Origin of the sequence: Pseudophaeobacter sp. TrK17 (genome assembly GCF_042192375.1) — a bacterium.
Lineage (GTDB): Bacteria > Pseudomonadota > Alphaproteobacteria > Rhodobacterales > Rhodobacteraceae > Pseudophaeobacter.
In genome coordinates this window covers 3247888-3363230 of the sequence record NZ_CP071700.1, presented here as the reverse complement: position 1 = coordinate 3363230, position 115343 = coordinate 3247888, and the positions used below count along the sequence as shown (strand labels likewise).

Sequence of the window (115343 nt, the reverse complement as noted above, 5' to 3'; positions counted from 1 at the left end):
ACCACACATCTGCAAGAACCGTTCCAGACGGGCGGAGGAATGCTCGGGTCCCTGACCCTCAAAGCCATGTGGCATCAGGCAGACCAAACCGGACATCCGCAACCATTTGCTTTCGCCCGACGAGATGAACTGGTCGAACATGATCTGGGCGCCGTTGGCAAAATCGCCAAACTGCGCTTCCCAAAGGGTTAGCGCGTTAGGCTCCGCCAGGGAGTAGCCATACTCAAAGCCCAAAACCGCATATTCCGACAGGGCAGAGTCGATCACATCATATTGCGATTGGCCTTCGCGGATATTGTTGAGCGGGAAATAGCGCTCTTCGGTGTCCTGGTTGATGATGCCTGAATGACGCTGAGAGAAGGTGCCGCGGGTGGCATCCTGGCCGGACAGGCGTACTGGGTAGCCCTCGGTGAGCAAAGAGCCAAAGGCCAGTGCTTCGCCAGTGGCCCAGTCAATGCCGGTCCCGGTTTCAAACATCTTGCCACGGGCCGCCAGAAAGCGTCCCACGGTTTTATGCATCGGGAATCCTTCGGGAACCGAGGCGAGGCTCTTGCCGATTTCGGCCATGGTCTCCGGTGGGATCGCAGTGCGCCCACGCTGATAGTCCTCATCCTTTTTGTCCAGATGCGACCAGCGCCCATCCAGCCAATCGGCCTTGTTGGGTTTGTAATCCTTGCCGATCTCGAACTCTTCGTTCAGATGCGCCTGGAAGCCGGCCTTCATATCCTCGATTTCGCCCTCAGGGATGAGACCGTCCTTGACCAGGCGTTCTGTATACAGGCTGAGCGTGGTTTTATGGCCCTTGATCTTTTTGTACATCAGGGGGTTGGTGAACATGGGCTCGTCGCCCTCGTTGTGACCAAAGCGGCGGTAGCAGAAGATATCCAGCACCACGTCCTTGCCAAACTTCTGGCGGAACTCGGTGGCCACCTTGGCGGCGTGCACCACGGCTTCGGGGTCGTCGCCATTGACGTGGAAGATCGGCGCTTCAACCACCAGTGCGTTGTCGGTGGGATATGGCGAAGAGCGCGAGAAATGCGGTGCGGTGGTGAACCCAATCTGGTTGTTCACCACGATATGCATGGTGCCGCCGGTTTTGTGCCCCTTGAGGCCAGACAGCGCAAAACATTCCGCCACAACACCCTGGCCAGCAAAGGCCGCATCGCCGTGCAGCAGGATCGACAGGACCTTGGTGCGGCTGTCGTCGTTTTTCTGGTCCTGCTTGGCGCGGACCTTGCCCAGAACAACCGGGTTCACCGCCTCCAGGTGCGACGGGTTGGCGGTCAGGCTGAGGTGGACGGTGTTGCCGTCAAATTCGCGATCCGACGAGGCGCCAAGGTGGTACTTCACATCGCCTGAGCCATCCACGTCTTCGGGTTTGAAACTGCCACCCTGGAATTCGTTGAAGATAGCGCGGTAGGGTTTCTGCATCACATTTGCCAGAACCGACAGGCGGCCCCGGTGCGGCATGCCGATGACGATCTCTTCAACGCCCAGGTTGCCACCGCGCTTGATGATCTGCTCCATCGCCGGGATCAGGCTTTCGCCGCCATCCAGGCCAAAGCGCTTGGTGCCCATGTATTTCACATGCAGGAATTTCTCAAAACCCTCGGCCTCAACCATCTTGTTAAGGATCGCCTTGCGGCCCTCGCGGGTGAAGGTGATTTCCTTGTCGTAGCCCTCGATACGTTCTTTCAACCAGGCGGACTGCGCCGGGTCTGAAATATGCATGTATTGCAGGGCAAAGGTGCCGCAATAGGTGCGTTTGACGATGTCGACGATCTGCCGCATCGAGGCCACCTGCAGCCCCAGCACATTGTCGATAAAGATCGGGCGATCCATATCCGCATCCATAAAGCCATAGCTCTTGGGATCCAGCTCAGGGTGGGGGGCATCGCTGCGCATCGACAGCGGGTCCAGATCGGCGGCCAGATGGCCCCGGATCCGATAGGCACGGATCAGCATCAGGGCGCGGATCGAATCCAGCACCGCCCGCTGGATCTGCTCGTCCGAGACCTCAACACCTGCCTTGGCGGCCTTCTCGGCGATTTTTTTGCCAGCGGCCTTTGTTTCCACTGGCGCAGGCCATTCGCCTGTCAGCGCAGCGGTCAGATCATCATTGGGGGCCGGGGGCCAGTCGCCACGAGCCCAAGAGGGGCCTGCGGCCTCTGCCGTCACATCCGGTTCTGCATCGCCCATCTGGCGGAAGAACTCAGCCCAGGCGGCATCCACCGCATTTGGGTCTTTGGCGTATTGGGCATAGAGCTGTTCAAGATATTCGGCATTGTGCCCCTGCATAAAAGAGGAGGCGTGGAACAGGTCGTTGGGAGAGGTGTCTGTCATGGATGTTCTCACTGCAGAGGATCAGAGACTGGGTTTCGAAAAATGGTAGCTTTGGTCGGACAAATTGTTTTGTCCGAAGGGTATAGGGCAGATGTGTTTCGCAATGCTTACGGAGATTTCTGCAGAAGGCGTGCGCGCGGCACGACCGGTCGACAGGCCTGCAGTTACCTGTTGTTCGTTTCGAAAGCCCAAACCTATGGGTGCCTGCGTCATGTCTGCCTGCCGTTTTCGAGTGGGTAGGCCGGGGCGCATTCTACGCCCCGGCTGGTATTCTTTAGCCTTTGATCGCTTTCAGCACGGCTTCGCCCAGGCCCGCAGGGCTTTCGGCGACGACGATGCCAGCAGAGCGCATGGCTTCGATCTTATCTTCGGCACCACCTTTGCCACCGGCAACAATCGCGCCAGCGTGGCCCATGCGGCGGCCGGGAGGGGCTGTACGGCCGGCGATAAAGCCAGCAACAGGCTTCCACCGGCCTTTTTTGCGCTGCTCGGCGAGGAACTCAGCGGCTTCTTCTTCTGCGGAGCCACCGATTTCACCGATCATGATGATGCTCTCAGTTTCATCATCGTCCAGGAACAGGTCCAGCACGTCGATGTGCTCGGTGCCTTTGATGGGGTCGCCACCAATGCCCACGGCCGAAGACTGGCCCAAACCAATGTCCGAGGTCTGTTTCACAGCTTCATAGGTTAGGGTACCGGAGCGCGATACAACACCCACGCTCCCGCGTTTGTGAATATGGCCGGGCATAATGCCGATCTTGCAGGCATCCGGGGTGATAACGCCGGGGCAGTTGGGGCCGATGAGGCGCGATTTCGAGCCTTCCAGCGCCCGCTGAACCCGCATCATGTCCAGCACCGGGATGCCTTCGGTGATGCAGACGATCAGTTCCATCTCGGCGTCGATCGCCTCGAGGATCGAGTCAGCGGCAAAGGGCGGCGGCACGTAGATGACAGAGGCATTGGCCTCGGTCACGTGCTTGGCTTCGTGCACGGAGTTGAAGACCGGCAGACCAAGGTGGTCCATACCGCCTTTGCCCGGGGTCACACCGCCGACCATTTTGGTGCCATAGGCGATGGCCTGTTCAGAGTGAAAGGTACCCTGCGAGCCGGTGAAGCCCTGACAGATGACCTTGGTGTTTTCGTCGATAAGGACTGCCATTTGAGGAGTCTCCTTAATTCGAATGATATGTTTAGGTCAAAAATGACCAGACAAGTTGTCCAATTGCCCACACGGTGATCATCGCCCCAGATCCTACAACCGCGATAGCGGAAAACTGTAGGATCGAATCTGAAATCACATTCAAACTCATTGTCGAGTTCTGAGCGTTAGCTTCTGTGCTTCCACCGCGTTTCTGATGTTGACGTAGCTTGTTTTGACGGACCAATAGGGCGCCACCTACAAACAGGGTCATACCGAAAACGAGCAATAGGACAGAAGTGATCATTAGCCTTTGACCGCTTTCACGATCTTTTCGGCGCCATCAGAGAGGTTGTCGGCGGCGATCACGTCAAGACCAGAGGTGTTGATGATCTCTTTGCCGGCTTCCACATTGGTGCCTTCCAGACGGACAACCAGCGGAACCTTCAGACCGACTTCCTTCACTGCGGCAACGACGCCCTCGGCAATCACATCGCAGCGCATGATGCCGCCGAAGATGTTGACCAGGATGCCTTTGACCTGCGGGTCAGAGGTGATGATCTTGAAGGCCTCGGTGACTTTCTCTTTGGTAGCACCGCCACCAACGTCGAGGAAGTTTGCAGGCTCAGCACCGTAGAGCTTGATGATGTCCATGGTGGCCATCGCCAGGCCGGCGCCGTTCACCATGCAGCCGATCTCACCGTCGAGCGCGATGTAGTTCAGGTCATACTTGGAGGCTTCCAGCTCTTTGGAGTCTTCTTCGGTGGTGTCGCGCAGTTCGGCCACATCCGCGTGGCGGTACATGGCGTTGCCGTCAAAGCTGACCTTGGCGTCGAGCACTTTCAGATCACCGGTGTCAGACACGATCAGCGGGTTGATTTCCAGCATCTCCATGTCTTTGTCGGTGAAGGCCTGGTACAGCTGGCCCATCAGTTTGACACATTGTTTGATCTGCTGACCCTCAAGGCCCAGCGAGAAGGCGATGCGACGGCCGTGGAAAGCCTGATAGCCGGTGGCCGGATCAACCGAGAAGGACAGGATTTTCTCTGGGGTTGCGGCAGCAACCTCTTCGATGTCCATGCCACCCTCGGTGGAGCAGACAAATGAGATACGCGAGGTCTGGCGATCGACCAGCAGAGCCAGGTACAATTCGGTCTGAATGCCCGAACCCGCCTCGATGTAGATGCGGTTGACCTGTTTGCCCGCAGGGCCGGTCTGGTGGGTGACCAGGGTGCGGCCCAGCATCTTTTTGGCTTCTTCCGAGGCTTCCTCGACCGATTTGGTCAGGCGGACACCGCCTTTTTCACCGGCATCGGCTTCTTTGAAGGAGCCCTTGCCGCGACCGCCGGCATGGATCTGTGCCTTTACCACCCAAAGTGGGCCGTCAAGCTCACCTGCTGCGGTTTTGGCTTCGTCGGCCTTTAGCACGACGCGACCGTCGGAGACTGGTGCTCCGTAGCTGCGAAGGAGGGCCTTGGCCTGATATTCGTGGATGTTCATGAGAAACTGTCCCGTCTGGCTTCAATAATCTCTGTCATAACGCCGTCATACGCCAAATGTTTAAAGGCTTTTCTGACGTCTCACGGGGAAATGATGAAGATTTTGGGGTTTTGTGATCACAGCTTTCGGGGGTGTGATCACAAATTTACAAATGGCTAATTCAATTGATTCGTTGCCGGGCGTCAGGCCAAAAACGACATCCAGAGCAGGGCACCGACCCTGACGTGGGCAGGCCCTGGGGCTGAAATCGCTGACACTGCGCCAGGTCTGAGGGGGCCAAAAAGAAAATGCACGCCCCGATAGAGGGCGTGCATGATGTGTTAGATTGCGATCAGAACCGCAGCAGAAATCAGGCGAGGGAGCCGTCGATACCTTTGCAGGCGTCAACCAGACCCTGAACAGCTGCGACGGATGTGTCGAACATTTCCTGCTCGGCTTTGTTGAGCTTGATGTTGACCACACGCTCAACACCGCCGGCGCCGATCACGGTGGGCACGCCCACGTACATGTCTTTCACGCCGAGGTCGCCATCACAGTATGCGGCGCAGGGCAGAACGCGCTTTTGGTCTTTCAGGTAGGCTTCGGCCATTTCAATCGCCGAGGCAGCAGGCGCGTAGAAGGCAGAGCCGGTTTTCAGCAGGCCAACGATTTCGGCGCCGCCGTCACGGGTGCGCTGAACCATTGCGTCCAGTTTCTCCTGGGTGGTCCAGCCCATGTCGATCAGGTCAGGCAGAGGGATGCCGCCAACGGTGGAGTAACGGACCGAAGGCACCATGGTGTCGCCGTGGCCGCCCAGAACAAAGGCAGTGACGTCGCGCATGGAAACGTTGAATTCTTCGGCCAGGAAGTGACGGAAGCGGGCAGAGTCGAGCACGCCAGCCATGCCGCAGACCTTGTTGGTGGGCAGGCCAGAGAATTTCTGCAGCGCCCAGACCATCGCGTCCAGCGGGTTGGTGATGCAGATGACAAATGCGTCTGGCGCGTGGGCTGCGATGCCCTCGCCAACGGATTTCATCACTTTCAGGTTGATGCCCAGCAGGTCATCACGGCTCATGCCGGGTTTGCGCGCCACACCTGCGGTGACGATGCAGACGTCGGCGCCCGCAATTGCCGAATAATCGCTGGAGCCAGCCATGGCCGCATCGATTTTCTCAACAGGGCCGGATTGGGCGATGTCGAGCGCTTTGCCCTGGGGAAGGCCGTCAGCGATGTCAAACAGAACGACGTCGCCGAGTTCTTTGATTGCTGCGAGATGGGCGAGCGTGCCGCCGATGTTGCCTGCGCCAATAAGCGCGATCTTGGGTCTGGCCATGGGGATTTCTCTCCGGTCCGGTTGAAATTGGGGCGATGCCTACGCCCTCACGCGCGTCCGCGCAAGGGTTCTGCACTGCGGCATGTCATGCAGTGTGGTCCAATCGCTGCGGCCATAGGGCGCGAAAAGGCTTGCAAATAAGGGGGATAGGGTGGTCGGCTGGTGCTATGGCGATTGCTATGTTTTTCGCATTTGTGATTGCGATGGTCGCATTTGCTGCGCTGTTGTGCCGGTTCAGCCAGCCGACAAGCCCCGGTCGCTGCCGAGGGAGGGCTTCGATTCTAGCAGTGCACGCAAGGGGGGAGAGGTCGTCTGGGCCACACCATTTGTGGGGAAATGGCGGGCCAGAACAAGAGGTTGGATGTGGTGCCACCGATCCTGTGCCCCTGGGAGGGACAGAGTGCCAAAGCAAGGCCTGTGGGGGTGGCCTGATCAACGGCCTGATCTACAGGGCGTCTGGCTGCGAAAGGGCAGGGTGGGCGCGTGTTCCGCAGGCCAAACTCTGAAATGACCAGTCAATGACCAGCCAATGTGAGACAACCAGTCAGTTTGAGATAAAAGAGGGGGGTCAGGCGTCGTTATCAGCCGTGGGGACGGCCTCGGCCAGGGCCTCAAACGACTGTCCCGAGGCCATGAGGCAGGTCATGCCGGTGGGCATGGTCACTGTGATGGTCCAGCTGCCGCTCTCGGCTGAGGCAAAGGTTTCCATCACCATGCCTTGCTGGCCAATGCCAATGGCCTGACGGCTTTCGCCATATTTCGAGGCGAGTCGCTCGACGACGACCTCACGCGGGGCGCAATTGCGGCCCTGGGCCAGTGCGGGGGAGGCAGCCATGAGGCTCGCGGTAAAGCCCAATACAGACAGGCCAAGTACAGTTTTAAACATCGTCTTCTCCTTGGGTTTTACCCTATACGGAACGGCTGACCTGAGAGAGAGCGGTCACATGACCTCCCTTCGTACCCGTCAGATCGGGGCCGGATTCAATTGACGTAATGGTTATGCAGGCCTTTGGCCCGGTCTTAATTCGGGCGTTTTGCCCGGTCTTTCCTAATGGGCTTTTGCCCTCGCAGAGTGACGACCATCTTGCGCCAGAACCCTAAAAAATAGGGGTTTGGTGGCAGTGTGATCCCAGGCCAGAAGGCCACTGCGATGATAAAATTGTGCCAAGGAGGGTTTGAAAAATAGTTAATCCGCCGATCCAAACCGGGCAGAGAAAATATCCGCGTAAAATATCGTTTTTCACAGGTGGGTTAGCCGAGGCCACCTGCAGATGTCGTGAGGTCGTTTCTGCAATGCGGCATCAACGCCCTTGAAAGTTTTCACCCGAATCTGTACCCGTTTGCGCAACAAAATAACCTGGAGGCTCCCTGATGGATCCGCGCATTCGCCCTTATCGTTCGGTACTCTACATTCCTGGCTCCAAGCCGCGCGCCTTGGAAAAGGCCAAGACACTGCCTGTTGATGCGGTGATCTTTGATCTTGAGGATGCGGTTTCGGTTGAGGAAAAGGACAATGCGCGCGACACGCTGGCGGCGGCCCTGAAAGAGGGCGGTTATGGCGGGCGGGTGAAAATTGTCCGCATCAACGGCTTTGATACCCCATGGGGTAAGGACGATGCCAAAGCAGCGGCGGCGATGGACTGCGATGGGGTGCTGTTGCCCAAGGTCTCCAGCCCGGCAGATCTGGATGCACTGGCCGAGATCACCGGCGACATGCCGCTTTGGGCGATGATGGAGACGCCGCGCGGCATGTTGAACGCGGCCGAGATTGCGGCGCATCCCAAACTGCAGGGCATGGTTATGGGCACCAATGATCTGGCCAAAGAGCTGCAAACGCGGTTCCGTGCTGACCGGCTGCCGATGATGGCGGGCCTCGGCCTGTGCCTGTTGGCGGCCAAGGCTGAGGGGCTGATCATTGTGGATGGCGTCTATAATGCCTTCAAGGATGATGACGGTCTAAGGCTTGAAAGCAGCCAGGGCCGTGACATGGGCTTTGACGGCAAGACCCTGATCCACCCGGCCCAGGTCGATGTTGCCAACGAAGCCTTTGCCCCCAGCGAAGATGAAATTGATCTGGCCCGCCGCCAGATTGCCGCTTTTGAAGAGGTCGAGGCCTCGGGGCAGGGGGTGGCCGTTGTGGAGGGTAAGATTGTCGAAAACCTGCATGTTGTGACCGCTCGCGAAATTCTCGCAAAAGCGGATGCAATTGCTGCGATTTCCGCCTAGGTGTTAACCAAGTTAACATCTTTAGGAGACTGACATGACACTTCTGGTCCTAGGCATCCTGCTGTGGTGGGGCGCGCATCTGTTCAAGCGCGTCGCACCGGGCATCCGTGAACCAATGGGCAACAAGGGCAAGGGGCTCGTCGCCATTGTTCTGGTGGCAAGCATCGTGCTGATGGTGATCGGCTATCGTTCCGCCGAAAGCTTTGAGCTGGGGATTTACCCGCCGTTCCTGCAGCATATCAACAACCTGCTGATGCTGCTGGCGCTTTATTTCACCAGCCCCGGCCCCAGCAAGGGCGCGATCTTTTACAAGATGCGCCACCCGATGCTGACCGGTTTTGGCCTTTGGGCGATTGCCCACCTGCTGGTCAACTGGGATCCGGCGTCTTTTGTGCTCTTTGGCGGGCTTTGGGCCTGGTCGATTGTCGAAAAGATCGTGATCAACAAGACCGAACCTAACTGGACCCCCAACCCCAAGGGCAGCATCAAAAAGGACGCGATGTTCTTGCTGGCCTCGGTCGTGCTGCTGGCGGTGATTGGCTATGTGCACGGGATGGTTGGTCCCTCTCCCTTTCCTGGGGGCTGAGGCATGAAACTCTACCGTTTTTTAAGCGAAGACGACACATCCGCCTTTTGTCACAAAGTGACCGATGCGCTGAACAAAGGGTGGGAGCTGCATGGCAGCCCCACTCAGACCTTTGATCCCGTCAAAGGCATCATGCGCTGTGGTCAGTCTGTGGTGAAAGAGGTGGATGGCACCTACACACCCGAGACAAAACTGGGAGAACACTAATGGCCAAGACCAGCGCGGCTAAGACCAATTCAGGTCGATTTTTTGAAGACTACGCCTTGGGCGATGTGATCACCCACGCGGTGCCCCGCACCGTCTCGGGCGGTGAGCGCGCCATGTATCACGCGCTCTATCCGGCGCGTTATGCGCTGTATTCTTCGGATGAATTTGCCCGCCGCTCTGGTCTGCCAAAATCGCCGCTGGATGATCTGGCGGCCTTTCATATCGTGTTTGGCAAGACGGTTCCTGATGTCTCGCTGAATGCGGTGGCCAATCTGGGCTACGCCGAGGGACGCTGGCTGTTGCCGGTCTATGAAGGCGATACTCTGCGCTCCACCAGCGAAGTGATTGGCGTCAAACAGAACTCCAATGGCAAATCCGGTGTGGTCTATGTGCGCACCCGTGGCCTGAACCAGCGCGACGAGACCGTGATGGAATATGTCCGCTGGGTGATGGTGCGCAAAGGCAACCTGGAGGCGCCAGCGCCGGAAACCGTGCTGCCGGATCTGGCAAAGGTCATCCCTGCCGATCAGCTGGTGGTGCCTGCGGGGCTGGATTTCAGTGACTATGACTTTGATCTGGCGGGGGAACCCCATCGCTGGGGCGATTACGCCGTCGGCGAGTCGATCAATCACGTGGATGGTGTCACCATTGAAGAGGCCGAGCATATGCTGGCCACCCGCCTGTGGCAGAACACCGCCAAGGTGCATTTCGACACCACCGCCCGTCCCGATGGCACCCGGCTGATTTACGGCGGCCATGTGATTTCGATGGCGCGGGCCCTGTCCTTTAACGGATTGGCGAATGCGCAGATGATTGTTGGCCTGAATGGCGGCGCCCATGCCAACCCCTGCCTGTCAGGCACCACCATCCGTGCCTGGTCCGAGGTGCTGGATAAGGCCGATACCGATGCCCCCGGCGTTGGCGCCATCCGCCTGCGTCTGGTGGCCACCAAGGGCGGCGATCCCTTTGCCCTGAAGGGCGAGGACGGCAAATACCTGCCTGACGTGCTGCTGGATCTGGACTACTGGGCCTTGATGCCCAAATAGCGGCGGATTTCGAGACAGTGCATTCACGAGACTGTGCATTCAACAGACCGCGCGCTACCCTCGCGTGGTCTGTTTTGCGGCTGTTGCATCACAGCTTTGTGTGCAAGTGGTCAAGAGGGGTGACGCAACCGGCGCTTGCGGCTTAGTGTTTTCCCATGCGGATCAAAGCCCGACTCTTTGCTGTTGTGTGCCTTGCCCTGCCACTGCCTGGCTGGGCCTGTGACCTGGCGCTGGTGCTGGCGGTGGATGTCTCTGGTTCGGTTGATGAAACCGAATACCGCATCCAGATGGATGGACTGGCGGCTGGCCTGCGCGACGGGCTGGTGTCCGAGGCATTGGTGAGCGCCCAGGCACGGGTGACCCTGATCCAGTGGTCGGGGCGGGCGCGGCAGGAAATCTCTATTCCCTGGACGCCAACCCGCACATTTGATGAGGTTGAGGCCCTGGCACAGGCGATTGAGACCGCACCACGCCCCTGGCGCAATTTTTCCACCGCCCTTGGCGAGGCATTGCTGCTGGGGCTCAGTCAGATTACCGAAGGACCGGCCTGCAAGCGCCGGGTGATTGATCTCTCGGGGGACGGGCCGTCAAACGAGGGGGTCGAGCCTGCGACGCTGAAGTCTCTGATGCGGCAGGCCGATGTCACGGTCAATGCCATCGCGATTGAGCAAAGCGAACCTGACCTCACCGCCTATTTTTACGAACATGTGATAGAAGGCGAGGGCGCCTTTGTGGAGACGGCTCGAAGTTTCCGCGACTATCCTGAGAAAATTCGCCGCAAACTGGTACGGGAGGTGGCGCGCAAAACCGCTTCAATTCAGCCCCCGCAACAGGCCCCGAAACAGGCCTTGCCGCAGCCATCTGGCCACGCGTCGCTGCCGCAGCCTATCTGGCCGGTATTTGGGGGCAGAAAGAGCGGATCGCAGGAAATCACGCTAGGGAGGGCTGATTCTGCAAAACAATTTTAGTAAGACATTTTTGTGATCACTGGGCCGTTTCCTGTGATCACATATTGGCTTTTTTTGCAAAACTGGTCAAATAACCGCAGAAATTTACCCGCTGTTTGCGTGACAGGACGTAAAAATCCGCTAAAACGGCTTCAGCTAACTGGAAAGGAGCCAACATGGCCGATGTAAATCGGGGCAATCGCCCGCTTTCGCCACATTTGTCGATCTACCGCCCTCAGATGACCTCTATGTCCTCGATCCTCACCCGGATCACCGGCAATGCGCTGATCATCTCGGTGATACTGATTGTATGGTGGCTCCTCGCGGCGGCGACCTCGCCCGCCTATTTTGCCACCGCCAATGGGGTGATGACCTCCTGGTTTGGTGATATCGTGCTGGTGCTGTCGACGCTGGGCATCTGGTATCATTTCCTTGCCGGGCTGCGGCACCTGTATTTTGATGCCGGCCATGGGCTGGACATTGATACAGCCGAAAAACTGGGCTGGGGCATGATGATCGGGTCTGTCGTTCTCACCGTTCTCACCGTGATCGTGGTTTAAGGAGCACAACATGCGTTATTTGACCGCTCGTAAACGCGCCGTTGGCAAAGGTGCTGCCGGCACCGGCACCCAGCATCACTGGTACATGCAGGTAAGCGCCGTGGCGCTGGCCTTTTTGGTTCCGGCTTTCATCTATATCGTCGGCTCTGCCATTGGCGGCACGCAGGAAGAGGTTCTGGCCACTTTTGCACGCCCCTTCCCGGCAATCCTGACGGGACTCACACTGTTTGTCGGTGTGATGCATTTCAACAAGGGCGCGCAAATGATGATCGAAGACTATGCGCGTGGCTCGATGCGTAAAGCGCTGATCATGTTTGTGATCGGCCTCAGCTACGCCACAATCGCCACAGGGGTTTTTGCCCTGGCCAAGATCGCGCTGTAAGGGACAAAAGAAATGGCTGCATACGAATACGAGACGCATGACTATGACGTCGTGGTCGTGGGTGCCGGCGGTGCCGGTCTGCGCGCAACACTTGGCATGGCCGAACAGGGCCTGCGCACTGCCTGCGTGACCAAGGTTTTCCCCACCCGGTCCCACACGGTTGCGGCACAGGGCGGCATTGCTGCCTCATTGTCGAACATGGGCCCTGATAACTGGCAGTGGCATATGTATGACACCGTCAAGGGCTCTGACTGGTTGGGTGATACGGACGCGATGGAATATCTCGCGCGCGAAGCCCCCAAGGCGGTTTATGAGCTGGAACACTACGGTGTGCCATTCAGCCGGACCGAAGAGGGTAAAATCTATCAGCGACCCTTTGGTGGTCACACCACCGAGTTTGGCGAAGGCCCCCCGGTGCAGCGGACCTGTGCCGCAGCCGACCGGACCGGGCACGCCATTTTGCACACGCTTTATGGTCAGTCGCTGAAGAACAACGCTGAATTCTACATCGAATATTTTGCCATCGACCTGATCATGTCGGATGAGGGCGAATGCCAGGGTGTTGTCTGCTGGAAGCTCGACGATGGCACCATGCATGTCTTCAACGCCAAGATGGTTGTGCTGGCCACAGGCGGCTATGGTCGTGCCTTCTTCTCGGCCACCTCGGCCCATACCTGCACCGGCGACGGTGGCGGCATGGTGGCGCGGGCCGGTCTGGCGCTGCAGGATATGGAATTTGTTCAGTTCCACCCCACCGGCATCTACGGCTCTGGCTGTCTGATCACCGAGGGCGCGCGCGGCGAAGGCGGCTATCTGACCAACTCTGAAGGCGAACGGTTTATGGAGCGCTATGCGCCCCAGTACAAAGACCTCGCCCCGCGCGATTACGTGTCTCGGTCGATGACTATGGAAATCCGCGAAGGCCGTGGTGTCGGCGCTGATGGCGACCATATCCACCTGAACCTCAGCCACCTGCCGCCTGAGGCCCTGGCCGAGCGTCTGCCAGGGATCTCCGAGAGCGCCAAGATTTTTGCCGGTGTTGACGTCACCAAAGAGCCGATCCCGGTTCTGCCAACGGTGCACTACAACATGGGCGGCATTCCCACCAACTATTGGGGCGAAGTGCTGAACCCAACCGCCGAAAACCCAACCGGCGTTGTGCCTGGCCTGATGGCCGTGGGCGAAGCGGGCTGTGCCTCGGTCCACGGTGCCAACCGCCTGGGCTCTAACTCGCTGATTGACCTTGTGGTCTTTGGCCGTGCTGCTGCCATCCGTGCGGGTAAGACCGTGGATGCAGAAGCCCCCAATGCGCCGCTGAACCAGGCCTCGGTAGACAAGGCCTTTGATCGCTTTGATGGGCTGCGCAACGCCAATGGTGGGATCGCCACTGCGGATCTGCGCCTGGAAATGCAGCGGACCATGCAGTCCGATGCAGCCGTGTTCCGGACCGACAAGTCCTTGAAAGAGGGCGTCGAGAAGATGACCGTGATCGCGGGCAAAATGGATGACCTGAAAGTCACCGATCGCTCGCTGGTCTGGAACTCGGATCTGATGGAGACCCTGGAACTGGCAAACCTGATGCCAAACGCCCTGGCCACCATCCACGGTGCCGAAGCCCGTCGCGAAAGCCGCGGTGCCCACGCCCATGAGGATTACAGCACGCGGGACGACGAAAACTGGCGGGTGCATACCGTCAGCCGGGTCGAAGGTGAAAAGGTCGATCTGACCTACCGTCCGGTGATCCTGGATCGGCTCACCTCCGAAGACGAAGGTGGTATCAGCCTGGCGAAGATCGCGCCCAAAGCGCGGACGTTCTAAGATGGCTAAGCCCTGGGATATCAAATTGGTGCTGCTGGGTCTTGCGACCCTGCTGTTGTCGGCCTGTGCCGACCGCCAGGTATCTCAGGTGCCCCTGCCATGGGACTTCCCCTTGATGCCTGGGGATGCGGCGCTGTGGGAGACCCTGACGGTTGAAGAACAGCGGCGCGCCTTGGCTTTTCTGTCGGATGGGTCGACGATTCGCTCTTCCTTGGTTGAGGGGTATTAGAGTGACCGCTGCGTTGGACATCTCTGCGCCCGCCGAATGGCAGGCCCTGGGACTGGTTCCCGGGCTTAGCCTGCGGGTCTTTGGTATGCGGCGCTCTGGAAATCATGCCATTCTGGCCTGGCTGCAGCGTAATGCGCCCCGTGGCCGATCGGTGTTTTTGAACAATTGCAAGCCGGGTACTGATCCTTTGCACAATGCGCGCGGGATCGAGATCAACGGCAGCCATGCCTCGCATAATCAGGCCAAGCGCAACCTGCCTGCGGTGACGCAAAAAGCAGGCGATGGCGCGCTGTTTTTGGTCTCTTACGAGGACACCAGCCCGGCTGAATTTGGCCTCTCACGGCAGCCCTCTGTGGCGTTTGATGAGGCTTTATTTTCGCACAATGTCCTGATCTATCGTGGGTTTCTGAACTGGTCTGCGTCTTTGTTGAAAAAGATCCAGGCCAATGACGGCTACACGCTGGTACGTCGCAACGGCATCGTTTTACGCACCATGGACAGCTATATCCGGCTGTTGGGGCTGGTCCGGCAGGCGCAGGATTTGGGACTGGTAGCGATCTGCTATGACCGCTGGACGCGCAGTGCTGACTATCGCGCCGCGTTGTTGCAACAGTTGGGGCTGGCAGAGCATGACAACAGCCTCGGCGAGGTGCAGTCTTATGGTGGCGGCTCTTCGTTTCAAAAACAGGCCAGTTCAGCGGCTGAGTTGCAGACCGACCGGCGCTGGCAGCAAATGCGCAGCGATGCGGAGTATCAGGCTCTGCTGCATCTGGCCGCCCGCGATCCGGCGCTGCTTGCGGAATTAGAAGAGCTGTTCCCCGAGGACGCCGCCTATCTAAAAACCGTTGCCCAACACCAGCCTTTGCCGCAGGGGGAGGGCCTATGACTGCTGGCCTTTGTCTGACGCGCCAAACATCTGCCGCAGCTGCGGCACTACTTAAGTTTCGGAGGGGCCTGTGGGCTCAGCCGGTCCATCTGATCTCTTGTCAGCCTGGGGCCTTGGCCCCTTGTGTGACAGGCAGCTAAGCAAGGAGAACGATCTATGGTCGAATTCGCACTTCCGAAAAATTCCAAGATCACCACGGGGAAAACGTGGCCCAAGCCCGAAGGCGCGACAAATGTGCGCAAGTTCAAGATCTATCGCTGGAACCCGGACGACGGCAAGAACCCGCAGGTGGACACCTATTTCCTGGATATGGACAAATGTGGTCCGATGATCCTGGATGCGCTGATCAAGATCAAAAACGAGATTGATCCAACCCTGACCTTCCGCCGCTCCTGCCGCGAGGGGATCTGTGGCTCCTGTGCGATGAACGTCGGTGGTATCAACACGCTGGCCTGTATCTACGGGCTGGATGAGGTCAAGGGTGACGTCAAAATCTACCCGCTGCCGCATATGCCAGTGGTTAAGGATTTGATCCCGGACCTGACGCATTTTTATGCCCAGCATGCCTCGATCATGCCTTGGCTGGAAACCAAGACCAACGCCCCCGCCAAGGAATGGCGTCAGTCGATTGAGGACCGCAAGAAGCTCGATGGGCTGTATGAATGCGTGATGTGCGCCAGCTGCTCCACTTCCTGCCCCAGCTACTGGTGGAATGGCGACAAATACCTCGGGCCAGCAGCGCTGTTGCATGCCTATCGCTGGATCATCGACAGCCGTGATGAGGCCACGCCTGAGCGTCTGGACCAGCTGGAGGATCCCTTCAAGCTCTATCGCTGCCACACCATCATGAACTGCACCAAGACCTGCCCCAAGGGTCTGAACCCGGCCGAGGCAATCGCCCATATCAAACATATGATGGTTGATCGCGCCGTCTAATCTATCTGTCTAACCTCTCTGTCTGATCAGTCGCCGATCCTGGCGCTGAGCGAGACAGGATGAATTAGAAACCCCCGGGCAGGAAACTGTTCGGGGGTTTTCTTATGGACTTGGTGCAGCACGTGTGGGGGCTTGCAATAAATGCATGCCGAGACTGCACTTATGTCCGGTGTGTTCAAACCTGAGAGCGCCTATGTTTGGCACAAGGGAGAGGTTTGAAACCGATCAGGACATAAGACAATGAAGACCGTAGAATTTTTGCCAAACACTGCCGCCGCTGCCAAAGCTGAGGCAGCTCTGCAGGATCTGGATCAGGCCTGGGCCTATTACACGCCAGAGGCGCTGCAACCGAGCCAGGATAGTGGTTCCACCGAAGGCTTTGTCCCCTATTACGACGCAGCTTGATAGCCGTAGCTTGTTCGAGCGCCGCCGTTCACAGAAACCTCCGACCTCCCTCGGTTCGGAGGTTTTTGTTTGAGCTGAAGAGGCTGAGGCGTTACAGCGCTGACATGCCCATTCTCTTACTCTTGCTGCTCACCGGCGTTTTTGGCTATTTCATCTACCGCCGCAAGACGACAACCCTGACGCGCGATTGCCGCTGGCGCCAAGAGCGCAGCTTGCAGCGGTGGCGGTGCAGCAATTGCGGTGCGCTGCAGCCAGGCACGGCAGAGCCGCGGGATTGTTTGCGGGGGCATTAGCTCTCCTGTGACAGAAAAGATGGCGGTGCGTTGTGAGGTTGCTGGCAAGGGGCGATCTGACAAGGACGTGAGCGGCGGCTGCAGGATCAGGCTTGCGCAGGCTTGGTGAAACAGGCCTATTTGGCGCAAACAATGGAAGGTTCCCACATGGCTCAGTCATCCCATCACGTGCCCGCAGATGCCGAAGCGCGCCGTGCCGTCAAACCGGTGATTTGCTACCCCAACACGACGCTTCCGGTGCCGAATCTTACGCTGTATCGGTCCGCGCGTCAGGGCGCTGTAAAAACCGGGGAGGTTTTGGTCAGTCCCCGCGATGCTGCCTGTTTTGAAACCCCCGCCGGTCATTTCTTTCGCATCACTTCGGTCGAGGGACCACAGGTTGGCGATTTGAATCTGTGGAACCGGGATGATCTGAAGGAGCGGTTCTATTCTGGTAAGACCCGTGCGCTGCATGGAACCCATATCACCACCGGGGAGCGCATGTGGAGCAGTTTTCCGGCGATGCGCCCGATGGCCACGATTGTTGAGGATAGTCTGGAGTGGTACGGGATCGATGCCTTTGGCGGCTCGGTGCATGATGTCATTGGCACCCGTTGCGATCCCTATACGGGCAATTTGCTGGCGGGCAGCCAGTACCATCAGTGTTGCCATTCAAACCTGACCCGCGCCATGGCCGATCACCTGGGCGTCAGCCCGGCGCAGGCGGAACCCCATGTGCATGACGTGCTGAACGTCTTTATGTGCACAGGATTTACCCGTGATACCGGGCAGTATTTTATGAAACAAAGCCCGGTACGGCCTGGTGACTATCTTGAGTTTTTTGCCGAGATCCCACTGCTGGGGGCTTTGAGCGCCTGTCCAGGAGGGGATTGTTCTGCGCAGCATTCCAGCGATGCCGCTGCCTGCTATCCGCTCTTGGTGGAGATCTTTGCCCCAGAGGCGGGCGCGCTAGGCGATTGGCAGAGCCCGGATTTGAATGGCTACAATCAAAGCCACGGGCGATAATTTCCGGTCGAGATGTTTTTCGCAGGAGGGGGGCTCCCGCGCTGCGCTATCGCACCACAGAAGCGGCAGTGTGTTTGAACAGGCTGAGGTGGCAAGAAAAAGACGCCCCCCAGGGGGCGTCTTTTGACTGGGAGGCACCGCTCAAGAGACGTGCAATTGTCGGACTAAGCTTACGCTCCGTGCTTAGGCAAAAGCAGCTTCCAAGGCGATTTCGACCATATCCCCAAAGCTGCGTTCCCGCTGGTCAGAGGGCAGGGTTTCGCCGGTTCCAAGGTGGTCAGAGACCGTGAGGACCGCCAGGGCGCGGCACTGATACCGCGCTGCCAGAGTGTAAAGTTCTGCCGCCTCCATCTCGACGCCAAGAATGCCATGACGCACCATCTGTTCGTTCAGATCCGGGCGTTCGTCATAAAAGGTATCGGAGGAATAAATGCCGCCAACATGGGTGCCAATATCGCGCGATTGTGCAGCGGTGACTGCAGCCTGCAAAAGCGACCAATCCGCCGAGGGGGCAAAGTTCACTTCCTTAAAAATGCTTTGGGAGGGCGAGGCGAGGGTGGTCGCCGTCATTGCCACAATCACGTCCCGCAATTTGACCTGCGGCTGCATTCCGCCACATGATCCAATACGGATCAGGGTTTTTGCACCAAAATCTCGGATCAATTCATTTGCGTATATGGAAAGGGAGGGCATACCCATGCCGCTCCCCTGAATTGTGACCTTGTGACCATTCCAGCTGCCAGTATAGCCCAGCATTCCGCGCACTTCGTTTATTAATTGGGCATCCTGCAGGAAAGTCTCTGCTGCCCATTTCGCCCGATAAGGGTCGCCAGGCATGAGAACGGTTTCTGCAATGTCACCCTTTTGAGCGCCGATGTGAATGGTCATTTGGTGTCTCCTGTTCTGGAATCAGATTTCCAGGTCAGAGATATCCATACCAGAGGTGATGGCAGAATGCACCCAATGTGGTTTGCGACCCCGGCCACTCCAGGTTTCCTCTGGGTTGTGCGGGTTGCGGTATTTTGCAGCGGCTTTTTGCTTCTTGCCGGTGTTCTTTGCCTGGCCTGCGATTTCGTCCAGAGAAAAGCCAAACTTGGCAGCCGCTTCTTCTGCGGCCTTGATGGCTTCTTTGCGCTCGCGCTGCTCTGCTTCTTTCAGGGCATCATCAATGCCGGCCTTTAGTTCCAAAAGCTCTTTACGGGACATTTCCGAAAGATCAAAACTCATTTTGATACTCCAAGTTGAGATATCGCACACAAATTGTTGCGTTATGTGTCTTAATGCCAAAATGAATAGAGATTACCAGCCTAATTTTAAAATTAGGCGGGCCATTTCTGAAAAAATGCGTATCTCAACAATCTAGGAGGGGCGTGAAAGTTTCACAATGTCCGCCATGATTGTGTTTAATTCAAAATCCTTCGGCGTATAAACGCGAGCGACTCCCATTTGGCTCAATTTCTCTGCATCTTCATCTGGAATAATCCCCCCGACCACGACGGGGATATGGCCAAGCTCCGCCTGTTCCATGCGCTGCATCAATTCCTCGACAAGCGGCAGATGGCTGCCGGACAAAATGGACAGGCCAACAACATGGGCGCCGTCATCCTGCGCCTGTGCCACCAGTTCTTCGGGAGTCATGCGAATACCGTCATAGGTGATGTCCATACCGCAGTCACGGGCCCGGAAGGCGATTTGTTCGGCGCCATTTGAATGGCCGTCCAGGCCGGGTTTGCCAACCACGAACTTCAGCCTGCGGCCGAGCTGGTCAGAGACCGCATTGACCGCCTCGCGCAGGTCTTCCAGCCCTTCAGTCTTGTTTGACGGCGAGCCGGAGACCCCGGTGGGGCCGCGATAGGTGCCGTGGACTTTGCGCATTTCTTCGGCCCATTCACCGGTGGTGACGCCCGCCTTGGCCGCTTTGATCGAAGGCTCCATGATGTTGCTGCCATCACGCGCGGCGGCGCGCAGTTCGGCCAAAGCCTGTTCTACGGCCCCCGTGTCACGCGTGGCGCGCCAGGCGTTGAGCCGTGAGATCTGTTCCTGCTCTACGGCGGGATCAACCACCATGATGCCACCGTCTTCGGTCTGCAGCGGCGAGGCTTCGCCCTCGGTCCAGCGGTTTACCCCCACCACAACGGTCTCGTTGCGTTCGATGCGGTTCAGGCGCTCGGCGTTGGAATCCACCAGGCGGGATTTCATATATTCAATCGAGGCAACGGCGCCGCCCATGGATTGCAGGTTGGCCAGCTCGGCGCGGGCACCTTCCTTCAGGGCTTCGACCTTTTTGTCGACAGCCGGGTTGCCCTCAAACAGGTCTTCATATTCCAATAGGTCGGTTTCATAGGCCAGGATCTGCTGCATCCGCATCGACCATTGCTGGTCCCAGGGACGGGGCAGGCCCAGGGCTTCGTTCCAGGCCGGCAGCTGCACCGCGCGGGCACGGGCCTTTTTTGACAGGGTCACCGCCAGCATTTCAATCAGGATGCGGTAGACGTTGTTTTCTGGCTGCTGTTCGGTCAGCCCCAACGAGTTCACCTGCACCCCGTAGCGGAAGCGGCGGAATTTGGAGTCCTCGACCCCGTAGCGGTCGCGACAGATCTCATCCCAAAGATCAACAAAGGCGCGCATCTTGCACATCTCGGTGACAAAGCGGATGCCGGCATTCACAAAGAAGGAGATCCGCCCAACCAGTGCCGGGAAATCCTCCGGCGCGATGCGCGGCTTCAGCTCATCCAGAACCGCCTGCGCCGTGGCCAGGGCAAAGGCCAGCTCTTGCTCCGGCGTCGCGCCGGCCTCCTGCAGGTGGTAGGAACAGACGTTCATCGGGTTCCATTTGGGGACATTGGTGTAGCAGTACTCAGCCACATCGGCGATCATCTTGAGGCTGGGCTTGGGCGGGCAGATATAGGTGCCGCGGCTCAGGTATTCCTTGATCAGATCGTTTTGCACCGTGCCTTGCAGTTTTGAAACATCGGCACCTTGCTCTTCGGCAGCAGCAATATAGAGCGACAGTAGCCAGGGCGCAGTCGCGTTGATGGTCATCGAGGTATTCATCTGCTCCAGCGGGATCTGATCGAACAGGCTGCGCATATCCCCGAGATGGCCAATAGGAACGCCAACCTTGCCGACTTCACCACGGGCGAGAACATGGTCGCTGTCATAGCCGGTCTGGGTGGGCAGATCAAAAGCCACCGAGAGGCCAGTCTGTCCCTTGGCCAGATTGGAGCGGTACAGCGCATTCGAAGCCTCTGCAGTGGAGTGGCCGGCATAGGTCCGGATCAGCCAGGGACGATCAGTTTTGCGGTCATTCTGCATCTGCGACATGGAGAGCCTCGCGTTGTCTAGTCGGTAATTATATTTCGCTGAGGGGATCTAGACTGCAATTTTCAACCCATGTCAATTCGCTGCGTTGCGGCAATTCGGGCGGCGGCACAAAAAAACGCCTTTGCCGGGCAAAGACGCGCTGTAACCAGCCTGCATCCCGAACGCGGGCAAGCAGGCTGCCCGGGTTCGGGGGTGGGCCATTTGCCCGGTTAATTGTAGGTATAGGTGCCGATTTTGCAGACATTGATGCCGCGGGCCACCAAAACGTCATCATCGTCAAAAATCGCTTTGAAGTCGAATTTGCAGTAGCCGGTGCCATCATCAAAATCGATGCGAACGGATTGGCCTGGTCGCAACACATCGCGCCCAAGGATATCCTCTTCCCAGGAATCAGTGCCCTTGTTGGAGCCGTAGAACTGCATGATTGTGTAGTTGGTATCGTTCACGATGGTAACCCGGCGGTCCAGTGCAGCAGCTGGAAGAGCGATGGTGGAGGCCAGAACAGCAGCCAAAACGGTTTTGAAGATGGTTCTTCGGTTCATGACAGGCATTTCCCTCTATTGTTGTTTTTAAGCGGGCTCCCTCGGGTTCCAATGCGCGCACGCGGGGGAAGCTAACAATAGGCTATCACAAATTGGTTATTTTTGGCGCCGCCGTTTTAAAGTTTCGCAAGCGGAGACTTCGCCGCCAGCTTCCTTTTCCTCGCGTGGTTCCTCCTGTAGGCTATGCTTATGACGCGAACAGTTGAGCTTCCGCTTTGGCTTTTGGTGCTGATCCTGCTGTTTGCAGCGGTCACTTTTGCCTCGCATTTCTTGTTTCCCTCGGTGCGCTGGTTCTTTCGCCGTCGGTTTGAGCGGGCAGTGGCGCGGCTGAATCTGCGGTTGGAACGGCCGATAGAGCCGTTCAAACTGACCCGCCGCTATGACATGATTCAGCGCCTGATTTATGATCCCGAAGTTGCCCGGGCAATCTCGCGCCATGCCGCCGCAGAGGGGATCCCCGAAAACGTTGCTTTTGAACAGGCACGCCGGTATGCCCGCGAAATCGTGCCGAGCTTTTCGGCCTTTGCCTATTTTGGCTTTGCTATCCGCGCGGCACGCTTGCTGTCCAATGCCATCTATCGTGTGCGCCTTGGCTATCAGGACAAAGCGGCACTGCGTCAGCTTGATCCCAATGCAACGCTGATCTTTGTGATGAATCACCGTTCCAACATGGACTACGTGCTGGTGACCTACCTGGCGGCGCGGCGCTCGGCGCTGTCTTATGCGGTGGGGGAATGGGCGCGGGTCTGGCCGCTCTCACGGCTGATCCGGGCCATGGGGGCCTATTTTATTCGGCGCAAATCGCGCAATGATCTCTATCGCAGGGTGCTTGCGGCCTACATGCGTCTGGCGACGCAGGGCGGGGCAACCCAGGCGATGTTCCCCGAGGGAGGGCTAAGCCTGGATGGTGCCCTGGCTGAACCAAAACTGGGGTTGTTGAAATACATCGTGGAAGCAGGAGATGCCTATGCTGAGGATCCCCAGGGGCGCGATGTGCTGTTTGTTCCGGTGGCAATAAATTATGACTGGGTTCTGGAAGATACCATACTGACCTCAGCTGCACGCGCCGGGGAACGCCGCTTCAAGGCTCGAATCGGTGTGATCATGGCGCGCATCCTGCACCAGCTTTGGTTGTGGATGACGGGCCGCTACCATCGTTTTGGCTATGCTGCAGTCAACTTTGGCCGCCCCTTAAGCCTGCGGGAATTTGCAAAGCGGGGTGCAGAAAACGGCGCGCTGCAGCTGCCAGATCATGGGGCAGAGGCACCAAGCTGCGATCCTGCCGCCGACCTGACCACGGATCTTGCCACAGAGCTGTTGTTTAGGATCGGGCAGGCGGTTCCGGTGCTGCCGGTTCCGCTTGCTGCTTGGCTGTTGCTGCGCCACGGCCCTATGGGGGTGGAGACTTTGGAGCACCATATGGCGATGCTGCAAAAGCAGTTACCGCGAGTTGTGGTGCATCATAACAGCGCCAGTTTGCGCACTGCCGCAGAAGAGGCGCGGCGCATTCTGCTGCGGCGGGGGCTGGTCGTGCAGCAAGGAGGGCTGTTGGTGGTGGTGCCGGCCAAACAGGACCTGTTGCAGTATTACGCAAACTCCCTTGCGCATCTGCTTCCAGAGGGGCCGTTGGGCCTTCCCGAAGGTGGTGATGCTGCAGGCGCATTGGATATTTCTGCGACTGCGAGGTCATAAAATTACAATATGACCCCCGGTAGGGGTTGCAATGTTACCCGGCTGTTTTTATCCATCAGGGAGCAGCTGCGATTCTGCGTCGCAGCAATGACCTTTGAAATAGGAGGCCACCATGGCTTTGGACACACAAACCGGACCGCTGTCTTACGAGGCTCCCGAAAAAGACCTGTATGAGGTCGGTGAAATGCCACCCATGGGCTATGTCCCCAAGAAAATGTACGCTTGGGCCATTCGCAAAGAACGCCATGGTGATCCTGATTCCGCCATGTTGCAGGAAGTGGTTGATGTGCCCCAGCTCGACAGCCACGAAGTGTTGGTGTTGGTGATGGCCGCAGGGGTGAACTACAATGGTGTCTGGGCTGCGCTTGGCAAGCCTATCAGCCCCTTTGATGGCCATAAACAGCCCTATCATATTGCCGGTTCCGATGCCTCCGGGATTGTTTGGGCCGTTGGTGACAAGGTCAAGCGCTGGAAGGTCGGTGATGAGGTTGTCATTCACTGTAACCAGGATGATGGCGACGACGAAGAGTGCAACGGTGGCGATCCGATGTATTCTCCCAGCCAGCGCATCTGGGGCTATGAAACCCCTGATGGGTCCTTCAGCCAGTTTACCAATGTGCAGGCCCAACAGTTGATGCCGCGCCCCAAGCACCTGAGCTGGGAAGAGAGCGCCTGCTACACGCTGACACTGGCCACCGCCTACCGTATGTTGTTTGGCCATGAGCCTCATGACCTGAAACCCGGTCAGAACGTTCTGGTCTGGGGCGCATCGGGCGGCCTGGGATCCTATGCCATCCAGCTGATCAACACTGCTGGCGCCAATGCCATCGGGGTGATCTCGGACGAAAGCAAGCGTGACTTTGTCATGGGGCTGGGCGCCAAGGGCGTGTTGAACCGCAAGGATTTCAATTGCTGGGGCCAGATGCCCACCGTGAACACACCAGAATATGCCACTTGGTTCAAAGAAGCGCGCAAATTCGGCGCTGCCATCTGGGAGATCACCGGCAAAGGCAATAACGTCGACATGGTGTTTGAACACCCTGGTGAGGCAACCTTCCCGGTTTCGACCTTCGTCTGTAAAAAAGGCGGCATGGTTGTGATCTGTGCAGGCACCTCCGGCTTTAACCTGACCTTCGATGTGCGTTACATGTGGATGCACCAGAAGCGTTTGCAGGGCTCGCACTTTGCCCACCTGAAACAGGCTGCTGCAGCGAACAAGCTGATGGTTGAGCGTCGTCTTGACCCCTGCATGTCAGAAGTTTTCTCCTGGTCGGACCTGCCGGACGCACATATGAAAATGCTGCGCAACGAGCATAAACCGGGCAATATGTCGGTTCTGGTTCAGGCCCCAAAAACCGGCCTGCGCACTCTCGAAGATGTGCTTGAAGCAGGTAAATAAGCCAAACCATCCGGGCGCAGAGCCCATGAGATGAAAAGTCGGGCGTCGCGCTCCCTTGCCGGGGAGCTGCGGCGCCCGATTTTGTTTACGCTTAACGAAGGCGTGCTCCTAGCTGGACCGCGAGATCGCCCCTGTTTGGTCCGGCCAGCCTCAGATATGGGCAGCCAGACGGGTGGGCAGCCAGACAGGTGATCTGCCGGACAGGTGATCAGCCAGACCTGCAATTTTTTCCTATCGGCTTGAAGGTCTTGTAGTTTTAGGGACTGTAGTGCCCAAGAAATGGGCAAAAGAGCAACGAATTCGTTGACCTGAGAGACTTTAGTGAAGAAAAAAGAAACGGGAAATGAGGAGGACGGGTCCTGCGTCGAGAGTTCGGCGCGTGAAGTGGGTCGTATTACTTCCATAGCAGAGTGATATGTGACGCCATGACGACCAAAACAGAACTGGACAAGATACTGACGGCGTTGGACGCCACACAGACCCTTGAGGGGCTGCAGGGTATCATTGAAAGTATCTGCAAGGTATTTGCCATTGATCACGCGATGTATCATTGGGTCGATAGTGCTGGGGATCATTACTATTTTGGCACCTATGCGGATGCGTGGATCCAACAGTATCAGGACAAGAACTACACCCGCATCGACCCGGTTGTTTCTGGCTGTTATCAGCGCTTCCATCCGGTGGATTGGCGGCGTCTTGACTGGTCCACCAAACCCGCGCGCGAGTTTTTTCAGGCCGCGATGGAACACGGTGTTGGCAACCAGGGCTATTCGGTCCCCATTCGTGGCCCCAATGGTCAGTTTGCCTTGTTCTCGGTCAGTCATCATTGCGAGGATGCAATCTGGGACAACTTCATCGACCGGAACAGCCGCGATTTGATCCTGATTGGGCATTACTTCAATCGTAAGGCTCTGGAGTTTGAACCCGACCGCGCACCAGAGCAGGCACAGCCCCTGTCCCCCCGGGAGCTGGATGCCTTGACCCTGTTGGGCATTGGATACAGTCGGGCGCAGGTCGCAAAGACCCTGTCGATTTCCGAGCACACACTGCGGGTCTATATTGAAAGCGCGCGGTTCAAGCTGGGCGCGCTGAACACCACCCATGCCATTGCCCGCGCAGTGAGCTGCGGAATGGTGATTATCTAACGCTTGATTTCAAATACTTGCACTTAGCAGCGTTAACTATTCCGCTTTGAGGGTCTCTTGAGCCTTGGGCGGACTCGCTTTGCGGGCGTAGGCTCCCCTCGTGTTTCTAGCAAAAGGGGACTTATGAAATGCTACGCTATGTCTATGCAGGTGATTTGAATGCCCATGCCGATTTGGCCCATTCGATGTTTGTGCATCGTGCCGATCAGTTTCAAACCAGGTTGGGCTGGGATGTTCAGGTGGACCACCAGGGCGAGGAGCGCGATCAATATGATGCGTTGAACCCGCTCTATGTAATCTGGGAAATGCCCGATGGCCGTCATGGGGGCTCGATGCGGTTTTTGCCAACAACCGGGCCGGTGATGGTCAATGATGTGTTTTCGAACCTGACCGGCGGCAATCCGATTTCCAGTCCCTTGATCTGGGAATGTACCCGGTTCTGCCTGTCGCGGGAGGCGACCGGAAATGTGGCCGGCGCGCTGACGCTGGCCGGGTTGGAGATCATGCGAAACCTCGCCGTTTCCCATTTTGCCGGGGTGTTTGATCGCCGGATGGTGCGGATCTACCGCAGTCTTGGCTTTAGTCCCGAGATCATCAAATCTGCGGGTGTTGGTCGCGACAGGATCAGCCTTGGCCTATGGGAATACAACGTGCAGGCCTATCAGCGGGTGGCACAGCGGGCAGGTATCGCGCCGGAAATGTCTCAGCTGTGGTTTGATCGCTCCTTAGGCAGCACCGCTGCTGCGGCGCCGATGCGCCTGACCGGGTGATTCTGGCAGAGACATGAGCGGATGAAGATTAAGACAGGGGGTCGGTTGCGCTGGTGTCGCCGACCCCGCCGGGATAGTGTCGCGCCATGACAGATTTGACCGTAAAATTCTCCGATGATCAGGCCGTTGCCTTTGACAGTGTTTCGGCTTTGCTGCGCCAGGCCGGGGTGGATTTGGAGGACGGTCTGCTGCAGCCTCCCATGGGGGAGGCCGGGGTAATGGCGGTGATTGGCAAGGCGGGCTCCGGCAAGACGCTGTTGCTGGCCGAGCTGTATAAGACGCTTGAAAAGGCTGGGGTCGAAGTGGTCTCGGGCGATTATGAAAGCCGCAAAAAAACCGGGCGCCGTTCGCTGGCAATCCTGGCACCAACCAACAAGGCGGCCAGCGTTTTGCGGCTGCGGGGGGTTCCGGCCACAACCATTCACCGCATTCTCTACACGCCGGTTTATGACCCGGAATATGAACGGATCGCCGAATGGCTCGCCGGGAATGGTGAGCTGCCCGAGGTCGATGGCCTGACAGAAGAGGCTTTGGCGCGGGCGGCGGCTTTCTATGAGAAAAACAAATCTATTCCCGGGGCGCTTGCCGCTGCGGGACTGCGGGGATCCGATTTTATCACCGGCTGGAAACGGCGCGAAGATCCGCTGGATATCGGTTTTGTCGATGAGGCCTCGATGCTGGATGACCGGCAGTTTGAGGATCTTAAAGAGATCTTTCCCAATCTGGTGCTGTTTGGAGATCCGGCGCAGTTGGCGCCGGTCAATCAATCTGGGTCGATGGTGTTTGAAACCCTGCCAGAGCCGCGCCAGCTGGTGCTGCATCGGGTCCACCGCCAGGAGGCGGATAATCCCATTTTGGATCTTGCCCATGCGCTGGCGGATCCGGCGCTGGGGTTTGATGATTTTGAACGGATGATCGAAGAAACCGCCAAGCGCGATGAGCGCGTGGTCTGGGGGCAGCGGGTCGAAGTCGATCTAATGGCGCGCAGCCCGGTGCTGGTTTGGCGCAATGCCACCCGTATCCGGCTGATCAATGCCTTTCGCAGAGTGCATGGTGCGCCCGAGGATGCCCTGGCCGAGGGCGAGCCTTTGATCTGTGATGGGCTGGAACTGCCGTTGAAACACCGCAAGAAACGGCTCGACCTGGAGGCGCGCGGACTGATCAAGGGCGCACAGGTGGTCTATCTGGGGCCAGGGCGTAAGCCGGGGTTTTCGCGTCTGCATGTGATGGGGGCCGAAGATCCGCAGGTCTCGGCGGCCTCGATTGTGAAAATTGAAAAGCCGGATGAGGAAGAACCCTTTATTCCCTATGCCGCCCGCATGGGGGCGACCTTTTTGCACGGCGCGGCGGTGACCATCCACAAGGCGCAGGGCTCGCAGTGGGACACCACCCAGGTCTTTGCGCCGGATATCTATGCCGCCGCCCGTATGGGGCGGGTGGAGGCGGGACAGCCGCTGTGGAAACGCCTGGCCTATGTGGCCATCACCCGGGCGCAGGAGCGCCTGATCTGGGTGGTGCGCAACCGGCTGTCCAAACCAACGGGACCGCTGCGGGTGGACGATCTGAAGGCTGCCCCGGCGGCGGCTCTGACGTTGGAAATGCAAGAGGAGGCATCGCTGTTATGAGCAGTTTTGACAGTGCAAAAACCATTCTGATCACCGGGGCGAGTTCTGGCATTGGCCGGGCCGTGGCGGAGCTCTGCCTGTCCAGAGGCTGGCAGGTTGGTCTTTTGGCGCGCCGCCAAGAGGTGCTGGAAGAGATCGCCATGGGGCACGTGAATGCCACGGTTCTGCCGGCGGATGTGACCGATGCCACCGCCGTGGATCATGCGGTCAATCAATTTGTCATGGCGACGGGCCGGTTGGATGTTTTGTTCAACAATGCCGGGATCTTTACCCCCGGTGGCAGTATCGACGAAATTGCCCTGGAGGATTGGTATGCCTCGGTGAATGTGAACCTCAATGGTATGTTCCTTGCCGCCCGGGCGAGCTTTCGCCAGATGCGCCGCCAGACACCGCAGGGCGGGCGCATCATCAACAATGGCTCTATCGCCGCCCATGTACCACGGCCGGGATCGGTGCCCTATTCGGCGACCAAATCCGCCATTACCGGCCTCACCCGCAGCCTGTCTCTGGATGGGCGGGCCTTTGATATTGCCTGTGGCCAGATTGATATCGGCAATGCCCGCACACCGATGGTCGAAGACCTGAGCGTCCGCCAGGCCGAGGCTGCCCCCGAGGCGGCGCCGATGCCAAGTTTTGCGGTGGAAGATGCGGCCAAGTCGGTGCTGCATATGGCTGAATTGCCGCCAGAGGCCAATGTTCAGTTTATGACGGTGATGGCAACCAAGATGCCCTATATCGGCCGCGGCTGATTGCTTTGAAATGCTCAGGTCAGATCTGTGCACCAGACCAGTGCAAGGGGGGCTCCCGCCCGGATGTGCTGCGCTTGCGCGCCGCAAATCCCGTTGGGCCCGGCGCCGCGCTGACGCGCGGCGCAACAGAAAAGCTGCTGAGAGGCTCTGATCTGGCAGTGTGCCCGATCAGAGCCGGTTCCAGAGTATTCTGTTTGACCTGTCCCCAAGGGTGAACCGCGCTGGGGCGCGGCCGCTAAGCGGCCCTTGACCTCTGGTCAAACGAAAAGGACTGACCGCTGGTCAAACAAAAAGAGGCTGAGCTTTGGTCAGTTAGTTGTTGCGCAGCAGGCGAAAGGCAGCTGAGGCTCCCCAGCCGGCCGCGACTGCGATGGCCAGAGACATCAGCCCATAGAGAAAGGGTTGTTCCCGTGACAGGCCGTAGAGAAATCTCTCAAGGCCAACCTTGCGCACGTCGATTTCGGTTTCAAAACTGGAGACAACCCGGCCTGCACGGGTAAGGAAGATCCGGGCGGCGTAGTGTCCTTCGGTGACATCCGCGGGCATGTCTATGGCGCTGCGAAACAGGGTTTGCTGGTCAACGGCCACGGTGTTTTCACGCAGGGAATACAGCCCTTCGTCTTCGCGAATGCGGACAACGGCATCGGCAAAGTCCTGGGCGTCGGCGATGTTCATTGCGGCCCCAACCGAGCGGATGGCGCGGGCAATGGACACCCGGTAGCGCAGATCCTCGGTGTCTGAGATCACCTCGGAGAAGGGGGCGCTGGTGGCAATGGCGTAAAAGCTGGGGGCGGAGTCAACGATGACGCTTTCGGTATTGACCCAGATGCCCATGCGTTTTGCCTTGCGCCGCACTGTCACCGGTGAGTTGGGGCCAGAGACCGCAACGATGACCTCCAGCGGCGGGCCTTCCGGGATTGGCGATTGCCGTTTCACGGCGCCAAAGATCAAAATCTCTGACCCGTCAAAATCTGCTGTAATGGCAACACGGTCCTGGCTCAGGCCAAGCACGACTTCTTCCTCAACGGCCTGACCGGGGGCGGGCAGGCAGATAAGCGTGGACAGTGCCAGAGAGGCGGCGAGGAAAGCGGAACGGACCATGGTCAATGCCCCCCTGCTGCGCCAAGGGAGTAGAGCTCATTAGGCATGAGCAGAAGATCAAGGCCCAGTTTGGTGCAGACCAGCATGACCATCAAAGCCAGCAGAATGCGCAGTTGCTCAGCTTTGAGAAAGACCCCAACGCGGGTGCCGATCTGGGCGCCGATGACGCCACCAACCAAGAGCAGAACCGCCAGCACGATGTCCACGGTGTAGTTGGTGGTGGCATGCAGCATGGTGGTAAAGGCGGTGACCAGGATGATCTGGAACAGCGAGGTGCCAACGACCACCTTGGTGGGCATGCCGAGAATATAGATCATTGCCGGCACCATGATAAAACCGCCGCCGACCCCCATGATCGCGGCCAGGATGCCCACCGCGACCCCCACCATGAGGGGCGGAATCACCGAGATATACAGACCCGAGGTGCGAAAGCGCATTTTGAATGGCAGGGCATGCACCCAGCCACGTTGCCGCCGGGGCGCGGGGGCCCCGCCTGCGCGTCTGGATTTGAAAATAGCGTTCAGGCTTTCGATGAACATCAAGGTGCCAACAATGCCCAGGAAGACCACATAAAAAAGGGTGACCAGCAAATCGACCTGACCCAGGCTTTTGAGGTAGTTGAATACAATCACCCCCAAGCCAGCGCCGATGAGGCCCCCCGCCTGCAGGACCAGCCCCATTTTGATATCGACCGTGCGTCGCCGAAAATGGGCCAGGACGCCCGAAAAGGACGACGCAACAAGTTGGGTGGCGCCGGTAGCCACCGCGACAACGGGTGGAATGCCTATGAAGAACAATAAGGGGGTCATCAGGAAGCCCCCACCCACTCCGAACATGCCGGACATAATGCCGACAAGGCCTCCGAGGCCCAGCAGCAGGAAGGCGTCGACCGATACCTCGGCAATGGGAAGGTAAACTTGCATAAATAAGTTAGACCGCAGCGGTGCAAGAAAAGCAACTAGGATGCCGCTGTGCAGCACGCAGGACTGATCTTGAAAGCGAAACTGGACCTATGCGTGACACTGGGATCACAGGGGGCAGGGGCCAAACATATAGGCCCGCTCAGGTGTCAGCTGCGCGGGCCTCTGTTTGGTTCTGTCAGGGGATGACCTATCGCTCTTTCACGTAGGGGGCACCGCCTGCGCGGGGCGGCACGGCCTTGCCGACAAACCCCGCAAGAATCACCACGGTCAGGATATAGGGCAGGGCATCCATCGCCTGCACTGGCACCACGATCGGGCCAAGCTCAATATTCTGGAACCGCAGGGCGATGGCTTGCAGCAGGCCAAAGAGCAGGCAGGCTCCCATGGCTTGCCAGGGGCGCCATTTGGCAAAGATCAGCGCGGCAAGTGCGATAAAACCACGCCCGGCGGTCATGTCTTTCACAAAACCGGCCTGGAGCGCGGTGGCCAGATAGGCGCCGGCGATGCCACAGAGCACCCCGCAGATGGCAACGGCGGCAAATCGCAGCCCCACAACGGAAACGCCAGCCGTGTCCACCGCCGCAGGGTTTTCCCCCACCGCCCGCAGACGCAGGCCAAACCGGGTGCGATACAGGATCCACCAGGTTGCAGGCACCGCCAGAAAGGCAAGATAGACCAGGATGGAATGACCGGAGAGCAGCTCGGAATAGACCTGCTGCACAGGGCCGGCTTCCTTCATCAGCTGGGACACTGGCCTGCCGGTTGCCGCCGCATCCTCTGGGCCGATGGCAAAGGGCCATTCCAAACCTTCAAACCGGCCACCACTGAGCAAGGAGGGGGTGCGGCCGCCCTGTTTGAACCAATCCTGGGCAATCAGCACGGTAAGGCCAGCTGCCAGGAAGTTGATCGCAACACCAGAGATCAGCTGGTTGCCACGGAAGGTGATCGAGGCCAGTCCGTGCAGACCAGAGAGCAGCAAGGAAGAGGCAATACCCGCCAGCAGGCCCAGCCAGACATTGCCCGTCACAGCAGCAATGGCCGCAGAGAAAAAGGCCGCCATCAGCATCTTGCCCTCAAGGCCGATGTCAAAAATGCCTGCACGTTCCGAATAGAGCCCGGCCAGACAGGCGAGCAGCAGCGGTGTCGCCAGCCGTACGGTGCTGTCCAGCACCTGGATCAGAGTGAGAAAATCCATCAGCTTGCCTCCTTGCGGAAGGCGAGGAAGATCTTCTCAAGCGGGATCCGCACCATATTGTCCAGCGCCCCGGTAAAGAGGATCACCAGGGCCTGGATGACCACGATCAGCTCGCGCGGGATCTTGGTCCAAAGCGCCAGCTCGGCGCCGCCCTGATAGAGAAAGCCAAAAAGGATCGCTGCCAGAAAGACGCCAAAGGGATGGTTGCGCCCCATCAGGGCCACGGCGATGCCGATGAAACCAGCGCCTTCGGTGGCGTTCAGCACCAGGCGCTCTGCCTCGCCCATGACGTTGTTGGTGGCCATCATGCCCGCCAGGGCACCAGAGATCATCATGGCGATGATGGTGATTTTGACGGGCGAGATGCCGGCATAGCGGGCACCGGCTTCGGATCTTCCAAAGGCGCGGATCTCAAACCCCAGCGAAGTTCGCCAGATCAGCAGCCAGACAGCGAGGCAGGCAAAAACCGCCACGAGCAGGCTGACATTGGCGGGGGCGGATTTGGAAAAGGCGATGCCTAGCGGCGCCAGCAGCTCATGCAGGGTGGGCAGATGTACGGTCTCGCTGAACCTGGCAGAGGCCGGATCCATCGAGCTGGCGGGTTTCAGCACATTGACCAGCACATAGTTCAGCACCGCTGCGGCGATAAAGTTGAACATGATGGTGGTGATGACGATGTGGCTGCCGCGTTTGGCCTGCAGATAGGCCGGAATGGCGGCCCAGGCTGCGCCGAACAGGCCCGCGCCAAGGCAGGCAAACAACAGCGCCAGGGTCCAATGTGGCCAGGGAATGAACAGGCAGATCACCGCAACCCCCAGGCCACCCAGCATTGCCTGGCCTTCGCCGCCGATATTGAACAGCCCGGCATGGGCGGCAACCGCCACCGCAAGGCCGGTGAACATGAAATTGGTGGCGTAATACAGCGTATAGCCCCAGCCATAGCTGGAGCCGAGCGCCCCGTCGACCATCAGCTTGACCGCTGCAACCGGGTCTTCGCCAATGGCAAGGATCACCAGCGCCGAGAGGCCCGCAGCAAGCATCAGACTGATCAGTGGGATCAGCACGACATCGGCCCATTTTGGCATTTTTTCCATTTACGCCGCCTCCCCCGCGACGCCGGCCATCATCAGGCCCAGCTCTTTTTCATCTGTTTCAGCCACGATGCGTTCGCCCATGATCATTCCGTCAAACATCACCGCCACACGGTCGGCCAGCGACAGGATCTCTTCCAGTTCGACTGAAACCAGCAGGATTGCCTTGCCCTGGTCGCGCAGGTCGACAATTTGTTTATGGATGAACTCAATGGCGCCGATATCAACGCCCCGGGTGGGCTGGCCGATCAGCAGCAGATCCGGGTTGCGCTCGATCTCGCGGGCGACCACGATTTTTTGTTGATTGCCCCCCGAGAAATTCTTGGCCGCCAGCAAGGGGTCCGGCGGGCGGACATCGAACTTTTTCATCTTGGCTTCGGTATCGGCGCGGATTGCGGCGTTGTTCATCAACAGGCCGCGCTGATACTCAGGCGCGTGGTGATAGCCAAAGGCGGTGTTTTCCCAGGCGTGGAAATCCATGATCAACCCTTCGCGCTGGCGGTCCTCGGGCACATGAGCCACGTGGGCCGCGCGTCGGGCACGGGCATCAGAGCCTGCGCCGTGCAACGGCAGCGCAGCGCCATTGAGCCGGATCGAACCCTCGCCGCTGCGCATACCGCCCAAGACTTCCATAAGCTCAGACTGGCCATTGCCCGCCACGCCCGCAATGCCGAGGATCTCCCCGGCGTGCACGGTCAGGTCGATGCCTTTTAGGCGCTCAACCCCGGCGCCGTCCACGATGCGCAGCTGTTCGATTTCCAGGACAGGTTTGCCAGGTTTGGCAGGCAGTTTATCAACCCGTAACAAAACCTTACGCCCCACCATCAGCTCTGCCAAATGTTCGGGGCTGGTCTCAGAGGTCTTGACCGTGGCGGTCATCTGCCCCCGGCGCATAACCGAGACCGTATCGGTGGCCTCCATGATCTCGCGCAGCTTGTGGGTGATCAGGATGATGGTTTTGCCTTCGGCGCGCAGCCGCCCAAGGATGCGGAACAGCTGGTCGGCCTCTGGCGGTGTCAGCACCCCGGTGGGTTCATCCAGGATCAGGATATCCGCCTGCCGGTAAAGCGCCTTGAGGATCTCTACCCGTTGTTGCATGCCAACGCCGATCTCATCAATGCGTTTATCCGGGTCGACGTTCAGCTCATATTCCGCGGCCAGCTCCTTGAGGATCTTGCGCGCCTTGGTCAGCGAGGGCATCAGCAGGCCGCCGTCTTCGGCGCCCAGCACGATGTTTTCCAGCACGGTGAAATTCTCCACCAGTTTGAAATGCTGAAAAACCATGCCGATACCGGCCACAATGGCGGCCTGACTGTCGGGGATCTCGGTCTGTTTGCCGTTGATCCAGATCTCACCCTTGTCGGCCTTGTAGAACCCGTAAAGGATGCTCATCAGGGTGGATTTTCCGGCGCCGTTTTCACCAATGATACCGTGTATGGTGCCGGGGGCGACGCTGATCGAGATGTCTTTGTTTGCTTGAACCGGTCCAAAGGATTTGGAGATGCCTTTGAGTTCAATGGCGGGGGCGGTCAATCGGGCTCTCCCATGCCTGAAAATCCAATCATACGCAGCAGTCTGTGCTGTGCCAGTTCCACAAAAGACTGGTCGCGCAGCATGCGTTGACCGGCTTTGACAAAATCGAGAATGGCACGCAGGTGGCCGTTATGTACGCTGGCGATACAGCCTGCGGCAGTGGCACCGGGCAGCGTCGCCGACATCTGGGCAATATGGCCCAGATAGGCCTGACGACCCAGGACCGGGTCTGGTGCGTTTGGATTGGAGGAATAAAAATTCGGCCCGATGGCTGCATCTGTTATGGCAGCACGCTGCTCGGGCGATGGGGCAGCCCAGGCCAAAAACAAAGTAGGAAGACACGTTGTCATGGCCTGGGACTTTCTGTTTAGAACTTCAGCGCAGGGCAGCTGTTGTCCGCATAGTAAGACACAACTTCGATCTCGCCGTCGATGATCTGCTGGCGGGCCTTATCGACTGCCGCTTTCATGTCATCGGTGACCAGGGCGGCGTTGTTGTCATCAAGCGCATAGCCAACACCTTCTTCGGCCAGCCCCATGGAGAACACACCGGCTTCGACTGCGTCGCCTGCCGACATGGCGTCATAGACCGCAACATCGACGCGTTTCAGCATCGAGGTCAGGACTTTGCCCGGGTGCAGGTGGTTCTGGTTGCTGTCGACGCCGATCGACAGGATGCCTTCGTCGGCTGCGGTCTGCAGCACACCAACGCCGGTGCCGCCTGCTGCGGCATAGACCACATCAGCACCCTGGCTGATCTGGGCTTTGGTCAGCTCAGAGCCCTTTACCGGGTCATTCCAGGCCGAAGGCGTGGTGCCGGTCATATTGGCGATGACCGTTGCATCAGGGTTCACCGCTTTGACGCCCTGGGCATAGCCGCAGCCAAAGTGACGGATCAGGGGCACGTCCATACCGCCGACAAAACCGACGGTGTCGGATTTGGAGGCCATCGCCGCCATCATGCCAACCAGGTAAGAGCCCTCGTGCTCGGCAAAGCCAACCTGACGGATATTTGGCGCGTCCAGCCAGGTGACGTCGATCACAACAAATTTGGTATCGGGATAGTCGGGCGCAACCGAGCTAAGCGGATCAGCCATGGCAAAACCCATGGTGACGATGGGGTTGGCACCGGCTTCAGCAAAACGGCGCAGGGCCTGCTCACGCTGGGCTTCGGATTGCAGTTCGATCTCGCGGAAGGTACCGCCGGTTTCTTCGGCCCAGCGTTGGGCTCCGCCAAAGGCAGCCTCATTGAAGCTCTTGTCGAATTTGCCGCCTAGGTCAAAGATCAGCGCAGGCTCGGCCAGGGCCGCACCAGCAGAAAGGGCCAGCGTGGCTGCGGCGCCCATCAGGGATTTCATCAGCGTCATTAGGATACTCCCGGTTTTTGTTTTTCCGCGCAGTGGTCAGACATGATCCGTCAAAAGGGATCACCTTGGCCCAGCAGGGATTGTTATTAATAGGTGTGGCAATTTAGCCCTTTGGCCGGGGAGGGGGTCAACCGCTTTTTGCCCCATTGGCGCGAATTCCGTGCAGGTTGCCTAAGGTAACTCTTTTTGCATGACGATTGCATCGACGGATGCGGCGTTTTTACGGGCATAGTAGCCGCGTCGGCAGCCGCAGCGGGCGAATCCTTGTGACAGATACAGGCCAATGGCGGCGTCATTGTCTGCTGCAACCTCCAAAAAACAGGTCTGTGCGCCCCGTAACCGGGCCTGCGTTTGCCAGTCTTGCATCAGGGCGCGGGCCAGGCCTTGGCGTTGACAGGCGGGATCGGTGGCGATGGTCAACAATTCGGCCTCATCGGCGATAACCCGCACCAGGGCAAAGCTGCGGCCATCGCCGCAGGCAAAGCACAGCGGACTGTCCAGAAGAGCGGTTAACTCGTCTTGTGACCACGGGCGAGATTGGGTGAAGGCGGCGGCATGAATTTGCGCCAGAACCATTGGGGAGGGGGCGTTACCCATCTATCAATTGCGGTGGAAGATCTCGTGCCGGGGCGGCGTCCGCCGCACGCAGATACAGCGGCGCAGGGGGGGCAGGGCTGTCCAGGTAGCGCTTACCCGCCAGTTCTGCGATGCGCTGTGCCAAATCCACCGGAGAGGCCTCAGGCGCAAAGATCAGCCCGGCGCTGCGCGCGGCATCGCTGGCCTCACTTTCGGGCATCAGACGCGGCGCTTGCCCGTCAAGGCTGGCGTAAACCTGGGCGCGGGGCGCGGGAACGGCGGCCAAAGCCCCGTGTTTTTCGCGGGCGTCAAACCCATCAATCCCAACTGCTGGAACGCCAAGCCCCAGTGACAGCCCCCGGGCTGCGGCCACGGCAATCCGTATGCCGGTAAAATTCCCCGGCCCAATACCAACCCCAATGGCATCCAGATCGGACCAGGTCAGTCCTGCCTCTGCCAGGATTTCTTCGAGAAGCGGCATCAGCCGTTCTGCCTGTCCACGGCTGTGTACTTCAAACCGTTTCGCCAACAGGCGATCGCCGCGCAGCAATGCGGCCGCGCAATGCGCGGCCGAGGTGTCAAAACCTAGAACCAGGGGAGGGGTATTCATCAGGTCTCCACTTTAACAGCTTCTCCCCACCTCACCCGACGGTGTCGGGCAGCTGCCACGGCGGAGGGTGGCGGCGTCAGGCGGCATCAGGCCGGGTCAGACCGCGACGGGGCGAACTTCGGTGACTTCCGGGATATAGTGGCGCAGCAGGTTTTCGATCCCCATCTTCAGAGTCAGAGTCGAAGAGGGGCAGCCAGCACAGGCCCCCTGCATGTGCAGGTACACAACCCCACGGTCAAAGCCGTGGAACGTGATGTCGCCACCATCTTGCGCCACCGCAGGGCGTACACGGCTGTCCAGCAGATCTTTGATCTGGTCGACAATCTCACTGTTTTCACCGCTGTGTTCCGCATGGCCCGAGGCCTGTTCCTCACCAGCACTGACGATGGGCTGACCGGACTGATAGTGTTCCATAATGGCGCCAAGAATGGCAGGCTTTATGTGGTCCCACTCGGTTGTTTCTGATTTGGTGACGGTGACAAAATCATTGCCAAAGAAAACACCAGCGACGCCAGAGACTGCAAAAATGCGGCTGGCCAGCGGCGAGCTTCCGGCCGAATCGGCACTGGGGAAATCAGCGGTCCCAGCGTCCAGAACAGTCTGCCCTGGCAGGAATTTCAGCGTTGCCGGGTTCGGTGTGGATTCAGTCTGAATGAACATCTCGGGCCTCCAAAAAGCGTCTGAGGGATATGCGCCCGAAGGGGCATCAAGTCAAGGTTTAGAATAATTCTAAATTGGATTGCCGGGCAGTGCAATCCCTTTTTGCGGGTGTCTTCCGGCTCTTTGTTTCGCAGCGTTCCCTGGGCCGTCTGGCTTGGCGTCTCTGCACAGCCAGCGCCAGGCTGGGAAACCCTTGGTTGTGCCTTTGCCGTACAGGCTGGCCCGGATCTTGGACCGTTTGTCACCTTCAGGTAATGGCCTCCAGTCGTTCCTTGGACAGATCTCCGGGCACAATAGTGATTGGCACAGGCAGGTTGCCGGAAGATTTGCTCAGCTGGCTGACCAGCGGGCCTGGGCCCTTTCGATCATCGCCTGCGCCCAGAACTAAGACGCCAATCTCTGCATCCGCTTCGATCTGGGCCATTATCTCGGGCACGGCCTTGCCTTCGCGAATGATCAGTTCCGGATCGACCCCTTGGCGATCCCGCATCCATTTTGCAAAAACTTCAAAATGGGCATGGATACGTTCGCGGGCTTCTTCCCGCATGACTTCGCCGACGCCAATCCAATGATTAAATTCATCCGGTGGGATGACCGAAAGAATGGCGACACCGCCGCCGGTTTTTGCCGCGCGCATCGCGGCAAATCGCATTGCATTCAGACATTCACGGCTGTCGTCTAGTACAACTAGGAATTTGCGCATGTGTGGCCTCTGGTTGCTCCACCAAGGATCATGACGCAATAGTGCGCGCGCAACAATAGAAATGGCACAGTTGCAGCCGAGCCCTGTTGCCTTGGCCTGCAAAGGGCGTGCTCCCGCCTGTTCCATGTGATCTGCGATCCCACTCACAGTTGGGCCGGGCGCCGCTGGCGCGGCGCGCTCCCTAAACGAGATCAGAGTGGCCTTTGAGGGCCGTTAGTCACAGGCGGTTGATTTCGGCCGACTGATTTCGGGCAGGTTGCGCCGGGGCGCAGGAGAGACAGGTTACGACTGGCTCGAGGCCCAGTCCCAATACAACTCCCGAACGCGTTTTGTGACTGGCCCAATCTGGTAAGTGCATGCGTCAAAACCGGTAACGGGGGTCACTTTGCTCATGTTGCCCGACATGAAGACCTCGTCGGCGGCTTCAAAATCCTGCACGCTCAGCACGGTTTCATGTACGGTGACCCCATCCGCACGCAGGTTGGCGATATGGCGCGCCCGGGTGATTCCGGCCAAGAAAGTCCCGTTTGGGATCGGGGTAAAGACCTCTCCGTCGCGGACCATAAAGAGGTTGGCCGTTGCAGTTTCTGCCACATTGCCCATCGCGTCCAGCGCCAGCGCATTGCTGAAACCTTTGCTGCGGGCCTCGCGCAGCATCCGCGCATTGTTGGGATACAGGCATCCGGCCTTTGCATTGACAACCGCATTCTCCATCACCGGGCGGCGAAACCGGGTGCGTGTCAGGGTTGCGCTGGCCTCTGCCGGTGCCATGGGGATTTCTTCCAGGCAGAGGGCAAATTCAGTACTCTCTGGCGCTGGGGCAATGGTGGTCGGATCGCCGTCGGTGGCCCAATACATTGGGCGGATATAGACCGCAGATCCGGGGGTAAAGCCCTTCAGGCCTTCCAGCGCGATGTCGACCATTTCAGCGGTTTTCACCGTGGGGCGCATCATCAAGGCCTCAGCCGAGGCATTGGTGCGGGCGCAATGCAGGTCCAGATCGGGGGTCATGCCCTCAAAGAACCGGGCGCCATCAAACACGGAAGACCCCAACCACATTGCGTGGTCTGCGGCTTTCAGCAGGGCAATATTGCCATCATGCCAGCGACCTTGAAAATAGGTGCGAATATTTGTGCCTGCAGCCATGATGTCCCCCTGCGTTTCACGTGCGGCGAATCTAGGAGGAAAAGGGTCATAGGGCCAGACCTTTTTGTTGGGCAGCCTTCGCGCTTGCTCACATTTATTCGGCAATTACGCCAGGCTCTGAGACGCTCTTGCGGAGACCGTGCCCCAAGCGAAACCGCGCGCCGATAGGCGCGCGGGGCCCAACAGGGGCGGGGCATCTGTGATGCACCATGTCCCCTGGCGGGAGCATTTGGCTCTGCTCCTCTCGCGGCAGCCGGCGCTGCGCCAAGTGAGCTCCCCCACCTGTGAGCTGCCGCAAGTGAAGCTGCATGTCAGGAGGGCTGGGTCAGGCCCAGTCTTGCCAGTTTGGCGCCTGCTTCTGCCTGCCAGCGGGTTTTGAGCTCGCCGTTGGGGGTGCGACGCAGGCCCAGAGCCTTCAGCTCTTCAAACTTGGCTGAGTCTTCACTGCCAAAGCTGACAGCAACACGTGGCCACCAGTAGTCAACCGAGGCCTGTAAATCGCCCTTGCCGGAATCTTCTATCAGCCGTTCCAGACCTTCCTCCGCCAATTCCGCATGGCGGGCTTCGATCGGAGCCAGAGCGCGAAACACCTCGGCCAGAGGCTGATAGGAGATCAGCGAGAATTCAGCCAGCTGTACGGCGACGGCCCGGCCCATCAACAGGTTCATCACCACTGCATCTGCCCAGCCTTCCAACGGGTAGTTGAACACCGCCAGCCGCATGTCATGGTCCGAGCGCTGTTGGCCGATATCAGCATCGCGCCCCAGGCGCGCGGTCCAGGGGTGGTGATCTGCATAGCGTTCAGTATCGGCGCCAAATTCCCCCATGATCCGCAGCACGCGATCGGCGTTGTCGCTCTTCTCCAGCACGATTTTGGCAGCAGCAATACGGGCCTTGATGCCGGGGCCTTCGTTGATGATCTCGGCAAAACCAGCGGCACCCGCCAGTTCGCTGTCGACAAAGGTGGCCATCAGTTTCAGCAGGGCGGCGCGGTAGCGCGGTGGCACATTGGCGGGATTGCTCAACATGCCTCCTTGGGCGAGATAGCTTTTGATGCTCATGTCCTCGGTCATGAAATAGCCTTCCTTTTAAACGCGTTACTGATCGTAATCGACAACAACCCTGTCGGTCACCGGAAAGGCCTGACAGGACAGGACATAGCCTTTTTCGACTTCGTAGTCCTCAAGGGCGTGATTGGCGACCATCTCCACTTCGCCCTCGATAACCTTGCAGCGGCAGGTGGAGCAGACCCCGGCCTTGCAGGCGTAGGGCGCATCCATGGCATTTTCCAAAGCGGCGTCCAGGATGGTCATGTCCTTGCCCATCTGCATCGTCTGGGTCGAGCCATCCAGGGTGATCGCAGCGGTGGCCTGATTGCCGGCACTGGCGGCATCTGCGGCGCCTTGTTTGCGTTTGGCGCGCCCGGGCTGGGCACTGGCGAACAGTTCGAATTTGATCTGCGCATCCTCCAGCCCTGCCTTGCGCAGGGCGGCGGCGATGCCCAGCATCATTGGCTCTGGTCCGCAGATAAAGGCGGTGTCGACGGATTTGATATCAATCCAGTGTTCAAACAGCTGGGCGCATTTTTCCTGGGTGACCAGGCCAGTGAACAGGTCGATTTCCTGGGCGTCGGATTCCAGGATATGGATCACGTTGAAGCGGCCCATATAGATGTTTTTCAGATCTTCCAGCTCCTCGCGGAACATGATCGTGTTGACGCCTTTGTTGGCATAGACCAGCGTAAAGGTCGACTCGGGCTCTGCCTCCAGGGTGGTCTTGAGGATCGACAGAACCGGGGTGACGCCGGAACCGCCGGCGAAACCCAGATAGTTTTTTGCTGTTGCGGCATCCAGTGGCGTGAAAAAGCTGCCCATGGGGGGCATTGCGTCCAGCATGTCACCGGGTTGCAGTTCGGTATTGGCCCAGGTGGAGAAGGCTCCGCCATCGACCCGTTTGATGCCCACCTGCAACATGCCATCGCCCTTGCCGGCACAGATCGAATAGCTGCGGCGCAGCTCTTCGCCATCAAAATCGCGACGGAAGGTCAGGTACTGCCCTTGGGTGAAATCAAACTCCGCAGTCGCGCCATTGACGGGCTTTAGGGAAACCACAACCGCATCGCGGATGGTTTTGCGGACATCGGTAACTTCGAGTTGGTGGAAGCGCGCCATGGAGCTCTCCTCAGATGCACTTGAAATAATCAAAGGGTTCAAGACAGTCCTGGCAGCGCCAGTGAGCCTTACAGGGGGTGGAGCCAAACTGGCTCACACGGGTGACATTCTTGCTTTGGCAATTGGGGCAGCGTTCGGGGCCACCGGCGGCCTGCGGTGGGGCAATGCCAAATTCTTCCAGTTTGGCGCGGCCCTTTTCAGACATCCAATCGGTGGTCCAGGGCGGCGCGATCTGGGTCTTGAGCTGGATCTTATCCAGGCCGTGATCGCGCAGCGCTGTCTCAATATCCAGGTTGATGATCGCGGTGGCGGGGCAGCCGGAATAGGTGGGCGTGACCGAGACCACCAGGGTGTCCCCCTGCCATTCCACGCCGCGAATGATACCCAGATCCACCAAGCTGATCACTGGAATTTCCGGATCGGGCACAGCGTCGAGCCATTCCCAGATCTGGTCCACGCTTGGCTGAGTAGTAACTTGGCTCATGCGGTTATCCTCTTTGGCACTTTTGCCCTGACGATAAGCTGGGCAGCCCCGGACCTCCCCGTCAAACCAGAGATTTTCCTCTGGCAAAGGGGAGGGGGTTTCACCCCACCCGAGGGGGAGGGGCTGCCCTCAGATCATTGCTTTCAGACTTACCAGCTGGCGCCGGGATAGGCCCGTTGCAGCCATTGCATATGGGTCAACAGATGGCCCAGGTGCTCGGTATGCATGGCGCCAGTGCGGCCTCCTTTGTGGGCAAAGTCGCTGTCCGGAATGGTCAGGGTGGCCTCTGTCAGAACCCGCTTGATCAGCACGTCATAATCGGCGCGCAGCGAGGCCGGATCCGGGGCGATACCAGCCTTGACCATGGCAGCATCGACCGGATCAGAGGTGAACATCTCGCCGACATAGGGCCAAAGATAATCCAGCGCTGTCTGCATGAAATCATGGCTTTGCGCCGTGCCGTCGCCCAGGCCCACAACCGTATCGGCAGAGCGTTCCAGGTGATAGGTCACCTCTTTGCTGGTCTTGGCAGCGATCGCGGCAATGCGGTCATCCGAGGATTTCATCAGATGCCCCAGCTGGATCGAATGCCAGGCGTCAAACAGGAACTGGCGCATCAGGGTGCGGCCAAAATCCTCGTTTGGGACTTCAACCAGCAGCAGGTTGCGGAAATCCCAGACATCGCGCAAGAACGCCAGATCGTCAGCGGATTTTCCCTCGCCCTGAACCTCACCGGCGAGACCCAGCCACATCTGGGTCTGACCAATCAGATCTAGCGCGGTATTTGCCAGGGCAATGTCCTCTTCCAGCACCGGCGCGTGGCCACACCATTCGCTGACCCGGTGTCCCAGGATCAGGGTATTGTCGCCCATGCGCAGCAGGAACTGAAACAGGGCCTCATTATCTGTGAGAGGGGCCGCCATTACATCGCCCCCACTTCGTCGGGAATGTCAAAGAAGGTCGGATGACGATAGACCTTGCTTTCAGAAGGCTCATAGAGCGGGCCTTTGTCGCTGGGCGAGGAGGCGGCGATATGGTTGGCTTCGACCACCCAGATAGACACGCCCTCATTACGGCGGGTGTAGACGTCGCGGGCGTTTTTGATTGCCATTTCTGCGTCCGGCGCATGTAGCGAGCCGACGTGACGGTGGCTCATGCCATGCTGGCCGCGGATAAAGATTTCCCAGAGGGGCCATTCGTTTTTCATAGCTCAGTTCTCCTGGCTGTGGCGGCCCTGCCATCTGTAGCAGGGCGCGCAATCGGTGGGGCTGCGACAGCGGTTTATTCGGCGGCGACCTTGGCCGCGGCTTTCTTGCGGGCATGGGCCAGCAGACCATCACGCACCCATTGGCCGTCTTTCCAGGCCTTGTTGCGGGCGGCCAGTCGATCAGTGTTACAGGGGCCATTGCCCTTGATCACGTCAAAGAACTCGGACCAGTCAGGGTCGGAGTAGTCATAGTGGCCGCGCTCTTCGTTCCATTTGATGCCGTCGTCAGGCAGGTCGAGCCCGAGATATTCGATCTGCGGCACGGTCTGATCGACAAACTTCTGACGCAGCTCGTCATTGGTGTTCATCTTGATCTTCCAGGCCATCGACTGGGTCGAATGTACTGAATCCGCATCTGACGGGCCAAACATCATCAGCGCCGGGAACCACAGGCGATTGACCGCATCCTGGGCCATCTTCTTTTGTGCGGGGGTGCCGGTTGCCATCTTGCGGATAGCGTCAAACCCCTGACGCGCGTGAAAGCTCTCTTCCTTGCAGACCCGGATCATGGCGCGGGAATAGGGACCAAACGAAGTCCGCTGCAATGGCACCTGGTTCATGATGGCAGCGCCATCCACCAGCCAGCCCACCGCGCCCATATCGGCCCAGTTCAGGGTTGGGTAGTTGAAGATGGAGGAATATTTCATCCGCCCATCCAGCAGCATCTCGGTCAGCTCATCGCGGCTCACCCCCAAGGTTTCGGCGGCACAGTAAAGGTAGAGACCGTGACCGGCTTCATCCTGTACCTTGGCCAGGAGGATCGCCTTGCGCTCCAGGGTGGGCGCGCGGGTGATCCAGTTGCCCTCAGGCAGCTGGCCGACGATTTCCGAATGGGCATGCTGACCGATCTGGCGGATCAGGGTCTTGCGGTATCCCGCAGGCATCCAATCCTTTGGTTCGATCTTTTCACCGGCATCAATGCGGGCCTGAAAAGCGGCCAGCTTTTCCGGATCATCGGTGCTCGCTTCGGATTGTACCATCTGTGCATACATGACTTGCTCCTCCCGTATTGGGTTGCTGGCTTAAACGCGTTCCAGGATCAGGGCGGTGCCCTGACCAACGCCGACACACATGGTGCAAAGCGCATAGCGCCCACCTGTGCGTTGCAGTTGATAGGCGGCTGTCAGCACCAAACGGGCGCCGGACATGCCAAGAGGGTGACCGATGGCAATGGCGCCACCGTTGGGGTTCACATGGGCCGCGTCATCGGCGACGCCCAGTTCACGCAGTGTCGCGATCCCCTGCGAGGCAAAGGCCTCGTTCAGCTCGATCACATCCATTTGATCAATGGTCAGGCCGGTGCGGGCCAGCACTTTGCGGGTGGCAGGCACCGGGCCAATGCCCATGACGCGGGGCTCTACCCCGGCGGCGGCCATGCCGACGATGCGCGCCATTGGCTTCAGGTCGTTTTTGACAGCAGCCGCCTCATTTGCCATCAGGATGGCGGCGGCACCGTCATTGACGCCAGAGGCATTGCCGGCGGTCACGGTCAGGTCAGGGCCATTGACGCCTTTCAGCTTGGCAAGCTTGTCGGCGCCGGTGCCGGGGCGGGGGTGCTCGTCGGTGTCGACAATCAGCGGATCCCCTTTGCGCTGGGGTACGGATACGGGCGTGATTTCATCGTTAAAGATGCCAGCCTCATGGGCGGCGGCCCAGCGGGCCTGGCTGCGGGCGGCAAAGGCATCCTGGTCTTCGCGGCTGATGCCATAATCGGTCGCAACATTGTCGGCAGTCTGTGGCATCGAGTCGGTGCCATACATTGCCTGCATCTTCTTGTTCACAAAGCGCCAGCCGATGGTGGTGTCATAGACCGCATTGGCGCGGGTAAAAGCCGAAGTCGCCTTGGGCATTACAAAAGGCGCGCGGCTCATGCTTTCGACACCGCCAGCGATGGCCATGTCATAGTCACCCGCGCGGATCCCGCGTGAGGCCATTCCCACGGCATCCATTCCAGAGGCACAGAGCCGGTTGATGGTGGTGCCGGGCACATCCACAGGCAGACCCGCCAGCAGGGCCGCCATGCGGGCCACGTTGCGGTTGCTTTCGCCGGCCTGGTTGGCGTCGCCAAAGATCACGTCGTCAATGCTGGCCCAGTCAACCTGCGGATTGCGCGCCGCAAGGGCCGCAATGGGTGAGGCTGCCAAGTCATCGGTACGCACCTGAGACAAGGCACCGCCATAGCGGCCAATTGGGGTTCGGGTGGCATCGCAGATGAATGCATCCATGGTGTTCGCGTCTCCTGAATTATCGGCAAAATAAGCCGACCGTGGGGTCGGTGTTATGCCTCTTGGTGATTCGTGGCAAGTAAAACGTAACGATTTATCGCATGGATCCGTAATCCTGTAACGTATTGGCGGGAGCTTAGTGACTTAACGTCGTCAAGAGCCACGGGCAGATTTAGGTTGCAGGCAGGGACATGCTTGGCCCAGATTAAAACAGAACGATCGGTCTGTTCAGGGCTTTCAGGTCGGTATTGTCCTGTAGCCTGCCAGAAGGGGGAGAGAATGTCACAGCATTTGCGCATTGGTGGTGCCAGTGGTTTCTGGGGAGATTCAAGCGTTGCGACGGCGCAGCTCTTGGCCTCTCCGGGGCTCGATTTTATCGTCTATGACTACCTTGCCGAAATCACCATGGCGATCCTGGCGCGGGCGCGGGCCAAAGACCCCGAGACGGGCTATGCCACAGATTTTGTCAGCGCTGCTATGGCACCAAACCTTGCCGAGATTGCCAGGCAAGGCGTGCGAATTGTGTCTAACGCTGGTGGGATGAACCCAAAGGCCTGCGCGGCGGCCCTAGAGGCCGAGATCAAAAAGCAGGGGGTCACGCTAAAGGTTGCTGTCGTCACCGGCGATGATCTTTTGGCCCAGGCAGAGCAGATCGTCGAGGCCGCACCACGGGACATGTTTCGGGGCACATCTTTGCCACCGGTGGACAAGATCGCCAGTATCAACGCCTATCTTGGCGCCTTTCCCATTGCCGCCGCGCTGGATCGCGGTGCCGATATTGTGGTGACCGGGCGCTGTGTCGACAGTGCGGTGACTCTGGGCGCGGCAATTCATCATTTTGGCTGGACCGCCACTGATCTGGATGCCTTGGCTGGCGGTAGCCTGGCCGGGCATATTCTGGAATGCGGCCCGCAGGCCACCGGTGGCAATTTCACCGACTGGCGTTTGGTGGCAGAAAACCTGGCTGAGATCGGCTATCCCATCGCTGAGGTCCGCAGGGATGGCAGTTTTGAGGTGAGCAAGCCGGAAGGCACTGGCGGGGTGGTGTCCCGCGGGACCGTCGGCGAACAGATGCTCTATGAAATCGGCGATCCACAGGCCTATCTGTTGCCGGATGTGGCTTGTGATTTCTCTGAGGTGGTGTTGCAGGAGGTCGCGCCGGACCGGGTTTTGGTCTCAGGTGCGCGGGGGCTGGGCGTGCCGGACAGTTACAAGACCTGCCTGACCTGGGCCGATGGCTTTCGCTCGGGACATATTTTCACCTTCTATGGTCTGGAAGCCGAAGAGAAGGCACAGCACTTTGCCGATACGGTGTTAAGGCGCTGCCGCGCCGTGCTGCAGCGCATGCAGGCGCCGGATTACACCGATGTCAGTGTGGAACTGCTGGGTACTGAAAGCCAGTTTGGCAACAAGCGCGACCTGCCCGCCCAGCGTGAGGTGGCGGTCAAGATCGCCGTGCGCCACCCGGATGCCCGCGCCGTGGCCCTGTTTCTGAAAGAGGCCACCGGTCTGGGTCTGGCAACGCCGCCGGGGTTGAGCGGCTTTGCGGGGGCGCGGCCCAAGCCCTCGCCGGTGCTGGCGCTGTTCTCCTACCTTACCCCCAAGCCGCAGGTTCAGCAGCGCCTGCTGGACGAGGCGGGCGAGGTGCAGTGCCCGGAGGTCAAAGGTCCTGCTGTGGCTGTGGCACCGCGGCCGGACCTGCCGCAGGCCCCGAAGGCGGTAACCTGTGTCCAGGTGCCCCTGGTCGACCTGGCCTGGGCCCGCAGCGGCGACAAGGGCGATATCGCCAATATTGGCGTGATGGCACGCGATCCCGCCTGGATGCCCTGGATCTGGGCGGGTCTGACGCCAGCGCATTTGCACCAGGTGTTTGGCCATTTCCTGGAAGGGGCCGGGGCGGAGGCGATAGAGCGGTTCTACCTGCCTGGCTCTGCCTCGATGAATATCCTTTTGCACGGCGCGCTGGGCGGTGGCGGCACCTCGTCCCTGCGCAATGACCCGCAGGCCAAGGGCTATGCCCAGCTGCTGCTGGCGGCACCTATCGCGGTCGATGCGGATCTGCTGGCACGGCTGCGGGGGGAATGATGTATCACAATAAAAAGATGCAGCAGGATCTCTGGTGCGCTGGTCGCGGCTTTGGGGCTGCGATTTCTACGATCAACCCGATGAGGACATGTGGATGAAGGCTTTTCAAAGCAGGATCAATACCGCCAGCGACAGCTATGCCCAGAACCGCGCCGATATGCTGGCGCAGGTGGACCGGATGCGCAGCTTGGAAGCCCGTGCTGCAGCAAAATCAGAGCAGCGTCGCCCGGTGTTTGATAAACGCGGCCAGCTGTCGCCACGGGAACGTCTGGCGGCCCTGCTCGACCCGGGTATGCCATTTCTTGAGCTCTACAACATGGCCTCCTATCTGGTGGACGACCCGGATCCTGAGACCTCGATCCCCGGGGCCTCGATCATTCTGGGGATTGGCTATGTGGCTGGTGTGCGTTGCATGGTCTTTGTGGATGATGCCGGCATCAATGCCGGGGCAATGACCGGCAAATCGGTGGATAAGGCGCTGGGGGCCATTGATATCGCGTTGAAGCAAAAGCTGCCCTTTGTGCATCTGGTTGAAAGCGCCGGGGCGGATCTGACCCGCTACACGGTTGAGCTCTGGGCCCATGGCGGCGGCATGTTTGCCGGTCTGGCGCGGCTCTCGGCGGCGGGCAATCCGGTGATCACCGTGTTGCACGGGGCCTCGACCGCTGGCGGCGCCTATCAGCCGGGACTGTCGGACTATGTGATCGGGGTCAAGGGCAACGGTATGGCGATGCTGGCGGGGGCGGCGCTGGTGCAGGCCGCAACCGGAGAAATCGCCGAGGATGCCGACCTGGGCGGCGCCGAGATGCACGCAGAGGTCACCGGCCTGGTGGAATACCTCGCCGAGGATGATGCCCATGGTCTGGAGATTGCCCGCGATGTGGTGTCCGGTCTGGGCTGGCAAAACTGCGCCGACCCCGCCGGCGCCTATGATCCGCCCAAATATGACAGCGAGGAGCTGGCAGGGGCCATCCCGGCGGACTACCGCAAACCCTATGACATGCGCGAGCTGGCAGCGCGGCTGGTGGATGGCTCTCGGCTGCGGGATTTCAAACCGGGCTATGGCCCGGCGCTGGTCTGCCTGCAGGCGCATATCATGGGCCAGCCCGTGGGCATTCTTGGCAATAACGGCCCCATTGATCCCGACGGTGCCACCAAGGCAACGCATTTCCTGCAGGTGATGGATCAGGCGGGCACGCCGGTGATCTTTCTGGGCAATACCACCGGCTATATGGTTGGCACCGCCTATGAGCGCGCGGGCATGATCAAACATGGCTCCAAAATGATCCAGGCGGTGACCAACCTGCGGGTGCCCAAGATCTCGCTCTATACTGGGGCCAGTTTTGGCGCCGGCAACTATGGCATGTGTGGCCATGCCTTTGGCGCGGATTTCCTGTTCACCTGGCCCAATGCCATGACCGGGGTGATGGGGGGCGAACAGGCGGCTCTGACCATGGAACAGGTGGCGCGGCGCACCGCTGCGCGCAAGGGCATCCCGGTGGACGAGGCCCGCTTGGCCAAGCAAAGCGCCGGGATCGCGGCGCATTTTGACAGTCAGTCGGATGCGTTTTTCACCTCTGGGCGGATGTTGGACATGGGCATGATTGATCCGCGCGACAGCCGGGCGGTGATTGGTTTCTGTCTGGCCACCTGCAGGGAGGCGCGCCGCCGTGATCTCAACCCCAATGCCTTTGGCGTGGGACGGGCCTGATGGGAGAGGAGCAGAATATGACCGAATTTAATTCAATCCTGGTGGCCAATCGTGGTGAGATCGCCCTGCGTATCATGCGCACGGCGCGCGCGATGGGGATGACTTGCGTGGCGGTTTATACCGAAGCCGACGCAGGGAGCCCGCATGTGAGTTTTGCTGATCGCGCCATCTGCATTGGCACCGGTCCGGTGGGCGACAGCTATCTGGATGCATCCAAGGTTCTGGCCGCCGCACAGGAGGCAGGCGCGCAGGCGGTGCACCCCGGCTATGGCTTCTTGTCGGAGAATGCCGAATTTGCCCGCGCCTGCACTGCGGCTGGCCTTACGTTTATTGGCCCCAGCGCTGAGTCCATTGCTCTGATGGGCAACAAAGCAGCCGCCAAACGGCGCATGATCGAAGCAGGGGTTCCCTGCGTTCCCGGCTATGAGGGCACAGATCAGTCACCGGCCGTGCTGGCGGCAGAGGCGGCAGGGATTGGCTATCCGGTGATGATCAAGGCAGCGGCAGGGGGCGGCGGCCGTGGCATGCGGCTGGTCACCGCCCCCGAAGGTTTTGCATCGGCTTTGGATCTGGCCAAAAGCGAAGCCCTGTCGGCCTTTGGCTCGGATGAGATGATCCTGGAAAAGGCGGTGATGCGCCCGCGTCACGTGGAGATCCAGATCTTTGCTGATGCCAGTGGCAATACCATCCACCTGGGCGAGCGCGACTGCTCGGTGCAGCGCCGCCATCAGAAGGTGGTGGAAGAGGCCCCCTGTCCGGTGATGACGCCTGAGCTGCGCGCCGAAATGGGTGCGGCTGCGGTGGCTGCGGCCCGCGCTGTCAGCTATCTGGGGGCCGGAACGGTAGAGTTCCTGCTGGATGCCGATGGGGCTTTTTACTTTCTGGAGATGAACACCCGCCTGCAGGTGGAACACCCGGTAACGGAGATGGTCACGGGGCTCGATCTGGTGGCGCTGCAGATCCGCGCGGCGCGTGGTCAGGCGCTGGGCCTAGCGCAACACGACGTGGCGCTGACCGGCCATGCCATTGAGGTGCGGCTCTACGCCGAAGACGCCAGCCAGGGGTTTTTGCCACAATCCGGCGGGATCAGTCTCTGGCAGCCGCCCAGCGGGCCGGGCATCCGGGTGGATGCGGGGATTACCTCCGGGCAGGAGGTCTCTGCTTTTTATGACCCTATGCTGGCCAAGCTCATCGCCCATGGATCCACCCGCGGCGAGGCGCTGGAGCGTTTGATTGCGGCGCTGCGCGATACGGTGATTTTTGGGCCTGCCTGCAACCGTGATTTTCTGATTGATGTGCTCGGACATGGGGACTTTGCCACCGGGGCGGCCACCACTGGTTTTATCAGTGACCACTTTGATCCACTTCTGCCGCCCGAGGTCACCAGCGCCGATCTGGCGCTGGCAGCGGGGCTGATCTATCGCGCCGATCAGGCGGCAATGGCTCAACAGGCCACCATCCCGGCAGATCTGCTTGGCTGGTCCAGTCAGGGGGCGTTGCAGGCGCGAATGGTACTGGAGGCCGGAGGCGATCCTGTGACGGTGCAGCTACGCCAGGGTCGTGATGGCATCCGCGTGCTGGTCGGCGCGGCAGAGCATCATTTGGATCACCAGGGCGATTGCCTGCGGTTGGATGGGCTGCGACTGGACCTGCGCCGCCATCTGATGGTGGGGGAAGATCTTTATCTGGCGACCGGGGCGCGGATTTTGAAGGTGACCCGGGTGCTGGCGGACCAGGGCGCTGCAGCTGCTGCGGGGGGCGGCGCGACCCGGGCGCCGATGCATGGCAACCTGCTGGATCTCAGCGTCAGCCCTGGCGACCGGGTTGAGATTGGCACACGGCTGGCGGTGCTGGAGGCGATGAAGATGCAGCACGAGATCCTGGCCGAGGTTGCAGGCACGGTGAGCGAGGTCGCAGTCACGGCTCCAAACCAGGTGAAGGCAGGCGATTTGCTGGTGCAGATCGAACAGGATAGCGCGAAACAGGAGGGCACAACATGAACTCGGACCTTTGCAAGCAGCTTGGCATTGAGTTTCCGCTTTTTGCCTTTTCCCATTGCCGCGACGTGGTGGCCGCCGTCACCAATGCGGGCGGTATGGGGGTGTTTGGCGCCGCGATGATGTCACCCGAAGAGCTGGAAGAAGAGCTGTCTTGGATTGATGCCCAGGTGAAGGGCAAACCCTATGGTGTTGACCTTATCGTGCCCAACAAATTTGAGGCCAAGGGCGAGGATCTTTCGGATGCGGAGATTCTGGCCATGGTCCCCGAGGGGCATAAGGATTTTGCCAGTGCGCTGCTGCAACAGCACGGGCTGGAGCCGGGCGATCTGGAGCCCGCACGGGCCGACCGGCTGGTGTTTCGTAAAAACATCAGCGCTGAGGGGGCGCGGCGCAGTCTGGATGTGGCCTTTTCCCACCCGATTGCGTTGATCGCCAATGCGCTGGGGTTGCCACCCCAAGATATGCTGGAGCGCGGCAAGGCCCTGGGTGTGGCGGTTGGTGCGCTGGTGGGCACGGCGCAGCACGCCGGGGCCCAGGTGGCAGCCGGGGTAGATGTGATCATCGCTGCAGGGGGTGAGGCCGGTGGCCATACCGGTGAGGTCTCAACCATGGTTCTGGTGCCCGAGGTGGTGCAGGCCATCGCCGGATCCGGCGTGCCGGTGCTGGCGGCGGGCGGCATTGCCACCGGGGGCCAGATGGCGGCCGCCATGGCGATGGGCGCAGCGGGGGCCTGGTGTGGCTCGGTCTGGCTGACGACCGCAGAGGCAGAAACCAACCCGGTGGTGAAGGAAAAGATGTTGGCGGCCAGCAGTCGCGACACGGTGCGCTCGCGCTCTCGCACGGGTAAGCCCTCGCGCCAACTGGTCAGCGCCTGGACCGAGGCCTGGGAGAGCAAGGCGGCGCCCACTCCGCTGCCGATGCCCTTGCAGACCCTGGTGTCGGAACCGGCGTTACACCGGATAGATCAGATCTCGCAAACCGGCCACGCCGGGGCGCAGGATCTGGCGACCTATTGGGTCGGGCAGGGGGTTGGCCTGATGAACCAGACAATGTCCGCCGGGACTGTGGTGCAGCAGTTCAAGGAAGAGTTTTTGACAGCCTATGAGCGGCTTGGCACCCTGTTGGAGGAGTGACGCCAGACCTTTTGCCAGAACGATTACCAGAGCGATTACCAGAATGATTGCCGTGCGGCGGCTTTGTTGCCTTGTCTGGACCTGCAACCTATGGTCAGCCAGATCAGTCGACAACAGAGGGCAGGGCAGCAGCAGTGGCAGGACAGAGTGAAGTGCTATTGACCGCGATCCTTGCGGATATTGACGCGGGGCAGCTGAACCCGGGCGATGTGCTGGACGAAGCCGGTTTGGCGGCGCGTCATCTGGTGTCACGCACGCCGATCCGGGAAGTCTTTATCCAGCTGGAGGCTGCGGGGCTTATTCGTCGTTTGCCGCGTAAGGGCGCGGTACTGTTCAAACCCACATTGGAAGAGTTTTTGGCGATCCTGGAAGTGCATGCCAATCTGGAAGGTCAGGCGGCTGGCCTGGCGGCGCGACGGATGACGGCGGTCCAGGCCGCAGAGCTGGAAGAGATCGTTCAGGCCTGTGAAGCCCATGCTGCCGAAAAGGGAGAAGGCGACCCCAATGGCTATTACCAGCTGAACCTGCAGTTTCATGCAGGCGTGGCCCTCGGGGCCGGAAACCCGTTCCTGGTTGAGATGATCAAGACCAACGCGCGCAAGCTGATGGCCTATTACCGGGCGCGCTATCGGTATCCGGGCTCGATTGCGCAATCGGCAAAAGAGCACCGCGAAATTGCCGAGTTGATCTATGCCCATGATCAGGCCGCGGCAGAGCGGCGGATGATACAACATGTGCAGTTTGATCAGGTCACGGTGATGGATTTGCTGGCGGCGCTTGGCTGAAAGCGGGGCAGCCTCCGGCGGGAGGTGTTAGAAAAGATGAAGGCGGGCCGGAGGCTGTCCTTTGCTGGTTTGGCTGGGCTTTTGCCTATTTTGGCTGGGCTTTTGCCTATTGCGCTTGTTCAAAGAACCGCGCCAGGCTTTCGGCAAAGGCGGCCTGATCTGCAGGCTGGGAGAGGCTGTTTTGGGCCTGGGCATAGTGTTCGGGGGCGAGATCATCGCGCATCTCTTGGGTGAGCGCGGCGATGAAATCGGGGCTCATTTCCGGGTGGTGTTGGCTGGTCCAGATGTGATTGCCGATGAAAAAGCCAGCGTTCAACCCGGTGCTGGTCGCGCTTTCCCGGGCCTGGGCTGGCAGCTGTGTGACACACTCGCTGTGTGACCCATAGAGTTTGAAGTCTGCGGGCAGCGGCTGCGTCCAAGTCGGCCGGGCGCGCATCTGGTTGGGGATTAGCCCGTGGACCCAGCCATTTGGGTTTTTTCCCACACTTCCGCCCAGAGCCAGGGCGATGGCCTGATGCCCAAAACAGGCGCCAAACAGTGGCAGTTGCGCTGTCTCGATCTGTTGTATCAGCTCTAGCAATGGGGCGATCCAAGGCAATTCGCTGCGGGTCGACGCCGGGCTGCCGGTGATCAAAACGCCGTCAAATGCATCCAGATCCGTAGGGAACTGACCCTCGTGAATCTGAAAGGCTGTTGCCTGCCAGTCTGGTCGCGCCAAATGGACGAGCCGGGTGAATTTCTCAGCGTCCAGGGGGTGCTGCGCAGCAAAGCTGCTTTTGTCTGTGTTGGTGACCATAATCGCTAAGTGCATGTTCTGGCTCGTGAGTTTTATGTTTACATATTTATGACGTTAAATAATATACATAAAGAAGCCATTCGGGAAGCCCAATATGACCATCTGGACACCACAGGACGACGGCTATGCCGACCTGAGCAGCCACGACACCTTTGCCAATGGGGCGCCGCATAACACCTTTGCCCGTCTGCGCCGCGAGGATCCGCTGCATTGGACCGCCTATGCCGGCGGCGAGGATTTTTGGTCGGTCACCCGCTACGAGGACATCACCCAGATGAACAAGAACACTGAGGTGTTCTCTTCGGCGCGGGGCATCCGCATGGAAGACCAGAGCTATGAGGAATATCTGGCGCGACGCACCTTTCAGGAGACTGATCCGCCGGAGCATTCCAAGGTGCGGATGAAGCTGATGAAGGCCTTTTCCAAGACCTCGATGGCGCAGTATGAGCAGGAAATCCGCGATATCTGCGCCGAGATCCTGGACCCGGTGCTGGAGCAGGGCAGCTTTGACGCCACCAAGGACATCGCCCGGCAATTGCCGATGCGGATGCTTGGCCGCGTCGTGGGCCTGCCAGAGGCGGATCTGCCCTGGCTGGTGGAAAAGGGCGATGCTCTGATTGCCAATACCGACCCCGATTTCACCGCCCATGTGATGGATAAGCTGCAAACGGATGAATACCGGATGATGCCGTTTAACTCACCAGCCGGGGCGGAGCTGTACGTCTACGCCAAGGAGCTGATGGCGGCAAAGGCAAAGGCGGGGGATACCGCAGGGGTGCTCAATATGATTTTGCAGCCCGCCAAGGATGGCTCCACCATAACCGAGACCGAGTTCCGTAATTTCTTTTGCCTATTGGTGGCGGCGGGCAATGATACCACCCGTTACTCTATTGCGGCAGGGATTCAGGCCCTGTGTCATCAGCCTGAGCTGTTGGCGCAGATGCAGGCGGGGGGCGCGGTTTGGGAGACTGCAGCGGATGAGATCATCCGCTGGGCCACGCCTGCGCTGTATTTTCGGCGCACTGCGACGCGGGATGTCGAGATGCATGACAAGCTGATCCGGGAGGGTGACAAGGTGCTTTACTGGTTCATCTCGGCCAATCGCGATGAGAGCTATTTTGACGATCCCCTTCGGGTGAACCTGATGCGCAGCCCCAATCGCCACCTGTCCTTTGGCCAGTTTGGCCCCCATGTTTGCCTGGGCATGTGGTTGGCCCGGTTAGAGGTCACGGTGCTGTTTCAGGAGCTGGCAAAGCGGATCAGCCATATCGAAGCTAATGGGCCGCAGAAATTCCTGCGGTCGAATTTTGTTGGCGGCATCAAGGAGCTGCCGGTGCGCGTCACCCGGCGCTGATCCTGTGCTGATCCTGCGTTTATCCCAGGGTGTCTTTTTGCGGAGCTCAGGCAAAAATGGGTCCCTGTTAGGCGCTAAATATGTTAAGTAAATATCTGGCAAGCGCTGCGGCAGAACAGGCGCGATCAGCCTATTCGATGACTCCAACCCGGAAGGATTTTAATCATGAAGACCCGCTTGCGTGCGATGTTTTGCGACCACCTCAGCATCATGCGGGGGAAGTACCTGCCCAATTCCAAGATTGGCGATGGGGATACCCGGTTTTGCCGCTCTGTGTTTGGCACCCATTATGATCGGGATTTGCTGGATGCGCCGGGATCCCTGGTCAAGCAGGGGATGCCGGATATGGAGTTGCGCTGGCAACATGACGATATTCGCGACAGCTGGCATGCCTCGACCAAAGTGGTTTTGGGCGACCTCTTTGATGTTGAGGGCGTGCCTTTGTCGCTGTGCCCGCGGGGGGCACTGAAACGCGCGGTTTCGGCCTGGAAGGCGCGGGGCTTGACCCCGAAGGTGGGGATCGAGCTGGAAGCCTATGCGCTGCAGGCGGATGATCGGGGCCGGTTGATGCCCTATGATGCGCCTGGTGGCGTGGTCTATGGCACCGGGCCTTTTGCGGATCCCTTGCGGTTCAATGACCGGATCTGGGCGATGGCGGATGAAATGGGATTTTCGCTGGATATGATCACGGCAGAGTTCGACTCGCCGCAGTTTGAATACACGCTGACCTTTGATGATGCGGTGAAGGCGGTGGATGATATTGTCTTGTTCCGCCTGATGGCGCGGGAGATTGCGCTGGAATATGGCATTGTGCTGACCTTTATGCCCAAACCGGTGGCCGAGGCGGGCGGATCTGGCATGCATATCAACTTTTCCTTTGTGGATGAGGCCGGGGGCAATGCGCTCTCGTCTGGGCCACGGGGCGGGCCGGAGCATATGAATGACCTGGCGCGGGGCTGTCTGGCGGGGGTCTTGCAGCATCACAAAGGCCTGGCCGGGCTGATTGCGCCCACCGCGAACAGCTATATGCGGCTGCAGCCGGGATCGCTGTCGGGCTATTGGCAAAACTGGGGCGGCGATCATCGCAATGTGACCACGCGGATCAGCTCAGAGGGGGGCGCCAAGGCTCGCTTGGAGCACCGGATGGCGGATGCCTCCTCCAATCCTTACACTTCGGTAGCAGCAGTTTTGCAGGCCTCATTGCTTGGAGTGGAGAAGGGCTATGAATTGCCGCCGATGGAGACGGGCGATGGCTTTGACCGCACCGATGCGCGGGATGGGACGGCGATTGACCTGAAAGGCGCGGTGAATGATCTGGAACGTGATACGGTGCTGGCAGAGGCCGTTGGCGCCGAGCTGGTCGCGAACCATGTCTTTATGAAGCGCAAAGAAGTGCGCAAAACCCGGGACCTTGAAGGCGACGGGATGCGGGATTTCTACGTTCACTTTGTCTAGAGCTTTATACGGCGCGGGCAAGACCGGGCTTGATGGCAGGGCTGCTTTTGCAAAAACCAGCCTAGCTCACCATATAAAACTGCCGCGCCGCGGAAGCGGCGCTACGAGAAGCAGCGGGCCCGAAGCATATGCTTCGGGCCCGCCATGGTATCTGGTGGCAGCCGACCCATGGTCGGCTGCGGCGGCGCTTGTGTCTGCGTTAGCGCACCGCCGCAAAGCCTGCGTCCAGGGCGGAAAGGATGCTCTGGACGTCTTGCGCGGTGAGAACCAGCGGGGGCGAGAGGATGATATTGGGGCCGGAAACGCGCACCATGGCACCGTTCTGGTAGGTCACTTCCTGCAAGGTGGCAGTGGTCTGTTTATCGATTGGGCTCTTACTGGCGCGATCTGCCACCAGCTCCATGGCGCACATCAAACCATGGCCGCCACGGACATCGCCGATCAGCGCGTGTTTCTCTTGCAGAGCGAGTAGCCCCTGATGCAACTCCTTGCCACGGGCCGCTGCGTTCTCGGCCACATTCAGGCGCAGGGTTTCCTGCAGACAGGCAAGCGCGGCGGCGGCGCCGACCGGGTGGCCGGAATAGGTATAGCCATGGCCAATGGCTGCCCGCCCGGTTTTGTCCTGCTCAAACACCTCTGCCACCGCATCCGCGATCATCACCGCACCAAAGGGAAAATAGCCATTGGTGATGGCCTTGGCGGTGCACATGAAATCAGGCTGCACTCCCCAATGCCGCGACCCGGTCCAAGAGCCTGTGCGACCAAAGGCGGTGATGACCTCATCAGCAATCAGCAGGATGCCGTGCTTGCTGCAGATCTCACGCACCCCAGGCATGAAGCTTTCATGGGGCGGGATCACTCCGCCAGCGCCCAGGATCGGCTCCATGATAAAAGCCGCGATGGTGCCCGCCCCCTGAAAGGCGATCTCGTCTTCCAAGGCCTGCAGGCAGAGCTGCGCCAGCTTTGCGGGGTCGCTCTCGTGAAAAGGGTTGCGAAAGGTATAGGGGGCCGGGATATGGTAGCAGCCGGGCAGCAGTGGTTCATACTGGGTACGGAAATTGGCATTGCCGTTGACCGAAGCCCCGCCCATGTGGGTGCCATGGTAGCCTTTTTTCAGGCTGAGGAATTTGGTCCGCCCGGCCTCGCCCCGGATTTTGTGATACTGCCGTGCCAGCCGCAGGGCTGTTTCCACCGAATCCGAACCGCCAGAGGTGAAAAAGGCACGGGTCAGCCCGTCCGCCGCGAAAAAATCCTTCAGCACCTCGGCCAGCTGGATCACCTGATCATTACTGGTGCCACGAAAGGTGGAATAATAGGGCAGCACATCCAGCTGGGCGGCAATGGCGTCTTTGACTGGCTGACAGGAAAACCCAAGGTTGACGTTCCACAGCCCGCCCACGGCATCAATCACTTCGTGACCATCCACATCGCTGATCCGCACGCCGGAGGCGCCGGTGATGATGGTGGGCGGGTTGGCCTGGCTATCGGCGGGATGCGCCATGGGATGCCACAGCGATTTGGCGTTATGTTCCTTGAGGAAATTCGAATCTTTCATTGGCTAAACTCCTGATCGGGTCCAGCAGGGGACCGGGGGTATCTTGAAAAAGGGCAGTGGTTACAGGGCCGCATCCTGCGGATAATCAGCGGGAGGGCTGCCTCCGATGCGATGGGTGAGGGAGGCCCCGGCCCTGCGCAGGGCGGTGCGAATAGTATCCTGTTGTTGCGGAGACATCCGTGAGGCCGGGGCGGCCACGGCAAGCGCTCCGAGCGCCTTATGGTCCGCACCAAAGATGGGCACCGCATGGGAGTGCACTTCCAGCTCAAAGCTGCCCAGGGTGTCTGCAATGCCAGTCTCGCGGATCTGGGTTAGTTTGGTGCGGATCTCATCAGGATCGACCAGCGTCTTGCTGGTATGCACTTTCAGCGGCTGCGCCAGCACCTGTTCGACAAAGTCCGGATCGGCATAGGCCAGGATCGCGAGGCCAGAGCTGGTGGCATGATAGGTCACGGTCTGGGCGTCATCCATGGTGACCTTGGTGGCATGGCGCGGCGAATAAGCGTGGCTGAGGGTCTGCACCCAGGTTTCATGCCCCAAGGACACATGGGTCGTCTCGCCGGTTTCATCGCTCAACTCGCGCAGGACACGACGAGACACCGATAGAATCGGGGTTGAGGCTTCGCGCAGCGCTGCCAGGTGCAAAACCTGTGGCCCCAGCCGATAGGCGCGATCGTTTTCCCCCTGTTCCACAAAGCCCGATTCTTGCAGCTCACCCATAAGGCGATAGGCCGTCGCCTTGTTGATGCCCGAAAGGCGAGTGAGGTCGCTCAGGCCGATTTCGGTTCGGTCGGGGGCGAAAAAACTTAACAATGAAAGGGCTTTGCTGACAGTTCCCATATGCCGGTCCGAGCTCCGTTTGGCCAATTGCGCGGCGAGAGTTTGGAAAAGAAAACTCCTGCGTTGATATTTTGTTGACAGATAAGCAAGCGGCCTGTCAATCTAAATTCAAACCAACGGTTCAAATAATGAACCAATCTTGCTGAAACCTCAGCACCAACCGGGAGACTGAAATGAAACTGACCCATCTCGTGAAAGGCGCCGCTGCTGCTGCCGCTCTTGGCCTCAGCGCTGTGGCTGCGCAGGCTGAATATCCAGAAAAACCTGTAAGCTTTATTGTGCCCTGGCCTCCCGGTGATCTGGAGGATGTGCTGACCCGCATGATCGCAGATGATTTTCAGGCCGAATACGGTGTGGCAGCTGCTGTGGTGAACAAGCCCGGCGGCGGTGGTGGCCCCTTCCCAGGCGCAATCGAAGTGGCCAATGCACCTGCGGATGGCTACACGGTTGGCTCTTTTGTGATCGGCGTGCCGGTGATGGGTCATCAGATTGATATCCCGCCGCTGACACCGGAAAAGTTCGACCCGCTGGGGATCTTCCTCACCTATCCCTTTGTCATCGCCACCTCGGCGGATGCGCCCTATTCTTCGATGGAAGAGCTGGCCGCCTATGCCAAGGACAACGACGTGGCCCTGGGCCATTTTGGCGATGTGCTGACGCCGACGCAGGTGACCAAAGCCTTTGCCAAGAACGCAGGCTTTGAGTGGGGCTCGGATGCGGCTTTTGATGCGCTGGACTGCAATACCCTGGCCTCTGGCGATGCGGATGTGATCAACACCACCCTGCAGCTGATCCTGCCCTGTCTGGATCAGGTCAAGGTTCTGGTCTCAATCACCGATGAACGTATCCCGCTGGTGCCCGACGCGCCCGCCATTGGTGAGCTGGACGCTGGTCTCAATATTGCCCTGTGGAACGGTCTGTTTGTCACCAAGGACACGCCGCAGGATGTGCGCGAAAAAATCATTGCCGTGGCGCAGAAAACCATGATGAGCGAACGGGCGCAGGCCGTGGCAGCGGAAACCGGAGCGCTGGTCTATTGGCAAAGCGCCCCCGACAGCGCCGCCCGCGTGGCGACTGACATTGCCACCATGGCAAAAATCGGCTCGATCCTAGAGTAATACTTCGCACCTTTTGCCGGGGCCAGAACTGGCCCCGGTTCCCGTTTCAGCGCGAAAAAGATCCTCCCAATGACCACGGAACGAGAACGCCGCTTTGTCGGCCCCCGGCGCGGGCAGCTGGTATTTGCCCTTGTGTTTCTTACCCTCTCGGTGCTGCTTTTGGCGCTGATTGGTGAACAGACCACCTGGGTCAAAAAGGCCAAACTCTTTGCCCAGCCCCGGTTCTGGCCAGCCGTGAGCCTGGGCGGAATGGTGCTGCTTGGGGGCTTACATTTTTACCATCTGCCCTGGCGGCGGGCCTCGCGCTATGACCTGTGGGAGACGCGGCAATGGGGGCGCAGCGCGGAATATGCGCTCTGGTTTATGGGCTATGTGCTTTTGGTTCCCATCATTGGCTATCTGCCCGTAACCTTGATTTTTGTACCGTTGCTGGCGCGCCGTATGGGCTATCGCAGTCGGTTCATGATGGGAATTAGTCTCGGCTTTGCCCTGGCAGTTGTGCTGCTGTTCAAGGGCGTCTTGTCTGTCCGGATCCCTGGTGCACTGCTCTATGAGTATTTGCCCGGGGCCCTGCGCAACTTCTTTATTCTCTATTTCTAGTCCTCGGGGTTTTTGATGGATCTTATCCTCTCTGCAATCGAAATCCTGATGCGCTGGGACGTGGCGCTGGCGCTGCTTGCGGGCTCGGTTGGTGGGGTGCTGATTGGCGCCATCCCCGGCGTTGGTCCGGCTGTGGCCATCGCCATCCTGCTGCCAGCGACCTTTTCGATGGACCCGATTGTGGGCCTGACGGTGCTGTTGGGGATCTATGGCTCCTCGATGTATGGCGGTGCCATCCCGGCGATCCTGATCAATACACCGGGCACTGCAGTGAATGCGCTGACCACCTATGATGGCTATCCAATGACCGCACGCGGTGAGCCGCGTCGGGCGCTGAGCCTGGCCTATTCTGCCAGCTTTTTTGGCGGTGTCTTTTCGGTGATCTGTCTGATCTTGTTTGCGCCGCTGCTGGCCAAGGTGGCGCCGATGTTTGGCAGCCGCGAGATCTTTTTGGCCGCCCTGCTGGGGTTGATCCTGGTGGTGGTGGCCCATCGGGGCCAGGCGCTGATCGCAGGTGCACTGGCCTGTCTGGGGGTTTTTCTCAACACCATCGGCATGGAGCCGGTAAAATACACCCAACGCTACACCTTTGATCAGGATTTCCTGGGCAGCGGCGTGAACCTGATCGTGGTGGTTCTGGGATTGTTTGCGCTAAGCCAGGCCTTTGTGTTGCTGATGGATGAGGACGAAAAGGTTCATATCACCAAGCTGCGCGGCGGCATGTTTCAAGGGCTGCGCGAGTTGGCGCGGCATCCTCGGGTCACCGCCGTTTCAGCCAGCTTTGGCGTTTTGATGGGAATGATCCCCGGGGTTGGTGAATTCACCGCTCAGTTCATGTCCTACACCTATGCGCAAAAGTCATCAAAACGGCCGCAGGATTTTGGCAAGGGCTCCTCTGAGGGGTTGATCGCTGCCGAGACCGCCAATAACGCCGTGCCCGCCGCCGCGATGGTGCCTCTTTTGGCCCTGGGCATTCCCGGCGAGGCACTGACCGCGATGATGCTGAGCGTGTTTTACGTGCATAACGTGGTGCCGGGGCCGGGGCTGTTTCAAAACGACATGGATTTTGTCGTGGCGTTGTATCTGGCGCTGCTGATCCTCAATGTGCTGGTTCTGGGCTTTCTGCTCTTTGCCACTCGCGCCTTGGTGCAGGTGGTGAAGATCCCCAATCGCTTTCTTGGCGTCTGCATCCTGACGCTGAGCTTTGTGGGGGTGTATTCGCTGCGCAATTCCGCCACCGATTGCCTGATCGCGGCGGGCTTTGGTCTCTTTGGCTTTATCCTCAAACGCCTGTCCCTGCCGGCGGTGCCGATCATCCTAGGCATGGTTCTGGGTGGCATTATGGAGGTCAAGCTGCGTTCGGGTATGGCCAGGGTCAAGGAGCCGCTGGATTTCATCGACCGACCGATATCGTTCATTCTTTTCATCATCATCATCTTGGTTCTGGCGAGTCATATCCTGCGCGTCTGGCGCGATCGCAAAGAACTGAAGGAGGCCGAATGGCAGAACAAGACCGCATCAACCAGCTTCGGAAAGCTGATGTCGCGCCGCAAAAACTCTTTCTTGAAGGATCGTGGGAAAGAGGTTCGGGGACGCCACTCGAAGTTACTTCGCCGATTGAAGGGGCTGTTCTAACCACGCTTGAGGGTGCCTCTGCAACGGATGTTGAACGCGCTGTCGCTTCGGCGCGGCGGGCCTATGACGATGGCCGCTGGGCGGGGCAGTCCCCCGCCGCACGCAAGAAAGTGCTGCACCGCATCGCTGACCGCATCGAGGCCGAAGCGGTGGAACTGGCGGTGCTGGGTGTGCGCGACAATGGCACCGAATTCAACATGGCGCTGAAGGCCGAACCAGGTTCGGCGGCCGGCACCTTTCGCTATTACGCCGAAGCCCTGGATAAGGTTGCGGGCGAGGTAGCACCGACGCAGCCGGATGTGCTGGGGCTGGTGCATCGCACGCCTGTCGGGGTAGTGGGCGCCATTGTGCCCTGGAACTTTCCGCTGATGATTGGCGCCTGGAAGCTGGCACCGGCTTTGGCGATGGGCAATTCGGTGGTGCTGAAACCGGCGGAAACAGCCTCCTTGACGCTGTTGCGCCTGGCGCAGATCTGCGTCGAGTGTGGCCTGCCGGATGGGGTATTCAACGTGGTCACTGGCAGCGGCGCCGAGACCGGCGCCGCCTTGGCGATGTCCATGGGCGTCGATGTGCTGACCTTTACCGGATCGGGCGGCACCGGGCGCAAACTTCTGGAGGCCTCGGCGCGGTCCAATCTGAAACGCTGCTATTTGGAACTGGGCGGCAAATCCCCCAATATCGTCTTTGGCGACGCGCCGGATTTGCAAAAGGCGGCCAGGGTTTCCGCCATGGGAATTTTCCGCAACTCTGGCCAGGTCTGTGTGGCGGGATCGCGTCTGCTGGTTGAGGCCTCGGTACATGATGAGTTTGTTGCCCTGCTAAAGGCCGAGGCCGAGGCCCTGCGGGTAGGCGATCCACTGGAGCTGGGCAATCAGATTGGCGCGGTGAACTCGGAAGATCAGCTGCGGCGCAATCTGTCCTTTATGGATATGGCCCGCGCGGAGGGCGGTCAGGTGATCACCGGAGGCGCGCGCATTCTGGCAGAGACCGGCGGCAGCTATATGGCGCCAACCATCGTCACCCATGTGGCACGCGATCATGCCCTGTTCCAGCGCGAGGTTTTTGGCCCGGTATTGTCGGTCACAAAGTTTGAGACCGAGGCCGAGGCCGTGAGCCTGGCAAATGCCACGGATTTTGGCCTCGCCGCTGGGGTCTGGACTGCGGATCTGTCGCGGGCCCATCGTATGGTCGCGGCTATCCGGGCCGGGGTTGTGCATGTGAACACCTATGGGGGGGCGGATTCTACGGTGCCTTTGGGCGGTGTTGGGCAATCTGGCAATGGCCATGACAAATCCCTGCATGCGCTTGATAAATATGTTGATCTGAAGACGGCCTGGATTCAGTTGTGAGGGATGTTGTGAACAGGTTTTGCAGTGCAAAACCTGTGGCCTCCGGCGGAGGTATTTGGAGTAAGATGAAAGCGGGGGCGCCTTGGGCGTTGGGAGGGTGAGATGATGGCTGCAAAAACAATCCTGGTCGCAGGGACCTATGATACCAAAGATGACGAGCTGCATTATCTGGCGGAGATTATTCATGGCCAGGGCGGTCGGGTCTTGTCGATGGACGTGAGCGTCCTGGGGGATCCCAGTCGGCCTACAGATGTCAGCAAGCATCAAGTGGCCGAGGCAGGGGGCAGCTCAATTGAGGCGGCAATTGGCGCGGGTGATGAGAATACTGCGATGCAGATCATGGGCAGCGGCGCGGCGGCTAAGGCGTTGGAACTGTACCGTGCGGGAAGCATTCACGGGGTTGTGGTGTTGGGGGGGACTATGGGGACGGATCTGGCGCTGGATCTCTGCGCTGCCCTGCCCCTGGGGGTGCCCAAATATGTGGTCTCGACCGTCGCGTTTTCGCCGCTCCTGCCGCCGGAACGGATCCCGGCGGATGTGCAGATGATTCTCTGGTCAGGCGGTCTTTATGGATTGAATTCGATCTGCAAGGCGGCGCTGAGCCAGGCTGCCGGGGCGGTCTTGGGGGCGGCGCGCGCTGTCGAAGCGCCGCGCCGAGAGCGGCCGTTGATTGGCATGACCTCCTTTGGGAAAACGGTACTGCGTTACATGGTGACGTTGAAACCTGCATTGGAGGCCCGAGGCTTTGAGGTGGCGGTGTTTCATGCCACCGGTATGGGGGGGCGCGCCTTTGAAAGCCTGTCCCGTGAGGGGGCTTTTGCGGCGGTGATGGATTTTGCGCCACAGGAGGTTTCTAACCACATGTTTGGCGGGCTCTCGGCGGGGGCTGACCGGCTGACCAATGCAGGCCAGTCGGGTACTCCGCAATTGGTGGCTCCGGGCTGTTACGATCTGGTGGATTTTGTCGGATGGCAGGCCGTTCCCCCGCAGATTGAGGGGCGTCCGACCCATGCGCATAACCGCCTGTTGTCTTCTGCGGTGCTGGAACCGGGGGAGCGTCGCGCTGTGGCGAAGAGCCTGTGCGATAAGCTGTCGCAGGCGCAAGCCCCGGTGGCGTTTGTGCTGCCAAACCAGGGCTGTAACGAATGGGATCGTCCGGGCGGCGAACTGCATGATGCTGAGGGGCTTGCGGCTTTTTGTGATGAGATCCGCAGCCTCTGTCCTGACACCGTGGCGCTGCATGAGCTGGATTGCCACATCAACGATGGGGCATTTCGTGACCGGGTGTTGGAGATCTTTGACGGATGGATGGCAAGCGGCCTGGTGCGCGCGACGGCGTAGGGTGGGCTGGACTGGCTGACGGAGTCGCCCGAACTGGCCATCTGATCTGGCCAGCTGAACGGGCCCATCTGAACTCCGGTCAGAACTGGACAGAGACGATTTTAGCGCGGGCGGAGTTGTGGCTGCGGGCTTTAGAATGTTGCCTGGCCTGGCCCTGACAGTCGCAGGGGCATCGGCGGAAAAGACAAGGAGGGCATCTGTTTAGAGCAGCTGTCCTTTTTTCTGTTGGCGGCTTGGATTTCTCCGCAGTGCAGCATTTCCCCAGCGTCGCGCAGGTTTATTGCTTGATCACCGCGATGCTCTTGCCTAATGTGCCTGCAATTCTGTGGAACTGGGTTCTGCATAGTGGAATTTTTGCACAAGCCGCTCCACCTCCAAGTTGTAGCGGGTGAGCCGGGGTCGTGACGCAGGGTTCTGGATCGCGGTATCGAGCCGGGGCTGGCATGGGGACTTGGCTTGTGCTGAGAATGAAAAAGGACTTAGGGCTAGACCAGACGATTGTTTGGTAGACCTAAAGAGGAGAGGAAATTCGAATGACAGATGCCATCGCATACGAGCGCATTGGGGAAATCGCGGTTCTGAAAGCGCAGAATCCTCCGGTGAACGCGCTGGGCTTTGATATTCGCGAAGGCCTGCTGGCTGGGATCGAACGGGCTGAAAAGGACGGTGTAAAAGCGGTTTTGATCTATGGTGATGGCCGCACCTATTTTGCCGGGGCTGACATTACTGAATTTGGCAAACCCCCACGCGGCATCTTTTTGCCCGACCTCTGCGCACGCATCGAGGCCTCTCCTTTGGTGGTGGTCTCTGCGCTGCACGGGACCGCTTTGGGGGGCGGGCTGGAGGTTGCACTGGCCTCGCATTACCGCATTGCAGTTCCATCGGCGCGGGTGGGTCTGCCCGAAGTGCTGATTGGGGTGATGCCCGGTGCCGGTGGTACCCAGCGTCTGCCACGTTTGATCGGTGTTGAGGCCTCTGTGGATGTCATCACCTCGGGTCGTCAGGTTGGCGCCAAAGAAGCGTTGGCACTGGGTATTCTGGATCGCATCGAAGAGGGTGAGCCGCGCGAGATCGGTCTGGCCTATACCCAGGAGTTGCTTGATAGCGGTGCCACCCGTCGCCCCGTGAGCGAAATGCCAGCACCAGAGGCGGTTGATTTCGATGCGCTTTATGACAAGGTTCTGAAAAAGGGCCGTGGCCTGCTGGCGCCTGCGGTTGCGGTGCGCGGTATTCAGGCCTGCTGTGAGCTGCCTTTTGACGCGGGCATGAAGCGCGAGCGCGAATTGTTCATGGAGCTGATGGATACCGATCAGCGTCAGGGCATGATCCATGCTTTCTTCTCGGAGCGCGCTGTCAGCAAGCTGCCTGAGCTGAAAGGCATTGCCCCCCGTGCGCTGGCGTCGATTGGCGTTATCGGTGGTGGCACCATGGGGGCAGGCATTGCTACCGCAGCACTGCTGGCCGGCCTTCCGGTGGTGATGCTGGAGATGAGCGACGAGGCGGCAGAGGCCGCAAAAGGCCGCATCGTGGGCAATTTGCAGGGCGCCTTGAAGCGCGGCAAGATTTCCGAGGCGCAATTCACCCAGCTCACCGAAGAGGCGCTGACCCTGGCCACCGACTATGACGCCTTGAGCGATGTGGATCTGGTGATCGAGGCGGTCTTTGAAGAGATGAGCGTCAAGAAAGTGGTGTTTGGCAAGCTGGATGCGGTCTGCAAGAAGGGCGCGATCCTGGCCTCCAACACCTCCTATCTGGATGTGAATGAAATTGCCGCCTGCACCTCGCGTCCTGAGGATGTGATCGGGCTGCACTTCTTCTCGCCCGCGCATGTGATGAAGCTGCTGGAAATTGTTGTGGCAGACAAGACTGCGCTGGACGTGGTTGCCACTGGCTTTGCCCTGGGGCAGCGGCTGAAAAAGATCTCGGTGCGCGCTGGCGTTTGCGATGGCTTTATCGGCAACCGTATTTTGGCCACCTATCGCAAGGCGGCTGACCATATGGTGCTGGATGGGGCCTCGCCCTATCAGATCGACAAGGCGCTGACTGATTTTGGCTTTGCCATGGGGCCCTTTGCCGTGGCGGATCTGGCCGGACTCGACATTGGCTGGGCTGTGCGCAAACGCAAACGGGCCGAAGGCATGGACCCGCGCGATCGTGACAGCGAATACATGGATAAGGTCTGCGAAGCTGGCAACTTTGGCCAAAAGACCGGCAAGGGCTATTACATCTATGAGGCCGGTAAGCGCGGCGGCACGCCAAACCCAGAAGTCACCGATCTGATTGCGGCGGAACGGGCGGCAAAAGGCATCACGCCCCGGGCCTTTACCGACGACGAAATTGTCACTCGTTATATGGCGGCAATGGTCAATGAGGCCGCCAAGGTTGTGGGCGAAGGCATCGCCCGTCGCCCGCTGGATGTCGATATGACCCTGCTGTTTGGCTATGGCTTCCCGCGTTACCGGGGTGGGCCGCTGAAATGGGCCGATATGGAAGGCTTGGACAAGGTTCTAGCCACGATCAAAAATGGTGCGCAGGAAGATGACTATTTCTGGGAGCCTGCGCCCCTGCTCGGAAAACTGGTGGCTGAAGGCCGCTCCTTTGATGATCTCAACAAGGAATAAAGCAAATGAAACAAGTCGTTATTGTCTCGGCCGCCCGTACCGGGTTGGCTAAATCCTTCCGGGGATCCTTCAACATGACCCATGGGGCCACCATGGGTGGTGCCGCGGTTGAGGCTGCCATGGCGCGCGCCGGGATCGAGGGCGCGGAAATCGAAGACTGCATCATGGGCTGTGGCGCTCCCGAAGGGGAAACCGGATCCAACATCGCGCGTCAGATCGCCCTGCGCGCAGGCCTGCCGGTAACCGTATCGGGCATGACCGTGAACCGGTTCTGCTCGTCCGGTTTGCAGACCATCGCGCTGGCGGCTCAGCAGATTATCTGCGAAGGCGCAGGTCCCATGGTTGCCGGCGGGGTCGAAAGCATCTCGATGGTGCAACCAAAGGTGCGCGCTGCTCCTGAGGCCTGGCTGCAGGAACATAAGCCCGCTGTCTATATGACCATGATCGAGACCGCCGATATCGTGGCGCAGCGCTATGGTATCAGCCGCGAAGAGCAGGATGCTTATGGTCTGCGCAGCCAGCAGCGCATCGCTGCGGCGCAGGAGGCAGGTCTTTTTGCCGATGAGATCGTGCCAATGACCACCACCATGGCGGTCAAGGACAAGGAAACCGGCGAAATCTCGATGAAAGAGGCGCTGGTGGATCGGGACGAATGCAACCGCCCCACCACCACGCTGGATGGTCTGGGCAGCTTGGCGCCGGTTCGCGGCGACGGCAACTTTGTCACCGCAGGCAACGCCAGCCAGCTGTCTGATGGTGCCGCTGCGGTGGTCCTGATGGACTCCAAAGAGGCCGAGAAGCGCGGGCTCGAGGCCATGGGCGCCTTTAAAGGCTTTGCGGTTGCAGGCTGTGAGCCAGACGAGATGGGCATTGGTCCGGTCTTTGCCGTACCACGTCTGCTGGAGCGCCACGGCCTGACCGTGGACGACATCGATATCTGGGAGCTGAACGAAGCCTTCGCCAGCCAGGCGCTCTATTGCCGCAATCGCCTGGGCATTGATGACGAGAAATGCAACGTCAACGGCGGCTCGATCGCCATTGGCCACCCCTTTGGCATGACCGGTGCGCGGATGACCGGCCATATCCTGCGTGAAGGCAAACGTCGCGGGGCCAAACTGGGCGTTGTCACCATGTGTGTGGGTGGCGGCATGGGTGCCGCAGGCCTGTTTGAGATCTACTGATCTAAAGCGTTTAATCTAGCAAAGGAGCGCCCATATGCCCCATCGAGGGCCATATGGGCGCGCCCCGGCCTGCGGGCCGGGGGGCGGCTTTCTGGGAGGAAGCACCAAATGGATCTGAATTACTCAGTTGAAGAGCAGGCGTTTCGCGCCGAAGTGCAAGAATTTCTGGCACAGAAATTGCCAAAGGAAATGTCTGACGCCATTCGCGTCGGGCGTGAGCTTGGCAAAGAAGGCCATGAGAAATGGCATGGCATTCTGAACGACCAGGGCTGGCTGGCGCCGAACTGGCCCAAGGAATTTGGCGGCTGCGAGTGGAACGCGGTACAGCGCCATATCTTTGAAGAGGAATGCTGCCGCGCCAATGCGCCCCGCATCGTGCCTTTTGGCTTGGCGATGCTGGCGCCAGTGTTGCAGAAATTTGGCTCCAAGGAACAGCAAGATCACTATCTGCCCCGCATTCTGTCTGGCGAAGACTGGTGGTGTCAGGGCTATTCCGAGCCCGGTGCCGGATCGGATCTGGCCAGCCTGAAGACCCGCGCTGTGCGCGAGGGGGATCACTATGTGGTCAACGGCCAGAAAACCTGGACCACCCTGGGCCAATACGCCAACTGGATTTTCTGTCTGGTGCGTACGGATCCGGCTGCGAAACAGCAATCCGGGATCTCTTTCCTGCTGATCGACATGGACACACCCGGCATCGAAGTACGTCCGATTATCCTGCTGGATGGCACCCACGAGGTGAACGAAGTCTGGTTTACGGACGTCAAAGTTCCGGTGGAAAACCTGGTGGGTGAGGAAAACAAAGGCTGGACCTATGCCAAATATCTGCTGACCCATGAGCGGACCAATATCGCCGGTGTTGGCTTCAGCAGTGCTGGCCTGGAGGCGGTGAAACGCATGGCCCGCAGCCAGATGCATCGCGGTCGTCCCCTGATCGAGAATCCGCATTTTGCCGCCCGTGTGGCGCGGGCCGAGATCGATCTGATGGCCATGTCCACCACCAACCTGCGGATCATTTCGCGCGCTGCCTCTGGTCAGGCGCCAGGGGTGGAAAGCTCGATGCTCAAGGTGAAGGGCACAGAAATCCGTCAGGAAATCAACGACCTGGCACGTCGCGCAGCGGGTGCCTATGCGATGCCATTTGTCTCGGAGGCGCTGGAAGGCGGCAATGAGCCCGACATGGGGCCGGAAGGCAGCGCCGCTGCCGCTCCGCAGTATTTCAACAATCGCAAACTTTCGATCTTTGGGGGCTCCAACGAGGTCCAGAAGAACATCATTGCCAAAGTCAAACTGGGAGGCGGGGCATGAACTTTGATCTGACAGAAGAACGTCAAATGCTGCAGGACAGCCTACGTCGGTTCCTGCGGGACAACCAGGACGGGCTGCGCGCCAGCATGCGTTTGGGGGATGCAGAAAACGCTCTCGGGTTTGATGCCGGGATCTGGGGCAAACTGGCTGAGCTGGGCGTCATCGGTGCCCTGTTCAGCGAAGAAGACGGCGGTTTTGCCGGCGCGGGTTTTGATCTCACCACCGTGTTTGAAGAGCTGGGGCGCGCCGGTGCGGTAGAGCCGCTGCTGGACACAGCCATTCTGGGCGGTGGCTTGATCGCGGCCCTGGGCAATGAGACGCAAAAAGAACTGGTGGAGCAGGTGATTGGTGGCGAATTGCACCTGGCCCTGGCCCATGGTGAACCCAACAGCCGCTATGATCTGGCACAGGTGGAAACCACCGCACAGGTTGAGGGCGATGACATCGTTCTCACCGGGCGCAAGGCCGTTGTGATCAATGCGGAAGCCGCCGACTACCTGATTGTTTCGGCGCGCGAGTCCGGTGCTGCCGGGGATGAAGAGGGGATCTCTTTGTTCCTGGTGCCACGTGACAGCGCTGGCCTGTCGCTGCGCGGCTATGCGCTGCTGGCCGGTGGCCGGGCGGCTGAGGTCGATATCGACGGGTTGCGTCTTTCTGCGGATGCGCGACTGGGCGCAGCGGGCTCTGCTTATGGGGCGCTGAAACGGGCGAGCAACCGCGCCGAGTTGGCGCTGGCTGCCGAAACGCTGGGCGCGATGGAAGCGGCAACCGAGTTGACGCGGGAATACCTGCTGACACGGCAACAGTTTGGGCGGCCAATTGGCACGTTCCAGGCCTTGCAACACCGGATGGCCACCCTGCTGATCGAGCTGGAACAGGCCCGCTCTGCGGTGATCAATGCTGCGGGGTACCTGGACTCTTCTGCTGAAGAACAGGCCTTGCATATTTCAGCGGCACGCAACCTGATTGGCCGCGCCGGCCGTTTGGTCGCCGAGGAAAGCATTCAGCTGCATGGTGGTATTGCCATGACGGAAGAGTATGAGCTGGCCCATATCGCCAAGCGCATCGTGATGGCGGACCACCGGTTTGGTGACACCGATACTCAGCTGGAGCGTTTTATTGACCAAAGCGCGGCCTGAGGCAGATCAAGCTGAAACGGGCCAGTGTGACGCTGGCCCGTCAGAAACCGACCTGACTTTTCAGATCGAAGATCCGGGCGTTCAGCAACTGGTGGGGTACAAAACGACAATTGACCGGCGGGATGGGTCCTGCCGGGTGACTTTGGATTTGGAGCCACCTCACCTGAACCGCCATGGCATCCTACACGGCGGTATCGTGGCGACGGTTCTGGACGTGGTCTGCGGCAATACCGCCTCGCAGTTTTTTGACCCTGAAAACCATGCCGCTCTGGTCACTGTATCGCTGACGCTGTCTTATGTGGCGGCGGTGCGTCAGGGGCGGATTACCGCCACGGCACGGGTCACCGGCGGTGGCGCCTCCATTGCGCATCTCTTGGGCGAACTGCACAACGAGGAAGGTCGGCTTCTGGCCACTGCAACGGGCGTGTTCAAAAGGATTCGCAAATGACTGTTTTGGCCCGACTGGAAGACCAGGGCGATCGCGCTGTTGTGGTGAACATGAATGCCACCCGTCGCGGCGCCCTGTCGCCAGATCTCTATGCTGCGATCAATGACGCGGTGGCCCTGGCGCAAGAGCCGCGCATTCGCGCCATTTTACTGACATCCGAAGGCGGGTTTTTCTGTGCGGGCGGGGATCTGAACGTCTTGATCGAACGGCGCACCCTGACTGAGGCGCAGCGGCGCGACAAGGTGGATGAGCTGCACGGGATGATCCGGGGGCTGCGCGCAGCCCCGGTGCCTGTGATTGCCGCCGTTGAGGGTGGCGCCGCAGGCGCTGGCCTGTCGCTGGCCCTGGCGGCGGATCTCATCGTGGCTGAGGCGGGCATCAAGTTCACCGCGGCTTATGTCAAGGCGGGGCTGGTGCCGGATGGGGGCCTGACCTCTGCTTTGGCGCGCATGCTGCCACGTCCGCTGGCAATGGAGATGTGTCTTTTGGCACGTCCGGTGACGGCGGAACGGATGCAGGCGCTGGGGGCGGTGAACCTGGTGGTGCCCGGTGATCAGGTTCTGGCCTCGGCACAGGCGCTGGCAGATACTCTGGCCAAGGGACCGCCACAGGCACAACGGATGATCCGTCACATGATGTCTGAGGCCTATGAGACCAGCGAGTCAGCGCAGCTGGACCGCGAGCGCAACGCTATGGCAGAGGCGGCCGGCGCAGCCGAGGCTGGCGAAGGGATCGCGGCATTTTTGGAAAAACGCGCGCCGGAATTTGGCGCGACATAGCCCTGGGCTGGAACTGCTGTGCGGCAGGACAGGGCGAAGACACACAAACAAAACAGGTGGGGAGCTGCGGTGATGAAGTATTGGCATGATCTATTGGCAGCGCAGGCAAAGGCGCGTCCTGAGGCTGCAGGATTTTCCGACAGTGTCGGCGTGAACTGGAGCTATGGGGCGCTGGCAACGGCTGTGGCAGAGCTGTCACAGGTGATCACGCAGGCGGGCGTTCGGCCCGGCGACCGTGTGGTGGTGCTGGCAGAAAACTGCTGTGCGGTGGTGGCCGCGCTGTTGGCAAGCTCTCAATGTGGCGCCGTGGCGGTTCCGGTGAATGCCCGGATGAGCAGCGGAGAAGTGGACCGTATCCTGGATCATGCCCGCCCTGTGGTGGTGTTGATCTCGACCCAGATCGAAGGCAGTGCGCAGACCCATGCAACCCGATTGGGTGCAGAGGAAATTACCGGCTCTTTTGGCGCAATGCATATGGCCTGCCCTTACCCAAGTTCTGGCGATGCGCCCGCAGATGCTGCTGTGCTGCTCTATACCACGGGCACCACTGGCGCCCCCAAAGGCGTGATGCTGACCCACAAGAACCTGCTTTATGGTGGCAAGGCCTCTGCGGAGCTGCGCGATATGGTGTCGGGGGATGTCATTTATGGGGTTTTGCCGATGACCCATGTTTTTGGTCTGGCATCAGTGATGACAGCCTCGCTTTATATCGGCGCGGAGGTTTTGCTGGAGGCGCGGTTCTCGGCTGAAAAGCTCTATCAGGCACTGCGTCGGGGGGTGACCCGGTTGTCGGCGGTGCCGCAGATGCATGCTCTGGTGATGCAATTTGCCAAGGAACAGGGGCTGGACCGGCTTGATAGTCCGGTGTTGCAATATGTGTCCTCCGGGGCGGCGCCGCTCGACCCGGATTGGAAGCGACGGGCCGAGGCCTTTTATGGTGTGGCCCTGCAAAACGGCTATGGCATGACAGAAGCCACGGCCGGGGTGTGCGCCACCAAGAACAGCAGCCCCGGAAACCCGGATATCTCGGTTGGGCCGCCCCTGCCTGGTGTCGAGGTGCGCATTGATGAAAGCGTTGCGGGTGGCGGCGAGGGCATCGGCGAGGTGCTGATACGCGGTGATAATGTAATGCTGGGGTACTACCGCAATCCGGAAGAGACGGCGCTGGTGCTGGATCAGGACGGCTGGCTGCGCAGTGGCGATCTGGGACGGCTGGACGCCCAGGGTTTTTTGCATATCGAGGGGCGCTCGAAAGAGTTGATCATCCATGGTGGATTTAATGTATTCCCACCAGAGGTCGAAGCCGCGTTGAATGCCCATCCGCAAGTGGTGCAATCCGCAGTGGTTGGGCGGCGCGGCAAGGGCGACGAGGAGGTTCTGGCCTTTGTGCAGGTTTCACAAGACGACCAGCCTGATGTAACCGATCTGATGCAATTCGTGCGGGGGCAGCTGGCTGGATACAAATGCCCGGCGCAGATCGTTTTGACAGAGGCCTTGCCAGCGGCGCCTACCGGAAAAATTCTGAAACATAAGCTGTTGGAGCATTTTGCCCAGCAGCTTCGGTGATGTCGCGCGACGGCTTTAACAGGAAAGGCGAGGGGCATTGCCCTCGCCTTTGATCATGGTGGTTAGAAGTCTTGCCATTTACCGTCGTCGCTGTCGGACGGCCCATTGACCTGTTGTTGCATCACATCTTCCCCCCAGTCCAGATAGTCATGGGCAATGACGGGTTCTGCGGTTGCAGCCTTGGCCAGCGGTGGTTTTGCAGTTCGCGGCGCGCCCAGGGTCTGAAACCCAGCAACCACTTCGGTGAGTTTGAGCGCGTCTGCCTTGAGCAGATGGCCCGCTGCGGTGGATTCTTCAACCATGGCGGCGTTTTGCTGGGTCACTTGGTCCAGCTGGGTGACGCCAATGTTGATCTCGGCCAGGCCGGTGGATTGCTCAACCGCGCCTTCGGTAATACCGGAGACCAGCTCGGAAATCTCGTTGACCCGCCCGACAATGGAATTGAGCGCCTGGCCTGCTTTGCCAACCAGATCAACCCCGCGGCCAACCTGTTCGGCGCTGGCGCCAATCAGCGCTTTGATCTCCATCGCCGCCTCAGAGGAGCGCTGCGCCAGCCCGCGGACCTCGGCGGCAACCACTGCAAAGCCCCGTCCGGCTTCGCCAGCGCGGGCGGCTTCAACCCCGGCATTCAGCGCCAACAGATTGGTCTGAAAGGCGATGTCATCAATCACGGTGATAATCTGGCCGATATGGCTGGAGGAGTCGGAAATTTCGGTCATGGCGGCGACGGCATTGGCGACCACCTCACCGCTGCTACGGGCCTCATTCTTGGCCTCATCCATTGTTGCCTCGACACTGCGGGCCCCATCAGCGGCCGCCTTGACCGAGGCGGTCATCTGGTCCAGCGCTGCAGCGGTCTGTTCCAGGGTTGCTGCCTGGCTTTCAGTACGGTGCGACAGATCATCAGAGGCCTGGCTGATTTCGGTGGCGCCATTGCCGATGGATTCCGAGGCTTCGATCACCTGGGCAACAGTGACCGAGAGGGTATCAATGGTCTGGTTGAAGTTCTGGCGGAGTTTTTCATGGGCCCCGGAAAACTCTACGGAAATGGGCTGGGAAAAATCACCGCGCGATAGCCTGACCAGCCCGGAGCTGAGATGCTGTACCACATCGTGTTGTTCCTGTTGCAGCGCGGCGCGGCGTTCTTCGCCGACGCGGGCCTGTTGCAGGTCGGTTTGCAGTTCGACCAGCGCCTTGCCGATCTTGCCGATTTCATCCTTGCGGTTTGCCGATGCGACCTCGGTGTCCAGATCGCCGGAAGATACCGCAGCAATGTCTGTGCAAACCCGCTCAATTGGCCGGATTACCGAGCGGGCAACCGAAATGCAGACCGCAAGAAGAACGGCACTCATCACAGCCAAACCGATGAGTATGTTTCGCGACAAGGCCTGTGTATTGGCCAGTATGGGATCAAGATTTCTGCGGACTTCGATAACGCCGCGCAGATCGCCCAGCTGCCAGTCGGTTTTGGGCGATCCAGCCACCGTGTTGTGACAGGCAACACAGATTTCTGAGGTCATCTGATCCGCAACCGCCACTCGCAGAAAGGTGCTGCCATTGACCACTTCGGTCTGTTCAAAACTGCGCGCGGGGTCGTTTGACAGGGCGTCCCAAGCCTCCTCCATGAAAGCGTCTGACGGGCGGTCGGCCCGATTTTCAAAGGGAAAGGGACTGTAAAGGGAGAAATTGATCTGTTCCCCGGCAACCAGTTCGCTGACGTCGTGCACCATTGTGGCTGGCAGAGGAATGACATTTGGGTCGTTTTGGTGATCAATTCCCAAAGACAGGCTGCCGGAGGCCTTTGCGTCGCTCACCACGAATTTTGTATAGTAGCTGCGCAGTGTCTTGACCTGGCCTGCGGTTTCAACAGCGGCTTCGGTTGCAGCTGAAATTGCATTATTGCGCATGGCCGAGGGAAGGAGCAGCCCCGCGAGCAGAAGACCCAGGCATAGGCACAGGGGGATGGGCACAACCAACTTGAACAAGAGAGAGTCTTTATTCACCTAAACGAACCTTCTATTCTCTAGGCTGACATTCCCCAAGTGGAACGTCCTCCCGCCCACCTTGCCGCTGTTCTGCGCTCCTATCAAGCCTCTTGGACCCATGGTGCCGTTGTTCGGGCATCTGACGCGCGAACTGAGCACGATTTCCGGTCTCGGGGGCGAGGTTGATCCGGATATTGGTCTGACCGACCCCCGTATGGATAGACCGGTTGAGCCGCTTTTGTTCAGGTTTTATGATTAACGATGTTGTCATTAGGGAACCGGCGGTGCGCGCAGCCGATGTATGGCCGCAAGGATGCGGTTGAACAGATCGCCGCTGACAGCCACCTCGGCCAGTTGGAAGGTGATTGCACGGGCGTGACGCACAACCCTCGCACCAATCTTGATCAATCGCGTCTGCAGGCTTGTCAGTGACCAGTCGGCTATCTCATCAGGTAGATCAGTGCCCTGTAGGAAGGCACCGATATTGTAAGCCAGTGCATGGAGTTGCAGCCGCACCTCGTTCTGCGCCATGCCTTTGCAGGACAAACGGGTCCAGTTGATCGCCTGCTTGCCTTCCTTGATGTATTGCTCGGCGGTGCCGCGTTGGTTGTAGAAGCGGATGATCCAGTCGGGTTCCATCGGCATGTTGGTGACCACGAAGCCCACGCGCGGGAACAACTCGCTGGGATGCCATTCCACCTTGGCGATGACACGACGAGGTTTGTCCCAAGATGCCGCCTGATATTGGAAGTCGCCGTAGATGCGCTTCACGCCTTTTGGCGGACGACCCACAGGGCGCTTGAGCAGATGCGCAATCTTGCCCTGAAGAACGCGATTGGCCCGAAGGCGGATGGCGTAGAAATAGTTTTCCAGTTCCAGAGTTTTGTATAGCTCCGGGATGGCGAACGCAGCATCCCCCCGGAAGAACCGCATCAGGTGACGATCCGCATATCGCGCGATGACGGGCTTCAGAACCTCTTCCCACCCATCTGCGCTGTGAACATTGCCGGGGCGCAGGGCGCAGCGTTCCAAATGGCCAAACTGGTTGAAGACGAACAGCGGGTGATAGCACATGCAGCCGAAATGCCCGTTCCAAGCGGTGCCTTCTTGCGCGCCGTGGGTGGGACTGACTGAACTGTCCATGTCGAGCGTGATCCACTTGGGCGGTTTGCGATTGTGAACCCGGTCGATCCAGTGTCCTGATAAATCCGCCAGCACAGTGCGATTGTCGGTTGCCGCCAACACCTCGGTCTCGAACCGTCCCATCTGGCTCGCAGACGCGGCCTTGGCCTCAACGGCACGCCCTCCAACGACCTGCCGCATCACCGGATCAAGCGATAAACGGTCCGCGTCATTAACATCATCATATCCGGCCAGCCGCCCAAAGACCGACTGGCGCAACAAGCCGACCAGTGAGTGCAGGCGATTGTGGCCAGTTCGCGTGTCTCTCAGAAATCCGCCCGCAATGTCGTGCAGGCCGAGCACTTCATCCAATTCCCTGAACAACAGTAATCCACCGTCCGAGCTGATCTTGGAACCATGAAACTCCAGCCGGACCCGGCGGTCAAAACTGAGCCGCCCATCACCCGTTTCGCGTGCACCCTCTGGGTGATCCATAATCCACCACCTTCAGCCAAATTAACATACTGAAATATAACACATTAGTGGCCGTTGGAGGCGCGAAAACGTCAAGTTACTTGGGAAATGCGGGCTAGGGTGCTTCCAGCGGAGCAACCGGTATTCGGCGGTTGCAAAACAGACGGCGAAACACTGCCAAACCTTAAACGACAGGTTCAAGGTGACTTGATTCGGTTAATTTTCCTGAAAATTGAATTTGTATTGCCACGACCCTCCTGCAACCAGGGGGATAGGCTGGTGCAGACGCGCAAACGCTGGGGCGACCGGGGGCCTGTCACAGGGGCAGGTTAGCCTGCGATCTTCAATCCGGTTTTGCTAAATCAAAAAGAGCGGCCCAAAAGGACCGCTCTGATACCGTAAACAACAGCCCATGGGCAACGATGCCCAGTGCCACAAAGCTGGGACTGCGTCACATGTGGCCTCTTGTCCTGCGCGGTGCGGTCAGGCCCAGTGACCCTCGGCTGCGGCGCGGATAAGACGCATGTTTTCGCCATAGACCTCGGGGTTAGACACCGAGCCGCCCTTGAACACAGCCGAGCCTGCAACCAGAACATCAGCGCCGGCCTCAACAACCAGTGGCGCGGTCTTGGGGTCTACGCCGCCGTCGATTTCGATATGTACCGGGCGGTCACCGATCATCTGGCGCAATTGACGAACCTTGGCCGTCATGTCGATGAATTTCTGCCCGCCAAATCCTGGGTTTACCGTCATCACACAGATCAGGTCGGTGAGATCCAGCAGATGGGCGACCGCTTCGGCGGGGGTGCCGGGGTTCAGCGCCACACCTGCTTTCATGCCTGCGGCACGGATCGCCTGCAGGGTGCGGTGGATATGCGGACCTGCCTCGATATGGGCGGTGAGCACATCGGCACCAGCATCGGCGTAGGCGTCGATATAGGCATCCACCGGAGAGATCATCAGATGCACATCCATCACGGTTTTTACATGCGGGCGGAAGGCTTTGACCGCCATGGGGCCAAAGGTGAGGTTGGGCACAAAATGGCCATCCATCACATCCACATGCACCCAGTCAGCGCCCTGGGCCTCGATGGCCTGAATTTCCTGGCCAAAATTGGCAAAGTCAGCAGAGAGGATGGAGGGGGCAATCTTGATCTTGCGGTCAAAGGACATCGGGCGGTTTCCTTTTGGAAAGACAATAGAGGAGTGTTCAGCCGCCATATAACTGCTTGCTGGCGCTCTGCACAGGGGCTGTTTGCCGAGTCAAATCAATGACATTTACAAAAGCTTCATTCCTTTGACACAAATCGTTTGAGTGCCAGCCTTAGTCAATGCCCGAAACGAGAGGGACCGACTGTGCTGCGCATCGATAAATTGACGAAACGTTTTGGTGACAAGATTGCGGTGGATGCCGCGACATTGGACATCGACAAACCTTGCATGATCGGAGTGATCGGGCGGTCAGGTGCCGGCAAGTCGACCCTGTTGCGGATGATCAACCGCCTGTCTGATGCCAGCGAAGGCCGCATCCTGTTTGAAGACCGCGAGATTACCGGCCTGCGGGGGAATGCGAAGCGCGCCTGGCAGTCGGATTGCGCGATGATCTTTCAGCAGTTCAATCTGGTGCCTCGTATGGATGTGGTCTCCAACGTGCTGCATGGCACGCTCAATCGCCGCTCCACCTTTGCCACCATGTTCAATCTGTTCCCGATGGATGACATCCACCGGGCGATCGACATTCTGGACCGTCTCGGCATTGCCGAACATGCCGCCAAACGGGCCGAAGCCCTGTCTGGGGGGCAACAACAGCGGGTCGCCATTGCTCGTGCGCTGATGCAAGACCCGAAGATCATTCTGGCGGATGAGCCGATTGCCTCGCTGGATCCGATGAACGCACAGACCGTGATGGAGGCGCTGCGCCGCATCCATGAAGAAGACGGACGCACGGTGATTGCCAACCTGCACACGCTGGATACGGCACGGCGCTACTGCGACCGGGTCATCGGTATGCGCGATGGGCGCATCGTCTTTGACGGGCTGCCGGAACAGCTGACCACAGGTGTCGCCCGTGAGATCTATGGCGCTGATGCCAGTTTCTCGGAAGCGGCGACCTCGACCGAGATCGACACCCTGGATGCCACCATCCGGGCTGAGATGGCGCAAGCCTGAACAACCGAACCATCCAATTTCATCACCCGTACCCGATGGGGGGGCGGGAAAACTTAACCGGAGAAAAAAGATGAAAAAACTGCTGCTGGCCGCTCTGGCCTCGACTGCCCTGACCACACCCGTCATGGCCGAAGAAATCACTCAGTTCCGCATTGGTCTCCTGGGCGGCGAGAACGCTCAGGACCGTTTGAACAACAACGAATGCCTGCGCGCCAAAACCGAAGAGCTGCTGGGTGTTGAAACCAAGCTGTTTGCCCCTGCCGACTATAACGGTGTTATCCAGGGTCTGCTGGGCGGCACCCTCGACATGGCGTGGCTGGGTGCCTCCGGTTATGCAAAAACTTACCTGTCCGACCCAGAAGCGGTTGAGCCAATCCTGGTTAAAGTCAACGAGGACGGCGGCTACGGCTACTACTCGGTAGGCTTTGCGCGCGCCGACAGCGGCATTACCTCGCTGGAAGACATGCAGGGCAAAGTTTTTGGCTTTGGCGACCCTAACTCGACCTCCGGCTTCCTGATCCCGTCGATCGAGATCCCTGAAATCACCGGTGCCACCATGACTTCGGGCGATTACTTTGGCGAAGTCAAATTCTCCGGCGGTCACGAGCAGACCATCGTTGGCGTCAACAATGGCGATTTTGACGGCGGTGTGACCTGGGCTGACGGTCTGGGCAACTGGGAAGACGGCTACAATTCTGGCGCCCTGCGTCGCGCTGTGGATGCCGGCCTGGTTGACATGAACGACCTGGTGCAGATCTGGCAGTCCAAGCCAATCCCAGAAGGTCCAATCGTTCTGCGCAAAGACCTGCCAGAAGACGTCAAAGTCAAATTCACCGCCCTGATGGCTTCGCTGCCCTCAATGGATCCTGAGTGCGCCTATGGTGTGCTCTCCGGTGAGGCCAAAGGCGTTATGCCAATCGGTCACGACGCCTACCAGGCAATCATCGAAGCCCGCAAGCTGAAGTCCAACTAAGACTTCCACGTGGTTCTTTCTTCGGGGTCCGGGCAGCAATGTCCGGACCCCGTTTCCCAGTGATCGACCGGCCCGGAGCGGCCCTGGATCACAGTTTCCCAAATCAGGACGGCAACGATGGCAGATCTGACCGCAGCGCCCCTAACGACGGCCGATATTCGCGCCCAATATGGCGAGATGACCCGGCGCAAGCGTCTTTATGGCGGCATAATTTTGGTGGTGTTTGTCGCCTTGATGATGGCAGGGTTCCGTACCGCTGACGGCCGCAATGCTGGCTCGTTTTATGACGGTATCACCCATGTTTTTGACTACCCGAACGAAGTTCTGGCGGAAGCCAGCGAGAAAGTTACAGAGCTTCCCGGTCATCTGGTCAACTTTTTTCCAGCCCTGATCGAGACGCTGAATATCGCCGCTGCCTCTACCCTTGTGGGGCTGGTCTTTGGCACCCTGTTGTCGCTGTTGTCGACCCGTGGCATGGCGCCCTGGCCGCGCCTTATCCCGCTGTTTCGCCGGATCATGGATATCTGTCGCGCCATTCCTGAAATTGTCATCGCCCTGGTCCTGATCTTCCTGCTTGGTGGCGGCCCGGTGCCTGCGATGATTGCCATTGCAATCCACACCGCTGGCGCCCTGGGCAAGCTGTTCTCCGAAGTGAATGAAAACGCCTCGCTGAAACCTGTCGAGGGGCTTGAATCCGTTGGCAGCAGCTGGGGGCAGCGCATGTGGCTGGGCGTCATCCCGCAGGTGGGGCCAAACTATGTGAGCTACGCCCTGTTGCGGTTTGAAATCAACATTCGCGCCTCGGCCATTCTGGGTTTCGTTGGCGCTGGCGGCATTGGCTACGAGCTGAAAAACGCCATGTCCTGGGGCCAGGGCCGCTACGATGAGGCCGCCGCCATTTTCTTGTTGTTGTTTATCACCATCGTCGTGGTCGATCAGATCTCGAGCGGCATGCGTGACCGTTTGATCCATGGAGCCAAGGCATGACCATTCTAGAGGCCGACCTGACCCCCGCGACTTTGAAACAGGACATGGACCGCCTGTTTTTCAAAAAGAAACTGCTGAATTTTGCCGTGCCCGCCCTGATCCTGGTCTATATGGGTTATGTCTTTGTGGCCTTTGACATGGCAGGCCTGTGGCAGCGGGTCAGCTGGCAGAACGCCCAGACCCTGGTGAGTGACACCTATAGTTACAAAACCCATGTGACGCGGGACAACCGCGATGGCTCGGTCTCGGTGGCCATTGAGGGCGAGCGCAAAGGCGCCTATCCTGAAGGTGACAGCCCAGCCTGGGTTTCGCTGGGTGAGACCGCAGGGGCTGAGACTGCGATTGACCTGGAAAACGGTCATCTGGTGCGCTTTGGTGCTGAAAGCATTGAATATGACATTCCGGGCTATGGTCTGGTCCGCGCGACCCCGACCCGCGCCAAAGGTGTCCAGGCAGAATTGCCCGCTGGCGATGTGCCAGACTGGATCAGTGTGTCCAAGAACCGTCTGGCGATCAAAACCGATGCCGGTCGCCTTACTGTCACCCGCAACCGCGCTGAGGTCTTTCGGTATTTCAACGGCTGGGAGCTGTTCTTTTTCACTCTCGACAGCCCCTATCATGGGCTGAGCATCGGCGAGGTGCTGACCCGCGCGGCAACAGGCGAAGCCGGGGCAATCCTGAATGATTTCTGGAACAACAAGATGTGGCGCCACAGGGATGTTGCCTGGGCCATCGCCGAGACACTGCTGATGGCCTTCCTCGGCACCATTGGTGCGGGTATCATTGCCCTGCCGTTGGCCTTTGTTGCCGCACGCAACTTCTCGCCCTTTGGCCCGCTCAGGTTTGTTGCGCGCCGGTTCTTTGACTTTTTGCGCGGCGTTGACTCGCTGATCTGGACCGTGGTCCTGGCGCGCGCCTTTGGCCCCGGTCCTTTGACGGGTGCCCTGGCCATTCTGGTGACGGATACCGGCACCTTCGGCAAGATTTTCTCGGAAGCCCTGGAAAATGTCGATGAAAAACAGATCGAAGGCATTGCCTCAACCGGGGCAAAACCGGCGCAGCGCTATCGCTTTGGAGTGATCCCGCAGATCACTCCGGTGCTGCTGAGCCAGCTGTTGTATTTCCTGGAATCCAACACCCGCTCTGCCACCATCATTGGGGCTATTACCGGGGGCGGTATCGGCTTGCTGCTGACCCAGGCGATCATCACCCAAAAGGACTGGGAAGAGGTGGCCTATTACATCGTGTTGATCATCTTGATGGTGATGATGATGGATTGGCTGTCGGGCTGGCTACGCCGTCGTCTGATCAAGGGTGAGGGGGGCAAGACCAAGCGCAAGGCACGCGCTGACGGCAAGGCCTTCCTGCTGCCCTGAAGCGAAAGACCCCGTCTAGACCTAACACCCCTTGCCATTCCATCGGAGCGGCAAGGGCCAATATTGGAAAGTGCCCCGATGCCGAAACTCTCCTCAGAGACCCCGTTTATTCACCCCGAGTGCCAGATCAGCGACAGTCGTTTTGGTGCCTATGTTGAGATTGGCGCAGGCAGTCGCGTGGCCAATAGTGATATTGGCGACTATTCCTATTGTGACCGTAACTGCGATATCGCCAATGCGCAGGTGGGGAAATTCTCCAATATTGCCAGCGCCACCCGGATCGGGGCCACGGATCATCCGATGGAAAAGGCCTCGCTGCACCATTTCCATTATCGGTCTGCATCGTATTGGGATGATGTCACCGATGATGCGGATTGGTTCGCGCACCGCGCCAGTCGGCGGGCGCAGATTGGCCATGATACCTGGATTGGCCATGGTGCTTTGATCAAGCCAGAGGTGACCATTGGTCATGGGGCTGTTGTTGCTTCCGGCTCGGTGGTGACCAAGGATGTGGCACCGTATACGATTGTTGGTGGCAACACGGCGCGGCTGATCCGGCGTCGCTATCCAGCGCTGGTGGCTGAGCAGATGATGGAGCTGGCCTGGTGGGACTGGGACCACGCCCGCCTGCGCACCTGCCTGCCAGATTTCCGTAAGCTCACCGCAGAGGCTTTTCTGGAAAAATATGCCTGAGGGCTGCGCCGGTTTTTTTGGCAAACCCGTGTCGCGCAGATATCTCCTGCTAAACGGAGCAAGGGGAGCTCCCGCCCCCGCAGGGGCAGCTGGCTTTGCCTGCTGCCCCTTGGCGGCCTTGGGCCCGGCGCCGCTGCGCGGCGCAAAAAAAGATCTGCTGAGAGGTCCTTAAGGGGCAGGTTTGCCCCGCAAGGACCCTATCTATTTTATTGGATCAGAGACACCTCAAGGGTAAACCCTGCCTATCGGCAGGGCCGCGTTGCGGCCCTTGACCTGTCTCTTCTGAAAAAAAGAGTTCGGCGGCGCGTCAGCGGCGCTGGGCCCAACGGGAGAAGATCCTGCAAGGATCTATCGACGGGCGGGAGAGCTGCCTTGCCGGGGAGGTCAGTCTTCCGGGGTGACATGAATGGCGAACTGTTCGAGCCCTGCTGATTGCGGCTCGATGCTGCGGAAGCTCTCTCTCACCCCGGCGTCGCTGAGCTCGCGTGCGACGGTGAGCAGCGTGTTGGGCGGGTTTTCAGCGCAGAGATCGCGCATTTGTGTCAGCTCTTCGGTGGCCACAGGGCGGGCGCTGGCAAGATCCGGGGCGCCATAGAAGTCTACAAAATGCTGAGCCAGAACATCAGTCAGCTCCTCCAGCTCAGCCTCCTCAATCTGGGTGACGGCGACAAAGGTCACCCGGCCAGAGGTTTCCAGCCCAAGCCAGCCATTGGCAAAGGCCTGGCGTTGTTTGCCGGTCAGGTCGTCCTCTACCCAGTTGGAGAATTCAAAGCCGCCGGAAATACACCATTCCCCAGTGCGGGCCGGATTGGCAAAGACATTCTGATCGCTCTCGTCAAAATGGATGGCGCGGGCGAGATACATCATCAAGTCTCCAGTTGTGTGGTCAGAGGAATAAGCCGGGTTGTGTCGGCATCGCGCAGCAGCATGCCAAAGTCTTCATCGACGCCGAGGAAGGTACCGGAGACGCCATTCAACTGCGTCTCTTCGCCAACCCCATGGGCCAGCCCGCGCCATTCGGCATGCAGGGGCGCTAGCCCGTCTTGCTCCCAGCGGTTGATCCAGTGCAGGGCATGGCGCGCCCAGCTTTCAACCAGAGCCGGGGCCTGCACATCAGCGCAGCCCTCGGCATAGAGCGCGGTTTGGTCGGGGGTTTCTCCGGTGTCATCGCGACCCGGCCACAGGGGCATTTCCAGCCCCACCACCAGCCAGTCTGGTATGGTGTCCGGGTCATCGCTGCTGGCCGCGATGCGCAGTCTGCCACAACGCCCGCCATTGATGCGCAGACCTCCGCCCCATTCCAGGTGCACCGCGACTTCGGGCGGGGCCAGTGCTCCCAGAGCGTTCTGCAAGCCGATCCCACATGTGGGCAACATGGCCATGGCCTTGTGCAGGGGTACCTCTGGGGCAAAAACCAAGGCGGCCCGCAGCAGGTCCACGCCCAGATTATAGGTCACCAATCCCGCGTCACAGCCCAGGATCGCCCGCTGGCAGGCGGTTTCAAATGGGTCTTCCTGTCCGGTCAGCGCGTGGCCAGACATCAAGGGCGGGAAGGAGAGCTGGCTCATGCGGCGCCGCGCTCCACCAGGGCCGCTGCAACGTCGATAAAGGCTTTTGCCTGGGCGCTGTCGGGTTTGGCGGCCACGATGGGCGCGCCGCTATCTGCCGCCAGGCGTACATCCAGATGCAGCGGGATTTCTGCCAGCAGCGGCACGTTCAGCTTGGCCGCTTCAGCTGCCACACCACCGTGACCAAAGACATGTTCCTCGTGGCCGCAGTTGGAGCAGATATGGGTCGACATGTTTTCAATCATGCCCAGGATCGGCACGTTCAGCTTGTTGAACATATCAATGCCTTTGCGGGCATCAATCAGCGCCACGTCCTGCGGGGTGGAGACGATCACAGCGCCATCCACCTGGGCCTTTTGCGCCAGGGTCATCTGCACATCGCCGGTGCCCGGCGGCAGATCAACAATCAGCACATCCAAAGCGCCCCATTGTACCTGCATCATCATCTGCTGCAGCGCCCCCATCAGCATCGGCCCGCGCCAGACCACCGCCTGATCGTCATTGGTCATCAGGCCAATGGACATCATGGTGACGCCGTGATTGCGCAGCGGCAGGATGGTTTTGCCGTCGGGGCTGGCGGGGCGGCCAGAGACGCCCAGCATCCGGGGTTGCGAGGGGCCATAGACATCAGCGTCCAGCAAGCCAACACGGCGTCCCTGAGCGGCCAGCGCGCAGGCGAGATTGGCAGAGACGGTGGATTTTCCCACGCCGCCCTTGCCCGATGCCACCGCGAGAATGCGATCTACGCCGGGGATCTTTTGTGGCCCCTGCGGCGTGGCTGGTTTTGACGGCTTCAAATCCGGGGGCGGCGCCTTGGCAGCATGGCCGGTCAGCATCACCGAGACCTTCTCAACGCCATCAAGGTCTTTGACAACGGCCTCAGCCTGATCCCGGACCGGGCCATAAAGCTCTGATTTGGCAGGGTCGATTTCCAACACAAACAACACGGTTCCTGCCTCAACAGACAGGCCGCGTGTGATGCCTGCGGCGACAATGTCCTGGCCGCTGACTGGGTCGGAAATGTTCTTTAGCGCCGCGAGGACGGATTCTCGGGTAATGGACACGCGGGACTTGCTCCTTTGATGGTGGCCCGGCAGGGGGCTCTGGCTGTCTGGCTATGGGAGGCCAAGCTGGCTTTGCCTGCTCGGGTCTCTTTCATTTTGTTTTATCTATCTGACTTGCAGCTTTGTTGCATCTGCCAACTGCGCTGGGGAGTGAAATTGCTGTAGCCTCTCCTGGTTCCAACGGGCGGACCTGTGATCTCATGTGGGATCTCAATGGTCGCGGCGTTTGCTGAGGTAGTCCTCTGTCGTGCGCACCTTGGGGCGGTCTGCTCCGGCAAATGGGCTGTCTTTTTGGTGGAACTGGGCCTGTACCCGGCAGTCGTCGCACATCTGAATCATCCGGGCCATTTCGGGGCGGGCGAACATTGCGTGTTTCCCGGCCAGTTTCTCGGTGATCTTTTCGATGGTGGATTTCACCCCAAACAGGCTGCCACACTCGACGCAGGCAAAGGGCTCCTCTTCGTGCAGCACCACCTGCGACAGCGCAGTAGGGTCAAGGTTGAGACGTGGCTCAAAAGAGATCGCATCCTCGGGGCAGGCGCTGGCACAGATTCCACATTGCAGACAGGCCTCTTCCTGAAATCTGAGCTGTGGCAGGTCGGGATTGTCCCCCAGGGCCCCCGAAGGACACAGAGAGACACAAGACAGGCACAGGGTGCAGCTGTCCTGATCAACCAGTACGGCGCCATAGGGGGCCTGTGCGGGCAGGGGCAGCTGCTGCGCCTCTGGCTGCAGCGCCATGGCGGCCTGACGGGTGATCTGGCGGCGTGACCCCATTGGCCGGATCGGCGTCGCCAGCGGTTGGGAGACCTGCGCATCATACAGCGCATCGCTCAGCAGGTCGGGGTCTGCAATATCCAGCAGCCGCGCCTTGCCCGCGCCGCTAATTGCCAGCGCCAGGTCCAGCTCGGTTTGCTGTACCTCATGGTCAATGCCGGGGCTCAGCAGCAGTGAGACATCAGCAAAACCGGCGGCCAGCGCCGCAAGGATTTCTGCATGGCCAAAGGCATTGAGCGCGGTCACCTCCAGCGGCACCACATCCGCAGGCAAGCCACGGCCAAAGCGTGCCGCGAGGCTGATCATCTCGCTGCCATGGGGGGCCACCACCAGCAAACGGGGGCTTTGACCTCCGGCATCGAGGTAGGCCTTGGCCAGGGTCTGGATGCGGCGGAATTGGTCATCGGTGGTCGGCGCATCGTAGGTGATCGCCCCAGAGGGGCAAAGCGCGGCGCAGGCGCCGCAGCCGGCGCAGATCATCGGGTCAATGCTGACCTGATCCCCGGCAGAGCTGATCGCCGAGGTGGGGCAATGGTCCAGGCATTTGCTACAGCCGGACTGAGCAGCGCGGGAATGGGCGCACAGCAGCGCCTCATGGCGCAGGTACAGCGGTTTTTCAAAGGTTCCCACCATCTGCGAGGCTGCCAGAATGACATCGGCAACCGCCTGCGGGTTCTTGGGATCGGCGCGCAGATAGCCTTCGCGTTTGTCCGGGGCCGGAAACAGGGGGGTGTCGCCGCGCAGATCCAGGATGAGATCGCAGTCCGACAGGGCGCCATCACGTGCGGCCGTCCAGCTCCACTGGCGTCCCGCCACATCCAGCTGTTGTAGCGCATCAATGCTGACTTGGAACTGCCCCAAAGCGCCCTGTGCGCGCCGTAACTTGCCTCGGATCACATCAAATTCGCGCCCTGGGGCAAGGTTCATCGGCTCCAGGGTGGGGGCATTTTTATCTGTATCCAACAGCACAGTGACCCCCAGCACGTCTTGCAGACGTTCAGCGGCGGCCAGGGCCAGCTCAGGCGCCCCCAGGATCAGGCAAAGCCCCTCGCTGGTCACATCCACGGATTTTCCGGGGGAGACATCCAAGCAGGCCTCGGCGATGAGGGCGGACATTTTGGGTAGTAAATCACCGGTATCAGCGGTCCAGCCTGCCCTGTCCCGCAGGTCAAGCAAAGGCGGCTCTGGCTGGTCCAATTCCGCCGCCAGATCGGCGAAGAATCTTTTTTCCTGGGTGCAGCAAATCACCGGATCGCCGCCTGAAATTGCCGCCGCAGTGGTCTCGACCTGGGTGGTGCACAGGGCAGTATGAACGCGGCTGCACCCCAGGCCCGTTGCCTTGGAGAGGGCATCTGCGTTGAGGGTCTGTGTCCCTGAACAATCACATAAAATCAATTGCTTGGTCATTCTTTGCCTCGCGAATTTTCCGGTAAAATCCTGTTGGATCGACGGCTTGCTGGGAGGTCAGACTAGCTCTGTTTCTTTGTCGAGGTAAACCGGGTTTCAGTTGCAACAGCCGCCCCGCAGGCAGGTTTGGAGAACGGGTGATTCGCCATTTACCGACACAGGAGGTTCCTGATCTTTTTTGTCGAAATAGACATTTCGACCGCAGGGAGGTGGTGGTCAATGCGCAGCACCCCAATTTGTCCCGCTGCGGAGGTTTTCTCTAGCTGCCTGCTTTTTGGGCTTTCGTGACGCGGCGTTGTCGGCGCAATCTTGCTGCAACCAGTGACGGTCCGGCGTTTTGCGATTGGACTGCAGCCGTGACAGTGGGAAATGACAAAGGGTGTCGTGACAGGGTGAGTCAAACCACACAGAAAACTGACGTGATGCCGGTGGGCGTGGTTTTGCGCCGCTCTCCGGGCGTTACCCGCTGGGCCAAATGGAATTGGACGGTCTCGGGGCTCTTGCCTGCCGCGTCGGCGGCGGATTGGCAGCTGTTGCGCAGCGAGGGCGGTGTCAGAGAATACCATGCCGCGACCCTGCCACTGGAACTGCACCGCGCCGAAGCAGAGGCCTACATGCAGGCGCTGACCACCAATCCCCCGAGTGTCTATGTGATCCTGCGCGAGGCCAGCGAGGGGGAATTCCCGCTGGAGGTCACCCTGATCACCGCCTCACCGTTTGAGGCGCAGGACTATGCCGACAGTGGCGAAGAACTGGTGGAGAAGGTGGCGATGCCCTCGGGGCTGGTGGCCTGGCTGCGTGAATTCACCCTGGCGCATTTCCAGGAAGAAGAGTTCAAGAAACGGCGCCGGGACAACAAGGATATCGGCGGTAGCGAAGATGGCATTGGCGATCCGCGCATTGCCCAGCTTACGGATGTGTACCGCTCGCCTTCCTTGGCCAAAAAGGGGCGCATGCAATGAGCAGGGGTGATTTCTGGTCCCGCCGACAGGCCGCCGTGGCCGCCGAGGCAGAGGCAGAACAGCGGGCGGAGGTCGCGGCAGAGGCTGCGGCACGGGAGGCGGAACTCGCTGAGCAAAGCGACGACGAAATCCTTTCCGCGCTGGATCTGCCTGCTCCCGAGAGCCTTAAGGACGGGGATGATTTCAAGATCTTTCTGACCGATCAGGTTCCCGCGCGCATCAAGACCCGCGCCCTGCGGCATCTGTGGCGCGCTAATCCAGTGCTTGCCTGCGTCGATGGGCTGGTGGATTATGGCGAGGACTTTACCGATGCGGCCTGTGTCATTGAGGGGCTGCAAACCGCCTATCAGGTGGGCAAAGGCATGACCAAACATGTCGAAGCGCTGGCCCAGGAGGCTGCGGCACAGGATGCCGCAACAGAGCAAGCTGAGGCCGAGCGGATCGCTGCCGAGGCCGAGTCGGACGACCCGCAGGCGTCTTCGGCGGCCGAGGTCGCAGCCACCGGGGAGGCGCCATCAGTTGCTGCCGCCGCGTCGCAACAGGTCGGCCAGCGTGCAAATGAACTGGCAGCAGCCCAGGCCGATCTGGACGAAGAGGCTGCTCTCCCCGGTGACGCCTTGATCCCAGCGCCCCCCCGGCGCATGCGTTTCTCATTTGCAGAAACAGAGGCGCAGACATGAGCAGCAGCGAGACCACCCGCAAGGAGCCAAAAATAATGACAGACCTAGAGACCATGCCAGCGGCACCTGCGCCATCTGCTCCCATCCGGGCAGAGGACCAAATGCGCGCAGATCTCTACAACTATCTTGGCGTTATGCTGGCTGGCCCCCCGGATGAAATGCTGCTGGGGCAGACATCCGGGTTGGTGGGCGATGACAGTCCCCTGGGCGAGGCCATCAATGCCCTGGCCAAACTGGCGCGCCATAGCAAGCCTGCCTCGGCGGAGCGGGAGTTCAACAAGCTGTTCATCGGTTTGGGGCGGGGCGAGCTGCTGCCCTATGCCAGCTACTACCTGACGGGCTTTCTAAACGAAAAGCCACTGGCACAGCTGCGCCAGGACATGGCGGCAGGCGGGCTGACCCGTGCCCCCAACGCCTATGAGCCTGAGGACAACATCGCCTCTTTGATGGAGATGATGGGCGCGATGATTGCTGGGCGTTTTGGCACGGCCTCGGATCTGGTCCAGCAAAAACAGTTTTTTGGCAAACACATCGGCCCCTGGGCCGGACATTTCTTTTCGGATCTCGAAGGTGCCAAATCTTCGGTTCTCTATGCCGCGCTCGGCGCTGTCGGGCGGCAGTTCATGGAGATCGAAGCTGAAGCCTTTCGGATGAGCGCGGAGTAATCCGCAAAAGGGCGCTGGGCTTTGGCCCTGCGCTGTAACCCGTGAAACAAAACCTGGCATTTTGCGCCAGGAGGAGGAGTTCACATGAGCAAGAAAGATGAGGGGGCCAGCAGCCGCCGCGACTTTCTGAAAATGGCGGCGACAACTGCGCCGCTGGCTGCAGTGGCGGTTGCCACCAGCGGGTCAGAGGCCGCAGCCGCAGCACCTGATCTGGCATCCGACAAGATGCAGGATACGGCGCATACCCGCGCCTATTACGAAAGCACCCGGTTCTAACCAGCACCGGTCGCACACAAGACTATTCATTGACCACACGGCAACTGGTTGCGAGACGCCCGACCGCCACGTGGTTTCCTTGAACCAAGCGCGCTCTTTCCAATGTGAAGGGGTTAGCAAGGGAGGTTTATATGCTTAGGAAAAAGACCAACGGGGTTGCGAGACGCCCCCAGCGGAGCTCGATCCTCAATAAGGTCGCGGAAACATCCGTTGACCGCCGCTCGTTTTTACGCGGCTCTGGCCTGGCCATTGGCGGATTGGCAGCGATTAGCGCCACCGGCGGCACGGTCACGCAGGCCACGGCGGCCACGGCAGCCCAAGGCGCTGTCGACACGATTAAATCCATCTGCACCCATTGTTCCGTTGGCTGCACGGTTGTTGCCGAAGTACAAAGCGGTGTCTGGGTCGGGCAGGAACCCGGTTGGGACAGCCCCTTCAACCTTGGGGCACATTGCGCCAAAGGCGCCTCGGTGCGCGAACACGCCCATGGCGAGCGCCGTCTGAAGTACCCAATGAAAAAAGAGGGCGGTGAATGGAAGCGCATCTCTTGGGATCAGGCCATCGACGAGATCGGCGGCGGCATGATGGACATCCGCGAAGAAAGCGGCCCCGACAGCGTTTATTGGCTGGGCTCTGCCAAGCACAACAACGAACAGGCCTATCTGTTCCGCAAATTTGCCGCATACTGGGGCACCAATAACGTCGACCACCAGGCGCGGATCTGTCACTCGACAACTGTGGCAGGTGTGGCAAATACATGGGGCTACGGCGCCATGACCAACTCCTACAACGACATCCATAACTCCAAATCGATCTTCATCATCGGTGGCAACCCGGCCGAGGCACACCCCGTGTCGCTGTTGCACCTCTTGAAGGCCAAGGAGCAGAACAACGCGCCGGTTATCGTGTGTGATCCACGCTTTACCCGCACCGCGGCCCATGCGGATGAATATGTCCGTTTCCGTCCCGGCACCGATGTGGCGCTGGTCTGGGGTATTCTGTGGCATATCTTTGAGAACGGTTGGGAGGACAAAGAGTTCATCCGCACCCGTGTCTGGGGTATGGAACAGATCCGCGATGAGGTGAAACACTGGACCCCTGAAGAGGTCGAGCGCGTCACTGGCGCGCCGGGTGAGCAGTTGCAGCGCGTTGCGCGCACCCTGGCCAACAACCGTCCAGGTACGGTGATCTGGTGTATGGGTGGTACGCAGCACACCACCGGCAACAACAACACCCGCGCCTATTGCATCCTGCAGCTGGCGCTGGGCAACATGGGCGCCTCTGGCGGCGGCACCAATATCTTCCGTGGCCACGACAACGTGCAGGGCGCCACCGATCTGGGCGTGCTTTCGCATACTTTGCCGGGTTACTACGGGTTGTCCAAAGGGGCCTGGGCCCACTGGGCACGGGTCTGGGAAGAAGACCCCGAGTGGCTTGCCAATCAGTTCGACATGCTGAAAGGCGCCGACGGCAAGGACAAGAGCCTGCAGAACCTCAAAGGCATTCCTGTCAGCCGCTGGATTGATGGCATCCTTGAAGATAAGGACAACATCGATCAGCCCAACAACGTGCGGGCGATGGTTCTGTGGGGGCACGCGCCCAATTCGCAGACCCGGATGACGGAAATGAAAACGGCGATGGAAAAGCTGGATATGATGGTCGTGATCGACCCCTATCCAACGGTTTCAGCTGTTTTGCAGGATCGTACCGATGGCGTCTATTTGCTGCCGGCCTGTACCCAGTTTGAAACCCGTGGCTCTGTCACCGCGTCAAACCGCTCGTTCCAGTGGCGTGACCGCGTGGTCGAACCGCTGTTTGAAAGCCTGCCGGATGAGGTCATCATGGCCAAGTTCGCCAACAAGTTCGGCTGGGCGGACCGTCTGTTCCGCAATATCGAAATGGAAGACCCCGAGACACCTGTGGTGGAAAGCATCACCCGGGAGTTCAACAAGGGTCTCTGGACCATTGGCTATACCGGTCAAAGCCCGGAGCGGCTGAAACTGCATATGGCCAACCAGCACACCTTTGACCGCACCACGTTGCGGGCTGTGGGTGGCCCTGCGGATGGCGATTTCTATGGTCTGCCTTGGCCTTGCTGGGGCACCCCCGAGATGAACCACCCCGGCACGCCAAATCTCTATGATATGTCGCGGCCGGTCTCTGAGGGTGGTCTTACCTTCCGTGCCCGTTTTGGCGTTGAACGTGATGGCGACAACCTGCTGGCCGAAGGCGTCTACAGCAAGAATTCGGAAATCCAGGACGGATACCCTGAATTCACCATGCAGATGCTGATGGATCTGGGCTGGGATGGCGACCTGACGGACGCAGAGCGCGCCTCGATCGAGGCCGTGGCAGGTCCCAAGACCAACTGGAAAACCGACCTGTCCGGCGGGATCCAGCGGGTGGCGATCAAGCACGAATGTGCGCCCTTTGGCAATGCCAAGGCCCGCGCCGTGGTCTGGACCTTCCCGGATCCGGTGCCAATTCACCGCGAGCCGCTGTATACCAACCGTCGTGATCTGGTTGCAGACTACCCGACATATGAGGACCGTCAGTCTTATCGTCTGCCGACCCTGTATGCGTCGATCCAGAAAAACGATGTCTCCAAGGACTATCCGATCATCCTCACCTCCGGGCGACTGGTGGAATATGAGGGCGGTGGTGAAGAGACGCGCTCGAACCCTTGGCTGGCGGAATTGCAGCAGGACATGTTTGTCGAAATCAACACACGCGACGCCAATAATCTGGGCGTACGTGACGGCGAACAGTGCTGGGTCGAAGGCCCAGAGGGCGGCAAGGTCAAGGTCATGGCCATGGTCACCGAACGGGTGGGGGCGGGCGTTGCCTTTATGCCCTTCCACTTTGGCGGCCATTTCCAGGGCAAGGATCTGCGGGACAAATACCCCGAAGGATCAGACCCCTACGTCCTGGGTGAAAGTGCCAACGTGGCCTTCACCTATGGCTATGACAGCGTCACGCAAATGCAAGAGAGCAAATGCACTCTTTGCAAAATCACTGCAGCATAAGGAGAGAGAAACATGGCAAGAGCAAAGTTCCTCTGCGACGCCGAACGCTGCATTGAATGTAATGCCTGCGTAACCGCCTGTAAAAACGAGCACGAAGTCCCCTGGGGGATCAACCGTCGCCGCGTTGTCACCATCAATGATGGCAAACCCGGTGAACGTTCGATCTCGGTGGCCTGTATGCATTGTTCCGATGCGCCCTGCATGGCCGTTTGCCCGGTGGACTGCTTCTACCAGACCGATGACGGTGTGGTGCTGCACTCCAAAGATCTCTGTATTGGCTGCGGCTATTGCTTCTATGCGTGTCCCTTTGGCGCGCCGCAATATCCACAGGCCGGCAGCTTTGGCAGCCGTGGCAAGATGGACAAATGCACCTTCTGCGCCGGTGGCCCCGAGGAGAACAATTCCAATGCGGAGTTCTCCAAATATGGCCGCAACCGGATCGCCGAAGGCAAGCTGCCCATCTGCGCCGAGATGTGTTCCACCAAGGCTCTGCTGGCTGGTGACGGCGATACTGTTTCGGCGATCTACCGGGAACGTATCGTGGCACGTGGCTTTGGCTCCGGTGCTTGGGGCTGGGGCACAGCCTATGAACAAAAGGGCGGTTAACCGCCTTTGACGTTCGCGTGATACGGGGGCGGCCTGCGTGATGTGGGCCGTCCGCGATCTCTTGTATTCAAATTTGTGACCTGCAAAGGAGTGTGGCCCATGCTGCGCCTGGCATCTCTATTTTTCGTGCAGCTTACGCTGTGTTTCTTCCTGATCTCCGACGTAGCGGTGGCGCAGGCGGTCACGACAGACGCAACGGGGGCAGTGGACCGCAGTGCAACCGGTGGCGCGCAGACCCTAGATGATATTCTGGCGCGGCAACGGGGGCAGGCGCTGGATGACAGTTTTCGCAAAGACAACACCGGGGACCCGGAATCCGCAGCGGCGATAAGCGCCCAGCTGGGCACCCTGGGCGGGGTTTCCGACCCTGAACTGTGGCGGCAGCTGCGCTACGGCACTGCCGATGTGAAGGTCTCCAGCGGCGGCGAGGTTGCCAAGGTGCTGGTGCAGGACGGCGGCATGCGCTGGCTCGCGTTCCGTGAAGGTCCCTTGCGCCAGTATGGCGGCTGGCTGTTGCTGGGCACGATTGGTGTGCTTTTGGTGTTCTTTGTCTTGCGCGGCAGAATTCGCATTGATGGCGAAAAAACCGGGCGCACCGTGACGCGGTTCAAAGCCATCGAACGCATTGGTCACTGGCTGTTGGCAGGGTCATTCATCGTGCTGGGGGTGACCGGGCTATTGTCCCTGTTTGGTCGGCTGGTCATTGCGCCCTATTTGGGCAAAGCGCCCAATGCGGCGCTGTTGGACCTGAGCAAATGGCTGCATAACACGGTGGCCTGGGGGTTTATTCTCGGGTTGGTGATGATCTTTGTGATGTGGGCGGTGCACAATATTCCCAATCGTACGGACCTGGTCTGGCTGCGTCAGTTCGGCGGCATCATCGGTTCAGCCCACCCACCTGCCAAGAAATTCAACGCCGGACAAAAGATGATCTTTTGGTCCGTGGTGCTGTTTGGCACCTCAATCTCGCTGTCGGGAGTGTCTTTGCTGTTCCCCTATGAATTGCCGCTCTTTGCCAAGACATTTGGCCTGCTGAATGCCTCGGGCCTGTCCGAGCTGTTGGGATTGGGCCTGTTCCCGGTAGAGCTGGCGCCACAGGAAGAAATGCAGCTGGCGCAGGCCTGGCATGCCATTCTGGGCTTTGTGCTGATGGCAATTATCATTGCCCATATCTACATCGGCTCGGTTGGCATGGAAGGCGCTTATGATGCCATGGGGTCGGGCGAGGTAGACGAGGCCTGGGCCAAACAGCACCACTCGATCTGGCTGGAAGAGGTGCAGCGCGAGCAAGCGCAGGCCCCTAAAGACAGCTCTGCCACGCCCGCCGAATAGGTGGGCTGCAAAGTCAGAGGTTTGATTTTTGCGGGTAAAGGCGTCAGGCTCAGGTGGGGGAGACCGGGATGAGAGACGGGATAGGAACGGCAATGCGTCCGGCTGACAGCACGAGCGATGAATATGGTGAGAACCTCGCCGGGGCCTCGATCCTGGTGATTGATGATGAGCCAGGCATGCGCAACTTCCTCACCAAAATCCTGGCGCCGCGTTGCAAACGGGTGGAGCAGGCGGCTTCGGCGGCTGCGGCCTCGGCCATATTGGATCAGGCGCATTTTGATCTGATCATTCTGGATAATCTCATGCCCGGAAAAACGGGCCTGGAATGGGTGCAGGAACAACGCCGGGTGGGATTGTTTGCCGACACTATCCTGGTCACCGCCTATGCCGATCTGGAAACCGCGATCCTGGCCCTGCGGGCTGGGGTGGCGGATTTTGTGCTCAAACCGTTTCGGGCCAATCAGATCCTAAACTCGATCGCCCGGGCGCTGGACCGCAAATACCTGCGGCGGGAAAACTATCTGCTGAAACACGAACTCTCGGCTGAGGGCGCGACGGGGCGGGGCCGGTTGTTGGGCAAATCCGCAGCCATCAGCCAGGCCCGCGATATGCTGCACCGCTTGGCGCCGCTGCCGACACCGGTCTTGTTCACCGGAGCCAGCGGCACCGGCAAGGAGATCGCGGCGCGGACCCTGCATTCGCTGTCGGACCGTGCGGAAAAACCCTTTGTGGCGGTGAACTGCGCGGCGATCGCGCCGGACCGCATTGCCCATGAGCTATTTGGACAGATTGACGATCAGAACCGGCGCAGGGATGGTCTGTTTTTGCATGCGGATGGCGGCACGCTGTTTCTGGATGAAGTGGCGCAGATGCCGGATCAGGTTCAGGCGGCACTGCTGCGGGTGCTGGAGGATCAGCGGGTGCGCCCGGTCGGGGCGGAACGGGATATCCCGCTCAACCTGCGTTTTCTTTTTGCCACCAACGCGGATCTGCAACAGGCCGTGGCAGACGGGCGGTTCCGTGCTGATCTCTATCATCGGATCAATGTGGTTGAGATCCAGATGCCGCCGCTGAAGGATCGGGTCGAAGACATTGTCGAGTTGGCTGCCCTGTTCATGGAGCAATTTGCCAGCAGTCTTGGCATGGCGGCCTTGGAGCTGAATGAAGATACTTTACTGAAGTTTTCACGCTATGACTGGCCTGGAAATGTGCGGGAGCTGCGCAATCTTATCGAACGCTCGGTGATCCTGGGGGAGTTTCCCGAGGAGTTTGCCGGCAAGGGCGGCATTACCGGTGTGGCGGCGGTTGAATCCCTGGACCTGGTCACTCAGCGTCATATTATGCATGTGCTGGATGCCTGTGATGGCAACCGGGCCGAGGCAGCCCGCCGTTTGGGAGTGTCGCGCAAAACAGTTGACCGGAAGTGTTCCAGCTGGGAAGTCTGACCGTCCTTGCGTCCATAGCATTTGTTGCAGACGGTGGCTCTCCCGCGCCCAGTCTTTGTTCTGGAGAGCTCTGTTCTGGCGAGGCCAGAACCGCGCCGATGGGCCTTGGGCCAGGCGCGCAGTGCGGGCCATAGCGCGGGGGCGAGACCGCGGGTATTCAGCAATTGCGTGACAGGATACTAAGACAGGGTATTGATCTGTCGGCTATTGGGCGGCGGATGTGGTTTCAGCGGCTTGTGAAGCTTCTGCGGCGGGAAGCCAAATGGAGAAGGCGGCTCCGCCGGCCTTGCGGTTGCGCGCGGAAATAATACCGCCGGCGCGCTGGATCAGGGTTTGACTGATCGAGAGCCCCAGGCCCGTGCCCTCGCCAAGTTTTGTGGTGTAAAACGGATTGAACACCGCCGCGAGATGATCTTCGGGGATGCCGCAGCCGCTGTCTGCAACCGTGAGCAGGGCACCGTAGCGGTCGTCGCGCTCAGCGCCCTGCAGGGATAGGGTCAAAGTGCCGTCGCCCTCCATGGCCTGGGCGGCGTTGAGGATCAGGTTGATCACCACCTGTTGCAGCTCGCCCGGATCGATGCGGACAGGAGGGGCAGGGTGCGTTTCCTGATCAAACCGTTTTTCCACCTGGATTGCCTGTCGCGCGATCACATGATCCACCAACACCAGGCAATCAGTGACCAGAGGCGCTAGATCCAGGCTCTCCTCAAAGGTGCCAAATTCCGAGGGCCGGGCAAATTGCAACAGCTTGCTGACGATGGCGCCAATACGCATCACTTGATTGTCGATGAGATCCAGTTCGGTCCCCACCTCCTGTGCCTCCTCTGGGCCCAGGGTCATGCGGATCACATCCACATTGCCCTGGATTACCGCTACCGGGTTGTTGATCTCATGGGCGACCCCGGCGGTGATTTCTCCGATCGAGGCGAGCTTTTCACTCATCACCAGTTGTTGAAATGTCTCTTCCAGTTTCTTGTTCGCCGCGCGCAGTTCGACAGTGCGCCGATCTACCCGCTGGTTCAGCTCCCCTGCCCAATCGCGCAGGCGTTGGTCACGCTCCTGAATCTGGTCCAGAAGACTGTCGAGATGCCCTGCCACCTGGCCAATTTCATCCTGCGGCCCGGTGCTGCCATTGCGCGCTGTCAGGTCGCCACGTTCCACCCGCTTCATGGTCAGGCTCATCCGTTCCAAGGGCGAAAAGATCCCCTTGGCCAGCCATAAAAAAAGCGGGGCGGACAAGGCCAAGACAGCCAGAAATACCGCAACAATTGTCCAGTAGGCCTCTTTCTTGGCGGCGGTATAAGGCGCTTCGAGAAACCCGACATAGAGCATGCCCACCCGGGTGCCATAGCTGTCGGTCAGGGGCAGATAGCCGGAAATATACCAGTCATTGACCACAAAGGCGCGGTTCAGCCAAGTCAGCCCCTCTCCCAGCACCTTGTTGCGCACCACCGCTGAAACGCGGGTGCCAAGGGCGCGCACGTCCTCGAACAGGCGCACATTGGTTGAGATGCGGGTATCGTCCAGAAACAGGGTGGCAGTGCCCTGACGGTTCTGTTCTGCCGGGCCGCCGAGATAGACCAGCGCATTGAGCGTGTCGATAAAGCCAAGGTTGCGATTGAGCAGCCGGCCACCGCGCAGCACACCATGATGGCCGAGGGTGGCAACCGGGGCGGCGGTATGCAGCACCATGCCGCGATCTTCGACCTGGCGCGAGGTCGGCGCGGCGGCTTCGGTCTCGATCAGGGAAATCCGGGCTTGGTCTGCCAGATGGGGGGCGACATCGGTAAGGTCATCCGCGGTGAAAATATCAATCTGCGACGCGCGCTGGCCCCTGGATGCGGCCTGAATGACCGGCCAGTGCCCCAAGTCAGGTGTCAGATCAGAGAGGGTGAGATAGTCCAGAAAATCCAGTTGCAGGTCATCGCGCAGCGCCTGCAGGTGGGCCTGCACCTCTGCGGGGCCTTTGGCCAGTGCCTGATGAAAGGCAGTGGAATTGGCAATGCTGCGCAGACTTTCAGCGCTGCCAATCTGCAAATGGCCCAGATATTGCTCGGCAATGCGCAAATCGCTTTCGACCTTGGCGATGAGCACCGCATCGTAATCGGCATTCCACCGGGCCATCGCCAGCGTCAGCAGCAATGGCATCAGCACGGCGAGGGGCAACAGAGCCAGCAGGAGCAATCTGAGACGGACGGATTTCAGTTGCTTCTCTCCCCTGGTGGGGCGATCCAGCCCTCTGTTTGCATACTGCCAGAGTGCCATTTCTTGATGCAAAATTGCAAGGAAAAGCCAGGCGCTGAGACGCCTGACTGGATCTCGGTCCGGGTGCTAGGTGGTCTTGATCAGGCTGCCCATATGCCGCGCGGTGTCCAGCATCCGATTGGAAAATCCCCATTCATTGTCATACCAGCTCACCACCCGAACCAGGCCCCCAGCCGTTACCGTGGTTTGAGCGGGAGCAAAGCAGGAGGAATGGGGGTCATGGTTGAAATCAACCGACACCATCGGGTCTTGCTCATAGGAGAGCACGCCTTTTAGTGGCCCTTCAGCTGCGGCCTGGACGGCGGCATTGATTGCTTCTGGCGTTGCGGGGCGCTCAGGCATGAAGCTCAGATCCACCATGGAGACATTTGGGGTGGGCACCCGGATGGCGGAGCCTTCGAGGCGGCCTTTGAGCTGCGGCAAAACCTCGGCAATGGCGCGCGCTGCCCCGGTGGAGGTGGGCACCATCGACAGGGCGGCCGCGCGCCCCCGATAGAGATCGCTATGGGGGCTGTCATGGGTGGGCTGGTCGCCGGTGTAAGCGTGAATAGTGGTCATGTACCCGGTCTGAATGCCAAAGCTCTGTTCCAGCACCTGGGCCAGTGGCGCCAGGCAATTGGTGGTGCAGGAGGCATTGGAGACAATCAGATCTTCCGCGGTAAGCGCGGTGTGGTTGACGCCGTAAACTACGGTCCGATCCATGTCCTTGCCCGGTGCCGACAGCAGCACCCGTTTGGAGCCATTGGCCAAATGGGCGGCAGCTGCGGTGCGGCTGGTGAAATGCCCGGTGCATTCCAGGGCAATGTCCACATCCGACCAGGGCAGATCTTTGGGGTCGCGCATTGCGGTCAGGCGAATGGTCTTTCCGGCCAGGACGATGTGGTCTGTGCCCGTTTCAACCGGTGTTTTCAGGCGTCCGTGCACCGAGTCATATTTCAGCAGATGCGCCAGTGTTTCTACCGAGGCCAGATCATTGATTGCCACCACTTCCATATCCCCGGTGCCATTTTCCAAAAGCGCGCGCATCACGCCACGGCCAATGCGGCCAAATCCATTGATTGCGATTTTGAGGGTCATATGGAGGCTCCGATTTGTGAACGAGAGGACGGGATGAGAAGTTTTACTGTTAGCGATAACGTTACTCGAATCGTTATCGCTAACGAAATCGAAAAGCAACCCTGTTGAAGATCAGGTGACTGTGATCTTCAGGTTTTGAACTGACCCCAAAATAGAAACCGGCCCTTCGCGCAGATCGCAGCGAATAAAGGGACCGCGCCCTGACTGACCGATGCTGAACTTTGCGCGTTGGCCTGGCTATTTGTCAGAGGTGTCGAAACAGACCAGTGGCCGGGCGATACATCATCAGCCTTATTGCATTTGGGCGCCGCGTTGTGCGCAAGACACACCTGAACCAAGGTGCAAGATCAGGCGAGACTCCACTTGTAGCGGGCAGAAGCAACCGATATGCGGCATACGTTTGAGAACCCGTGGTGCGGGCCGTACCACAAAGATGCTGACCGCGACCTGCGCGTGTGGACGATCCAGGGCTTCTGCCCGTCAGCGCAAACAACAGGCCAATTTGATCCTTGTCCCGACGGGCCATGGGTCGGGTTGTGCAGTTGTTTTTGTTCTTGCCGCCCCCCGATCACCGTCAGGGCCCAACTTCGACGGGTAGCATGCAGAATTCAATGAAATCACGACCGGTTCTCACGAGGCTTGAAGATTTCGCGAGGCTTTTCTCTAGCCTGCCGAAAAAGATCTTTTCCCACCTGCTTGGTAGAAATGGGCAGGCACACAAGTTCCTCTTTGCGATCCTGATTGTTGCACTTGCTTGCATGTCAAGTTCAAGGGCCATGGCCTTCGACAGTGGAGACGACCAGAATACCACAGGAGCGTTTGGTGACTGCCGAGTGCAAAAACGGGTGGTTTCCGGGTTCGGCGTTGCTGAAGTGATCGTGTTCGACAAGAGCAGCCTTGCTCGCCCTGCCGGAGGGCAGGTTTGGTCATTTGGCACGATGACAACTCTAAGCCCTTTGACGCGTAACGTTATTGCTGACTGCTTGGGTGTGAGCTTGTCAGATGTTCCGGTCTTGTCTCAGAATGGACCTGACGGGACGTATGGGACAGACGATTATATCGGTTTCAAATTTACTTTACTCACGGCTGCTGGCGGGCTGACAGCTGGCGAACACGAGTACAAGGTCGGCACTGGGTCACTCGCCCCCCCCAGCAACACCGCACCAACCGCAGATGCGGGGCCCAACGCCACCGTTGCCTCCGCCGCCACGGTTGGCCTCGACGGCAGTGGTTCGGATGCCAACGACGCAGGCCAAAGCCTGACCTACGCCTGGACCCAGGTCGCAGGCCCCACCGTAGCGCTGGATGATGCCACCCTCGCCGCGCCCGGCTTCACCGCGCCGACACTCGCCATCGGCGATGCCGATGCCACGCTGACGTTCGAGCTGGTGGTGAACGACGGGGTTGATCCTTCGCCCGCCGACAGCGTCACCATCACCGTCACAGCCCCGCTGGATACAGACTCTCCGACCATTTCTGTCGGCGCGTTGAATGGACCGACCAGTGGGACGTTTACATCGGCGATTACCCTGTCCGAGGACAGCACGGACTTCGACGCCAGCGATCTGACCCTGGTCAATGCAACAGCAGTTCTCACTGGCGCGGGACGCAACTATACCGCCACCTTGACCCCGGACGCTGATGGCACAGTCTCGCTTTCTGTCGCGGCAAACACCTTCACTGACGCTGCGGGCAACGGCAACGAAGCCTCGAACACGGTCAGCGCTGTGTTTGACGGCACCGCTCCAACTGTCAGTATTTCCGGAGTGCCCGCGAGCCTTGCGGTCGGCGGGTCGTTCGCCGTCACCGTCACCTTTTCGGAAAACGTGACAGGCTTTGTGGCGAATGACATCAGCGTTACCAATGCCACGGTAACCAATCTGAGTGGTAGCGACGCCGCCTATGTGGCCATGCTGCGCGCGTCTGGCACCGGGGATGTCCAGGTTTCCATCCCTGTCGGTGTCGCCATTGATGCTGCCGGGAACGGCAATCTGGCATCCAACCAGGTCACTATCGCCGACGTCACTGTCGAACAGACACAGGAGCTCATTGCATCCTACATGCAGAGCCGGGCCAATCAGTTGATCCGCAACCAGCCCGGTCTGACACCGTTCCTGTCGGGAGGTCCTCAGGGCAGCTACAACGTGGTCGCTACGCGAGGGAACGGCAGTTTCGATTTTGCGACTGGCATGACCTATCCGGCCTGGGTGCAGGCAAACGGGGCGTGGACAACCGACGGAGACAGCAGAAGTGAATATATGTTCGCCGCTCTGGGCAGCCACCGAGCGATAAACGAAAACCTGCTGATCGGCGTGATGCTTCAGTTCGATCACCTGAGTGAAGACACCGGTGTGGCCTCGGTCAATGGTACAGGCTGGATGGCAGGGCCCTACTTCGTGGCCCGCAGTGCCATTCAGCCGCTCTATTTCGAGGGCCGCCTGCTGTATGGCGAGACCAGCAACAGGATTTCTCCCTTCGGAACCTATGAGGATAGTTTCAACACGACGCGCATGCTGGCACAGCTGAGGGTCGTCGGAGAGCTGTCCTCCGGCACAACCACCCTGAAGCCGTTCCTGGACGCCTCCTACACCACCGATGACCAGCACAGCTATGTGGACAGTCTGGGCAATGCCATTCCCGAACAGGGGATTGCACTGGGCCAGATCGAAGCCGGTATGGATTTCAGCACCATGATGCCAGTACGCACAGGTGAACTGGAACTCTGGGGTGGTGTTTCGGGTATCTGGTCGCATACCAACGGCAGCGGCTTTGCCTCCAGCGTCACCCCTGACTACGAGGGGGGACGGGCTCGGGTCGATCTGGGTATCAACTACCAGTTACCCGCAGACCAGCGTTTTACCGCGGCGATCTACTACGACGGCATCGGCGCAAGCGGTTTCGAAAGCTACGGGCTAGATCTGGGCTATGAGATGCAGTTCTGACTTGCCCCCTCAAGGCGCCTTGCGAAGGTATCGAAGATGGGCGGCAGACTGATGACCAAGGCCAGGGTGTGGGTCGGCCTGCCTGTCGACCCAACATTCGGGCTCGGCGTTCAGGGCCCAGAACTCACCCGTTTTGGTCGGCTCGCGTTCGCCGAAACGTGCGGTTGGTGACGCCGTAGCGCATTGACGTCTATTCCACGTTCCGCCCCCTGGCGCGGCCTGCGTCGAGGGGGCGGTCCCGGTCTGATGTGTCAGGGTTGGAGTAGAAATGCCTGGCGCAGGTTTCCTGATGCGATGCCGTATGCCCGCCGGGTCGAGCCAAAAATGCACTGCGTTCGGAAAATCCTCAGTCTAGCAGTTTTGTTCAGCAGCCCTTGCGGTGGAGCGCGAAGTGCAAGACCATGCGCCATGACCAAAAAAATGCTCCTGAAGGATGTTGCCCGGCTTGCCGGTGTCAGCGAAATGACCGCCAGTCGCGCGCTGCGTGGCGCCCGGGATGTTTCCAAATCAACCCGCGCCAAGGTCGAGGAGATAGCCCGCGCCCATGGCTATGTGCCCAATCGCATTGCCGGCTCTCTGTCGTCGCAATCGGTGAACCTGGTGGCTGTGGTGGTCCCCTCGCTCAACAGTTTTGTCTTTCCCGAAGTGCTGTCCGGGATTTCTTCGGTGTTGAAACAAAGCCCGCTAAAGCCCGTTGTTGGTATTTCCGGCTATGAATTGAATGAGGAAGAGGAGGTCATCCGCGAGATGCTGAGCTGGCGACCCTCTGGCCTGATTGTGGCCGGGTTGGAGCACAACGATGCCACCCGGCGGATGCTCTTGCAGGCGGATTGTCCGGTGGTTGAGGTGATGGATGTTGATGGCACGCCGCTGCGCCACTGCGTTGGTATTTCGCATTTGCAGGCGGGACGGGATATGGCGGCGCAAATCCTGGCGCGGGGCTATCGGCGCATTGGTTTTATCGGCACCAAGATGCCTCAGGATTTTCGCGCCCGCAAACGCTTTGATGGCTTTGCCGAGGGGCTCGCTGCGCAGGGGGTAACACTGGTGGATCTGGAGCACTACGCCGGCGACAGCTCGATAGAAACCGGGCGTGCGCTGACCGCCAATATGCTGGCGCGCCAGCCGGATCTGGACTGCATTTACTATTCCAGCGATGTGATGAGCGTCGGCGGCTATATGCACTGCCTTGCCACTGGGCTGTCGGTGCCAGGGGATGTGGCCTTGGCGGGGTTCAATAATCTACAGATTCTATCGGGACTGCCGCTGCAATTGGCGACCACCGATGCCTGCCGCCGCGACATTGGCGAGCGGGCCGCAGAAATTCTGCTGCAGGCGCGCGACAGCGCAGAAGAACTGGTGCCCATATGCGAAGCGCTGAGCCCGCGTATCAGTCTGGGCCAGTCCTTGTAGGCGCAGTGTTCAGATCCGCGCTGTCCGTTTCTCAACAAAAACTCCCCGGCCATGGACCGGGGAGCAGGAACCGTGAAGGATCGTTTGGTTTACAGTGCGGCTTTGAACAGCTGCGTCAGGTTTTCTTCTGTCAGCTCAATGGGGTTGCCGCCGCAAGAGGGGTCAATGAGTGCGCCTTTGACCAGATCGGGGATCGAGGCCTCGGTAACGCCGAGATCCGACAGGCCGCGCGGAATGTCCATGCTGTCGTTCAGCTCCTGCACGTAAGCGCGGAAGCCGTCAAAGCCGCCCTCAATCCCCAGATATGCGGCCGCCATATTGAAACGGTCGGCAATTTCAGGGGCGTTGAACTCAAGCACTGCCGGCATACAGACGGCATTGGTGGTGCCGTGATGGGTGTTGAAATGGGCTCCGATCGGGTGGCTCATGGCGTGGATAGCGCCGAGACCTTTCTGGAAACCAGTGGCCCCCATGGCGGCGGCTGACATCATCTGTGCGCGGGCCTCGATGTCGCTGCCATCGGCATAGGCCCGGGGCAGGTAGTCTTTGACCAGACGCATGCCTTCCAGTGCAATGCCCTGCGACATTGGGTGGTAATGCGGTGAGGAAAAGGCCTCAACACAATGGGCAAAAGCGTCCAGACCGGTGCCGGCCGTGATGAACTTTGGCATCCCAACGGTGAGTTCCGGGTCACAGATCACCACGGTGGGCAGCACTTTGGGGTGAAAGATGATCTTTTTCACATGGCTGACAGAATCGGTAATCACCGAGGCGCGCCCGACTTCGGACCCGGTGCCTGCGGTGGTGGGCACTGCAACGATCGGGGCAATGGCATCTGCATCGGCGCGGGTCCACCAATCGCCAATGTCTTCAAAATCCCATATTGGCCGGGTCTGACCCGCCATAAAGGCGACCATTTTGCCCAGATCCAGACCCGAGCCGCCGCCAAAGGCGATGACGCCATCATGGCCACCTGCGTTATAGGCCGCGACACCGGCCTCCAGGTTCTTCTCATTTGGGTTGGGGTCGACTTCAAAAAAGATCCCCCGACCCAGGCCTGCGGCCTCCATGATGTCGAGGGTGCTTTTGGTGACGGGCAAATCCGCCAGCCCCTTGTCGGTGACCAGCAGTGGCTTTTTGATCCCGGCAGAGGCACAGGCCTCACCCAGTTCTTTAATCCGGCCAGCGCCGAATTTGATTGCGGTCGGATAGGACCAGTTTCCAACGAGGTTCATATGCGTTTTCCTGTGATGGAGCGGGAGAGGGGGCGCTGCCCCCGCTTGCCTTGCGGCAAGCTCCCCCGAGATATTTGTAGTAAGATGAAAGCTGCTAGGCGGTGCGTTTCTTCAGGTGATAGCTTTTGGGGCGGGTGAGGTTCTGATAGCCGATGACGGACAAACCTCCCCCGCGGCCAGTGTTCTTGCAACCAGTCCAGCACAGGCTGGGATCGAGGTAATCCGCACGGTTCAGGAACACGGTGCCGGTTTCGATCTCATCACCGATGCGGGCAGCGCGGTCCAGATCTTGGGTCCACAGCGAGGCTGTGAGGCCAAATTCGCTGTCGTTCATCAGCGCGATAGCCTCGGCGTCGGAAGACACTTTCATGATGCCAACCACCGGGCCAAAGCTTTCATCCCGCATCACCCGCATCTCATGGGTGACATTTGTCAGGATTTGCGGCGTCAGATAGGCACCACCATCGTCTTCGGCCATGGTGGGGATATGCGCCACGGCGCCCGCGGCGATGGCCTCGTCAATCTGGGCGCGCACTTCAGCGGCAAAACGCACATTGGCCATTGGGCCCATGGTCGTTGTCTCCTGCAGTGGATTGCCCAGTTTGTAGCCTTTGACGATCTCGACCGCCTTGGCGACAAAATCATCATAAAGGCTTTCGTGCACATAGATGCGTTCAATCCCGCAGCAGCACTGACCGGCGTTGAACATGGCGCCATCAATCAATGTGTCGACGGCTGCATCCAGATCGGCGTCTTCCATCACATAACCAGGATCTTTGCCGCCCAGCTCGGTGCCGACGCCGGTAAATGTGCCCGCCGCGGCGCGTTCCATTGCCTGGCCGCCGCCAACTGACCCGGTGAAATTGACAAAGTCAAAGGCGCGGTCCGCTATCAGGGCCGAAGTGGTGTCATGGTCCAGGAATACGTTCTGGAACACCTCGGCAGGGACCCCAGCAGCCTGGAAGGCCGCTGCCATGCGTTCCCCGACCAGAAGCGTCTGGGTAGCATGTTTCAGCACCACGGTATTGCCGGCAATCAGGGCAGGTGCCAGCGTGTTGATCGCCGTCATATAGGGATAGTTCCAGGGGGCCACGATGAAGACAACCCCATGTGGAACACGCTTGATGTAGCGTTTAAAGTCAGCATCATCGCCTACTTCGATATCTGCCAGCGCAGTTTCGGCAATCTCTGCCATGTAGGAACTGCGCTCGTTAAAGCCGCCAAACTCGCCACCATAGCGCACCGGGCGCCCCATCATATGGGCCAGCTCGGGCACGATTTCATCGTTCATCGCGCCAACAGCGGCTACGCCTGCCATGACCAGCTTGATGCGTTCCTGCACTGGGCGTGCAGCCCAGGCCTTTTGCGCCGCGCGCGCCGCAGTGGCGACAGCAAATCCCTCTTCGCGGGACAGGGTCTGGCGCTCTGCATAAACCGATCCGTCAATCGGAGAGATACATTTCAGGGTCTGGCCCATATTCATCCTCATCTCGTTTGAAAGGGGAGCCCCCCCTTCATCTTGCTAAAAATACCTTCGCCGAAGGCCGCGCGTCGTTAGACGCGCTCAAACCCACGGGCGATTTCATAGTCGGTGACCACGCGGTCAAAATCTTCGATCTCAACTTCGGCGGCGCGGGTGTAGTGGTCCACCACATCATCGCCCATGGCAGCGCGCAGCATGGCAGAGTCTTTGAGGCTGAGACGGGCGTCGCGCAGGGTTTCCGGGATCATTCCGCTGTCGCCCTGATAAACATCGCCCGTTGCGGGCGCCTGCAGCTGCAGCCCTTCCTCGATACCCGCAATACCGGCAGCCAACATGGCTGCCATCGCCAGGTAGGGGTTCATATCCGACCCCGGAATGCGGCATTCGACGCGGATTGATTTGCTGCCAACACCGCAAAGACGATAGCCAGCGGTGCGGTTGTCCACCGACCAGATGATGCGGGTGGGAGCAAAGGTACCCTTCATGAAGCGCTTGTAGCTGTTGATATAGGGCGCCATGAAATAGGTGTAGTCGGGCGCATATTTCAACAGGCCTGCCATGTAGCTCTTCATCAGCGCCGACATGCCCAGTTCATCTTGCGCGTCATAAAAGGCGGGTTTGCCGTCTTTCCACAGGGACTGGTGCACATGGCTGGAGGAGCCTACCTTGTCGCGGTGCCATTTGGGCAGGAAGGTCACGGCATGGCCCTGCTGCCAGGCGATCTCTTTGGTGGCATGTTTGGCGATGGTGTGGAAATCGGCGGTATCCTGGGCCTTGCCGTATTTGATGTTCAGCTCTTCCTGGCCGGTTTCGGCCTCGCCCTTGGTGCATTCCACCGGGATGCCGGCATTCCACAGATGATTGCGCAGGGGGCGCATCACGTGCTCTTCCTTGGTGGTCTGCAGGATGTGGTAGTCCTCGTTGTAGCCTGAAATAGGCTGCAGATCGCGGAAGTCCGATTTGCGGATCTCGTCAAAGCTTTTCTCGAACAGGAAGAATTCCAGCTCGGTCGCGGTCATGGCATCAAAGCCAAGCGCGTCAAGGCGGCGGATCTGTTTCTTCAAAATGGCGCGGGGACTGTGGGGGATCTCTTGGTGGTTGTGGTGATCCAGCACATCACAGAGCACCATCACCGTGCCCTCGAGCCAGGGCAGGGGGCGCAGGGTGGCAAGATCGGGTTTCATCACATAGTCGCCATAGCCGGATTCCCAGCTGGTCGAGGCGAAGCCATCGGGCGTTGCCATTTCCAGGTCGGTGGCCAGCAGATAGTTGCAGCAATGGGTCTCTTCCCAGGCGCCAGCAACAAAATGCCCGGCGTGAAAACGCTTGCCCATCAGGCGGCCCTGCATATCCACAAGGCAAACCAGCACGGTATCCACCTCGCCAGCGGCGACTTGGGCTTTCAGATCGTCAAATGTCAGAACACCAGTCATAGGGCACTTTCCTGTCTAGATAGGGTGTCCCGGCACCAGCGGCGCCGGGACAGATGGGTTTAGCCGTAGCGGTAGGGGCGACCGGCCTTTTGCATGTCAGCATTATACTTCTTGAAGATCTCGACAACCTTGGCCTTGGTGGGGCTTTCGGCGGCGATTTCATCCCAGAACTGAACCGCAGCACCTTCGACTGTGGCCCATTCTTCGTCGGGAATGGTGGTGAGCTCCATCTTGGGGCCATTGACCCGCAGGGAGGCTTCGCCCCCCCAATACCACCACTGACGATAGTAGTGGGACTGGTCACAGCAGACGCGGAACAGGGTCTGCAGATCTTCGGGCAGCTCGTTCCAACGGCCCTGGTTGGCAAAGAAGGACCCAGCCCAAGCACCAGAGATGTTGTTGGTCAGGAAGTAGTTGGTCACATCTGCCCAGCCAACGGTGTAGTCTTCGGTGATGCCGGACCAGGCAACGCCGTCCAGCTCGCCTGTTTGCAGGGCGACCTCGATGTCTTCCCAAGGCAGGGTCACCGGCACAACGCCAAACTGGCTGAGGAAGCGACCGGCAGTTGGGAAGGTGAAGATGCGCTTGCCCTTCAGATCTGCAAGGCTGCGGATTGGGTCTTTGGTGGCAAAGTGGCAGGGATCCCAGGCGCCGGCAGAGATGTGTTTCACACCAACCTTGGAATATTCCTCGTCCCAGATCTCGTTCAGGCCGTACTGGTTGAACAGCACCGGAACGTCGAGCGAATAGCGCGAGCCAAAGGGGAAGTAGCCGCCAAAAACGGTGACCTCGGTGGGCGAGGCCATCGAGTCATCATCCGACTGCACAGCGTCAATGGTGCCGCGCTGCATGGCGCGGAACAGCTCACCTGTGGGGACCAGCTGATCGGCGTAGAATAGCTCGATCTGCATGCGGTCGCCCGCGATCTGGTTGAACATGTCGATGGCGGGTTTCACCACGTGCTCGGCCAGGGCGGTGCCGGCATAGGTCTGCATCCGCCATTTGATGGTGGATTGTGCCAGGGCGGGTGTCGCCAGCGGGGCGGCCATTGCCCCCACACCTGCGGTTTGCAGAAACTTACGTCTTGTTGTCATTACTCTCACTCCTTGTTGAATCTCGGTTGTGAAATCAGGCCCCCGCACGGGGCTCTTTTTGGTTTATTCGGGGGTTCCATCACCTGCCGTAGACCAGGTCTGGCAGCCACAGGGCGATCTGTGGGAAGGCCATGATCAGGGCCAGTGCCACCACCATGACGGCGGCAAAGGGGATGATGGAGATATAGATGTCTTTCAGGCCGATTTCTGGCGGTGCCATGGCACGCATCAGGAACAGGTTGTAGCCAAAGGGCGGCGTCATATAGGCGATCTGGGTGGTGATGGTATACAGCACCCCATACCAGATCAAATCAAATCCAAGGGCGCCCACCAGCGGCACATAAAGCGGCGCCACAATCACCAGCATGGCGGTGTCGTCCAGGAAGGTGCCCATCACGATAAAGCTCAGCTGCATCAGGATCAGGATCATCCAGGGGCTGAGCCCCAGCTGCGCGGTGAACAGATCCTCGATGGCCTTGACGGCGCCCAGCCCGTCAAAGATGGCACCAAAGCCCAGGGCCGCCAGGATGATCCACATGAACATGCAGGAAATCCCCAGGGTCGACCGCACAGTGGTTTCAAACACTGCCTTGTTCATCCGACCTTTGAGGATGGCGGCGATAAAGGCGGTCATGGCGCCAATGGCAGAGCTTTCCACCAGTGAGGTCCAGCCATTTACAAAGGGCACCATCATGGTGGCAAAGATCGCCAGGGGCAGCACGCCGGAAAACAGCAGCCGATGTTTTTCCTTGAGGAACACATCCCGGTAGAACAGCGGCATGGCGCGGGTGGCAAAACCTAGAACAGCCGCCCCCAGGGCAACTCCAATGGCAGATTTCGGCGCGATCACGTCGAGTTTGACCAAGAGCGGCACCAGCACGATCCCGGCCAGCACGATGAAGTTCAGCCGCAGCGGGTGGGTGCTGATCTCATCATATTCGGCCAGTTCTTCGTGGCTCATGGCGGGGCCAAGGTCAGGCTGCATCTTGGCGCGGATATAGATGTAGATGATGAACATGGTGGCCATCAGCAGACCGGGGACGACACCAGCCAGCCAGAGCTGTCCCACGGGCTGACGCGCGATCATCGCATAGAGCACCAGAACCACCGAAGGCGGCACCAGAATGCCCAGAGAAGACCCGGCCTGGATGGTGCCCGTGACCAGGATCTTGTCATAGCCCCGGCGCAGCAATTCGGGCAGGGCGATGGTGGCGCCAATGGCCATGCCTGCCACCGACAGGCCATTCATCGCGGAAACCAGCACCATCAGCCCGATGGTGCCAATGGCCAGACCGCCCTGTACCGGACCCATCCAGACATGGAACATCCGGTAAAGATCATCGGCAATTTTGGATTCAGACAGAACATAGCCCATGAAGATGAACATCGGCAGGGTCAGCAGCGGATACCACTTCATTAGCTTCATCGAGGCGGCAAAGGGGATCTCGACCCCGCCGGTGCCCCAAAGCAGCATCCCCGCCACAGCGCCAACAAATCCGATGGCGCCAAACACCCGCTGGCCAGTCATCAGCATCAGCATCATGCCGGCAAACATGACAACGGCGATCAATTCATAAGGCATCAGATTTCAACTCCGCGAAGACGTCCGATATCGCGGAACAATTCGGCAAGGCATTGCAACAGCATCAGAAAGACACCGAAGCAGAGGATAGATTTCACCGGCCACAGATAGGGGCGCCAGGCGGTGGAACTGCGCTCGATATAGCCGATCTTGCCCCAGGCGGCGCTTGGGCCCTCGGTAAAGAAGGTCACGATGATGTCGCCAAAGAAAGAGAACGGCTCGAGCCCGAAATAGCCCAGGCTATAGGCCATCGAGCTGACCGCGCCATAAAGCAGGATGCCCAGGTACGTCATCAGGAACAAGACGGTAAAGGCATCGACAAGGGCCTTGGTCCGGGTGGTCCAGCCACCATAGAACAGATCCATCCGCACGTTTGATCCCATCTGCATCGAATAGGGCCCGCCTAGAATGTAGTAGGCCACCATGATGAACTGAGCCATCTCCAGCGTCCAAAGCGAGGGGTTGAAAAAGGTCTTGGAGACCGAGGACCACAAAAGAACCGCGATAAGGGCAAAGATCAGATACATGGCAAAACGACCAATCACCCTGTTCATCGCCTCCACGGCGCGAATGTAGCGCAGGATAAGTTTAGGCACTGGTGCCTCCTTCGGCCTTTAGGGCTGCCAGCGCCGGGCGCAGCAGGGCCAACAGCTCATCTGCCATCTGGGTTTCTTGCTGAGGGGTGCGCAGCAGGTCGTTGCGGACTTCGATCATCACATTGGGGAGCCCGTTTTCCAGCCCGTGAATTTGCAGGGAATGGGTCACACCGTCTTCTGGCCCGTAGGGCTCATTGCGGTCCACCTGGCGCTGGGGCAGGGCAGAGGCCTGCGCTAACATGGCATCGGCAAGCCGCGTGTCACTGTCGTGCAAAATCCCGATTTCCACTGCGCGGGGGGTGCCGTAGTACACTGGTGTAAAGGTGTGAATGGTGATCAGCGCGGTCTGCAGCCCTGCGGCCTTGCGTCGGTCGATCATCTGGTCAACCGCAGTGATGAAAGGCTGATAAACCGTGTCAACGCGTTCCGCACGCTGCGCATCCGTCAGCGCGACATTGCCGGGGACTTCTATCAGTTCAGATTTCTCCGGCATCGCCGAAGCCGCCTCTGGGGGGCGGTTGCAGTCATAGACAAGACGGGAAATGCACGAGGCAATCAGAGGCGCGTCCAGGGCGTCAGATAGGGCCTTTGCCACGGCCAATGCGCCGGGGTCCCAGGCTGCATGGCTCTGGCGATCGGCCCCCACCAAACCCAAATCGCCGTAGCGATCCGGGATGTGATGACTGGCGTGCTCGCACAGGATCAAAGCCTCACCACGGCCACCGCCGTTGAACACTTCGTAAGCCGCACAGGGAGCGTGGGAATCGCTCAACGTCATTCATCTCTCCTCGTTTTGAAAAAATCTTTTCACGAAGCAATATTTCTGTCAATATTATTTCAGAAGGGATTTCTGTGATACTGGTAACGGCGGCGGTATTTCGGGTATACTGTGCCTCTTGCCGCCTGTTTTTTGATCACCCCGAGGAGGGATGCCACTGTGACCAAACCGCCGCTCACCGTGCGAGAGTTGATCCGGGATCAATATAAAACGCTGACCCAGTCAGAGCGCAAATTTGCCAATTCGCTGCTGGAGAATTATCCAGTGGCTGGATTGGCCTCGATCACTATTGTGGCCTCCAACGCCGATGTCTCCACGCCGACTGTGGCGCGAATGGTGCAAAAGCTGGGGTTCAAAGGTTACCCGCAGTTTCACCAAGCGCTGCTCAAGGAGCTGGAGGCTAAGGTTTCGGGGCCGACACAGCGGCGCGAAAACTGGGCTGCCGAGGCGCCAGAGGGGCATTTGCTCAACCGGTTTTCCCAGGCGGTGACCGATAACCTCAGTCAAACCTTTTCCAATGTAGACACCGGCCAGTTTGATGCGGCTGTGCGGCAGCTCGCCAATACCGAGGCGCGGCTCTATGTGGTTGGCGGTCGGATCACTCGGGCGCTGGCTGACTATGCCTTTACCCATTTTCAGGCGATCCGGCAGCGGGTGACACATATGACCTCTTCCTCCGCCACCTGGCCGCACTATGTGTTGGACATGGAGCCGGGGGATACCCTGCTGATGTTTGACGTGCGCCGCTACGAGACCAACCTGCAACGGCTTGCTGAGCTGGCTGCCGAGCGGGGTGTCAAAGTGGTGCTGATCACCGATCAGTGGGCCAGTCCGGTGACTGCGGTGGCTGAACATGCCTTCAATTGCTGGGTCGAAATCCCTTCGGCTTGGGATTCGAATATCTCGACCATGATGCTGCTGGAGGCGATGATTGCCGCCACCC

103 protein-coding genes (2 of these 103 only partly in view) are annotated in these 115343 nt (G+C 59.5%); 55 read left to right on the top strand and 48 right to left on the bottom strand.

The window, feature by feature from the left end:
* The 5 genes from JZI28_RS15840 to JZI28_RS15820 form a co-directional block, all read right to left on the bottom strand.
* On the bottom strand, nt 1–2343 hold the 5' portion of the coding sequence (locus JZI28_RS15840; protein ID WP_375698225.1) for a 2-oxoglutarate dehydrogenase E1 component. 609 nt of this gene lie to the left of the window's left edge; only the first 2343 of its 2952 coding nucleotides appear in the window; the start codon lies at nt 2341–2343; the stop codon falls past the left edge of the window.
* 274 nt (nt 2344–2617) lie between these two features.
* The gene (gene sucD / locus JZI28_RS15835; RefSeq protein WP_349376263.1) at nt 2618–3502 is read right to left on the bottom strand and encodes a succinate--CoA ligase subunit alpha; all 885 of its coding nucleotides are present in this window, start codon (nt 3500–3502) and stop codon (nt 2618–2620) included.
* A 285-nt stretch (nt 3503–3787) separates the two neighbouring features.
* Nucleotides 3788–4981, bottom strand: a complete 1194-nt coding sequence (gene sucC / locus JZI28_RS15830) for an ADP-forming succinate--CoA ligase subunit beta (RefSeq protein ID WP_348156605.1) — start codon at nt 4979–4981, stop codon at nt 3788–3790.
* Nucleotides 4982–5330: 349 nt separating this feature from the next.
* Nucleotides 5331–6293, bottom strand: coding sequence for a malate dehydrogenase (mdh, locus tag JZI28_RS15825; RefSeq protein WP_297340264.1), 963 nt, complete (start codon nt 6291–6293; stop codon nt 5331–5333).
* 568 nt (nt 6294–6861) lie between these two features.
* The gene (locus JZI28_RS15820; RefSeq protein WP_297340265.1) at nt 6862–7179 is read right to left on the bottom strand and encodes a hypothetical protein; all 318 of its coding nucleotides are present in this window, start codon (nt 7177–7179) and stop codon (nt 6862–6864) included.
* A 485-nt stretch (nt 7180–7664) separates the two neighbouring features.
* Between JZI28_RS15820 and JZI28_RS15815 the strand changes: the two genes are divergently transcribed.
* The 12 genes from JZI28_RS15815 (at nt 7665) to JZI28_RS15760 (ending at nt 16521) form a co-directional block, all read left to right on the top strand.
* Nucleotides 7665–8519, top strand: coding sequence for an HpcH/HpaI aldolase/citrate lyase family protein (locus JZI28_RS15815; RefSeq protein ID WP_375698224.1), 855 nt, complete (start codon nt 7665–7667; stop codon nt 8517–8519).
* Between the two features lie 34 nt (nt 8520–8553).
* Nucleotides 8554–9105, top strand: coding sequence for an NnrU family protein (locus tag JZI28_RS15810; RefSeq protein WP_295455662.1), 552 nt, complete (start codon nt 8554–8556; stop codon nt 9103–9105).
* Between the two features lie 3 nt (nt 9106–9108).
* Complete coding sequence (locus JZI28_RS15805; protein WP_027241504.1) at nt 9109–9312, top strand: DUF1737 domain-containing protein; 204 nt, start codon at nt 9109–9111, stop codon at nt 9310–9312.
* Nucleotides 9312–10358 carry a MaoC family dehydratase gene (locus JZI28_RS15800; protein WP_375698223.1) on the top strand — a complete coding sequence of 349 codons (1047 nt, stop codon included), beginning with the start codon at nt 9312–9314 and terminating at the stop codon, nt 10356–10358. The genes JZI28_RS15805 and JZI28_RS15800 overlap by 1 nt, the downstream gene beginning before the upstream one ends.
* A gap of 155 nt (nt 10359–10513) precedes the next feature.
* The gene (locus JZI28_RS15795) at nt 10514–11326 is read left to right on the top strand and encodes a DUF1194 domain-containing protein (protein WP_375698222.1); all 813 of its coding nucleotides are present in this window, start codon (nt 10514–10516) and stop codon (nt 11324–11326) included.
* 155 nt (nt 11327–11481) lie between these two features.
* Nucleotides 11482–11865 carry a succinate dehydrogenase, cytochrome b556 subunit gene (gene sdhC, locus JZI28_RS15790; protein WP_295455658.1) on the top strand — a complete coding sequence of 128 codons (384 nt, stop codon included), beginning with the start codon at nt 11482–11484 and terminating at the stop codon, nt 11863–11865.
* Between the two features lie 10 nt (nt 11866–11875).
* The gene (sdhD, locus tag JZI28_RS15785; RefSeq protein WP_295455656.1) at nt 11876–12247 is read left to right on the top strand and encodes a succinate dehydrogenase, hydrophobic membrane anchor protein; all 372 of its coding nucleotides are present in this window, start codon (nt 11876–11878) and stop codon (nt 12245–12247) included.
* 12 nt (nt 12248–12259) lie between these two features.
* Nucleotides 12260–14065 (top strand): succinate dehydrogenase flavoprotein subunit, encoded by a 1806-nt coding sequence (sdhA, locus tag JZI28_RS15780; RefSeq protein WP_295455654.1) that lies wholly within the window; start codon nt 12260–12262, stop codon nt 14063–14065.
* A gap of 1 nt (nt 14066) precedes the next feature.
* A complete protein-coding gene (locus tag JZI28_RS15775; protein ID WP_348156620.1) occupies nt 14067–14294 on the top strand; it encodes a hypothetical protein in 228 nt (75 codons plus the stop codon).
* Between the two features lies 1 nt (nt 14295).
* Nucleotides 14296–15180 (top strand): hypothetical protein, encoded by an 885-nt coding sequence (locus tag JZI28_RS15770; RefSeq protein ID WP_375698221.1) that lies wholly within the window; start codon nt 14296–14298, stop codon nt 15178–15180.
* A 156-nt stretch (nt 15181–15336) separates the two neighbouring features.
* On the top strand, nt 15337–16116 hold the full coding sequence (locus JZI28_RS15765; RefSeq protein ID WP_295455648.1) for a succinate dehydrogenase iron-sulfur subunit: 780 nt from the start codon (nt 15337–15339) through the stop codon (nt 16114–16116).
* Nucleotides 16117–16356: 240 nt separating this feature from the next.
* Entirely contained in the window at nt 16357–16521 is a 165-nt protein-coding gene (locus JZI28_RS15760) for a hypothetical protein (protein ID WP_295455646.1), read from the top strand.
* A 116-nt stretch (nt 16522–16637) separates the two neighbouring features.
* Here JZI28_RS15760 and JZI28_RS15755 read toward each other — a convergent pair whose 3' ends face one another.
* The gene (locus JZI28_RS15755) at nt 16638–16811 is read right to left on the bottom strand and encodes a hypothetical protein (protein ID WP_375698220.1); all 174 of its coding nucleotides are present in this window, start codon (nt 16809–16811) and stop codon (nt 16638–16640) included.
* Between the two features lie 150 nt (nt 16812–16961).
* Between JZI28_RS15755 and JZI28_RS15750 the strand changes: the two genes are divergently transcribed.
* Nucleotides 16962–17819, top strand: a complete 858-nt coding sequence (locus tag JZI28_RS15750; protein WP_375698219.1) for an urea carboxylase-associated family protein — start codon at nt 16962–16964, stop codon at nt 17817–17819.
* Between the two features lie 183 nt (nt 17820–18002).
* On the opposite strand, the gene deoD is transcribed toward JZI28_RS15750, so the two are convergent.
* The 4 genes from deoD to JZI28_RS15730 form a co-directional block, all read right to left on the bottom strand.
* Nucleotides 18003–18707 carry a purine-nucleoside phosphorylase gene (gene deoD / locus JZI28_RS15745; RefSeq protein ID WP_295455642.1) on the bottom strand — a complete coding sequence of 235 codons (705 nt, stop codon included), beginning with the start codon at nt 18705–18707 and terminating at the stop codon, nt 18003–18005.
* Nucleotides 18708–18728: 21 nt separating this feature from the next.
* On the bottom strand, nt 18729–19046 hold the full coding sequence (locus tag JZI28_RS15740) for an H-NS histone family protein (protein ID WP_295455640.1): 318 nt from the start codon (nt 19044–19046) through the stop codon (nt 18729–18731).
* 132 nt (nt 19047–19178) lie between these two features.
* On the bottom strand, nt 19179–21143 hold the full coding sequence (locus JZI28_RS15735) for a methylmalonyl-CoA mutase family protein (protein ID WP_375698218.1): 1965 nt from the start codon (nt 21141–21143) through the stop codon (nt 19179–19181).
* Nucleotides 21144–21352: 209 nt separating this feature from the next.
* The gene (locus JZI28_RS15730) at nt 21353–21685 is read right to left on the bottom strand and encodes a hypothetical protein (protein WP_295455636.1); all 333 of its coding nucleotides are present in this window, start codon (nt 21683–21685) and stop codon (nt 21353–21355) included.
* Nucleotides 21686–21874: 189 nt separating this feature from the next.
* Here JZI28_RS15730 and JZI28_RS15725 point away from each other — a divergent pair, with 189 nt between their 5' ends.
* The 6 genes from JZI28_RS15725 (at nt 21875) to JZI28_RS15700 (ending at nt 29065) form a co-directional block, all read left to right on the top strand.
* A complete protein-coding gene (locus JZI28_RS15725) occupies nt 21875–23377 on the top strand; it encodes a 1-acyl-sn-glycerol-3-phosphate acyltransferase (RefSeq protein ID WP_375698217.1) in 1503 nt (500 codons plus the stop codon).
* Nucleotides 23378–23489: 112 nt separating this feature from the next.
* Nucleotides 23490–24776 carry a crotonyl-CoA carboxylase/reductase gene (gene ccrA, locus JZI28_RS15720; RefSeq protein ID WP_295455632.1) on the top strand — a complete coding sequence of 429 codons (1287 nt, stop codon included), beginning with the start codon at nt 23490–23492 and terminating at the stop codon, nt 24774–24776.
* Nucleotides 24777–25201: 425 nt separating this feature from the next.
* Complete coding sequence (locus JZI28_RS15715; RefSeq protein ID WP_375698216.1) at nt 25202–25921, top strand: autoinducer binding domain-containing protein; 720 nt, start codon at nt 25202–25204, stop codon at nt 25919–25921.
* 128 nt (nt 25922–26049) lie between these two features.
* Nucleotides 26050–26691: an acyl-homoserine-lactone synthase gene (locus tag JZI28_RS15710; RefSeq protein WP_375698215.1), complete on the top strand. Its 642-nt coding sequence runs from the start codon at nt 26050–26052 to the stop codon at nt 26689–26691.
* Between the two features lie 86 nt (nt 26692–26777).
* Nucleotides 26778–28316: an ATP-dependent RecD-like DNA helicase gene (locus JZI28_RS15705; protein ID WP_353398159.1), complete on the top strand. Its 1539-nt coding sequence runs from the start codon at nt 26778–26780 to the stop codon at nt 28314–28316.
* On the top strand, nt 28313–29065 hold the full coding sequence (locus tag JZI28_RS15700; RefSeq protein ID WP_375698214.1) for an SDR family oxidoreductase: 753 nt from the start codon (nt 28313–28315) through the stop codon (nt 29063–29065). Before JZI28_RS15705 ends, JZI28_RS15700 begins: the two co-directional genes overlap by 4 nt.
* A gap of 312 nt (nt 29066–29377) precedes the next feature.
* Here the strand turns inward: JZI28_RS15700 and JZI28_RS15695 are convergent, their stop codons facing one another.
* The 19 genes from JZI28_RS15695 to pcaF all read right to left on the bottom strand — a co-directional run bounded on the left by JZI28_RS15695 (nt 29378) and on the right by pcaF (nt 46116).
* Nucleotides 29378–30166: a TIGR02186 family protein gene (locus JZI28_RS15695; RefSeq protein WP_375698213.1), complete on the bottom strand. Its 789-nt coding sequence runs from the start codon at nt 30164–30166 to the stop codon at nt 29378–29380.
* A 2-nt stretch (nt 30167–30168) separates the two neighbouring features.
* Nucleotides 30169–31089, bottom strand: coding sequence for a sulfite exporter TauE/SafE family protein (locus JZI28_RS15690; RefSeq protein WP_375698212.1), 921 nt, complete (start codon nt 31087–31089; stop codon nt 30169–30171).
* A gap of 187 nt (nt 31090–31276) precedes the next feature.
* A complete protein-coding gene (locus JZI28_RS15685) occupies nt 31277–32284 on the bottom strand; it encodes an ABC transporter permease (protein ID WP_375698211.1) in 1008 nt (335 codons plus the stop codon).
* Nucleotides 32284–33378 carry an ABC transporter permease gene (locus JZI28_RS15680; protein WP_349387907.1) on the bottom strand — a complete coding sequence of 365 codons (1095 nt, stop codon included), beginning with the start codon at nt 33376–33378 and terminating at the stop codon, nt 32284–32286. Before JZI28_RS15680 ends, JZI28_RS15685 begins: the two co-directional genes overlap by 1 nt.
* Nucleotides 33379–34908 (bottom strand): ABC transporter ATP-binding protein, encoded by a 1530-nt coding sequence (locus JZI28_RS15675; RefSeq protein WP_295455619.1) that lies wholly within the window; start codon nt 34906–34908, stop codon nt 33379–33381.
* Complete coding sequence (locus tag JZI28_RS15670; protein ID WP_375698210.1) at nt 34905–35258, bottom strand: nuclear transport factor 2 family protein; 354 nt, start codon at nt 35256–35258, stop codon at nt 34905–34907. The genes JZI28_RS15675 and JZI28_RS15670 overlap by 4 nt, the downstream gene beginning before the upstream one ends.
* Before the next feature lie 17 nt (nt 35259–35275).
* Nucleotides 35276–36274, bottom strand: a complete 999-nt coding sequence (locus JZI28_RS15665; RefSeq protein ID WP_295455617.1) for a BMP family protein — start codon at nt 36272–36274, stop codon at nt 35276–35278.
* 171 nt (nt 36275–36445) lie between these two features.
* The gene (gene rimI, locus JZI28_RS15660; RefSeq protein ID WP_375698209.1) at nt 36446–36871 is read right to left on the bottom strand and encodes a ribosomal protein S18-alanine N-acetyltransferase; all 426 of its coding nucleotides are present in this window, start codon (nt 36869–36871) and stop codon (nt 36446–36448) included.
* On the bottom strand, nt 36864–37460 hold the full coding sequence (gene tsaB / locus JZI28_RS15655) for a tRNA (adenosine(37)-N6)-threonylcarbamoyltransferase complex dimerization subunit type 1 TsaB (protein ID WP_375698208.1): 597 nt from the start codon (nt 37458–37460) through the stop codon (nt 36864–36866). Before tsaB ends, rimI begins: the two co-directional genes overlap by 8 nt.
* A 96-nt stretch (nt 37461–37556) precedes the next feature.
* A complete protein-coding gene (locus tag JZI28_RS15650; RefSeq protein WP_295455611.1) occupies nt 37557–38120 on the bottom strand; it encodes a NifU family protein in 564 nt (187 codons plus the stop codon).
* 247 nt (nt 38121–38367) lie between these two features.
* Entirely contained in the window at nt 38368–38823 is a 456-nt protein-coding gene (locus JZI28_RS15645; RefSeq protein ID WP_348156673.1) for a universal stress protein, read from the bottom strand.
* 282 nt (nt 38824–39105) lie between these two features.
* The gene (locus JZI28_RS15640) at nt 39106–39969 is read right to left on the bottom strand and encodes a branched-chain amino acid aminotransferase (RefSeq protein WP_375698207.1); all 864 of its coding nucleotides are present in this window, start codon (nt 39967–39969) and stop codon (nt 39106–39108) included.
* A 311-nt stretch (nt 39970–40280) separates the two neighbouring features.
* Complete coding sequence (locus JZI28_RS15635) at nt 40281–41042, bottom strand: Phenylacetic acid catabolic protein (protein WP_295455605.1); 762 nt, start codon at nt 41040–41042, stop codon at nt 40281–40283.
* Nucleotides 41043–41066: 24 nt separating this feature from the next.
* Entirely contained in the window at nt 41067–42140 is a 1074-nt protein-coding gene (locus JZI28_RS15630) for a 2Fe-2S iron-sulfur cluster-binding protein (protein WP_375698206.1), read from the bottom strand.
* Between the two features lie 10 nt (nt 42141–42150).
* A complete protein-coding gene (gene paaD, locus JZI28_RS15625; RefSeq protein ID WP_295455601.1) occupies nt 42151–42624 on the bottom strand; it encodes a 1,2-phenylacetyl-CoA epoxidase subunit PaaD in 474 nt (157 codons plus the stop codon).
* A 149-nt stretch (nt 42625–42773) separates the two neighbouring features.
* Nucleotides 42774–43547 carry a 1,2-phenylacetyl-CoA epoxidase subunit PaaC gene (paaC, locus tag JZI28_RS15620; protein WP_297339565.1) on the bottom strand — a complete coding sequence of 258 codons (774 nt, stop codon included), beginning with the start codon at nt 43545–43547 and terminating at the stop codon, nt 42774–42776.
* Complete coding sequence (paaB, locus tag JZI28_RS15615) at nt 43547–43831, bottom strand: 1,2-phenylacetyl-CoA epoxidase subunit PaaB (protein ID WP_009809578.1); 285 nt, start codon at nt 43829–43831, stop codon at nt 43547–43549. The genes paaC and paaB overlap by 1 nt, the downstream gene beginning before the upstream one ends.
* Nucleotides 43832–43905: 74 nt before the next feature.
* Entirely contained in the window at nt 43906–44883 is a 978-nt protein-coding gene (gene paaA / locus JZI28_RS15610; RefSeq protein WP_375698205.1) for a 1,2-phenylacetyl-CoA epoxidase subunit PaaA, read from the bottom strand.
* A 30-nt stretch (nt 44884–44913) separates the two neighbouring features.
* Nucleotides 44914–46116 carry a 3-oxoadipyl-CoA thiolase gene (gene pcaF, locus JZI28_RS15605; RefSeq protein WP_375698204.1) on the bottom strand — a complete coding sequence of 401 codons (1203 nt, stop codon included), beginning with the start codon at nt 46114–46116 and terminating at the stop codon, nt 44914–44916.
* 279 nt (nt 46117–46395) lie between these two features.
* Between pcaF and JZI28_RS15600 the strand changes: the two genes are divergently transcribed.
* From JZI28_RS15600 to JZI28_RS15580, 5 genes are all read left to right on the top strand, one after another.
* Nucleotides 46396–48201 (top strand): acyclic terpene utilization AtuA family protein, encoded by a 1806-nt coding sequence (locus JZI28_RS15600; protein WP_375698203.1) that lies wholly within the window; start codon nt 46396–46398, stop codon nt 48199–48201.
* Nucleotides 48202–48235: 34 nt separating this feature from the next.
* A complete protein-coding gene (locus tag JZI28_RS15595; RefSeq protein ID WP_375698202.1) occupies nt 48236–49912 on the top strand; it encodes an acyl-CoA carboxylase subunit beta in 1677 nt (558 codons plus the stop codon).
* Nucleotides 49913–49929: 17 nt separating this feature from the next.
* Nucleotides 49930–51912 carry an acetyl/propionyl/methylcrotonyl-CoA carboxylase subunit alpha gene (locus tag JZI28_RS15590; protein WP_375698201.1) on the top strand — a complete coding sequence of 661 codons (1983 nt, stop codon included), beginning with the start codon at nt 49930–49932 and terminating at the stop codon, nt 51910–51912.
* On the top strand, nt 51909–53045 hold the full coding sequence (locus JZI28_RS15585) for a nitronate monooxygenase (RefSeq protein ID WP_375698200.1): 1137 nt from the start codon (nt 51909–51911) through the stop codon (nt 53043–53045). Before JZI28_RS15590 ends, JZI28_RS15585 begins: the two co-directional genes overlap by 4 nt.
* A gap of 134 nt (nt 53046–53179) precedes the next feature.
* Nucleotides 53180–53830, top strand: a complete 651-nt coding sequence (locus JZI28_RS15580) for a GntR family transcriptional regulator (RefSeq protein ID WP_375698199.1) — start codon at nt 53180–53182, stop codon at nt 53828–53830.
* Nucleotides 53831–53936: 106 nt separating this feature from the next.
* Here the strand turns inward: JZI28_RS15580 and JZI28_RS15575 are convergent, their stop codons facing one another.
* Nucleotides 53937–54641 (bottom strand): type 1 glutamine amidotransferase, encoded by a 705-nt coding sequence (locus JZI28_RS15575; RefSeq protein WP_375698198.1) that lies wholly within the window; start codon nt 54639–54641, stop codon nt 53937–53939.
* Between the two features lie 79 nt (nt 54642–54720).
* On the opposite strand from JZI28_RS15575, the gene JZI28_RS15570 reads away from it, so the two are divergent.
* Both JZI28_RS15570 and JZI28_RS15565 read left to right on the top strand, forming a co-directional pair.
* On the top strand, nt 54721–55980 hold the full coding sequence (locus JZI28_RS15570; RefSeq protein WP_375698197.1) for a cytochrome P450: 1260 nt from the start codon (nt 54721–54723) through the stop codon (nt 55978–55980).
* A 165-nt stretch (nt 55981–56145) separates the two neighbouring features.
* On the top strand, nt 56146–57435 hold the full coding sequence (locus tag JZI28_RS15565; protein ID WP_375698196.1) for a glutamine synthetase: 1290 nt from the start codon (nt 56146–56148) through the stop codon (nt 57433–57435).
* 199 nt (nt 57436–57634) lie between these two features.
* On the opposite strand, the gene JZI28_RS15560 is transcribed toward JZI28_RS15565, so the two are convergent.
* The gene (locus JZI28_RS15560; protein WP_375698195.1) at nt 57635–58990 is read right to left on the bottom strand and encodes an aspartate aminotransferase family protein; all 1356 of its coding nucleotides are present in this window, start codon (nt 58988–58990) and stop codon (nt 57635–57637) included.
* A gap of 60 nt (nt 58991–59050) precedes the next feature.
* Complete coding sequence (locus JZI28_RS15555) at nt 59051–59830, bottom strand: IclR family transcriptional regulator (protein ID WP_353398218.1); 780 nt, start codon at nt 59828–59830, stop codon at nt 59051–59053.
* A gap of 173 nt (nt 59831–60003) precedes the next feature.
* Between JZI28_RS15555 and JZI28_RS15550 the strand changes: the two genes are divergently transcribed.
* From JZI28_RS15550 to JZI28_RS15495, 12 genes are all read left to right on the top strand, one after another.
* A complete protein-coding gene (locus tag JZI28_RS15550) occupies nt 60004–60948 on the top strand; it encodes a tripartite tricarboxylate transporter substrate binding protein (RefSeq protein WP_297341956.1) in 945 nt (314 codons plus the stop codon).
* Between the two features lie 69 nt (nt 60949–61017).
* Nucleotides 61018–61548: a tripartite tricarboxylate transporter TctB family protein gene (locus JZI28_RS15545; RefSeq protein WP_295448071.1), complete on the top strand. Its 531-nt coding sequence runs from the start codon at nt 61018–61020 to the stop codon at nt 61546–61548.
* 15 nt (nt 61549–61563) lie between these two features.
* Nucleotides 61564–63183 carry a tripartite tricarboxylate transporter permease gene (locus tag JZI28_RS15540; RefSeq protein ID WP_297341983.1) on the top strand — a complete coding sequence of 540 codons (1620 nt, stop codon included), beginning with the start codon at nt 61564–61566 and terminating at the stop codon, nt 63181–63183.
* Nucleotides 63066–64532 (top strand): aldehyde dehydrogenase family protein, encoded by a 1467-nt coding sequence (locus JZI28_RS15535; protein ID WP_375700112.1) that lies wholly within the window; start codon nt 63066–63068, stop codon nt 64530–64532. The genes JZI28_RS15540 and JZI28_RS15535 overlap by 118 nt, the downstream gene beginning before the upstream one ends.
* Before the next feature lie 102 nt (nt 64533–64634).
* On the top strand, nt 64635–65873 hold the full coding sequence (locus JZI28_RS15530) for a Tm-1-like ATP-binding domain-containing protein (RefSeq protein ID WP_375698194.1): 1239 nt from the start codon (nt 64635–64637) through the stop codon (nt 65871–65873).
* A gap of 533 nt (nt 65874–66406) precedes the next feature.
* Nucleotides 66407–68494: a 3-hydroxyacyl-CoA dehydrogenase NAD-binding domain-containing protein gene (locus JZI28_RS15525; RefSeq protein WP_375698193.1), complete on the top strand. Its 2088-nt coding sequence runs from the start codon at nt 66407–66409 to the stop codon at nt 68492–68494.
* A 5-nt stretch (nt 68495–68499) separates the two neighbouring features.
* Nucleotides 68500–69675 carry an acetyl-CoA C-acyltransferase gene (locus JZI28_RS15520; protein WP_295448060.1) on the top strand — a complete coding sequence of 392 codons (1176 nt, stop codon included), beginning with the start codon at nt 68500–68502 and terminating at the stop codon, nt 69673–69675.
* A gap of 108 nt (nt 69676–69783) precedes the next feature.
* Nucleotides 69784–70983: an acyl-CoA dehydrogenase family protein gene (locus JZI28_RS15515; RefSeq protein ID WP_375698192.1), complete on the top strand. Its 1200-nt coding sequence runs from the start codon at nt 69784–69786 to the stop codon at nt 70981–70983.
* Nucleotides 70980–72122 carry an acyl-CoA dehydrogenase family protein gene (locus JZI28_RS15510; protein WP_375698191.1) on the top strand — a complete coding sequence of 381 codons (1143 nt, stop codon included), beginning with the start codon at nt 70980–70982 and terminating at the stop codon, nt 72120–72122. Before JZI28_RS15515 ends, JZI28_RS15510 begins: the two co-directional genes overlap by 4 nt.
* Nucleotides 72103–72570 carry a PaaI family thioesterase gene (locus tag JZI28_RS15505; RefSeq protein WP_375698190.1) on the top strand — a complete coding sequence of 156 codons (468 nt, stop codon included), beginning with the start codon at nt 72103–72105 and terminating at the stop codon, nt 72568–72570. The genes JZI28_RS15510 and JZI28_RS15505 overlap by 20 nt, the downstream gene beginning before the upstream one ends.
* Complete coding sequence (locus JZI28_RS15500) at nt 72567–73349, top strand: oxepin-CoA hydrolase, alternative type (protein WP_295448048.1); 783 nt, start codon at nt 72567–72569, stop codon at nt 73347–73349. The genes JZI28_RS15505 and JZI28_RS15500 overlap by 4 nt, the downstream gene beginning before the upstream one ends.
* Before the next feature lie 72 nt (nt 73350–73421).
* Nucleotides 73422–74915 carry a class I adenylate-forming enzyme family protein gene (locus tag JZI28_RS15495; protein WP_375698189.1) on the top strand — a complete coding sequence of 498 codons (1494 nt, stop codon included), beginning with the start codon at nt 73422–73424 and terminating at the stop codon, nt 74913–74915.
* Between the two features lie 62 nt (nt 74916–74977).
* Here JZI28_RS15495 and JZI28_RS15490 read toward each other — a convergent pair whose 3' ends face one another.
* The gene (locus JZI28_RS15490) at nt 74978–76918 is read right to left on the bottom strand and encodes a methyl-accepting chemotaxis protein (RefSeq protein WP_375698188.1); all 1941 of its coding nucleotides are present in this window, start codon (nt 76916–76918) and stop codon (nt 74978–74980) included.
* A 100-nt stretch (nt 76919–77018) separates the two neighbouring features.
* Between JZI28_RS15490 and JZI28_RS15485 the strand changes: the two genes are divergently transcribed.
* A complete protein-coding gene (locus tag JZI28_RS15485; RefSeq protein WP_158441640.1) occupies nt 77019–77159 on the top strand; it encodes a hypothetical protein in 141 nt (46 codons plus the stop codon).
* 11 nt (nt 77160–77170) lie between these two features.
* On the opposite strand, the gene JZI28_RS15480 is transcribed toward JZI28_RS15485, so the two are convergent.
* Together JZI28_RS15480 and rpe are read right to left on the bottom strand one after the other, a co-directional pair.
* A complete protein-coding gene (locus tag JZI28_RS15480; protein WP_040176196.1) occupies nt 77171–78517 on the bottom strand; it encodes an IS1380 family transposase in 1347 nt (448 codons plus the stop codon).
* 462 nt (nt 78518–78979) lie between these two features.
* The gene (gene rpe / locus JZI28_RS15475) at nt 78980–79669 is read right to left on the bottom strand and encodes a ribulose-phosphate 3-epimerase (RefSeq protein WP_297340034.1); all 690 of its coding nucleotides are present in this window, start codon (nt 79667–79669) and stop codon (nt 78980–78982) included.
* A 183-nt stretch (nt 79670–79852) separates the two neighbouring features.
* Here rpe and phnC point away from each other — a divergent pair, with 183 nt between their 5' ends.
* The 5 genes from phnC (at nt 79853) to JZI28_RS15450 (ending at nt 84694) form a co-directional block, all read left to right on the top strand.
* The gene (phnC, locus tag JZI28_RS15470) at nt 79853–80665 is read left to right on the top strand and encodes a phosphonate ABC transporter ATP-binding protein (RefSeq protein WP_295448036.1); all 813 of its coding nucleotides are present in this window, start codon (nt 79853–79855) and stop codon (nt 80663–80665) included.
* 70 nt (nt 80666–80735) lie between these two features.
* Nucleotides 80736–81638, top strand: a complete 903-nt coding sequence (phnD, locus tag JZI28_RS15465; RefSeq protein WP_295448033.1) for a phosphonate ABC transporter substrate-binding protein — start codon at nt 80736–80738, stop codon at nt 81636–81638.
* Nucleotides 81639–81755: 117 nt separating this feature from the next.
* On the top strand, nt 81756–82625 hold the full coding sequence (gene phnE, locus JZI28_RS15460; protein WP_353398250.1) for a phosphonate ABC transporter, permease protein PhnE: 870 nt from the start codon (nt 81756–81758) through the stop codon (nt 82623–82625).
* Nucleotides 82622–84001, top strand: a complete 1380-nt coding sequence (gene phnE / locus JZI28_RS15455; RefSeq protein ID WP_375698187.1) for a phosphonate ABC transporter, permease protein PhnE — start codon at nt 82622–82624, stop codon at nt 83999–84001. Before phnE (JZI28_RS15460) ends, phnE (JZI28_RS15455) begins: the two co-directional genes overlap by 4 nt.
* 78 nt (nt 84002–84079) lie before the next feature.
* Nucleotides 84080–84694 (top strand): chloramphenicol acetyltransferase, encoded by a 615-nt coding sequence (locus JZI28_RS15450; protein ID WP_297341586.1) that lies wholly within the window; start codon nt 84080–84082, stop codon nt 84692–84694.
* 384 nt (nt 84695–85078) lie between these two features.
* Here JZI28_RS15450 and JZI28_RS15445 read toward each other — a convergent pair whose 3' ends face one another.
* The 4 genes from JZI28_RS15445 to JZI28_RS15430 form a co-directional block, all read right to left on the bottom strand.
* A complete protein-coding gene (locus JZI28_RS15445; protein ID WP_295448120.1) occupies nt 85079–85558 on the bottom strand; it encodes a DUF6505 family protein in 480 nt (159 codons plus the stop codon).
* Nucleotides 85559–85560: 2 nt separating this feature from the next.
* Nucleotides 85561–86262, bottom strand: a complete 702-nt coding sequence (locus JZI28_RS15440) for a DUF4444 domain-containing protein (protein ID WP_375698186.1) — start codon at nt 86260–86262, stop codon at nt 85561–85563.
* The gene (locus JZI28_RS15435) at nt 86259–87326 is read right to left on the bottom strand and encodes an Mrp/NBP35 family ATP-binding protein (RefSeq protein WP_353398259.1); all 1068 of its coding nucleotides are present in this window, start codon (nt 87324–87326) and stop codon (nt 86259–86261) included. The genes JZI28_RS15440 and JZI28_RS15435 overlap by 4 nt, the downstream gene beginning before the upstream one ends.
* Nucleotides 87327–87536: 210 nt before the next feature.
* Complete coding sequence (locus JZI28_RS15430) at nt 87537–89510, bottom strand: 4Fe-4S binding protein (protein ID WP_375698185.1); 1974 nt, start codon at nt 89508–89510, stop codon at nt 87537–87539.
* A gap of 422 nt (nt 89511–89932) precedes the next feature.
* Between JZI28_RS15430 and JZI28_RS15425 the strand changes: the two genes are divergently transcribed.
* The 8 genes from JZI28_RS15425 to JZI28_RS15390 all read left to right on the top strand — a co-directional run bounded on the left by JZI28_RS15425 (nt 89933) and on the right by JZI28_RS15390 (nt 98502).
* Entirely contained in the window at nt 89933–90472 is a 540-nt protein-coding gene (locus tag JZI28_RS15425) for a DUF3305 domain-containing protein (protein WP_295448117.1), read from the top strand.
* A complete protein-coding gene (locus JZI28_RS15420) occupies nt 90469–91152 on the top strand; it encodes a DUF3306 domain-containing protein (protein ID WP_375698184.1) in 684 nt (227 codons plus the stop codon). Before JZI28_RS15425 ends, JZI28_RS15420 begins: the two co-directional genes overlap by 4 nt.
* 35 nt (nt 91153–91187) lie before the next feature.
* The gene (locus JZI28_RS15415) at nt 91188–91817 is read left to right on the top strand and encodes a molecular chaperone (RefSeq protein ID WP_295448009.1); all 630 of its coding nucleotides are present in this window, start codon (nt 91188–91190) and stop codon (nt 91815–91817) included.
* A gap of 84 nt (nt 91818–91901) precedes the next feature.
* Nucleotides 91902–92093, top strand: a complete 192-nt coding sequence (locus JZI28_RS15410; protein WP_295448007.1) for a twin-arginine translocation signal domain-containing protein — start codon at nt 91902–91904, stop codon at nt 92091–92093.
* Nucleotides 92094–92224: 131 nt separating this feature from the next.
* Entirely contained in the window at nt 92225–95119 is a 2895-nt protein-coding gene (locus JZI28_RS15405; RefSeq protein ID WP_375698183.1) for a formate dehydrogenase subunit alpha, read from the top strand.
* Nucleotides 95120–95131: 12 nt separating this feature from the next.
* Nucleotides 95132–95725, top strand: a complete 594-nt coding sequence (gene fdh3B / locus JZI28_RS15400) for a formate dehydrogenase FDH3 subunit beta (protein WP_027241428.1) — start codon at nt 95132–95134, stop codon at nt 95723–95725.
* Between the two features lie 99 nt (nt 95726–95824).
* Complete coding sequence (locus JZI28_RS15395; protein ID WP_375698182.1) at nt 95825–97057, top strand: formate dehydrogenase subunit gamma; 1233 nt, start codon at nt 95825–95827, stop codon at nt 97055–97057.
* A gap of 68 nt (nt 97058–97125) precedes the next feature.
* Nucleotides 97126–98502: a sigma-54 dependent transcriptional regulator gene (locus JZI28_RS15390; RefSeq protein ID WP_348155016.1), complete on the top strand. Its 1377-nt coding sequence runs from the start codon at nt 97126–97128 to the stop codon at nt 98500–98502.
* A gap of 204 nt (nt 98503–98706) precedes the next feature.
* Here JZI28_RS15390 and JZI28_RS15385 read toward each other — a convergent pair whose 3' ends face one another.
* Both JZI28_RS15385 and gap read right to left on the bottom strand, forming a co-directional pair.
* Nucleotides 98707–100767, bottom strand: a complete 2061-nt coding sequence (locus tag JZI28_RS15385) for a cache domain-containing protein (protein ID WP_375698181.1) — start codon at nt 100765–100767, stop codon at nt 98707–98709.
* Nucleotides 100768–100833: 66 nt separating this feature from the next.
* Entirely contained in the window at nt 100834–101844 is a 1011-nt protein-coding gene (gap, locus tag JZI28_RS15380) for a type I glyceraldehyde-3-phosphate dehydrogenase (RefSeq protein WP_375698180.1), read from the bottom strand.
* A 1013-nt stretch (nt 101845–102857) separates the two neighbouring features.
* Here gap and JZI28_RS15375 point away from each other — a divergent pair.
* On the top strand, nt 102858–104786 hold the full coding sequence (locus JZI28_RS15375; RefSeq protein ID WP_375698179.1) for an Ig-like domain-containing protein: 1929 nt from the start codon (nt 102858–102860) through the stop codon (nt 104784–104786).
* 408 nt (nt 104787–105194) lie between these two features.
* Nucleotides 105195–106199: a LacI family DNA-binding transcriptional regulator gene (locus JZI28_RS15370; protein ID WP_375698178.1), complete on the top strand. Its 1005-nt coding sequence runs from the start codon at nt 105195–105197 to the stop codon at nt 106197–106199.
* A gap of 89 nt (nt 106200–106288) precedes the next feature.
* Here the strand turns inward: JZI28_RS15370 and JZI28_RS15365 are convergent, their stop codons facing one another.
* The 7 genes from JZI28_RS15365 to JZI28_RS15335 form a co-directional block, all read right to left on the bottom strand.
* A complete protein-coding gene (locus tag JZI28_RS15365; RefSeq protein WP_375698177.1) occupies nt 106289–107434 on the bottom strand; it encodes an iron-containing alcohol dehydrogenase in 1146 nt (381 codons plus the stop codon).
* Between the two features lie 94 nt (nt 107435–107528).
* Nucleotides 107529–108911 carry an aldehyde dehydrogenase family protein gene (locus tag JZI28_RS15360; RefSeq protein WP_348155047.1) on the bottom strand — a complete coding sequence of 461 codons (1383 nt, stop codon included), beginning with the start codon at nt 108909–108911 and terminating at the stop codon, nt 107529–107531.
* 77 nt (nt 108912–108988) lie between these two features.
* Complete coding sequence (locus tag JZI28_RS15355) at nt 108989–110350, bottom strand: glutamine synthetase family protein (RefSeq protein WP_375698176.1); 1362 nt, start codon at nt 110348–110350, stop codon at nt 108989–108991.
* A gap of 59 nt (nt 110351–110409) precedes the next feature.
* Nucleotides 110410–111444: a TRAP transporter substrate-binding protein gene (locus JZI28_RS15350; protein WP_054459960.1), complete on the bottom strand. Its 1035-nt coding sequence runs from the start codon at nt 111442–111444 to the stop codon at nt 110410–110412.
* A 79-nt stretch (nt 111445–111523) separates the two neighbouring features.
* Nucleotides 111524–113026 (bottom strand): TRAP transporter large permease subunit, encoded by a 1503-nt coding sequence (locus tag JZI28_RS15345; RefSeq protein WP_375698175.1) that lies wholly within the window; start codon nt 113024–113026, stop codon nt 111524–111526.
* Nucleotides 113026–113580 carry a TRAP transporter small permease subunit gene (locus JZI28_RS15340; RefSeq protein WP_375700111.1) on the bottom strand — a complete coding sequence of 185 codons (555 nt, stop codon included), beginning with the start codon at nt 113578–113580 and terminating at the stop codon, nt 113026–113028. The genes JZI28_RS15345 and JZI28_RS15340 overlap by 1 nt, the downstream gene beginning before the upstream one ends.
* A gap of 34 nt (nt 113581–113614) precedes the next feature.
* A complete protein-coding gene (locus JZI28_RS15335) occupies nt 113615–114400 on the bottom strand; it encodes an N-formylglutamate amidohydrolase (protein WP_375698174.1) in 786 nt (261 codons plus the stop codon).
* A 159-nt stretch (nt 114401–114559) separates the two neighbouring features.
* Here JZI28_RS15335 and JZI28_RS15330 point away from each other — a divergent pair, with 159 nt between their 5' ends.
* Nucleotides 114560–115343: the 5' portion of a MurR/RpiR family transcriptional regulator gene (locus tag JZI28_RS15330; protein WP_295447959.1), read on the top strand. It continues 89 nt past the right edge of the window; 784 of the gene's 873 nt are visible here — the first part of the coding sequence; the start codon lies at nt 114560–114562; its stop codon lies beyond the right edge, outside the window.

Coding starts and splice junctions, on each gene's coding strand:
- sucD (WP_349376263.1), bottom strand. CDS start 3,502: ATGGCAGTCCTTATCGACGAAAACACCAAGGTCATCTGTCAGGGCTTC.
- sucC (WP_348156605.1), bottom strand. CDS start 4,981: ATGAACATCCACGAATATCAGGCCAAGGCCCTCCTTCGCAGCTACGGA.
- mdh (WP_297340264.1), bottom strand. CDS start 6,293: ATGGCCAGACCCAAGATCGCGCTTATTGGCGCAGGCAACATCGGCGGC.
- JZI28_RS15820 (WP_297340265.1), bottom strand. CDS start 7,179: ATGTTTAAAACTGTACTTGGCCTGTCTGTATTGGGCTTTACCGCGAGC.
- JZI28_RS15815 (WP_375698224.1), top strand. CDS start 7,665: ATGGATCCGCGCATTCGCCCTTATCGTTCGGTACTCTACATTCCTGGC.
- JZI28_RS15810 (WP_295455662.1), top strand. CDS start 8,554: ATGACACTTCTGGTCCTAGGCATCCTGCTGTGGTGGGGCGCGCATCTG.
- JZI28_RS15805 (WP_027241504.1), top strand. CDS start 9,109: ATGAAACTCTACCGTTTTTTAAGCGAAGACGACACATCCGCCTTTTGT.
- JZI28_RS15800 (WP_375698223.1), top strand. CDS start 9,312: ATGGCCAAGACCAGCGCGGCTAAGACCAATTCAGGTCGATTTTTTGAA.
- JZI28_RS15795 (WP_375698222.1), top strand. CDS start 10,514: ATGCGGATCAAAGCCCGACTCTTTGCTGTTGTGTGCCTTGCCCTGCCA.
- sdhC (WP_295455658.1), top strand. CDS start 11,482: ATGGCCGATGTAAATCGGGGCAATCGCCCGCTTTCGCCACATTTGTCG.
- sdhD (WP_295455656.1), top strand. CDS start 11,876: ATGCGTTATTTGACCGCTCGTAAACGCGCCGTTGGCAAAGGTGCTGCC.
- sdhA (WP_295455654.1), top strand. CDS start 12,260: ATGGCTGCATACGAATACGAGACGCATGACTATGACGTCGTGGTCGTG.
- JZI28_RS15775 (WP_348156620.1), top strand. CDS start 14,067: ATGGCTAAGCCCTGGGATATCAAATTGGTGCTGCTGGGTCTTGCGACC.
- JZI28_RS15765 (WP_295455648.1), top strand. CDS start 15,337: ATGGTCGAATTCGCACTTCCGAAAAATTCCAAGATCACCACGGGGAAA.
- JZI28_RS15760 (WP_295455646.1), top strand. CDS start 16,357: ATGAAGACCGTAGAATTTTTGCCAAACACTGCCGCCGCTGCCAAAGCT.
- JZI28_RS15755 (WP_375698220.1), bottom strand. CDS start 16,811: ATGCCCCCGCAAACAATCCCGCGGCTCTGCCGTGCCTGGCTGCAGCGC.
- JZI28_RS15750 (WP_375698219.1), top strand. CDS start 16,962: ATGGCTCAGTCATCCCATCACGTGCCCGCAGATGCCGAAGCGCGCCGT.
- deoD (WP_295455642.1), bottom strand. CDS start 18,707: ATGACCATTCACATCGGCGCTCAAAAGGGTGACATTGCAGAAACCGTT.
- JZI28_RS15740 (WP_295455640.1), bottom strand. CDS start 19,046: ATGAGTTTTGATCTTTCGGAAATGTCCCGTAAAGAGCTTTTGGAACTA.
- JZI28_RS15735 (WP_375698218.1), bottom strand. CDS start 21,143: ATGTCGCAGATGCAGAATGACCGCAAAACTGATCGTCCCTGGCTGATC.
- JZI28_RS15730 (WP_295455636.1), bottom strand. CDS start 21,685: ATGAACCGAAGAACCATCTTCAAAACCGTTTTGGCTGCTGTTCTGGCC.
- JZI28_RS15725 (WP_375698217.1), top strand. CDS start 21,875: ATGACGCGAACAGTTGAGCTTCCGCTTTGGCTTTTGGTGCTGATCCTG.
- ccrA (WP_295455632.1), top strand. CDS start 23,490: ATGGCTTTGGACACACAAACCGGACCGCTGTCTTACGAGGCTCCCGAA.
- JZI28_RS15715 (WP_375698216.1), top strand. CDS start 25,202: ATGACGACCAAAACAGAACTGGACAAGATACTGACGGCGTTGGACGCC.
- JZI28_RS15710 (WP_375698215.1), top strand. CDS start 26,050: ATGCTACGCTATGTCTATGCAGGTGATTTGAATGCCCATGCCGATTTG.
- JZI28_RS15705 (WP_353398159.1), top strand. CDS start 26,778: ATGACAGATTTGACCGTAAAATTCTCCGATGATCAGGCCGTTGCCTTT.
- JZI28_RS15700 (WP_375698214.1), top strand. CDS start 28,313: ATGAGCAGTTTTGACAGTGCAAAAACCATTCTGATCACCGGGGCGAGT.
- JZI28_RS15695 (WP_375698213.1), bottom strand. CDS start 30,166: ATGGTCCGTTCCGCTTTCCTCGCCGCCTCTCTGGCACTGTCCACGCTT.
- JZI28_RS15690 (WP_375698212.1), bottom strand. CDS start 31,089: ATGCAAGTTTACCTTCCCATTGCCGAGGTATCGGTCGACGCCTTCCTG.
- JZI28_RS15685 (WP_375698211.1), bottom strand. CDS start 32,284: ATGGATTTTCTCACTCTGATCCAGGTGCTGGACAGCACCGTACGGCTG.
- JZI28_RS15680 (WP_349387907.1), bottom strand. CDS start 33,378: ATGGAAAAAATGCCAAAATGGGCCGATGTCGTGCTGATCCCACTGATC.
- JZI28_RS15670 (WP_375698210.1), bottom strand. CDS start 35,258: ATGACAACGTGTCTTCCTACTTTGTTTTTGGCCTGGGCTGCCCCATCG.
- JZI28_RS15665 (WP_295455617.1), bottom strand. CDS start 36,274: ATGACGCTGATGAAATCCCTGATGGGCGCCGCAGCCACGCTGGCCCTT.
- rimI (WP_375698209.1), bottom strand. CDS start 36,871: ATGGGTAACGCCCCCTCCCCAATGGTTCTGGCGCAAATTCATGCCGCC.
- tsaB (WP_375698208.1), bottom strand. CDS start 37,460: ATGAATACCCCTCCCCTGGTTCTAGGTTTTGACACCTCGGCCGCGCAT.
- JZI28_RS15650 (WP_295455611.1), bottom strand. CDS start 38,120: ATGTTCATTCAGACTGAATCCACACCGAACCCGGCAACGCTGAAATTC.
- JZI28_RS15645 (WP_348156673.1), bottom strand. CDS start 38,823: ATGCGCAAATTCCTAGTTGTACTAGACGACAGCCGTGAATGTCTGAAT.
- JZI28_RS15640 (WP_375698207.1), bottom strand. CDS start 39,969: ATGGCTGCAGGCACAAATATTCGCACCTATTTTCAAGGTCGCTGGCAT.
- JZI28_RS15635 (WP_295455605.1), bottom strand. CDS start 41,042: ATGACCGAGGACATGAGCATCAAAAGCTATCTCGCCCAAGGAGGCATG.
- JZI28_RS15630 (WP_375698206.1), bottom strand. CDS start 42,140: ATGGCGCGCTTCCACCAACTCGAAGTTACCGATGTCCGCAAAACCATC.
- paaD (WP_295455601.1), bottom strand. CDS start 42,624: ATGAGCCAAGTTACTACTCAGCCAAGCGTGGACCAGATCTGGGAATGG.
- paaC (WP_297339565.1), bottom strand. CDS start 43,547: ATGGCGGCCCCTCTCACAGATAATGAGGCCCTGTTTCAGTTCCTGCTG.
- paaB (WP_009809578.1), bottom strand. CDS start 43,831: ATGAAAAACGAATGGCCCCTCTGGGAAATCTTTATCCGCGGCCAGCAT.
- paaA (WP_375698205.1), bottom strand. CDS start 44,883: ATGTATGCACAGATGGTACAATCCGAAGCGAGCACCGATGATCCGGAA.
- pcaF (WP_375698204.1), bottom strand. CDS start 46,116: ATGGATGCATTCATCTGCGATGCCACCCGAACCCCAATTGGCCGCTAT.
- JZI28_RS15600 (WP_375698203.1), top strand. CDS start 46,396: ATGTCACAGCATTTGCGCATTGGTGGTGCCAGTGGTTTCTGGGGAGAT.
- JZI28_RS15590 (WP_375698201.1), top strand. CDS start 49,930: ATGACCGAATTTAATTCAATCCTGGTGGCCAATCGTGGTGAGATCGCC.
- JZI28_RS15585 (WP_375698200.1), top strand. CDS start 51,909: ATGAACTCGGACCTTTGCAAGCAGCTTGGCATTGAGTTTCCGCTTTTT.
- JZI28_RS15575 (WP_375698198.1), bottom strand. CDS start 54,641: ATGCACTTAGCGATTATGGTCACCAACACAGACAAAAGCAGCTTTGCT.
- JZI28_RS15570 (WP_375698197.1), top strand. CDS start 54,721: ATGACCATCTGGACACCACAGGACGACGGCTATGCCGACCTGAGCAGC.
- JZI28_RS15565 (WP_375698196.1), top strand. CDS start 56,146: ATGAAGACCCGCTTGCGTGCGATGTTTTGCGACCACCTCAGCATCATG.
- JZI28_RS15560 (WP_375698195.1), bottom strand. CDS start 58,990: ATGAAAGATTCGAATTTCCTCAAGGAACATAACGCCAAATCGCTGTGG.
- JZI28_RS15555 (WP_353398218.1), bottom strand. CDS start 59,830: ATGGGAACTGTCAGCAAAGCCCTTTCATTGTTAAGTTTTTTCGCCCCC.
- JZI28_RS15550 (WP_297341956.1), top strand. CDS start 60,004: ATGAAACTGACCCATCTCGTGAAAGGCGCCGCTGCTGCTGCCGCTCTT.
- JZI28_RS15545 (WP_295448071.1), top strand. CDS start 61,018: ATGACCACGGAACGAGAACGCCGCTTTGTCGGCCCCCGGCGCGGGCAG.
- JZI28_RS15540 (WP_297341983.1), top strand. CDS start 61,564: ATGGATCTTATCCTCTCTGCAATCGAAATCCTGATGCGCTGGGACGTG.
- JZI28_RS15530 (WP_375698194.1), top strand. CDS start 64,635: ATGATGGCTGCAAAAACAATCCTGGTCGCAGGGACCTATGATACCAAA.
- JZI28_RS15525 (WP_375698193.1), top strand. CDS start 66,407: ATGACAGATGCCATCGCATACGAGCGCATTGGGGAAATCGCGGTTCTG.
- JZI28_RS15520 (WP_295448060.1), top strand. CDS start 68,500: ATGAAACAAGTCGTTATTGTCTCGGCCGCCCGTACCGGGTTGGCTAAA.
- JZI28_RS15515 (WP_375698192.1), top strand. CDS start 69,784: ATGGATCTGAATTACTCAGTTGAAGAGCAGGCGTTTCGCGCCGAAGTG.
- JZI28_RS15510 (WP_375698191.1), top strand. CDS start 70,980: ATGAACTTTGATCTGACAGAAGAACGTCAAATGCTGCAGGACAGCCTA.
- JZI28_RS15500 (WP_295448048.1), top strand. CDS start 72,567: ATGACTGTTTTGGCCCGACTGGAAGACCAGGGCGATCGCGCTGTTGTG.
- JZI28_RS15495 (WP_375698189.1), top strand. CDS start 73,422: ATGAAGTATTGGCATGATCTATTGGCAGCGCAGGCAAAGGCGCGTCCT.
- JZI28_RS15485 (WP_158441640.1), top strand. CDS start 77,019: ATGGTGCCGTTGTTCGGGCATCTGACGCGCGAACTGAGCACGATTTCC.
- JZI28_RS15480 (WP_040176196.1), bottom strand. CDS start 78,517: ATGGATCACCCAGAGGGTGCACGCGAAACGGGTGATGGGCGGCTCAGT.
- rpe (WP_297340034.1), bottom strand. CDS start 79,669: ATGTCCTTTGACCGCAAGATCAAGATTGCCCCCTCCATCCTCTCTGCT.
- phnD (WP_295448033.1), top strand. CDS start 80,736: ATGAAAAAACTGCTGCTGGCCGCTCTGGCCTCGACTGCCCTGACCACA.
- phnE (WP_353398250.1), top strand. CDS start 81,756: ATGGCAGATCTGACCGCAGCGCCCCTAACGACGGCCGATATTCGCGCC.
- phnE (WP_375698187.1), top strand. CDS start 82,622: ATGACCATTCTAGAGGCCGACCTGACCCCCGCGACTTTGAAACAGGAC.
- JZI28_RS15450 (WP_297341586.1), top strand. CDS start 84,080: ATGCCGAAACTCTCCTCAGAGACCCCGTTTATTCACCCCGAGTGCCAG.
- JZI28_RS15445 (WP_295448120.1), bottom strand. CDS start 85,558: ATGTATCTCGCCCGCGCCATCCATTTTGACGAGAGCGATCAGAATGTC.
- JZI28_RS15440 (WP_375698186.1), bottom strand. CDS start 86,262: ATGAGCCAGCTCTCCTTCCCGCCCTTGATGTCTGGCCACGCGCTGACC.
- JZI28_RS15430 (WP_375698185.1), bottom strand. CDS start 89,510: ATGACCAAGCAATTGATTTTATGTGATTGTTCAGGGACACAGACCCTC.
- JZI28_RS15425 (WP_295448117.1), top strand. CDS start 89,933: ATGCCGGTGGGCGTGGTTTTGCGCCGCTCTCCGGGCGTTACCCGCTGG.
- JZI28_RS15420 (WP_375698184.1), top strand. CDS start 90,469: ATGAGCAGGGGTGATTTCTGGTCCCGCCGACAGGCCGCCGTGGCCGCC.
- JZI28_RS15415 (WP_295448009.1), top strand. CDS start 91,188: ATGACAGACCTAGAGACCATGCCAGCGGCACCTGCGCCATCTGCTCCC.
- JZI28_RS15410 (WP_295448007.1), top strand. CDS start 91,902: ATGAGCAAGAAAGATGAGGGGGCCAGCAGCCGCCGCGACTTTCTGAAA.
- JZI28_RS15405 (WP_375698183.1), top strand. CDS start 92,225: ATGCTTAGGAAAAAGACCAACGGGGTTGCGAGACGCCCCCAGCGGAGC.
- fdh3B (WP_027241428.1), top strand. CDS start 95,132: ATGGCAAGAGCAAAGTTCCTCTGCGACGCCGAACGCTGCATTGAATGT.
- JZI28_RS15395 (WP_375698182.1), top strand. CDS start 95,825: ATGCTGCGCCTGGCATCTCTATTTTTCGTGCAGCTTACGCTGTGTTTC.
- JZI28_RS15390 (WP_348155016.1), top strand. CDS start 97,126: ATGAGAGACGGGATAGGAACGGCAATGCGTCCGGCTGACAGCACGAGC.
- JZI28_RS15385 (WP_375698181.1), bottom strand. CDS start 100,767: ATGGCACTCTGGCAGTATGCAAACAGAGGGCTGGATCGCCCCACCAGG.
- gap (WP_375698180.1), bottom strand. CDS start 101,844: ATGACCCTCAAAATCGCAATCAATGGATTTGGCCGCATTGGCCGTGGC.
- JZI28_RS15370 (WP_375698178.1), top strand. CDS start 105,195: ATGACCAAAAAAATGCTCCTGAAGGATGTTGCCCGGCTTGCCGGTGTC.
- JZI28_RS15365 (WP_375698177.1), bottom strand. CDS start 107,434: ATGAACCTCGTTGGAAACTGGTCCTATCCGACCGCAATCAAATTCGGC.
- JZI28_RS15360 (WP_348155047.1), bottom strand. CDS start 108,911: ATGGGCCAGACCCTGAAATGTATCTCTCCGATTGACGGATCGGTTTAT.
- JZI28_RS15355 (WP_375698176.1), bottom strand. CDS start 110,350: ATGACTGGTGTTCTGACATTTGACGATCTGAAAGCCCAAGTCGCCGCT.
- JZI28_RS15350 (WP_054459960.1), bottom strand. CDS start 111,444: ATGACAACAAGACGTAAGTTTCTGCAAACCGCAGGTGTGGGGGCAATG.
- JZI28_RS15345 (WP_375698175.1), bottom strand. CDS start 113,026: ATGCCTTATGAATTGATCGCCGTTGTCATGTTTGCCGGCATGATGCTG.
- JZI28_RS15340 (WP_375700111.1), bottom strand. CDS start 113,580: ATGAACAGGGTGATTGGTCGTTTTGCCATGTATCTGATCTTTGCCCTT.
- JZI28_RS15335 (WP_375698174.1), bottom strand. CDS start 114,400: ATGACGTTGAGCGATTCCCACGCTCCCTGTGCGGCTTACGAAGTGTTC.